Genomic DNA, 98,603 nt, shown 5'->3' on the forward strand with positions numbered 1-98,603 from the left:
AATCACAGGCGTGTTCTGCAGTTTCGCCTCATGGGCGGCGATCCAGTCCAGCGTCTGCTCAAACGGCATCGGGCGGCCGATGCCGAAGCCCTGCACGTGGCCGCAGCCCAGCTGCGCCAGCAGCGCGTGCTCGCCCGCGGTTTCCACCCCTTCGGCCAGGGTTTCGAGGTCCAGCCGCTCTGCCATGGTCAGGATAGCGGAGATCAGTTTCTGCTGTTCCGGGTCCTGATCCGCCTTCATCACAAAGGAACGGTCGATCTTGATGCGGGAGATGTTGAAGCGGCGCACCGCGGCGATCGAGGCATGGCCGGTGCCGAAGTCATCGAGGTCGATGTGGCAGCCCAGTTCGCTGAGCGCGAGGATGTTGCGGGTGACCACATCATCGGGCTGATCGGTCATCACGGTTTCCAGGATCTCGACACAGAGGCGGTCAGCGGGCAGCTCAAACCGCTCCAGTTCCCATTTGATGCGCCCGGCCAGCCCGGGGTTGCGCAGCTCCTGGGTGGCGAAATTCACGCCGACGCGGGGCACGCTCACGCCGGCCGCGTCCCAGGCCTTGACCGCCACAAGGGCGTTGTAAAGCATCACCTGGCTGAGCCGGTCCATCAGACCGGCCTCTTCCAGCGCAGGCAGGAAGGTGGAGGGCGGGATCAGCCCCTGCACCGGATGCGACCAGCGCGCCAGTGCCTCGAAGCCCGAAACCCGGCCGGTGTCGGTGCAGATTTGCGGCTGGAACCAGGCCTGGATCTGGCCGGATTCCAGCGCCGCTGCGGCTTCGTCGCGCAGGTTGGAGCGGGAGTTGCCGCGGCCCGACATATCCGCCGAATAGGCGCGGATTCCGCCGGGGCCGTTGCTTTGCGCCTCGGCCAGGGCGGCAATGGCGGCCGCGGTCCATTCGGCGCTGGTTTTTCCCGGCGCCCGGTTGCGCTGGCAGAAGCCGATGGAGGAGGTCATGTAGATCGTGGTGCCGTCCAGCGGCACCGGTTCCTCAGCGGCGGATTGAATCCGGCCCGCCAGCTGGATGCACAGTTCCAGGTCCAGCTGCAGGGTAGGGGCCAGACAGATGGCAAACCGGCTGTCGCCGAGCCGGGCCACGACATCGTTCTGGCGCAGGGCGGAGGCGATCTGCGCGCCGCAATGCTGCATGATCCGGTCGCCGGCTTCCTGGCCGTGCCGGTCGGCAAGCTCCTTGAAGTCGTCCAGGTCGACGATGAAGACGGCCGACCGCAGGTCGGAGTCGGCGCATTCGCCGTAGATCCGTGCCGTCTCCTCCTCAAACCCGTCGCGCAGGATCATGCCGGTGATGCTGTCGCGGGGGCGGCCGCGGCCGCCCAGTTTGCTGAACCCGCCGGTTGCGGCGATCAGCACCGGCAGGCCAAGCGCCACCGACAGCAGCGCCGCCTCGCCGCCGAGCCAGTAGGTGGCCAGCGTCAGCGCGGGCAGGAACGCGAGCACGGGCGGCCCGAAAAGTGCGGGGGCAAGGGTTTGCCGGAGCCGTGCCAGGAGACCTGAACCCGTGTTTGTCATTCTCAGACCCTTTGTCTGCTGCCAGTCGTTCCGGCACGAGACTAAGGCGCTGTTCTAACCCGGGAGTTAACGCAGCATAGGAATTGCAGTATTTTCCGGCTCAGCGTCGGAATTCTTCAGCTCCAGACCGGCAAAGTCGAACAATTTCGGGTCCAGAAGATGCGAGGGCCGCGCGTTCATCAGCGCCCGGAACATCACCTGGCGGCGTCCGGGCGAGTTTGATTCCCACTGGTCCAGGATCTGCTTGACCTGCTGGCGCTGAAGCCCGTCCTGGCTGCCGCAGAGGTCGCAGGGGATGATCGGGTAATTCATGGAGCGCGCGAATTTCTCGCAGTCGGCCTCGGCCACATGGGCGAGCGGGCGGAACACGAACAGGTCGCCTTCCTCGTTGACCAGCTTGGGCGGCATGGTCGCGAGGCGGCCGCCGTGGAACAGGTTCATGAAGAAGGTTTCCAGGATGTCGTCGCGGTGATGGCCCAGCACCACTGCTGAGCAGCCTTCTTCGCGAGCGATGCGGTAGAGGTTGCCGCGGCGCAGGCGCGAGCACAGCGCGCAATAGGTCCGCCCCTGCGGCACCTTGTCGACGACGATGGAATAGGTGTCCTGGTATTCGATCCGGTGCGGCACGCCCATCTTTTCCAGAAACTCCGGCAGCACCGTGGCCGGAAAGCCCGGCTGGCCCTGGTCCAGGTTGCAGGCCAGCAGATCAACGGGCAAGAGGCCGCGCCATTTCAGCTCATAGAGAACTGCCAGCAGGGTATAGCTGTCCTTGCCGCCCGACAGGCAGACCAGCCACTTGGGTGTGCTGCAGTCCTCGCGGCGCTCGACCATGCCGTATTGGTCGATCGCTTCACGCGCATGGCGCACAATGCGCTTCCTGAGCTTCTTGAACTCAGTGGTCGCGGGGGCGCCGGCAAACAGCGGATGGATTTCGTCCAGGTCATCATCAAGCATGGGCGCGCCCTAGCCGAGGACGGGCGTTTTGCCAAGGAAAAAAGGTGTGCAACGCTAGGGGGCGGCGGCAACGCGCGCTAAGCTGGCGCGGTAAGGCGATTTGATCAGTGAGGGCATTTGATGAGCGAAGACAGCAAGGAGGCGCGGATTGTCCGCAAGGCCGTGGGCGAGGCGGAGACCGGCCTGAAGGGGCTGGAGAAAGAGCTGCGCGGCGTGGTCAAGCAGTTCGAGAAGGGTGCGATGACGCCCGCCAAGGGCAAGGCCGCGGCGCAGAAAGTCACGGCCTTCATGAAGAAGCAGTCGCAGGTTACCAAGCTGCAGAACGCGCCGTTCTTTGGCGAGCTGCCTATGGATGTGCAGGACGGGGTGACCTGGCTGGACAGCGTGGTGAATGAGCTGAACAACGTGCTGGGGCGGCTCGCCGGGGCGCTGAAGCTGATGCAGAAGAAGCCGGACAAGGATTACGGCATCCTGGTCAAGGCTTCACGCGAGCTGGAAAGCTATATCAGCCAGCCGCCCAAGGGTGTGGGTACGCTGCTGAAGGCGGCCAAGGCCGGGAAGGCGGCGGGCGATCCGATGATGGCGTTCCTGCCGTTCATCATCCTGATGTGGATGATCATCGACACCATCGCGCGCGGGCTGAACCGGAGGACGTGAGCTTAGTCTTTTCTATCCGGCACCGGGTCATAGCCGTCGCCGCCGAATGGATGGCAGCGGCCGATGCGGCGGATGGTGAGCCAGGCGCCCTTGATGGCGCCGTGTTTCTCCAGCGATTCCAGCGCGTAGGCCGAGCAGGTGGGCTGGTACCGGCAATTGAAGCCGACCCAGGGGCTGAACAGCAGCCGGTAAGCGCGCACGGGGAGTGCAAGGATATGGGCCAGAGGGGTCATGGCGGATAGATAGGGGCAGCCACGCGGTATGGCAATGAAGACAGCGCCCTCCCGCAGGGAGGGCCGGGCGCTGTCCGGCCTGTTGGCCGGACAAGAATGGCTCAGTAAGGCGAGGGGCCTGCGTGCGCTACTGGCCGTGAATTTTCTTCAGCGCATAGATCAGGTCGCGCTTCAGCTCCTCGAACGGGCGCTGGGCGGTCTCTGCGGCGCGGCCGATGAGCACGTAATCCCAGCCGGGACGGCCGTGTGCGGGCAGAATCATCCGCGCGGCCTCGCGCAATCTGCGCTTGGCGCGGTTGCGGGCGACCGCATTGCCGACTTTCTTGGAGCAGGTGAAGCCCATGCGGATGCCGCCATCATCCTGGCGGTTCCGGCCCTGCACCATCATGGCCTTGGTGCCCTGCTTGCGGGCAGGGGGGCGGGCGCAGGCGAGGAAATCACGGCGTTTGGCCATGACCTCAAGCTTGGGTGCATCCGATGCGCAAACGGACACCGCCGGAGGCGCGTCCCCACGGGCAGCGTTGCCGTCCTTGGGGGCCTCCGGCGGTGTCATGTCCGTCAGAACGGGAACTGAGCTTATGCGCTCAGTTCTTTACGGCCGCGGGCGCGGCGTGCGTTCAGGATCTTGCGGCCTGCCTTGGTGGCCATGCGCGCACGGAAGCCGTGGCGGCGTTTGCGAACCAGGTTCGAAGGCTGATAGGTGCGTTTCATCGCTCCGGTCTCCACATTTTTTCGTCGGGTGCGCGGAATCGCCCGCCCGGGGTCTATCTCGAAGCCCGGTCTTTAGGAGGGAATGACGGCCAAGTCAAACCCTGCAGGCCGCCTTTTCCGGGCAATGTGCAACATTTCTGCTAAAAACTGCCCCGCAACGGCCGGTCCGGACGCAGCGGCTGTAACATGGGGCCGGTGATTCTGCCACAAAGCTCACGAAATCCGGATCTGTGTTCAAGCACCTGTGAAGCGGGGCTGCTTGGCCTCGCGCCGGGGCCATTTAACACGTAGCAACAAACCCTGCAGCAGCCACGGACCGATGAGCGATATGACCGAGACCCCGAATTCCGACCCGCAAGCTGGATCAAAGCCCGGCCTGGCCCGCCACCTGCCGCTGATTGCGGTGGCGGCTGTGGCGCTGATCGGGGCGGTGGCGCTGAAGGATTATCTGACGTTTGACACGCTGCGCGACAACCGCGAGGCGCTGATGGCGTTCCGGGATCAGAATTACCTGGGTCTGGTGGCGCTGTTCATGGGGCTTTATATTGTCATCGTGGTGTTTTCGCTGCCCGGTGCGGCGGTGGCCTCGGTGACCGGCGGCTTTCTGTTCGGGCTGGCTTCGGGCACGGTGTTCAACGTGATCTCTGCCACCATCGGCGCGGCGGGCATCTTTCTGGCCGCGCGCATGGGGCTCGGGGCGATGCTGACGGCCAAGATCGAAGCGGCCGAGGGCCGGGTGCAGATGCTGAAGCAGGCGCTGCGGGAAAATGAGATTGAGGTTCTGCTGCTGTTGCGGCTGGTGCCGGCGGTGCCGTTTTTTGTGGCCAACCTGCTGCCGGCGCTGGTGGGGGTGAAGTTCCGCAACTTCCTGTGGACCACCGCGGCGGGCATCATCCCGGGCGCCATCGTCTTTACCTGGATCGGGGTCGGGGTGGGGGCGGTGTTCGACCGCGGCGAGGATCCGGACCTGAGCCTGCTGTGGGAGCCGCACGTGATCGGGCCGATCCTGGGCTTGTGCGTGCTGGCGGCAATGCCGATCCTGGTCAAGGCCGTGCGCGGCAATATCCGCGGCCGCAAGAACAAGGACAGCTGAACATGAACCGTATTGAATGCGATCTTCTGGTCATCGGCGCCGGATCGGGCGGCTTGTCGGTGGCCGCAGGGGCCAGCCAGATGGGCGCCGATGTGGTGCTGCTGGAAGGCCACAGGATGGGCGGCGATTGCCTGAATTACGGCTGCGTGCCCTCCAAGGCGCTGCTGGCCAGCGCCAAGGCCGCCTATGGTCAGGCGCATACCGCGGCGTTCGGCGTGGCGGATCAGCGCCCGCAGCCGGACTATGCCGCGGCGAAGGATCATGTGCACCAGGTGATCGGAACCATTGCGCCGGTGGACAGCCAGGAGCGGTTCGAGGGCCTGGGTGTGCGGGTGATCCGGGAGTTCGGCCACTTTACCTCTGAAACCGAGGTGGAGGCCGGGCCGCACCGCATAACCGCGCGCCGGATCGTGATTGCCACCGGTTCCTCGCCGCTGGTGCCGCCCGTTCCGGGGCTGGACAAGGTGCCGTTTGAGACCAACGAGACCCTGTTCGATCTGCGGGAAAAGCCCGCGCATCTGCTGATCATCGGCGGCGGCCCGATCGGCATGGAAATGGCGCAGGCGCATGTGCGGCTGGGCTGCAAGGTCACCGTGATCGAAGGCCAGAAGGCGCTGGGCAAGGATGACCCGGAGGCCGCAGCGCTGGTGCTGGAGGCCCTGCGCAGCGAAGGCGTGGAAATTGCCGAAGGCGCCATGGTGTCCCGCGTCGGCGGGCAGGCTGGCGCGATTGAGGTCGAGACCAAGGACGGCAGCACATTCCACGGCACCCATCTGCTGATGGCGGTGGGGCGCAAGGCCAACACCGACCGGCTGAATCTGGAGGCCGCCGGGATCGAGACCCGGGGCAACGGCATCAAGGTGGATGAGAGCCTGCTGACCACCAACAGACGCGTCTATGCCATTGGCGACGTGGCCGGCGGGATGCAGTTCACCCATGTGGCGGGCTACCACGCCAGCGTCATCATCCGCTCCGCCCTGTTCGGGCTGCCGTCCAAGGTCAAGACCAGCCATATCCCCTGGGCGACCTACACCGACCCGGAACTGGCGCAGGTTGGCCTGACCGAGACGCAGGCGCGCGACCGCTATGGCGTGAAGCTGGAGGTGGTGCGTTTTGAGTATGAACACAACGACCGCGCCATCGCCGAACGCAAGACCAAAGGGTTTATCAAAGTGATGGTCTCCGGCGGGCGCCCCGTGGGGGCCACCATCGCGGGGCATCAGGCCGGAGAGCTGATCAGCCTGTGGTCCCTGGCACTGGCCAACCGCCTGAAAATGAGCCAGATTGCAGCCATGGTCGCGCCGTACCCCTCCTTTGGCGAGATCAACAAACGGGCGGCGGGCGCGTATTTTTCTCCGCGGCTTTTTGAAAGCAGTCTGGTGAAACGCGCGGTGCGCCTGGTTCAGCGCTGGGTTCCATGAGGTAAGGGCGGCGGGATGCTCAACACGCTATCGGGCAGATTTCTGGTCCTGACCACGGTTTTCGTGATGCTGGCCGAAGTGCTGATCTTTGTGCCGTCGATCGCCCGGTTCCGCATGGATTACCTGTCGGACCGGCTGGAGCGGGCGCAGATCGCCTCATTGGCACTGCTGGCCGACGACATGCTGGAGACCGAGCTGGAAGCGGAACTGCTGGAAAACGCGGGCGTCTACAATGTCGTGCTGCGCCGGGACGAAATCCGCCAGCTGATGCTGGCCTCGCCCATTCCGCAGCAGATCACCGGCACCTATGATCTGCGCATGGCCGGGGCGGTGACGCTGATCAGGGACGCGATGCTGCGGCTGGCCACACCCGGGAATGAAATCATCCGGGTGATCGGCGCGCCGGTGCGCGATGCCGGGCTGCTGATCGAGGTCACCATGGAAACCGCCCATTTGCGCCGCGCAATGGTGGATTACGGGGTGCGGATTCTGATCCTGTCGGCGGTGATCTCCATTTTCACTGCACTGTTGCTGTTTGTCGCGGTGCGGATCGTTCTGGTGAAGCCGATCAAAAGCGTGGTTGGCCATATGCAGCGTTATGCGGCGGCGCCGGAGGATGTGCGCGGCATCATTCATCCCAGTTCCAGCGTGGTGGAGCTGCGCGAGGCGGAAGAGGCGCTGATGCAGCTGCAGACCGAGCTGACCCATGCGCTGAAACAGCGCGAGCGTCTGGCGCAGCTGGGCGGCGCGGTGGCCAAGGTGAGCCATGACCTGCGCAATATTCTGACCTCGGCGCAGCTGTTCACCGACCGCATCGAGCGCAGCGAAGACCCGCTGGTGCGCCGCCTGGCGCCGAAGCTGGTGAACTCGATCACCCGCGCGGTCTCCCTGTGCGAGGGCACGCTGGCCTTTGGCCGGGCAGAAGAGCCGTCGCCCACCTTTGCGGTGGTCTGCCTGCATGAAATTGTCGGCGACATCGCCGAAAGCGAGCTGCTGGCCGCCGGCAGCTCCAAGGTTGAGATCGTCAACACCGTGCCCGCGCCGATGATGCTGCGGGCCGATCCGGAGCAGCTGTTCCGCATCATCATGAACCTGGTGCGCAACGCCCGCCAGGCGATTACGGCCACCGGACAGGCCGGCACAGTGTCGGTGGCTGCCCGGGAAACCGAGGATGCCTGGTATATTACAGTGGCGGATACCGGTCCCGGGCTGCCGAAAAAGGCGCAGGACAATCTGTTCACCCCCTTCCAGGGCGGCGCCCGCAAGGGCGGCACCGGGCTGGGCCTGACGATTGCCGGCGAGCTGGCCCGCGGCCACGGCGGTTCGGTGAAGCTCAAGGAAACCGGACCCGGCGGCACGGTCTTTGAGATCTGCCTGCCCAAGGGCGATGGCACGATCTGAGGCGCTGGCGGGCCTGGCGGAAATGTGACAGGCGGATGAAACTATTTTTGTTTTTGGGGTTGCGACTCTGCGGTGCTACGATTAAACCCCGCCGCAGTGGACCGATAGCTCAGCTGGATAGAGTACTTGACTACGAATCAAGGGGTCGGGGGTTCGAATCCTCCTCGGTCCGCCACTTTCTCTCCCGCCGGATGATGAATAGGCCCACCGCTTGCGGCAGACCGTTTCTGTCTCACTAGAATTTCCGCCAGCGCTTTCTGGTCCGCCAGAGGCGAATCCGTGCTGATTGCCGTTTCGCAAGCCCTGGTGCCTGCGGGAGGGCAGGCGGGTCCATGAAACGGGAGGATGCCAGCCGCGCCAGTCTTGAACCCGCACTGTGCGCGGCCCAGGACAGACTTTAATCTCACAGCCAAGGCGCGGGCGATGCCTAGGCGGCCGAGGCGGCCCGGTGCGCAGGATGTTTTGCCCGCCGGTTGCCGCCATCATGTCTCAGCCTCGCCAAACCGGTTCAATCTCTCGCTGAAGACCGGTGCCGGCCTTCCGCTGCCGCTTTCACCTGCCCGGCATTGGCACGCGGTCATACCAGCAAGGCGTCGCCTGATTGCGGGGCGGAGACAGCGCCCCAGCTGTCGGCGGCCTGGAACCAGCCGAAGCCGTCAAGCTCTGCGGCGATATTGCCGCGGCCGTCGATGGCGCGGATGACCTCGATGCCGAAAACGGTAAGGCCGAGGCTGTTCAGCACACCGCCCGCATCACCAGCACTGAAGGCTGCATAATCCGCGCCCTCCAGCACGAGGTAGAGCGTGTCCGAGCCCGCTCCGCCCCGGAATGTGCCGCCCGAAGCGCCGCCGCCGCCGGCCAGCGCGGCCGCGGTGAAAATGAAGGTGTCGTCGCCCCGGCCGCCAAGGGCCAAATCGTTACCGCGCCCGTCCGCAATCACATCGTCGCCCGCGCCGCCGCGCAGGGTGTCATTGCCATCGCCGCCGCTGATGATGTCATTGTCCCGGCGGCCGTTCACGGTGTCATTGCCGCTGCCCCCCAGGAGAACGTCGCCGCCGCTGCCGCCCTGTATCTCATCGTGTCCGGTGCCCCCGAACACGGCATCGTTGCCCGCGCCGGCCCGTATAGTGTCGTCGCCGCCGAGCGCGAAGATCGCATTGGCCTTGCTGCCCCAGCCCTGATCTGTTGCGCTGCTGTCCAGCAGCGCTGTCCTGCCGCCGCCCATGACGAACTCACTGTAGGCACCCCAGAGCTGATGCGGGGTCTCGGCCGGGTGGATTGCGTCCCAGGCCAGAACCTGGTCGCTGTCGAAGCTGCTGCCGTCGATCAGGTAATCCGTCCGCTCTGCAAGGATCCCGAAGCCTGCCGGATCCTCAGTGAGTGCCTCCGAGACCGCAAAGAGGTCAACCGCCCGGGCATCGGTCCCGGCGCTGCGCAGATCAGAGATGCCGGCGGAGATCATGCCGTTGAAGGCGTCGATGAGAAGGTCGGCAAAGCCGGTATGCAACGGGGAGAGCGTGTCGAATTCCGGGTAAAAGCCTGCCCGCGGCTGGGTTGCCAGAAAAACAGTGCCGACCCCGGCGGCGGCGAGAGTGCCGGCGGCGGCGGTTACCTGCGCGATCAGCCCCTCCATCACCGGCGTTGCCAGCGCCAGGAACCCGGCCTGGGTGGCAACCTGCTGGTCCTGGACAGTGTCCAGCAGGCCGATGAAGTCGTTGCCCCCGATCAGCAGGAACGCGGCCGAATCCGCTGGCACGCCGCCAGCGGCATCTTCTGTGATATCCGAAATCTGCGCTTCGAGGTCGATCATGTCCTCCAGAAACCCGTCCCCCAGCGCCGTTGCGGTTGCGACGGCGTAGTTCACAACCTCAAACCCGCCCAGGGCTGCGGCATAGCTGGCATGGGTCATCGCATTGGTCACCGCGCCTTCGGGACCGATTTCGGAAAAGCTGCTGATCACGGTCTGCCGGGCCTCGATCTTGGCTTGGGCACGCAGGGCGTCCAATTCACCGGACGACGGTATGCCGCCGGAATCAAGGATCAGATCAGCCAGGATGACCGGCTCGATCACCGAGGCCAGAAGGTCCACTGCATTGCCTTCGTCAGTCAGACTGTCGCCGAAGTAGTAGACTCGTGAAAATGGGGTCATAACCATGCACTCCCGGCGCCGCCAGGGCTGCGCCCGATATCGTTAACCTGAAGACTGGAAGAGGCGCGGCCGTCTCAAGCGACGTACGATTCCGGTTTCGCTGCCCAAGCGCGTTCCAGATTCATGCTGCCACTGCGGGCCTTGCAAAGCAAGTTTTTCGGTTTGGCGCCGTTCGCAGGGCAGGTGCGCAATGGGCGCACGGGCCTTGGGCAAGCAGGGAGGCCGCAGCAGCCCTCAAACGGACCGGCCCTGGCTGAGCACCACCTCCCGCACGGTTTGCAGGATACCTTCCAGTTCAGCCTTCGGCACGCCGCCAAAGGCCAGCCGCAGCGCCTGCGGCGCGGCTGCGGTGGTTGCAAAGGGTTCGGCGCCGGACACAGAGATTGCCTGCTGCTTCAGCCGCGTCACGACAGGCTGGGCGCGGACACCCTTGCCGAGCGGCAGCCAGGCAAAGCCTGCGTTGGGGTGCGAAATGATGGGGAGGTCCGCAAAGACGCTTCGGCAAATGGCCTGGCGCTCTGCCCCGTCGCGCCGGCGGTTTTCCTCAGACCGGCTTAGCGTTCCGTCTTCGATCCAGCCGGTGACCAGCGCGGAAATCAGCGCCGGGGCGTTCCAAGTCGTGGCGCGTATCACCTCAAGCAGCGGTGCGGTTTGCGGCGGCGGCGCGATCAGATATCCCAGCCGCAGCCCGGTCGCGAGGTTCTTGGAAAAGCCGCCGGTGTACACGGTCCTGTCCGGCGCCAGCGCCAGAAAGCTGGGCGGCGGGTCGGGCTCCAGAAACGCATAGGCGGCATCTTCGATGATGAGCAGGCTGTGGCGCTCGGCAACGGTAATCAGACGGCGGCGCGCGGGCTCATCCATGACCGCCCCAAGCGGGCTGTGGACCGTCGGCATCAGGTAGACCGCCCGGATCTTGCGCTGGCGGCATTGCCGGTCCAGGTCCTCCGGGTCCATGATGCCCTGCGGCGCGCTGACCGGCACCAGCTCAAGCCCGCGCAGGGCCGCGGCGGATTTGAACCCGGGGTAGGTGAGGGTGTCAGCAGCAATGGCATCGCCGTGATTGAACAGCCCAAGGCAGGTGGCGGCCAAGCCGTGCTGGCTGCCTGACGTGACCAGCAGCTGCTCCGGGCTGATTGGGCCATGAAGCGGGGAGAGATGCCCTGCAATGATCCGGCGTTCGTGCATCCGCCCGCCGTGGGGCTGATAGCGCAGCATCGCCTCCAGGTCGCCGGCTGCTGCCAGCCGCCGCAGCCCGGCGCGCAGCATGGCGGCGTCAGCAGCCTCGCCGGGCATATTGAACACAAGGTCGGTGACACCTTCAGCCGCGGACTGGTGAACGCCAAGCGTCATGGGCAAGCCAGGGTCCCGCACGAATGTCCCGCGGCCTGCTTCGCCGGTGACCAGCCCCCGGTGTTCAAGCTCCTTGTAGACGCGGGTCGCGGTGGCAAGCGCGACGCCGGATGCCTCGGCAAAGGCCCGGTGCGTCGGCAGCCTGGAGCCCGGTGCCAGCTTGCCCTCGCGGATCGCCTTGGACAGCAGGTCGGCAAGCTGTGTGTATCTGGCTTTGCTCATGGACCCGCTGTCATTAGTACAATAGAAAAATTGTCATGGGTTGAACCTCGTGGCATCCCGGTCTGAAGTCAACCTTGAGGCCCGTGCCATGCCCCGTTTCCTTTTCGCGCCGCTGCTGGCCCTGTGCCTGTTCACGGTCACCTTTGCCGTCAACCTTCAGGCGCCGCTTTATGAGGCCTATGCGGCTGGCAGCAACCTTGGTGCAACGGCCGTGACAGTGGCCTTTGCGGCCTATGCGGCGGGGCTGATGCCGGCCTTGCTTCTGCTTGGCGGGCTGTCGGACCGGATCGGGCGCCGCATTCCGGTGGCGCTGGCGCTGGTTCTCGGCTGTGCGGCCACCGCGCTGCTGGTCGTCGCTCCGGGCTGGTCCAGCCTGGTGGCCGCGCGGTTTCTGCTTGGCGCCGGGACAGCCCTTGCAACAACCGCCGGGACAGCGTGGATGACAGAGATTCTGGGCGATAACCGTGCGCGGACGGCGGCTCTGACTGTCACGTCTGCGACCTCGCTGGGGTTTGGCGGCGGCGCTCTTGCCACTGGTGTCAGCTTGGCGGTCCAAGGGTCAACCTTGGTTCCGGCCAGCTATGCTGCCCTGCTCGCCGCCGCGCCGGTGCTGGCGGCACTGGTCTTTGCACTGCCCCGGACCGGCCGGCCGCAGCCGGTTTCCCTGCTGCGCTTGCCTGTGTTTCCCTCCGGCACCTGGGTGTACGGTGCGGCGATGGCGCTGGCGTGGTCCGCCACCGGCATGACCATTGCGGTGGTGCCCTTGCAACTGGCGGCGCATGGCCTTGGAGGCTGGACCGGGCTAGTGATCTTTCTGGCGATCTTTGCGGGCTTTCTGTGCCAGCCCATTGCCCGGCGGCTGACCAACCGACAGGCGCTTGCCGCTGGATTTGTTCTGGTTCCGCTTGGTTTCCTTGTGCTTTTGGGGGGCGTCTGGCTGCAGGCGCTGCCCTTGGTGTTGGCAGGAACCTGCATCACCAGCGCGGCGAGCTACGGGTTCACATATCTTGCGTCCCTGGCTGAGGTCTCGGTGCGGGCACCGGACGACCGTGCCCGCGCCACCGCGGGTTTGTTCGTCTATGCCTATTGCGGGTTTTCCCTGCCGGTGATCGCAAGCGGTGCGTTGGCCGATCTGCTGGGCCTTCTGCCCGCCTTGGCCATTTTTGCCGCAGCGCAGATGGCGGCGGCGGTGATGATCGCCGGGGCCTGGAGGCGGCGGCCGGGGCCCTCTGCGCTTGCGTTTGATGCCGGGTGAGCTCGGGCCGGAGGTGAATGCTTCCGCGGCGAAGCGGTTTGCCTTGCCGGCGCGCCCGGCGCTTGCCGCAGGCGCCTCGCTGTGGTTTCTGGAAACGCACTGGGGCAGACCGATCGGAACAGGTATGGTGAAGACGTCAGGACCGGCAGAAAAGGGCAGTTTTCGAAAGCTGAACATGTCGGGCCAATTGCTGACCGGCAAAACCCCGCTTGTCGTGCATGCCACCAAAGACTGGTATAGCAAGATCCGCTCGGGGCAGATCGACTTCTTCGAGAAGATCGCTGCCAGCGCGGCGGCGCATGGCCACAAGCCGCTGCTGGTCCCCGCTGAGAGCATCACGTCGCGGCTGGCCCTGGCCACCGGGCACAAACACATCACCGTGGGGCTGCGCAAGGCGCAGGGGCCCAATATCCTGCACGCGCACACCAGCTATTTGTGGGGGTTCTGGTATCTTGATCCCAAAGGGTATTACTGGTCGTCCTCGCTGGTTGATGCCGAATTTGATCCCTCGGCGGTGGACGCGGCCAAGGCCGCGTATTTCTTTAATGGCGTGAGCGGGCATATGAAGCGCGCGAATGTCTCCAAACTTGCGCAACCGGAGCGCGGCGCCATCCCGGCGGAGCCCGCCGCGGCGGCTGTGTTTCTGCAGGAGATCGACAACTTCAAGACTCCTGTCCATTATCTGACCACGCTGGAAATGATCGAAAACACGTCGCTGGCGGTGGAGGGGCTGGTTTATGTCAAACTGCACCCGGCGCAGGCGGATGAAACCAAGGACAAGGTGCTGCGGCTGTGCGCGCAACTGCCCAACGTGGCGGTGACACAGGCAAATGTTCACGACCTGATCGAAGCGTCGGACGTGATCGTTTCGCAGAATTCGGCCGTCGGGTTCGAAGCGCTGATGCACAAGAAACCGGCCGTGACCTGCGCCCGGATTGATTATCACCACGCCGCATTGGCGGCCCGCACGGCTGAACAGCTGCAGCACTGTGTCCGCACCGCGCCGCAGCAGCTTGGGGATTTTCCGTACGAGAAGTACTTCTATTGGTTTCTGGGGGAGAACATGCTGGAACCGCAGAAGGAAGAGTTCACCGACCGGGCCTGGGCGCGTATTGCGGCATTGTAAGAGCCGGGCGGGCGGAGCGCCGCAGGTGAGAACCGCCACCGGTCAGAGGGGGCCGGGAAACAGCGTCTGGCGGAGCGGCTCGTACGCTGGGGAGCGGGTGAACGCAGGGGTGAACCGGGCAACGATCCTTGCCTCCAGTTCGAGGGCGGCGGGAAACGGGCGCACCAGCTCGCCGCTGGCAAGAAGCGGCGCCACCAGCGCCTCGTGGGCGATCAGCACGCCGCCGCCGTGGCGGGCTTCTTCGAGCGCGACCGAAAACAGGGAGTGCACGATGCCGGCCCGGCCGATTGAACCGGTGCCGGGCTGGGCGTTCAGCCACATGTCCCAGTCATCTGCCCAGGCGCCGTCATGCAGAAGCGTCTCATCGTTCAGATCGGAAAGCGATGTGAGCCGGGCAGCAATCTCCGGCGCGCAGACCGGGAAGATCCGGTCCTTGCTGACTTCGGTTTCCCCGTCATCCAGCGCGCCGGATTTGTAGAAGAGGGTCAGATCAAATGGCTCGCGCGCCAGGTTCGGCGGGGCCTCCATCGCCACCACCGAGACCGAGATTTCCGGCGCTGCCTTGCGCAGCCGGCCCAGCCGCGGCGGCAGCCAGAGCTGGGCGATCGAGGGCAGGGCGGCAACCTTGACCTTGCCCGGAGCCGCCTTGGTCCGCAGCGCCTGCACCGCCAGGCCAAGCTGATCGAAGGCCCGGGTGAAACCCGGCGACAGCTCCTCTGCCAGCGGTGTCAGCGCCACGCCGCGGGCGTGGCGGCGGAACAGCGGCGCCCCGGCCCAGTCCTCCAGCGACTTGATGTGCTGGGTGACTGCGCCGGGCGTCACCGACAGCTCTTCGGCGGCGGCGGTGAAGCTGCCCAGGCGGGCAGCGGCCTCAAACGCGCGCAGCGCATTCAGGTGCGGGCCTTTGGGGCGGAGCGGGGCAATGGCCATACGGTTGAGCCTTAGTTTTTCTACGCGAAAATAATAGCAATACTGATTTGCTGTGAACAGGCCCGGCCCCGCATTCTGGAACCAGTTGAACAGCAGATGCGGAGGAGCCCCGATGCTGCAGCATTTCACCCGAACCGTCACCGCAGCCGACCCGCTGGTGGCCAAAGCGCTGGCTGGCGAAAAGGCGCGCCAGCAGGACCAGATCGAGCTGATCGCGTCGGAGAACATCGTCAGCCGGGCGGTGCTGGATGCGCTGGGCCACGAGATGACCAACAAAACGCTGGAAGGCTATCCCGGCAACCGCTTTCACGGGGGCGGCCGGTTTGTCGATGTGGTGGAGGAGGCCGCCATCGAGCGGGCTAAACAGCTGTTCGGCTGCGGCTATGCCAATGTGCAGCCGCATTCCGGCAGCCAGGCCAATCTGGCGGTGTTCTTCCTGCTGCTGAAACCGGGCGACAAGGTGCTGTCGCTGGACCTGGCGGCGGGCGGCCATCTGAGCCACGGGCTGCGGGCGAACCTGTCGGGCCGCTGGTTCGAGCCGCATCACTATGGTGTCGATGCGGAGAGAGAGGTTATTGATTATGACGCGCTGGAGGAACAGGCCGAAGCGCTCCGCCCGCGGCTGATCATCGCGGGCGGTTCGGCCTATCCGCGGGAAATCGACTTCGAGCGCATGGGGGCAATCGCCAGAAAAGCCGGCGCCTGGCTGCACGTCGATATGGCGCATATCGCGGGGCTGGTGGCCGCGGGTGAGCATCCGTCGCCCTTTCCCCATGCGGATATCGTCACTTGCACCACCACCAAGACCCTGCGCGGCCCGCGCGGCGGGCTGATCCTGACCAACAACCAGGACTGGTTCCAAAAGCTGCAATCGGCGGTGTTCCCCGGTGTTCAGGGCTCAATCCACAGCCAGGTGCTGGCGGCTAAGGCGGTCTGCCTGGGAGAGGCGCTGACGGGTGAGTTCAAGACCTATGCCGCGCAGGTGAAGGCCAACGCGGCGGTTCTGGCTGCGGCCCTGCAGAAACGCAGGCTGCGCATCGTCTCCGGCGGGACTGATACCCATCTGGTTCTGGTGGACCTCAGCCCCAAGGGGATTACCGGCAAGCGGGCGGAGGCGGTTCTGGAGCGGGCCGGCATCACCGCCAACAAGAATGCCATTCCAAACGACAGCCCGCGGCCGCCGGAATGGGTTGGCCTGCGGCTGGGCGCCGGCGCCGCCACCACCCGCGGCATGAAGGAAGCGGATTTCGAAGCGCTGGGAGGCATGATCGCGGACCTGGTGGACGCGGAGGCAGCCGGGGAAACTGGCGCTGCGGTCGCGCGCTGCAAGGCGCATGCGGCTGAGCTTTGCGCTGCGTTCCCGGCAGGCCCCGGCTGACGCTGACAGAAGGAACGGCAGACCCTCACATGCACTGCCGTTCCCTGTCCCGCCGCGGCTTTGACCGTGCCAAAGGCGTGCCCCAGTGCAGGAAAGCTTAGGAAAACGCGCTGTTTGGCGGCTGGCGCGTAACATGTAACCCTTTGCAAAGGCGCCGCTATTCCCTGTGCGCATAGCGCCGATGTGAGTCCTGCATACCCTATGCGATATCGGCATTTCACAGTTCCCGCGCCGCAGGCTAGCGTTTGCGGCATAATCACAGGGGAGTATGCCTAATGACGAAATTTGTCAGAAGCCTGGCGGCTGCTGCGGTGGTGGCAATGGCACCGGTTGCCTATGCCGAAACCACCGTGCGCGTTGCCTATGACGCTGACCCGGTCTCGCTCGATCCGCACGAGCAGCTGTCCGGCGGCACGCTGCAGCTGTCGCACATGGTCTTTGACCCGCTGGTGCGCTGGACCCAGGACCTGCAGTTCGAACCGCGCCTGGCCGAAAGCTGGGAGCAGATCGACGGCACAACCATGCGCTTCAAGCTGCGCAGCGGCGTCACCTTCCACAGCGGCAACCCGCTGACTGCCAAGGACGTCGACTGGACCTTTGACCGCCTGAAGCAGAGCGACGATTTCAAGGGCATCTTCGCCCCGTTCACCGATGTCGAAGTCGTTGACGACATGACCTTCGACCTCAAGACCTCGGAGCCCTATCCGCTGGTCCTGCACACCGCGACTTACATCTTCCCGATGGACAGCGCCTTTTATTCCGGCACTACTGCTGACGGCAAGGACAAGGCCGAAGTGGTCAAGCACGGCGACAGCTTTGCGTCCCGCAACGTTTCCGGCACCGGCCCCTTCATCGTCTCTGAGCGCGAGCAGGGCGTGCGCGTCGTGTTCGACCGCTATGCCGATTACTGGGACACCGAAACCGGCGGCAACGTCGACAAGATCGTGCTGACCCCGATCAAGGAAGACCCGACCCGCGTGGCAGCGCTGCTGTCCGGCGACGTGGACTTCATCGCGCCGGTTCCGCCGACCGATCTGAAGCGCGTGGAAGAGGCTGAGGGCGTTGACCTGATCACCATGCCCGGCACCCGCATCATCACCTTCCAGATGAACCAGAACCGCGTCGAAGCCTTCAAGGATGCCCGCGTCCGCAAGGCGATCGACTACGCCGTGAACAACGCAGGCATCGTTGACCGCATCATGCGCGGCTTCGGCACCGTGGGCGCACAGGCCAGCCCGGCGGGTTACCTGGGTTATGACGAGGCGCTGGCACCGCGTTTCGACCTGGAGAAAGCCAAGGCGCTGATGGCTGAGGCAGGCTATGCCGATGGTTTCTCGATCACCATGATGGCGCCGAACAACCGCTATGTGAACGACGACAAGATCGCTCAGGCGGTGGCTTCGATGCTGGCACAGATCAACATCAAGGTTGACCTGCAGACCATGCCCAAGGCGCAGTACTGGCCGGCGTTCGACGAGCGCGCAGCAGACATGATGATGATCGGCTGGCACGCGGATACCGAAGACTCTGCCAACTTCCATCAGTTCCTGTCCGCCTGCCCGGATGAAGCAACCGGCAATGGCCAGTACAACTCCGGCAACTACTGCAACGAAGAAGCCGACAAGCTGATGAACCAGGCCAACGCGGAAACCGATCCGGACAAGCGTGCGGAACTGCTGCAGAAGCTGGAAGGCATCCTGTACGACGAAGCGGCGTTTATCCCGCTGCACTGGCAGAACCTTGCTTGGGGCGCAAAGTCCGGCATGAACGCGGCAGAAATCGTGAACGCGCTGAACTTCCCCTATTTCGGTGACCTGGTTGTCGAAACCGGCAGCTAAGCCACTGAAAAGACTCGGGCCGGTCTCCCCCGGCCGGCCCGGGCCACCCCTATAACAAGCGGCTGCCAAGGCCGCGGTTGCAGGCGCCGCCGATCCGTTGGGCATTGCCGCCTGCGCTGTCATCGAACTCTACAAAGGTCAGGAAGATGTTTGCCTATCTCGCCAAGCGAGTGATTCAGGCGATTGCGGTGATGTTCGTCATCTCGCTGATTGCTTTTGCCATCCAGGGCAACCTGGGCGACCCGCTGCGCGAGCTGGTCGGCCAGTCGGTGTCCGAAGAAGTGCGCCAGCAGCTGCGCGATGAGCTGGGGCTGAACGACAGCTTCGTGACTCAATACCTGCGCTTTGCCGGCAATGCGCTGCAGGGCGATCTGGGCACCTCCTATTTCTTCAAGGAGCCGGCGCTGGACGTGATCCTGAAGAAGCTGCCCGCGACGCTGGAGCTGGTGTTCGGGGCCACCCTGATCATCGTCGGCTTATCAGTGCCGCTGGGCGTTTATACCGCGATCAAGCCCGACAGCATCATCAGCCGCATCATCATGGGCCTGTCGATTGTCGGAATCTCGATCCCGGTGTTCCTGACCGCCATTCTGATGATCTTTGTGTTCTCGGTGGAATACGGCTGGTTCCCCTCTTACGGGCGCGGCGACACCGTGCATGTCTGGGGCTATTGGGAGACCAACTTTGCCACCGCCGACGGCTGGATGCACATCATTCTGCCCTCCTTTGCGCTGGCGTCGATCATGCTGCCGCTGTTTGTCCGACTGATCCGGGCTGAGATGATGGAAGTGCTGCAGTCGGAATACGTGAAATACGCCAAAGCCAAGGGTATCAACCCGTGGCGCATCTACTTTGTCCACGCGCTGAAGAACACGCTTTTGCCGGTGATCACCGTGGGCGGCGTGCAGATCGGCACCATGGTGGCCTATACCATCCTGACCGAGACGGTGTTCCAGTGGCCGGGCATGGGCTTCATGTTCCTTGAGGCGGTGAACCGTGTCGATACACCGCTGATCGTGGCCTACCTGATTGTTGTCGGCTTCATCTTTGTGGTCACCAACACCATCGTCGACCTGATCTATGGCCTGGTGAACCCGACCGTGAACATTGCGAGGATGGGCGCATGAGCACCGAAACGCTGAACCCGAAATCTGAACCGTCGCGCTGGTCCAAGGTCTGGAATTCCAACATGGGCTACAGCTTCCGCCGTAATCCGGTGGCGGTGATCAGCATGGTTGTCTTCCTGATGATTGCCGTGGCGGCCTTTCTGGCGCCGCTGATCGCGCCCTATGATCCCTACGATCCGGGATCCATTGACATTATGAACTCCGAATACCCGCCGGTCTGGATCGACGGCGCCCTGCCGGAATTCATGCTGGGCACCGACGACCAGGGCCGCGACCTGTGGTCGACGATCCTGTACGGCACCCGCCTGTCGCTGCTGATCGGTATCTGTGCGGTGGCACTGCAGGCCTTTCTTGGCATCTCCATCGGGTTGCTGGCCGGTTATGTCGGCGGCCGCCTGGACAGCCTGCTGATGCGGCTTGCCGATATCCAATTGTCGTTCTCCACCCTGATGGTGGCGATCATCTTTCTGGCTGTGACGCAGGCGATGTTCGGCTCTGACACCTTCAACCGCTATGCCGTCGTCTTTCTGATCGCGGTGATCGGGGTGGCGGAGTGGCCGCAGTACGCCCGCACCGTGCGCGCCACCGTGCTGGCCGAGAAGAAGAAGGAATACGTCGACAGCGCCCGGGTGCTGGGCTTTGGCCCGATGCGGATCATGGTGCGGCACATCCTGCCGAACTCGCTGTCGCCGATCTTCGTGATCTCCACCGTGCAGGTCGCCAATGCGATCATCTCCGAGGCCTCGCTCAGCTTCCTGGGCCTGGGCATGCCGCCGAGCCAGCCGTCGCTTGGCTCGCTGATCTCCTCCGGCTTCGACTACATCTTCTCCGGCAGCTGGTGGATCACCGCCATTCCCGGCGTGGTGCTGGTGGTGCTGGTCCTTGTCATCAACCTGCTGGGCGACTGGATGCGCGACGTCCTGAACCCGAAACTCTACAAGGGGTAACGCGATGAGCCTTCTTTCCGTTCGCGACCTCACCGTCAAATTCGCCATGCGCGACCAGACGGTTACCGCCCTCAACGGCATTTCCTTTGACCTGGCCAAGGGCGAGCGTCTGGGCATCGTCGGCGAAAGCGGCGCCGGCAAGTCCATCACCGGCTTTTCGCTGATGAATCTGCTGAGCCGCCCGGGCTATATCGACAGCGGCCAGATCCTGTTCGACGGCGAGGATGTCGTTCAGATGAGCGACAAGCGCCTGCGCAACCTACGCGGCAACCGGATGGCGATGATCTTCCAGGATCCGATGGTGACGCTGAACCCGGTGCTGACCATTGGCCAGCAGATGATCGAAACCCTGATGGCGCACCGCCGACTCAGCCGCGAAGAAGCGCGCCAGATTGCCATCGTCAAGCTGCGCGAGGTGTATATCCCCTCGCCCGAGGAACGGCTGGAGCAGTACCCGCACGAGCTGTCGGGCGGCATGCGCCAGCGGATCATCATCGCGATTGCGCTGCTATTGGATCCGCAGCTGATCATCGCGGATGAGCCGACCACTGCGCTGGATGTGACCATTCAGGCCGACATCATGGAGCTGATGCTGGAGCTGTGCCAGTCCAACCAGGTGGGGCTGATCCTGATCACCCATGACCTGGGCGTGGTCAGCCAGATGACCGAGCGCACGCTGGTGATGTACGCGGGCCGGATCATCGAAGCCGGGCGGACCCGGGAGATCATCAACGACCCGCAGCATCCCTATACCCAGGGCCTGATCAACGCGCTGCCGCAGCAGACGGTGCCGGGGCAGCGGCTGAAGCAGATCCCGGGCAACATGCCGGGCCTGGCCAGCATTCCCCAGGGCTGCGCCTTCAACCCGCGCTGCAAATACGCCACCGACCTGTGCCGCAGCCGGGTGCCGGAAACCGTGCATTACGGCGAGGTCGAAGTGGCTTGCCATGAGGTGCAGCGCCTGCACAGCGATGAAGACCGTCAGGAGGCACGGGCATGAAGGACGTAAACACTGACCGCCCGCTGCTGGAGATCAGGAACCTGGAAAAGCGGTTCGATCTCGACCGCGGATTCCTGGAGACGCTGAAGTTCAAACAGGGCAAGTTCGTGCGGGAGACCCGCTCGGTCCATGCGGTGAACAACATCTCGCTGGAGGCCCGCAAGGGCGAGGCGCTTTGTGTGGTGGGCGAGTCGGGCTGCGGCAAGTCTACCGTGGCGCGGCTGGTGGCAGGGCTGCTGAGCCCGTCTGCGGGCGAGATCCACTATGACGGCCAGCGCATCGACAACCTGTCACGCGGCGCGATGCAGCCGCTGCGCAAGAAGATCCAGATGATCTTCCAGAACCCCTATGCCTCGCTCAACCCGCGCATGACCATCCGCCAGGCGCTGGAGGAACCGGTGCGCCACCACTATCCCAACGCCTCGGCGGCGGAAGTGCGGGACAAGGTGACAGAGGTGATGCTGTCGGTGGGCGTCGATCCCAGCTGGGCCAAGCGCTATCCGCATGAGTTTTCCGGCGGCCAGCGCCAGCGGATCGCCATTGCCCGCGCCCTGACGGTGGACCCGGAATTCATCATCGCCGATGAGCCGATCAGCGCGCTGGACGTGTCGATTCAGGCGCAGGTGCTGAACCTGATGCTGGAAGCCAAGGAGAGCCGCGGCCTCACCTATCTGTTCATCACGCACGACCTGAGTGTTGTGGAGCACTTCGGCACCCGTGTTGCGGTTCTTTACCTCGGGTCGGTATGCGAAGTTGCGGACACCGCGACATTGTTCTCCAACCCAAAACACCCCTATACTCGGGCCTTGCTGTCCGCGGTGCCGCAGCTGAAGGACGACCGGCCGAACCATATCCGCCTCAAGGGCGAGATACCGACGCCGATCAACCTGCCGACAGGCTGCCCGTTCCAAAGCCGCTGCGCCTTTGCGGACGCACGATGCAAGAGTGAAAAGCCGAAAGCCATTCACCAGCCCGATGGCAGCCTTGTTGCCTGCCACGCTGTCGAGGAAGACAGGCTGGATGCGGTGGCCGCCGGCTAGGACGGGACGCTAGTTGGACATCATCTGGCTCAAGGATTTCGAGGCTTTGGTCGCGTGCAAGAATTTCTCGCGCGCGGCCGAAGAGCGCAATGTCAGCCAGCCGGCTTTCTCCCGCCGTATCCGGGCGTTGGAGAATGAGATCGGCGTGCGGCTGATCAACCGCGAGACCCTGCCGCTGACGCTGACCCCGGCGGGGGAGGTGTTCCTGTCCCAGTCCCGTATCATGCTGCGCACCTACGAGGAAACCATCGAGCGCTGCCAGACGATTGATGCGGCGGGCGAAAACGTGATCCGCTTTGCCGCTTCGCAGTCGCTTTACATGACGCACTACAAGACCCTGATTGCGCCCTTGGCGAGCGAAGGCGGGGTGGATACCGACCTTAACTCCACCTCCTGGGCCGCCGATCAGTTCGTCAGCGCTTTGCAGCAGGGCTATTGCGATGTGATCCTGACTTACTGGCACCCGTCGATGGATTTCCTGGGGCCGCTGGAGGTCGCAAATTTCGAATACCTGACCCTGTCGACCGACCGCTATGTGCCGGTCTCGCGCACCACGGCGGACGGCGCGCCGGAATTCGGGTTTGCGGCCGGCAGCAAGGACGCGGTGCCGCTGCTGTCCTATGGCGCGGTGTCCGCGCTGCGCTCGGTGCAGGAGTTTGCGCTGACCCAGTTGCTGTCCACGCAAAAGGTCTTTGTGGTCAATCAGAACGCGCTGGCCAACAGCGTCAAAGCGATGATTCAGGAGGGGTTCGGCATGGGCTGGCTGCCGCTGAGCCTGTGCCGCCAGGAGATCGCCTCCGGCCGGTTTGCCATCGTAGACGAGCGGCTGGGCACCGACCTTGAAATCCGCCTGTACCGCGACCCGCGCAGCACCAAGCAGACGCTGGATGTGCTGTGGAAGCAGCTGAAACGCTCCGCAATGAAAGCAGCCTGAACGCCGAAACAGGCGCCTGCGAGGGGAGCTGTGGTTCTGTCTTGCTAACGTATTGAAAACAACAAAGGCGCCCGAGGGCGCCTTGTTTTATTGGTCGGAGTGAGAGGATTCGAACCTCCGACCCCTGCCTCCCGAAGACAGTGCTCTACCAGGCTGAGCTACACTCCGACCGTGGAGGGCGAAATAGCTCAGGGCGCGGGGTTTGACAAGGGCGATTCCACAGAAAGATGCGGTTTTCGGGAATTCTTTTGTGCGGCTGCGGGCCCGGTGCCGGACGGCACGAAAAAGCCCCGCGCGGACAACCGGGCGGGGCTAGGAGTGTTCCGGAGAATGTCCGGGAAATCAGAGGCTTGCGTCCAGCGCAGCAACCACGGCGTCGCCCATCTGGCTGGTGGAGACCGGCTCCACGCCTTCGCTGGCCAAGAGGTCCGCGGTGCGCACGCCGTCGGCCAGCACCTTCTCGACTGCGGCTTCCAGACGGTCGGCCTCGGCACCCTGGTCGAAGCTGTAGCGCAGCGCCATTGCAAAGCTCAGGATGCAGGCGATCGGGTTGGCCTTGCCCAGGCCCGCGATGTCGGGGGCAGAGCCGTGCACGGGCTCATAGAGCGCCTTGGGACGGCCGTTTTCCATCGGCGCGCCGAGGGACGCGGAGGGCAGCATGCCCAGAGAGCCGGTCAGCATCGCGGCGCAGTCGGACAGGATGTCGCCGAACAGGTTGTCGGTCAGAATGACGTCAAACTGTTTGGGCGCGCGCACCAGCTGCATGGCGCCGTTGTCGGCGTACATATGGGACAGCTCGACCTCGGGGTAATCGGCGGCAACGCGGGTCACGACCTCGCGCCACAGGATGCCGGATTCCATCACGTTGGCCTTCTCCATCGAGCAGACCTTTTTATTGCGGCGCATCGCCAGCTCAAACGCGGACCGGGCGGCACGCTCGATCTCGGACTCGGTGTAACGCTGGGTATTGATGCCGACGCGCTCGTTGCCTTCTTCGAAGATGCCGCGCGGCTCGCCGAAGTAGACGCCGGAGGTCAGCTCGCGCACGATCATGATGTCGAGGCCCGCGACGATGTCCTTCTTCAGCGAAGAGAAGTCCGCCAGCGCATCAAAGCACTGCGCCGGGCGCAGGTTGGAATAAAGGTCCATTTCCTTGCGCAGGCGCAGCAGGCCGCGCTCGGGCTTCACCGAAAAGTCCAGGTCGTCATAGGCGGGGCCGCCGACGGCGCCGAGCAGCACCGCATCGACGTCCTGTGCCTTGGCCATGGTCTCATCCGCCAGCGGCTTGCCATGCTTGTCATAGGCTGCGCCGCCGACCAGATCCTCGCTCACATCGAACTGCAGGCCGCGCTTGTCGCCGAACCAGGTGATGATCTTGCGCACCTCGGTCATAACTTCGGGGCCGATCCCGTCGCCGGGCAGAATCAGAATCGATGGGTTGGGCATGGGGATCCTCCAAAAAAACAGCTGGCAAGGGCGTAGCGGGACAGCGGGGCAGGGTCAATAACGGCCCTTGGAAATAAAGGGGATTGAGGGGGATTTGCCTGCGCGATGAAGCTGTGGTGCGGCGGGTCAGTCGAGCAACAAATCCACCCAGACCAGCCGGTGGCGGCTGGCGGCGGTTGCGGCCGCATCCGGGGCATCGGGCCAGGCAATGCCGCTGCCGGCTACCGTCAGCCCGGCGGAGGGCAGCACATAGTCCACCCGCATCTGTCCAATGCCCTGCCAGTCAACCGTCGCGGTGCCTTGCGGGCTTTGCGGCTGCGGGTCCTGCAAGCGCGGGTCTGCCAGCAGGCTGCGGATCGCCTGTTTGCGGCCTTCGCCCTTTGCGGGGTCAAGATTGGCGTCGCCGGCAATGACAAAGGGCGCTTCTGGCACCGGCCCCAGCCGGCCGTCCAGCAGCAGCTGCCACAGTCGGATTTCGTCCTGGTTGCGCCTCCCGTTGCGGTCTTCCGGCCCGTCAAACACAGGCGGAGCAGCATGGAAGGTCATTACATTCAGCCGCCGCCCATCCGGAAGATCCACCGGCACCAGCCAATGCCCGGTGGAGGACAGCCGCTGCACGGCCTGCGCTTCTGGCGAGGGGAAGGGCCGGCCGTCCGGGTGCTGCGGCAGCAGCGCGTCCGGCAGGTCGCGCCACAGAAAGGCAGAAAAGTCCCGGATCCCCTCGTGGCTGACGGGCAGGCGCGACAGCAGCGCAATGCCGCCCTGGCCGCGGAACCGGCCATAGCCCTGGTTGTCGCGCGGCCCGCCGGCGCGGCCGTCGCCGTCCAGATCCAGCGGGGCGGGGGGCGGCAGCCCTGCATTGGGCTGCAAAGACACGCGGTACGGAAAGCTCAGGCCCTTGTCCGCCAGCCGACCAGCCAGCGCGGCGAGCGCCCGGCCTTCATAATCCCAGTCGATTCCTTGCAGCGCCAGCACGTCCGGCTGCACGGCGGCAATAACATCCGCAACGGCGGCTGCCTGCGGGTCTGTGCCGCGTTCGATGTCGCGCAGCAGCAGCCCTGGCCCGTCGCGTGACAGCTCTGTGTTGAAGGTCGCGATGCGCAGGGTTTCGGCCCGGCCTGTTGCAGCGGCGAGGGTCAGAAGGAGGCCGGCCGCCAGCTGCCTCATGCAGTCTGCAATGCCTTATCCGCATCGCTGCAGGCGGCGCGGCGCTTTTGCGCGATCAGACCGGCAATGCGCAGCATCGCCAGGCCGCGCATGATCATTGAGGCCGGCATCAGCGCCCAGGCGCTGATCGCCCAGATCAGCATGTGCGGTGCGGCCAGTATTCCAGGATCCACCAGGCCGGATGTGAGCTTGACCGCGGCGGGCAGGGCGAAAGGCAGCAGCACGCCGCCGACGATATTGATCCGCCCGTCCCGCTGCAGCCGCTGCACCACATCGCCACCGGCGGTAGGATCGAACAGCGGCAGGTTGACCCATACATTGAAGGCGCCATTGCCCACCGGCCAGTTCCCGATCCGGATCACCAGCGCAAAGACGGCGATCGCGATGCCGGCAATCGAACAGGCCAGCCCGGCGGCGTCGCGCACCATCAGCACCGTGGCCTCGGAAATCTGCGGCGGCATCATCAGCACCGCCAGTTGCACCGGCGAGTAGGCAAAGTCGAGCTGGCCGCCCAGCCAGCCGCCCAGCCGCTGCACCAGGGCCGTCAGCCCGGTCGGGGCCAGCGGATGCGCTGCCAGCAGGCTCAGCGCGCCGACGGTGACGGCAACAGCGGCAAAGCGCATGCGGTTGATCGGCGGAGCATTGCGGAATTCCACGAAGCTGGGGAAGTGCGAGGCGTATTCGCTGAAGGCCAGGGCCGAGCCCAGCAGAGCGATAAACAGGATGATCTCGGGCGACTCGGTGGCGGATGCCGGCAGAATCAGCGTCGGCATCGCAAACAGCATGGCCACCAGTATGCCGCGGAACGCCGCGCCTGTGATGCGTGCAAACACGTCTTTGTTTCCCTTCGACCGGCGCGGGCGTTTTCGCCTCTGTGTCCGGCTTTTAAGCCCCCCCGGTAGGGTTCGGGGTGCTCTGCCTCATTTTTGCCCTGATGGTGCCGGTTGGCGGTATTCCGCTCAAGGCCCGGCAGTGCGGCAGGGGGTACTTTGACCGCGGGACTGGTGCGGGATTGCATCAGCGCTTTGGGGGTGTAAGCGGAGGTTCGCGGGCGCGCTACCATATGCTGTAGTTTGGAAAATTGGCGGCACAAGGCTGGCGCGCCTGCTGACGTGCGGTGCGAATCTAGCGGGGCCGAAAAATGAAAGAGCCGCCCGGGCGGGCGGCTCCAATGAGTCTCAGTTTCAGGGCAAAGGGTCAGACCCAAGGACGCTCCTGCGCAGCCCTTGACTCGAAGGTTTTGATCGAATCGGCCTTTTCCAGGGTCAGGCCGATATCGTCAAGACCATTCAGAAGGCAATGCTTCTTAAAGGGGTCCACGTCGAACTTGATCACTTCGCCGTCCGAGGTGGTGATCTCCTGCGCTTCCAGGTCCACGGTCATGCGGGCGTTCTCGCCCTTCTCCGCGTCGGCCATCAGGACGTCGACCTGCTCCTGCGGCAGCACGATCGGCAGGATGCCGTTCTTGAAGCTGTTGTTAAAGAAGATGTCCGCAAACGAGGTCGAGATGATGCACTTGATGCCGAAATCGGCAATCGCCCAGGGCGCGTGCTCACGGCTGGAGCCGCAGCCGAAGTTGTCGCCCGCCACCAGAATCTCGGCGTTGCGGTACTGCGGCTTGTTCAGCACGAAATCCTCGATCTCGGTGCCGTCGCGGTTATAGCGCATCTCGTCGAACAGGTTCTTGCCGAAACCGGTGCGCTGAATGGATTTCAGGAACACCTTCGGGATGATCATGTCGGTGTCGATGTTGACCAGCGGCATCGGTGCAGCAACGCCTTGGATCTTTGTGAACTTTTCCATGCTTCTGGCTCCTTACATCAGCTCGCGCACGTCGGTCAGCTTGCCGGTCAGGGCAGCGGCGGCAGCCATGGCAGGGGACACCAGGTGGGTGCGGCCCTTATAGCCCTGGCGGCCTTCGAAGTTCCGGTTCGAGGTTGCAGCGCAACGCTCGCCCGGGGCCAGCTGGTCGGGATTCATCGCCAGGCACATGGAGCAGCCCGCAAGGCGCCACTCGAAACCGGCATCCTGAAAGATCTCGGCCAGGCCTTCTTCCTCGGCCTGCGCCCGCACCAGGCCGGAGCCCGGAACGATCATGGCGCGCATGCCGTCCTTGATCTTCTTGCCTTTCACAACCTCAGCCACGGCGCGCAGGTCCTCAATGCGGCCGTTGGTGCAGGAGCCGATGAACACGGTGTCGATTTCGATGTCGGTGAGCTTCTGGCCGGGGGTCAGCCCCATGTACTCGATCGAGCGGCGCGCCGCCTCGACCTTGCCGCCGCTGAAATCCTCGGGGTTCGGCACGACACCGGTGATCGGCAGCACGTCTTCGGGCGAAGTGCCCCAGGTCACGACTGGCTGGATGTCCTCACCCTTCAGAGTGATCACCTTGTCGAAATGCGCGCCTTCGTCGGTGTACAGCGTCTTCCACCAGTTCAGCGCCGCTTCCCACTGGGCGCCCTTCGGGGCGTGCGGGCGGCCTTTGACATATTCAAAGGTGGTCTCGTCCGGCGCGATCAGGCCTGCGCGGGCGCCGCCTTCGATCGCCATGTTGCAGACGGTCATGCGGCCTTCCATCGACAGATCGCGGATCGCTTCGCCGCAGTATTCGATGACATAGCCGGTGCCGCCGGCAGTACCGGTTTCGCCGATCACGGCCAGGGTGATGTCCTTGGCGGTGACGCCCGGCTTCAGCTTGCCGGTGATCTCCACCTTCATGTTCTTGGACTTCTTCTGGATCAGCGTCTGAGTGGCCAGCACGTGCTCCACCTCAGAAGTGCCGATGCCATGTGCCAGCGCGCCGAAGGCGCCATGGGTGGCGGTGTGGCTGTCGCCGCAGACCACGGTCATGCCGGGCAGAGTCCAGCCCTGTTCCGGGCCGACGATGTGCACGATGCCCTGGCGGACGTCATCCACCGGGTAGTAATGCACGCCGAATTCCTTGGCGTTCTTGTCAAGCGCCTCCACCTGGATGCGGCTTTCCTCGTTTTCGATGCCTTTGGCACGGTCCAGCGTGGTCGGCACGTTGTGGTCCGGCACCGCGATGGTCTTTTCGGGCGCGTGCACCTTGCGGCCGGCCATGCGCAGGCCTTCGAACGCCTGCGGGCTGGTCACTTCGTGGACCAGGTGGCGGTCGATATAGAGCAGGCAGGTGCCGTCCTCTGCTTCATGCGCAACATGCGCATCCCAGATCTTGTCATAGAGTGTCTTGGGGGACATGGGTCCTCTCCCGTGATGTATTGGGTATGCTGGCTTAGGGCTGGGCAGGCACCTTATAGGCGCGCCAGGACCGTGCGGGCGGCGCCAAAGAACCGCTCGCGCAGGCGGGCGCGGTCTTGCAGTTCGATCTTTTGGGCCAATACGAGGGTCATGGCTGTCAGATACATCCGCTGGGGCCGGCAATCAAGATTCGTTCTCCGTTGCACGGCCGGCAGGCCTGGAACCGGACGTGTGCCGCCGCGCCGCTCTTTGCTTTCAGGGTGTGTTCTTGATCAAAACCTGCGGGGACGGCAGACTGCAGGAAAAAGGGGGCGTGATGGAGCCGGAAGAGCAGACCCAACCCAAGGACGCGCTGGCGGAAAGCGCCGCTGAAGCGATCGAGCTTGGACAGCAGCTTTGGGAATTCGCCGCCGGCGGCATCGAACTGCTGCTAAGACCCTGGAACGCCTATCAGGTGGGGATCGGGGTGGCCCTCTTTGTGCTGGCGACCCTGATCGCGCGGCCGATCAGCCAGGCGTTTCACAACTGGTTGCGCGCACGTGAAGGCTGGCCGCGCTGGCGGATGCGTTTGGGGCTGGTGGTGCACAAGCGGATCCGCGGGGTCTTGTTCGTGGTGCTGATCTGGACAGTTGTCCTGATCATGCAGGAGGCCACCTGGCCCAGCCGTTCCCGCTTGCTGGCGGTGGCCGCCAACCTGTCGCTGGCCTGGCTGATCGTCTCCTTTGCCACCCGGCTGGTCGGCAACCCGCTTTTGCGCAACATTGTGAAATACGGCGCATGGGTTTGGATCACCCTGCGCATCCTGGGGATCACACAGGAGGCCACCGCGCTGCTGGACAGCATCGCCATTGACTTCGGCGACCTGAGAATCTCGCTGTTTCTGGTGGTTCAGGCGGTTGTCATCCTCGGGGTGATGCTGACGCTGGCACGGGTGATTTCCCAGATGGCGGCAAACCGGATCCGCTCCAACTCTGAGATTTCCCCTTCAATGCAGGTGCTGGGGGCCAAGCTGGCCCAGATCCTGCTGTTCGGCGGCGCGTTCTTCATCGGTCTGAAGGCCATCGGCATCGACCTGACCGGGCTGGCGGTGCTGTCCGGCGCCATCGGCGTGGGCCTTGGCTTCGGCCTGCAGAAGGTGGTGTCGAACCTGGTGTCCGGCCTGATCATTCTGCTGGATAAGTCGATCAAGCCGGGAGACGTGATTTCGCTGGGCGAAACCTTCGGCTGGATCAACTCGCTGGGCGCCCGGTATGTTTCCGTCGTAACCCGCGACGGGCGGGAGTATCTGATCCCGAATGAGGATCTGATCACCACTCAGGTGGTGAACTGGTCGCATTCGGACAGATTTGTCCGCCTGGACCTGACCTTTGGCACCGCCTACGGCGATGATCCCCACAAGGTCCGTAAAATCGCGATTGAAGCGGCTTCCAGCGTCAACCGGGTGCTGCAGTACGGCAGCAAGAAGCCGGTTTGCCACATCACCGGGTTTGGCGACAGCAGCGTCGATTATGTGCTGCGGTTCTGGATCGACGATCCCACCGGCGGGCTGACCAATATCCGCGGCAACGTCTTTCTGGCGCTGTGGGATTCGTTCCAGGCGCAGGGCATCTCAATCCCGTTCCCGCAGCGCGAGGTGCGGATGCTGAACGACCCGCTGCCGGTCAGGGTTGCACCTGAGGGAAATGAGGAGTAAAGCCCATGGCTTGCATCGCCAGAGCGGGGTTTCATTGAAAATTCACCAACTGGTTGCTACATTATTAACAGGCCCGGCGCCGGGGCTTGGCGGCGCGTTGCAAGGAGGACTATGTCCTGTCACCCGTACCTCAAGCGGCAGGTGCCGCTGTTAATGGGGCAGCCGTGATGGCCGCCCAGTCCCAGCCCACCAGCGAACAGCTGCTGGAGCGGATTCTCTCCTCACTCAGCGATGACAAAGCCGAAGATGTTGTGCAGATCGACCTGCGCGGCAAGACCTCGATCGGCGACTATATGGTGCTGGCGTCCGGCCGCTCCACCCGCCAGGTTGCGGCAATGTCGGCAAAACTGATGGACCGGCTCAAGCAGGAGTTCCGGATCAGCTGCAAGGTCGAAGGCAAGGATGCAGGCGACTGGGTGCTGATCGACACCGGCGATGTGATCGTCCATCTCTTCCGCCCGGAAGTGCGCGAGTTCTACCAGCTTGAGAAGATGTGGATGCCCGCAGGTGCCGAGTCTGCTCCGGCAACTCCGGCAGCCGAGGATTGATCCCAGGCTGAATAGATGCAGGCCCGCGCGCAGGGTGCGGGCCGGATTGCTTCAGGAATTTCATGCGCCTGCATATCTGTGCGGCCGGCCGCTTGCGCTCTGGCCCGGAAAAATCCCTCATCGACGACTACCTGACCCGGTTCGACCGGACCGGCCGTGCGCTGGGCCTGGGGCCTGCGCGGGTGGTGGAGATCGAGGACAAGAAAAACGCAGGCATGGCCGCCGAGGCGGCGCTATTGCGCAAAGCGCTGCCCAAGGGCGCGGTGATCTGCACCCTGGATGAGCGCGGTAAGCTGCTGTCCTCGCCGGATTTCGCGGACAAGCTGGCCGGCTGGCGCGACAGCGGCCGCCAGGACCTGGCGCTGATCATCGGCGGCGCGGACGGGATCGACCCTTCGTTGCGGGCTGAGGCGGATTTTTCGATCTCCTTTGGCAAGATGGTGTGGCCGCACATGCTGGTGCGGGTGATGCTGGCGGAGCAGATCTACCGCGCTGCAACCATTCTGGCCGGCAGCCCCTATCACCGGGTGTGAGCCGTCTCACAGGGTGTGAATGCGCCTGGCAGGCGCATGCCTGCGGCGCGAGTTTTCTCAGAAAGGTGAAGTCACGGCAGGGTGAGGACGTACGTATCCCGGCCCCATCCGTCGACCAGGCAGCGGGCCTGGATCTGCACCTGAGTTGTGCCCTCCGGGATTTGCACACCGCTCAATGACCGGGTGAAGGGCTGCTCGTGCTCATGCGGATGCGCCAGCACCCGCATGCCCAGCTCTTTCCCGTCCATGTCCAGCACCCGCCAGCCGTCGGCATAATGCTCCCATCCGGTATCCGGGTGGGACAGGGTGGTATTGAAGGTCCAGCCGCCGCCGGATTGGCGGGCCGTGGTGTTTTCGATCACCGGCTCATCCGCAAGGGCGGGCAGGGCGGCGGTTGTCAGCAGGAGCGGCAGAAGCAGTTGTTTCATGCCCGCACCATATCTTTGCAGGCGGAGCGGCGCAGTCACGAAACCGTGTCCCCGTCGCTTTCCGGCGGGATGCGCATCAGGACCGCGCGCGAGTGCGAGGCAAATTCACGCCGGTAGAGGACGGCAAAGGTGATCACCGCTGCACCGGCCAGGGCCAACGCTCCCGCCAGCCAGGCCACCGCGGCCAAGGCGAAATAGGTTGCCCGCATGCCGCGGTTGAAGCTGCGCGCGGCACTGATGCTGATCTCAGCTGCCTGCGCGGCGCGCGGATAGGCCAGAGCATCCCCGCTGTCGTTCGGCACTGCCGCCATCACCACAGCGCAATAACCGAACAGCCGGTGGGACCAGACGAATTTCAGAAAGGCATTCGACAGGAACAGCAGCACCACCAGGATCTTCACCTCCCAGACAAAGGCCGGGGCGCTGTCCTGGATCAGGTCCTCAGCAACGCCCGCCAGCTGTTCTGTATTGCCGATCAGCGCCAGCCCGCCGCCAATGGCGATCATCGCCGCTGAGGCGAAAAAGGCGGTGGCCTGGCGCAGGTTGCCTGCCAGCTGGGCGTCAAAGATCCGCGGGTCGCGCTCTACCATCCGCTTCATCCAGTCGCGCCGGAAGTCCGCCATCAGCCAGGACACCGACGGCCGCCCCTTTGGCGGGTTCTCGATCCGCCAGCCGATCCACAGCCAGCTGGCGAGCAGCAGGGTCAGGGCGGCAAGGTCAAACAGGGAAAACTGTGCAAGGCGGGTGGTCCAGATCATGGCCAGACCCTAGCGCGGCAATCCGCCCCTTGCCAGATGCGATAAATTGGTAATATTATTTTACCAAAGAGGAGAGCCCCATGGAGATGCCATCCCCGAACCCCGCCATTCTGGCCCGCAAAGCGCGGATTGCTGAGCGGCTGCTGGCTGTGCTGCCCGCCGATGCGGTCATCCAGGATGAGATGGAGACCCGCGCCTATGAATGTGATGCGCTGACCGCTTATAAATGCCCGCCGCTGCTGGCGGTGCTGCCGCGCACCACGCAGGAGGTCTCAGACATTCTGCGCATCTGCCACGAGGAAGGCGTCCCGGTGGTGCCGCGCGGGGCGGGCACCTCGCTGGCGGGCGGGGCGCTGCCCACCGCGGATTGCGTGATCCTGGGCGTGGCGCGGATGAATGAGGTGCTGGAGACCGACTACGAGAACCGCATCATCCGGGTGCAGACCGGCCGCACCAATCTGAGCGTCTCCGGTGCAGTGGAGGAGGAAGAGTTCTTCTACGCGCCCGATCCCTCCTCGCAGCTGGCCTGTGCCATTGCCGGCAATATCGCGATGAACTCCGGCGGCGCGCATTGCCTGAAATACGGGGTGACGACCAACAACCTGCTTGGCGTGACCATGGTGATGATGGATGGCACCGTGGTGGAGATCGGCGGCGCCCATCTGGATTCGGGCGGGCTGGACCTGCTGGGTGTGATCTGCGGCAGCGAGGGGCAATTGGGCGTGGTGACGGAGGCCACCCTGCGCATCCTGCGCAAGCCGGAGGGAGCCCGCCCCGTTCTGATCGCCTTTGACAGCAATGAGGTGGCCGGCGCCTGTGTCAGCGACATCATCAAGGCAGGCGTGCTGCCGGTTGCCATCGAATTCATGGACCGTCCCTGCATTGAGGCCTGCGAGGCCTTTGCCAAGGCAGGTTACCCGATGTGCGAGGCGCTCCTCATTATCGAGGTGGAGGGCAGCCCGGCGGAGATTGATCACCAGCTTGGACTGATCATGGAGATTGCCCGGTCGCACAACCCGGTGGAGCTGCGCGAGGCCGGAGATGCGGATGAGGCCGCCCGCATATGGCTGGGCCGCAAATCCGCCTTTGGCGCCATGGGGCAGATCAACGATTACATGTGCCTGGACGGCACCATCCCGGTGTCCTCGCTGCCCTTTGTGCTGCGCCGGATCGGCGAGATGAGCCAGGAATTCGGTCTGGACGTGGCCAATGTCTTTCACGCGGGCGACGGCAACATGCACCCGCTGATCCTGTTCGATGCCAACAAGCCGGGCGACCTGGAGACCTGCGAGGCCTTTGGCGCCGAAATCCTGAAGCTGTGCGTCGAGGCGGGCGGCTGCCTGACCGGCGAGCATGGGGTGGGGATCGAGAAACGGGATCTGATGCTGCACCAGTACGATGAAACGGATCTGGAGGCGCAGCTGAAGGTCAAGGATGTGTTTGACCCCAAGTGGCTGCTCAATCCGGCCAAGGTGTTTCCGCTGTCGGTGACAGAAGGCCGGCGGGCGCCATTGGCAGCTGAATAACTGGGGGCTGGCCCCCAAACCCCCCCCAGAGTATTTCCGGAAAGATGAGAATGATGACACCAGGGAGCGAGGCAGAACTGGCCGAAGCCATCGCAGGCGCAAGCGGGCCGCTGTGCATTCAGGGCGGCGGCAGCCGCGGGCTGGCTGTGGACGGGGATGTGCTGAGCACACGTGCCCTGTCCGGTATCGAGCTTTATGAGCCCGGCGCGCTGACGCTGGTGGTGAAGGCGGGCACGCCGGTTGCGGAGGTGGAGGCGCTGCTGGCCGCCCAGAACCAGCGGCTGGCATTTGAGCCGATGGACCACCGCGGGCTGCTGGGCACCGAAGAGGAGCCGACCATTGGCGGTGTGATTTCCGCGGGCATTTCCGGCCCCCGGCGCATCCAGGCGGGCGCGGCGCGCGATCACTTGCTGGGCGTTCGGTTCGTGGACGGGTCCGGCCAGGTGGTGAAGAACGGCGGCCGGGTGATGAAAAACGTGACCGGCTATGACCTTGTCAAACTTCTCTGCGGGGCACACGGCACGCTGGGAGTGCTGACGGAGGTATCGCTCAAGGTGCTGCCGCGGGCCGAGGCGGAGGCGACGGTGACGGTGGCCGGGCTCGACTTGCCGCAGGCAGTGCGGGCGATGTCAGCGGCGTTGGGTTCACCATATGACGTCACCGGCGCGGCCTATGACGCAGAGGCCGGTCAGGTGTGCATCCGGGTGGAAGGGTTTGCCGGTTCCACCGCCTACCGCAGCGGCAGGCTGGCGGAGATGTTGTCGCCCTTTGGCAAGGCCGAGGTGCAGGAGCAGGCCCAAGACCTGTGGCAGAGCCTGCGCGATGTCTCGGCCTTTCACGGGCGCGCGGGGGATGTCTGGCGGATTTCGGTGAAGCCCTCGGACGCGGCGGAACTGGCGCCGCAGCTTCAGGCGGAGGCGCTGCAATTCGATTGGGGCGGCGGGCTGATCTGGGCGCTGGTGCCGGAGGGCGCGGATCTGCGCGCAAGGATCAATGTGCCGGGTCACGCCACTCTGGTGCGGGCTTCGCAGGACACCCGCGCGCGGCTGGGCGTGTTCCAGCCGCAGCCAGCGCCTCTGGCAGCGATTTCCGAAGGGCTGCGGCGGCAGTTCGACCCGCGCGGCATCCTCAATCCGGGCTTAATGGGGTAAGACATGCAAACCACTTTCACCGAGCAGCAACTCCAGGACCCCGGCACCAAACGCGCCAATGAGATCCTGCGCACTTGCGTCCATTGCGGTTTTTGCACCGCGACCTGCCCGACTTATCAGGTGCTGGGCGACGAACTCGACAGCCCGCGCGGCCGGATCTATCTGATCAAGGACATGCTGGAGAATGAGCGGGTGCCGGACGCCAAGACCGTCAAGCATATCGACCGCTGCCTGTCCTGCCTTGCGTGCATGACCACCTGCCCCTCGGGCGTGCATTACATGCACCTGGTTGATCATGCCCGCGCTTACATTGAAAAACACTACGACAGGCCCTGGAGCGATAAGGCCCTGCGCTGGCTCTTGGCCCGCATCCTGCCCTATCCGACCCGGTTCCGGCTAGCGCTGATGGGCGCCAAGCTGGCCAGGCCTTTCAAGGGGCTGCTGCCCGATCCGCGGCTGCGGGCGATGCTGGACATGGCGCCGAAACACATCCCGCCGGTGAGCCGCAACGACGATCCGCAAAGCTTTGCCCCCGCAGTGCCGCGCAAAAAGCGCGTGGCGCTGATGACCGGCTGTGCGCAGAAGGCGCTGAACACCGATATCAACGACGCCACCATCCGCCTTCTGACCCGGCTGGGGTGTGAGGTGGTGGTGGCCAAGGGCGCGGGCTGCTGCGGTGCGCTGACCCACCATATGGGGCGCGAGGACGAAAGCCACGCCACCGCTGCCAAGAACATCCGCGCCTGGACGGCAGAGATGGACGGGCAGGGGCTGGACGCCATTGTCATCAACACCTCCGGCTGCGGCACCACGGTCAAGGAATATGGCCACATGTTCCGCAATGAGCCGCTGGCGGCGGATGCGGCGCGCGTCTCGGCCATTGCGATGGATGTCTCCGAACTGCTGATGCAACTGGAGCTGCCCGAGGGCGCGGACAAGGGGCTGACCGTGGCCTATCACGCTGCCTGCTCGCTGCAGCACGGGCAGCAGATCAAGACCCATCCGAAGACACTGCTGAAACGCGCAGGCTTCACCGTGGTGGAGCCCGCCGACAGCCATCTCTGCTGCGGGTCGGCTGGCACTTATAACCTGATGCAGCCGGACATTTCCGCCGAGCTGAAGGCGCGCAAGGTGAAGACGCTGGAGGCAAAGAGCCCCGACCTGATCGCGGCAGGCAACGTCGGCTGCATGATGCAGATCGGCTCCGGCACTGCGTTGCCCATCGTGCATACGGTGGAGCTTCTGGATTGGGCCACCGGCGGCCCGCAGCCGCCTGCGCTGACGGCGCCGGGCAAACGCGCGCCGGAGGTTCCAATACTGCGCTAAGTCTGCCTGCCGAAAGAATCGGGCTGCATTATCCGCAGGCTTGCCGTAATTTTGCCTGAACAGACCGATAATCTCCCAGCCGGTGGATAAGAGGAGACGCATGTGAGGCAGTGGATACTGGCCGCTCTGGCAGCGTTGCTGCCGGCTGCGGCGACGGCGCAGGACAGCCGTTTGCAGCGGATGGATACCCTGGATGCGGGCCGCAAATGGGAGGCTGTCGGGCGGCTCGACGTGAATGGCGAGGGTTTCTGCACCGGCGCGCTGATTGCCCCTGATCTGGTGCTGACCGCCGCGCATTGCCTCTATGACAGCCGCACCAAGGCGCCGATCGACCCTGCCACCATCGAATTCCGGGCCGGCTGGCGCAACGGGCGCGCCTCGGCCTACCGCAGCGTGCGCCGGGCGGTGCAGCATCCATCCTATATCTACGACGGGGAGCTTTCTACCAGCCGGGTGCGCAACGACATTGCCCTCCTGCAATTGCAGCGCCCGATCCGCAATACCACCGTGACACCGTTCGAAACCGATGAGCGCCCGCGCAAGGGGGCCAAGATCGGCGTCGTCTCTTATGCCCACGACCGGTCCGAGGCGCCGTCCCTGCAGGAAGTCTGCGCAGTGATGGCGCGGCAGGAGGGGGTGCTGGTGATGTCCTGCGATGTGGATTTCGGCTCTTCCGGCGCGCCGGTGTTTTCCTTTGAAGGCGGCTCTCCGCGGATTGTGTCGGTGATCTCCGCCAAGGCGGAGGTCAGCGGCGAGCGGGTCTCGCTCGGCTCCGCCTTGGCGGAAGAGCTGACGCTGTTGCAGGCGCAGCTGACCGGGGTCGCTACTGGCGGCCGCCTGCCGCCCGGAGTGGGGCGCGTGCGCGTGGGCGAGGGGCGCAGCTCCTCAGGCGCCAAGTTCATCAGGCAATGATCCGGCGGGCGCTGATAGCGGGTGTCGCCATGCTGGCCTGCGCTGGCAGCGCAATGGCGCAGGGCACTGGCCTCAGGCGCCTGACCGACCGCGATGACCTGCTGGGCTGGGAGGCCGTGGGGCGCCTGGAGCTGAACGGCCAGGGGTTCTGCACCGGCACATTGATCGCGCCGGATCTGGTGCTGACCGCTGCGCATTGTGTCTATGACCGGAACAGAACTCTGCGCCCGGCAGAGCAGATCGCTTTCCGCGCCGGGTTGCGCGACGGGGTGGCGATTGCCGAACGACGGGCGCTTCAGATCGCCGCGCATCCGGGCTTCAATCCGCAAACACGCCTTAATATGGAAAACATTCGCCATGATGTGGCGCTGGTCCGGCTGGCGGAACCCATCCTCAGCGGCGAGGCCGACGCCTTTGCCCTGCACACGGGCCGGGAGTACGGCAGCGGCATTTCGGTGACCTCCTATGGCCAGGGCCGCGCCGAGGCGCTGTCGCGGCAGCGCGCGTGCAACCTGATGGGCGAGCATCAGGACGTGCTGATGATCGACTGCAACGTCACTTTCGGCTCCTCCGGTGCGCCGGTGTTTTCCCAGGTGGGCGGGCGCGGGCGCATCCTGGCTCTAGTGTCCGGCGGCGGCACTTACCGCGGCAAGCAGGTGGCGTTCGGTATGAAACTGCCGCAGCGGGTGGCCGAGCTGAAGGCCCAGCTGCGGCGCAATCCGGTGGCCGCGCCGGGCCGCCGGATCAAGCGTATCCGGGTCGGCGGCGGCAGCTCTGCCGGCGGCGCGAAATTTGTGCGCCCGGGCGGCTGACAGCCCCCTTGAAGCCGTAATTTCGCTTCCTATCTCAGGACTATCCGGGCAGCCGCTGAATGGGGCCCGGGTTATTCCAGCCTGTCCCCGCGGGGAAGGCGTCCTGAAATCGCTCATGAATGAGGATGGAAAATGCGTACCTTTGATTTTACACCGCTGCACCGTGCAACCATCGGCTTTGACCAGATCGCCAACCTGATGGACCGCGCCCTGAGCGCCGATGCCGCCCAGTCCAGCTACCCGCCCTACAACATCGAAAAGACCGACGCCGACAGCTATCGCATTTCGATTGCCGTCGCCGGTTTTGCCGAGGAAGACCTGAGCGTCGAAGTCAAGGAAAACGCCTTGGTTGTCGCGGCCAAAAAGGCCGAAGACGGCGAAGAGCGCACCTTCCTGCACCGCGGCATCGCAACCCGCGCCTTTGAACGCCGGTTTACCCTGGCCGACCATGTGCGCGTGACCGGCGCCAGCCTGGAAAACGGCATGCTGCATATCGATCTGCACCGCGAGGTGCCGGAGGCGCTGAAACCGCGCCGGATCGAAATCTCCTCCTCCCGCCCGGCCCGTCCCGAGATCGAGGCCAAAACGGTCAACTGATCCCGCGGACTCCGGTCCGAGCGCATACGCCCCCCGGTTCTGCCGGGGGGCATTTTTTGTGCCAGGTGGCCTGCCGCGGGCGCTGGACGCGCCTGCGTGTCTGGGGCTCAAGCAATTCTTAGCCTTTTGGGCGCACTGTTGAGGGGAAGAAAAAATTTGCACCGGCGCTGTTTCCGCCTGCAGCAGGCACCGCGGCGGGCACGCCTGGTGCCTTGGTTTGGTCTCGGTGAATTGGCGGTTTGATGACCCCTCAGGAAATTCAGAATGTTCAGCAGAGCTTTGCCGGGGTTTTTGCCCGCAAGGCGGATCTGGCGGAACGGTTTTACGTGCATCTGTTCACCCGCATACCGCAGGCGCGCGGCATGTTCCGGGGCAATTTTGTGAAGCAGAAGGCGATGCTGACGGCGATGATTGCCGCCTGTGTGCGCAATCTGGACGATCCAGCGGCGCTGGCAGAACTTAGCGCGCGCCTGGTTCAGGACCACGCGCATCTGGATCTGGGCGCGCGGGAGAGCGAAGTGGCAAAGCGGGCGCTGATTGCCGCTTTGCGCGATGTTCTGGGACCGGCACTGGACCCGGAGACGGAAACCGCCTGGGCCAGCGCCATCAGCAGGGTGGCCGGGACGATGGACCGGCATTGATCTGCTTCTGCTGCCGGCGTTACGGGGTCAGACCGACATGCAGATGTATTTCATCTCCAGGTAGTCCTCGATGCCGTGGTGGCTGCCTTCGCGGCCCAGGCCGGACTGCTTGACGCCGCCGAACGGTGCCACTTCGGTGGAGATGATGCCGGTGTTCACCCCGACAATCCCGTATTCCAGCGCTTCGGCCACCTTGTAAACGCGGCTCAGATCGTTGGCATAGAAATAGGACGCCAGGCCGAAGATGGTGTCATTGGCCATCGCGATCACCTCGTCCTCGTTCTCGAACTTGAACAGCGGCGCAAGCGGGCCAAAGGTCTCCTCGTTGGCAAACGCCATGTCCTGGGTCGCGCCGGTCACGACGGTCGGCTGGAAGAAGGTGCCGCCCAGCTCCGACGGGTTGCCGCCCAGGATCACTTCGCCGCCTTTGGAGGTGGCGTCGGCGATATGCTCCTCGACCTTTTCCACCGCGTCCTTGGTGATCAGGGGGCCGAAATCCGTGCCGTCTTTCAGCCCGTCGCCCACCGTCATCTTCTCCAGGGCCGCTTTCAGCTTTTCCGCAAAGGCATCGTAAACGCCAGCCTGCACAAAGATCCGGTTGGCGCAGACGCAGGTCTGGCCGTTGTTGCGGAATTTGCACATGATCGCGCCTTCGACCGCGGCGTCCAGATCCGCGTCGTCGAACACGATGAAGGGCGCATTTCCGCCCAGTTCCATCGAGCATTTCATCACCTGCTCGGAGGCTTGCTTCAGCAGGATGCGGCCCACTTCGGTGGAGCCGGTGAAGGTCAGCTTGCGCACCGCCGGGTTCTCGCAGAACTCCTTGCCCACATCGGAGGAACGCGAGGACGGCACCACGTTGAACACGCCCGCCGGAATGCCCGCGCGCTCGGCCAGCACCGCCAGAACAATGGCGGACAGCGGCGTCTCTGCCGCCGGGCGCGCAACGAAGGAGCAGCCCGCCGCCAGCGCCGGACCCGCTTTGCGGGTGATCATCGCGTTGGGAAAGTTCCACGGCGTGATCGAAGCGGCGACGCCGATCGGCTGCTTGATCACGGTGATGCGCTTGTCGCGCTGGTGGCCGGGGATGGTCTCCCCGTAGATCCGCTTGGCTTCTTCGGCGAAGAACTCCACGAAGGAGGCGCCATAGGCAACCTCGCCGCGCGACTCAGCCAGCGGCTTGCCCATTTCGGCGGTCAGGATCACCGCCAGATCCTCCTGGTTCTCCATCATCAGGTCGAACCATTTGCGCAGCACATTGGCGCGCTCCTTGCCGGTCCATTTGGCCCAGTCCTTTTGTGCGGTTTCGGCCTGGGCAATGGCGCCCGCCACCTGGGCGCGGCTGACATCCGCGACCTTGGCAATCACGTCGCCGCGGGCCGGGTTGGTCACGTCAAAGGTGTCCTCGCCCTCGACAAACTGGCCGCCGATATAGGCGCGCGTCTCCAGCAGGCTGGGGTCGTTTAGCAGGGATTTCAGGTCAGTGGTTGCATCAAGCATTGCGGGCCTCCCAGGGGTTCTGTCACTGAAATGCAAATCAGCTGTGCCTTGATATGTCCAGACAGAACGATAAGTCCAGAATTTGATCAAATTTTCCGGCCAAGAGTCCGGGGAATGGAATTTTCCGCAGGGCAATTTGACATGTCCTGTGCGAGACTGTCAGGTAGCCGCAAAGAACAAAATTAAAGGGGAGACTGGGCATGGAATTGGATGATGCCTATGCCAACGGGGCTTATATCGAGAATGCAGAGGCGTACCCGCCGCGCTGGGCTGCCTCAGCCGAGGATTTCCGCAACAGCCTGCATGAGCGCGCCCGGCTGGACATCCCCTATGGCGAGGGGGCGCGGCAGCGCTTCGACTTGTTTCTGCCGGAAGGCACGCCCAAGGGGGTGTTTGTCTTTGTGCACGGCGGCTACTGGCTGGCCTTCGACAAAAGCTCCTGGTCGCATTTGGCACGCGGCGCGATTGCGCATGGCTGGGCGGTGGCGATGCCGTCTTATGACCTGTGCCCGGATGTGCGGATCGCCGATATCACCCGCCAGATCGCCGCGGCGGTGACGCGGATCGCGGCAGAGGTGGACGGCCCGATTGCGCTGGCCGGCCATTCGGCGGGCGGGCATCTGGTGGCGCGGATGCTGGACAAGGCGCTGCTGCCGGCAGAGGTGGGGGAGCGGATCAAGACGGTGATCCCGATCTCGCCGCTGGCGGATCTGCGGCCGCTTCTGCGGACGTCGATGAACCAGAAGTTCCGGATGGACTCGGCAGCGGCAATTGCAGAAAGCCCGGTGGATATGACGGACCGCTATCCGGCGGAGGTCACGGTCTGGGTTGGCGGCGAGGAACGTCCGGCGTTTCTGGATCAGGCGATCTGGCTGGTGGAGGCCTGGGAGGCGGATCACGTGATCGCCTTTGGCAAACACCATTTCAACGTGATCGACCAGCTGGGGGATCCCGAAAGCGACCTGGTCGCGCTGATCGTGAATTAAACGCGCATTGGCTGGCGGAAGCGCCCGCCGCGGCACATTGATCCCGAATTGAAGCTTTATGTCCGGCCGGCCGGCCGGGCAGCGCCCGACCCTCCCTCACGGGGAGGGCGTTTTCAGCTCCCGCCCCGAGGCTCGGGCGCTGCCCTCTCTGCGATGCGGCCATCGGCGGAAAAATCTTCTTGCCAGAATCCGGTTTCCGCCGCATCTTCCGCGCAAGGGCCAGGCGATGGCGTCGCCGCATGGGATACATGGTGCCCCCACATTCCAAAACTGTCCTGAACGCCGGGACCTTTCTTGTAAGAAGGAAGGGTCTGATATGACTGCACGTCCTGAAATGTACCGTTTTCACAATGGTGAAAAAGCGCCGCTGCAATTTGCTGTCTCCGAGTACGAGGCGCGGATTGCCGGCCTGCGCAAGATCATGGCCGACACCGGGGTGAGCGCTGCCGTCTTCACCTCGATGCACAACATCTCCTACTACTCGGGCTTCACCTATTGCGCCTTTGGCCGGCCCTACGGCCTGGTGGTGACCGGGACCGAGGCAGTTACCATCTCAGCAGGTATCGACGCGGGCCAGCCCTGGCGCCGCTCATTCTGCGACAACATCACTTATACCGACTGGCAGCGCGACAATTTCTGGCGTGCAATCAAGACTGTAAGCGGCGAGGGCGCGGTTGTCGGCTATGAAAGCGACCACCTGACGCTGCTGCAGAAGGGCAAGCTGGAAGCGTTCCTGAATCCGTCCAAACTGGTCGATCTTTACTTGCCGACCATGGAGCAGCGGATGCGCAAATCGGCGGCCGAGATCGAGATCATACGGGCCGGTGCCGCAGTGGCAGACGTGGGCGGCTTTGCGATCCGCGATGCGGTCAAGGAAGGGGTGCGCGAGATCGACGTGGCGATGGCCGGGCGTGACGCGATGGAGCTGGAGATTGCCAAGCGCTTCCCGGATGCCGAGTACCGGGACACCTGGGTCTGGTTCCAGTCCGGCATCAACACCGACGGCGCCCACAACCCGGTCACGGGGCGCACTCTTCAGCGCGGCGATATCCTGTCGCTGAACACCTTCCCGATGATCTCCGGCTATTACACCGCGCTGGAGCGGACCATGTTCGTCAAGGAAGTGGACGCCGAGAGCCTGAAGATCTGGGAGGCCAACGTGGCGGCCCATGAATACGGCATCTCGCTGCTGCAGCCGGGCGCCAGCTGCGCTGACATCACCCATAAGATCAATGCCTTCTTCGAAGAACGCGACCTGCTGCAGTACCGCACCTTCGGCTATGGCCATTCGTTCGGCGTGCTGTCGCACTACTATGGCCGCGAGGCCGGGCTGGAGCTGCGCGAGGACGTCGACACGGTGCTGGAGCCGGGCATGGTGATCTCAATGGAGCCGATGCTGACCGTTGCCGAGGGCAACCCCGGCGCGGGCGGGTACCGCGAGCATGACATCCTGGTGATCCATGAGGATGGCAACGAGAACATCACCAAGTACCCTTACGGGCCGGAGTTCAACGTGGTCGGCTGAGCCGCGGCGCGGGCGGGGTGCTCCCGCCTGCTCATGGCCTTCCGGCGGGAGGCCTTCACAGTTGGGCGTGGCACCGTGCGATGCACGGTGCCCTTTTTTTCAGGGGGCACCGCCTGTACACTTCCCGTGCACCCCCTGTGCACCTCCAGCGCACTGGCTGGCTGCAGGATCTGCAAATATTGCACCTGAGCTGCTCTTGGGGCATACGTGCGCAACGGTTACAATAGCCGCCTAGTTTGCCCCAAGGTTTACCTTTGCGCCGCGGCCTCTCCAGCGCCTCGCGAGGAAGAAAGTGCCACCGCCATGTATGACGCTCCGGAAAAGAAAAAATCCGAATTTGCGCTGATCCAGCTGATGCCGAACATGATGACCATCGGCGCCATCTGTGCGGGCCTGTCGGCGATCCGCGCGGCGGTTTACGGCAATTACACCCTGGCGGTGATGCTGATCCTGCTGGCCGCTGTGCTGGACGGGCTCGACGGACGGCTGGCGCGGGCGCTGCACAGCGAGAGCAAGATGGGCGCGGAGCTCGACTCGCTGGCCGATTTCCTGAACTTCGGGGTGGCGACGCCAATGGTGATCTATCTCTGGGCCCTGCAGGACGTGCGCGGCGTGGGCTGGATTTCGGTGCTGGTGTTTTCGGTCTGCTGCGTCGTGCGGCTGGCGCGGTTCAATGTCGGCAGCAAATCGGAGGAGGAGCCGAAGGGGCGCAGCGGCTATTTCGAAGGCATCCCGTCGCCCGCTGGGGCGTTTCTGGCGATGCTGCCGATGTTTGTCTCCTTTGCATTTGACGGGGCGATGGTGCTGCCGGAGCTGCTGATCTGCCTGCATATGGTGGTGGTCGGCCTGCTGATGATCAGCCACATCCAGACCTGGTCGCCCAAGGCGATGAAAATCTCCCGCGAGCATGTTAAGTACCTGCTGGTGGGGTTTGCCTTTATGGCTGCGGCACTGTTGACCTATGCATGGACGGTGCTGGTTGTGCTATGCGTCGGCTATGTTGTGATGGTGATTTGGGGGCTGGTTTCCAAGCCGAAGGACTAGCCCGAGACGTCCAAGGGGAGGGACGAATTGGATATCAAGGCAGTAGAGGAATCTTACGCGCGCTGGGCGCCGGTTTACGACAGGACCTTTGGCGCGGTGACGCGTTCGGGCCGCCGCCGGGCAACCCGCTATATTAATTCCCGCAAGGGCAAGGTGCTGGAGGTTGGCGTCGGCACCGGGCTGTCGCTGCAGCACTATGCGCCGCATCTGCAGGTGACTGGCATCGACTTCAGCCATGACATGCTGAAAAAGGCGCAGAGAAAAGTGCAGGAAATGGGGCTGAGCCAGGTGGAGGCGCTGCGCCAGATGGATGCGCGGCAGCTGGATTTCCCGGACAACTCCTTTGACACCGTGGCGGCGATGCATGTGCTGTCCGTTGTGCCTGAACCGGAGCGGGTGATGCGCGAGATTGCCCGGGTTCTGAAACCTGGCGGCAAGGTGGTGATCACCAACCATTTTAAGAGCGGCAAGGGGGTCCGGGCCTCGCTGGAGAAGCTCTCGGCGCCGCTTGCCAATGTGATTGGCTGGCATTCCGACTTTGCGCTGGAAACGGTGCTGCAGGAGGACGGGCTGAGCGTCGAGCAGCAGGAGAACATTCCGCCCTTCGGCATGATGACATTTCTGGTTCTGAGCAAACAGCAGACGATGTGACGCTGCTCCTTTTGCGCGAGACAGCCCCCGGTTCCGTTCAGGTTCGTCCGGGGGTTTTCTTTGTGCGGCCTCTCTGCAACAGTGACTTGGAAAGGGGCGGAATTACGCCGCCCAGGGGGATGTAAAATCCTTTTACATCCCCATATCCGGATCAGTTATTTGAGCGGGAGGAACGGATACTATGAGTGTTTCCCAATTTGACAGGATGGTGGAGGAGAGCCAGGAGAAGGTCCGGGACTCCCAGGCCAGGATCGAGGCGCTGACCTCGCGCATCGAAACTGCGCGCAGCAAGATCGAGGCGGGCGAGGATGCCAGCATCGACATCGAAAACGCCACGCTGGAAGACGTGCACGCGCATACCGAGGTAATGAACGCCAACATCGCCGAGCTGATCATGGGGCTGGATGATGTGACCGCGGCGTTCTCCAAGGACTTCGACGAGATGCGGTCGAAAACCGGCTGGGAGAGCTTTGTCGGGTTTTTCTCCAAAGGCAAATCGGACTCGATGCGCCAGGAGCGGATGCGCACCGCCAATATCGACGACAAGCTGCAGGACCTGATCGCCAAGTCGGACGTGATCGTGAAGCTCTTGGAGGGCCAGCTGGCCACCCTGGAAGATCAGCGGGAGAAGGTGCAGGTGAACTTGACCGCCACGCTGGACGACCGCGAGTTCACCGTGCAGGAGCTGGAGGGCGTTCGGGCTGAGATCGTGGCGCTGGATCCGCAGATTATCGAGCTGGAGAACAAGATCTCGGTCGAGCAGGACGCCGCCGCGCGCACCAAGCTGGAGACCGAACTGGCCGAGCTGAATGCGAAGTACAACGCGCTGGTGCAGGACGAGCAGGTGAAGCTTGCCAAGTCCCAGACGCTGGAGCGCTATATCGAGAAGGGCAAGACCTGGGTCGACAGCTTGCAGAACCAGGCGGCGACGCAGATGGTGCTGATCAACAAGCTGCAGACGGACACCCAGCAGCGGGTGGTGCTGTATGATGCGCTGACCAAATCGCTGAAGACCGCGCAGCAGCAGGACGTGGCGCACAGGATCAACGAGATCGGCGTGCAGACCGACAAGGAAGCCCAGACCGCAATGGCGGCGATCGGCACCGCGACCAACCAGAAGATGGCCGACATGCTGGAAGCGCATGAGGGCAACATGGTGTTCGCCCGCGACGTGCTGGAGAAGAAGGCCAAGGCGGATGAACGCTTTGCCCGCCGGTTTGCGGCGATTGTCGAGAAGCATGACAAGAACCTGTATGGGGGGTGAGCGGGTTGCGTTTTCCCTTGTTGCAAAACCCGAAAACCTGGCGTGACTGGTGGCTGGACTTGTGCTGTGCTGCTTTGGTCGTCGCGTTGCTTGCGGTATTTACAGAGCTTTCAAAGGCCATACTCCTCTCCGCGATGATAGGCAGCATGATAGGCACTGCACTTCATTTAAGATCGCGACTGGAAAGAGCTGAAAGCGGGAAATCTGGCAAAGGCGCCGGTTAAACTCAACGCCACGCAAAATGCCTCTACTCAGCTGGAGACGAATCTTGGCATTACACTTATTGAGAGACACAGGACGGCACCCGGCCGCGGGTGGGGGCGTAGCGCCCGCCCGGGGGGCGGCCGGGCGCTGTCCGCGCCGCAAGCGGCACGTCCGGGAAGGGGAGACGCATGACCGATCCCTCGCACGATCACGCTGGCCTCGGCGATACCTTCGCCTCACGCCGCAGACAGCGGGCTGTAAACCGCTTCGTCCGGCTTTTCGGGGCATGTGTTTTTATGGCGCTGTTTTTCTATGGAATTTGGGTCGGGCAAACATGGGTTGCTGTCGTAGCGATTTGCATGCTGACGCCGATGCTGCTGGTTTTTGCAGCCAGGTTTCCGGTTGCACTCGATCCAATTGTGGAGCCGAAACACTGCTTGTCAGCAAGCGATGCAATGCGGTCGCGCGAGGTTTGGCTGCAATTCTTCAAGCGGAATTGGTTTGTCGTCGCCAGTTTGTCTTTCACAGGATTTCTATTGCTTCACACAGGATGGCTGCCCTGGGTTGGTGCTGTGGGATTTTGGGTCTTTGCCATTCTGGCGGGTTTCTTGCATGCGAAATCGTCTGTTGACCTGAGAAGGGCGTGCGCATGACCGATCCCTCCCACGACCACGCGGGCCTTGGCGATACGTTCGCCTCGCGCCGGTATTTCAAGAAGTTCGAGACCATCATCCGGCATCTGACCCGGGTGGCGGCGGCAATGCAGGCGGAGGGGCGGCTGTCGAAGTCCGATGTGAAGGTGCTGACCGCTTACCTGATGCGGCTTAACTTCACCTTCCGCGCGCTGAGCATGAAATACCTGATGGCGGGGCGCGATACGGGCCGCTTCTTTGGCAGCCTGGCGATGGACAAGCGCGACAGCGGCTTTCCGGTTGCCGCGGAACTCATGACCATGGCCAATGACGCCCAGCAGGCGGAGCGGCACCTGGCCAATATGGCGAGCGAGGCGCAGCTGAAGGACGATATGGTGCGCACCATCATCTCCGACCGGGCGGTGCCCTCGAAGCTGCAGTTCGCCCTGTCGCAGCGGCTGTATTATCAGGAGCTGCTGAAGGGGCAGCTGTTCTGGACCCAGAACGACCCGGAATGCGAATGGCTGGAAAACATCGGCGAGCGGCGCAGGCGGTTCCTGCTGCATTGGGCGGCCTATGACAGCCAGGTGAACCTGCCGGTGATCTACCTGATGGAGCTGGAGGACAGCGGCAAGGTGGCGTTGCCCAAGGATGAACGCCGCTGGCCCGAAGTGCAGGCACATCTGATGGCGCAGGCGCTGGCCGGGTTGAAGCTGGTGACGATTGCCAAGGGATTTGACGAGGATTTCGCAGACCTTCACCCCAAGCATCTGCGCCGCTACCATGTCGGGCCGATGTATTCCTCGGCCTATACCGAGCAGTCCGGGCCGCTGCACCGGGTGCTGGAGGAGGCGGAGGCGCCTGCGGGCCAGGACTGGGCCCTGGCCTGGACGCTGGAGGAGCTGGAGAGCGAAGACGTGCGCGAGGAGCGCGCAGGCTGGTTCGGCACCGTGGAGCGGGAGATCTTTGCGCTCGACCCCTTTGGCGGGCGCGGCGCAGATACCGGGGCAACCCGGACCCAGCGCGCCATCATCCTGCCGCAGCGACCGTTCCAGGTGCTGGCAGAGCTGGATCCGCCGGGGTTTGGCGATGTGCAGAAATTTGTAGTGAGTCCGTCGGGGCAGGTGCTGAGGTACTAGGGGCCGGTCTTCAGGAGAAGGTGGCCCAGGGAATTGAATAGGTGAGGAATTGGGAATGCGAACAGGGTACTTTTCTAGATCGAATTGGTACCTTTTCTTGTCGTTCTTCTTGGCGCTTGGAGAAGGTTTCCTCGGGTTTGTGCCGAACAAGAGCGGAGAGATGGCAAGCTACTACAATTTCCATGCCTTTTTGTCCGGCTTCTGGTTGGCGGTTTTCGTTTTTCAGATGCAGGCCTTAATTAGCAAGAGCGGCAAGAACACAGCTGCTCCTGTTGATTAATAGTCTTCGCCTGGCAAAGGCCAAGAGAGGCGTAGAAATGGTGCCAGCAAAACAAGGCCCATGCGAACAAGTGCTCAGGTATTGAAGCCTGCGCCTGTTGCGGGGGCGGGAGCCTCCGGCGTGAGTATTTTGGGAAAGATGAAAGCGGGTTGGATTGTAACCCGCAATCGACGGATTGAGAGGGTGAGATGAGCATTTCAGGCAATCAGATGGAGCTGCGGGAAGAGGATATCCGCAAGCATTACGCGGCGGCTGCCGCTATGCTGGAGGGGTTCGACCACACCCCGCGCATCGCCAAGCCGCAGGCGGAGGGCAAGGTCCCGGAGCGCTCGCCCGGGATTGCCCGCACGCGGCGGTTCCGCTCCACCACGCCGGGACTGGTCACACGCTCCACCGCGCGGCCCGAAGGGGTGCATCTGATTGCCCGCATCGAGGCGGCGGATGAGGATGATCCGCTGACCTCACCCCTTCAAGCAACCTTGCAGCACGCCTTGCGCCGGGCCTTGGCGGTCTCCCTGGCGATGGGGGAGGCTTATGCGGAGGCTTCGGGCCTGGCGGATCTGAAGCGGGCTAATCTGGCTGGATCTTTGGATGCAGCGCGCAAGGGGGAGTTCACCGAACTGCTGGCCGCCGAGGCGCTGATTGCCGCGCATGTCTTTGCCAATGCCACGGCCTATCTGCTGGCACCGCACGGCTCTGAGGTGCAGGCCGAGGTTGGCGAGGCGGAGGAGCTGCTGACCGACAACGCGCCGCTGGCCTTGCACGGGGCGCTATGGGAGCTGGACCAGAAGCTGGCGCTGCATGCACTGGATGATGTGCATCTGATTGCGGCCGCCGCGGCCTATGCCGAGCAGCTGATGGAGAAGGCCGCCCTGCGGGCGCAAAACGCGCCGCGGCTGGAGACATTCACCGCGGCTTCTTGGCGGGTGGAGGCGGATGATCTGACCATCAGCGGTTTTGAACCGGCGGCGAAAGCAAAGTCCACAACGCTCACCATGGCGTTCAAGAAGCCGCATGAGGTGGTGGGCAACCATATCGCCAAATACCAGGCCTTAAGGCTCTCCAAGATGCTGATGGCCTATGACTTTGACCGCCGCCTGAACCCGTTTGCCGAGATGGGCGGCTTCATCTTCACCTTCATGGGCGACGGCAAGCCGGGGACGGGCAAGACAACCCTCATTCAGATGATGGCCGGGCTGATCCATGATTATTGCCAGAATGCTGGCTATGCCTTCCGCTACCAGAATTTCGGCATCGACAATATCGACAGCTATCAGGGCAAGTCGGGGCAGAACGCCAAATCGTTCATCCAGAATGTGATCGACCCGGGCGTGATCGGCTTTGGCACCATCGACGACATCGACCAGATCGCGGGCAAGCGCGGCGACCGGCAGTCCTCTGCGGGCCAGCAGGAGGTGACGGCGGTGTTCATGGAAGCCTTTGCCGGCGCCAATACCGTGGTGCGCGGCAACTGCACCTTCGGCATGTTCTCCAACTACCCGGAGAATGTGGACGACGCCCTGCGCCAGCGGGCCGGCGCGCGCTTCCTGGTGGACGGGCCGCAGACGCGGGAGGATTACATCGACATCCTGACGCTCTTGATGGGCAAGAACCATGCGATCCCGCTGGGGGAGCATGACCTTTATGGCGCGCAGGAGATCAAGAAGGCGGTGGCGCGATCGTTTGAGGCGCACAACCGCCCGCAGGAGCCGGGGCTGATGGAGGTCTTTGAACGGGTGCACGACCAGATTGGGGAGCTGGATGATCTGGCCAAGCTGGGCACCTATCTGAAGGCCATTCAGCAGGCGGATGAGCGGTTTACCGGCCGAGCCGTCAAGAACATCACGGATGCGGTCAAGGTCCGGGCGATGGACTTTGAGCTGCCGGATGAATGGATGGAGAACCCGGAGCTGTTCCTGTTCAAGGATTACGAGACCAAATCCGCGATGATTGCGGAGCTGCGGGTGCCCATCACGGTCGACATGGTGGTGCAGGAGATCAACCGCTACGCCGACAGCGAGTTCCGCTATGCCGACAAGTCGGATGAGATGGCGATTGAAAACATGGTGCGCGATTTCGAGCGGCAGGAAGAGGCCAAGCGGCGGTATTTGGAGGGGAAGGGGTGACTGTTGCGCGCAACATGAGGGCTGAGCCTGTCCGCGGGCGGAAGCGAAGCGCCCGCCCGTTTTGCCGGAGGCAAACCTGCGGTTTGACGGGGCGGACGGGCGCTGCCCGAGCCGCAAGCGCCTCGGGTCGGGAGGTTTTTCAGCGTCGTCAGGAGGTTTCTGAGTGATCGACTGGGCTACAAATCACTGGCGTTCTATTCGAAGAGGTTTGAAAAGTGACCGTCCAATGGACGTGGGTAAAACGATCACAAAGGCCTTTCTAGCAATTGTCATTGTGTTGGCTTTGCTACCGCAGTTCACGAGTGACGGTGGTTGGCAACTGCGTGGCTGGGCGCTGATTACATCTCCGCCAAATGAGATTGGAGATACCTTCGCTGGTGTTGCCGGAGTTCTCGCTTTTCTATGGATTATCGTAACGGTTTGGCTTCAGAGCCAAGAACTGGCCGCGCAGCGGGAGGAGCTTGCTGCTACACGATCTGAACTGAAATTGGCTCGGGAAGCTCAAGAACAGCAAGTCGTAGTGATGAAAGAGCAGGCTGAAGTCTTTCGTCATGAACAAAGAAACAGAAAGGAGCTAGAAGCAGAAAAACTCTTCAACGAGAAAATGAGATCATTGATCGCCGAAATAAAGGAAACTGGTTCAAAGGGCATTAATTGGGCATTCTCCAACGGTCCTTTTATAGATGAAGATTTCGGGTTTGATGGAGAAGTCCATGGTCTGTCGTTGGATAGGTTCATCGATGAGGACGTCTCAATAGACGAAGCCATTTCGAAGTTTCATCAGAGACTTTCGAGTATGCGCGACGCTCTTTGGGACTATCTGCATCAATCGGTTGACTATCGCCTTCCTGCAAGAACTGATTCTATTCAGCAAATAGCGAAGAAGCTTGAGAATATTGACGCGATGCGTAGTGATCTTTCACCTTCTCAGCAAGAGCGCCTATCTAGAATGAGATTAAGTGAAATTTCCGCCGCTCTGTTACAGCTTCAAGAAACGCCTGAACTATGGAAGGAGGCCGCCAAATGAAACGCCTCATCCAGCATGGCCTGATGTTCGGCAATCTCTTCCATGTGACCTCGCCCGCGCTGGTGGAGCGGTATAGGCGCGCGCTGAAGCATCTGACCGGCAAGACCACCCAACTCACTGATTTCCACGTCGATATCTCGGGCTTTTCACCGGAGGTCGGGGATGAGCTGGGGGATGATCACTATCTGAACCATGCAGGCGTGAACCGGCAGTTCATCCTGCTGTCGACCGAGCAGAAGCGCTGCCCGCTGCTTCACGTGAAATTCTCCACCAGCCGGGACATCCTGCGCCGGTTTATCGAGGTGAATGAACGCCAGCTGTTTGCGCTGACCGCGACGGATGCGGTGGCGGGCGAACTGGTGAATTCGGTGTTTGAGGTGTCCTCGCCCGCGCGCCTTTTCGACATCCGGCAGGTGCGGATCGAGGCGGATACGACGCGCGGCACGCTGCGCCATGCGGATCGGCTGGCGGCGCTGGTGGAGCGGTTCAAGACCGGGGAGGATGCCTGGTTTGATGATGCGCTGATCGGGGAGATGATTGCGACGGCCGAGAAGACCGGCGATGTGACGCGCAATCCGGTGCATCTGGAGCATGAGGTCTTTGAGCAGGCGAATTTCTGGACTGCGCATTTCGGCGGGCTCTATGTGTTTCAGGACGTTGAACATCCGGCGGTGATCGCCAGCGGGGCAAAGCCGGAAGGCGTGCCGCTGAAACGTGTGTTTGACCTGAGCGAGCGCAATGCGATTGCCCGGTTCCTGGAGCTTAACCGGCTGGCGGAGCCGGTGATACGGGCGCGCGGCGTTGATGGCGCGGCGATCCTGCGGCAGAAAATGGGGTTCCTGGCCGTGTCTGTGCTGACGGAGAAGGGCAGAGATCTATCGGGCCTGTCACGGTCCGACCTCCGGCGGATGGCGGCGCGGCATGCGGATGAGCTGCCGGCAGAATTCGAAGGGCTGGCGGCGCTGGTGCGTTGGGCCGAGGGCGGCGGCAAGTGGCCGCGGATTTCCTCGGACCACCCGGCCTATTTCTATAGTCTGAGGGCCTCGGACACGCCCTGCCGCGATCTGGTCAACATGCTGCTGGCAGAGCTGTGCCCGCATGACTTCCGCCAGATGTTCATCTGCCACAAGGAAGAGTTTTACCGGCAGTACCGGCGCTGGCCGGAAACCAAGAAAGCCTATGCGGCGGAGTTCCTGGCGCGGGAGTATGCGGTGGATAAGGCGGGCGCGCGGGAAGCGCTGTTCGGGCATGAGCCGGATATGGAAGGGCGGATGCCGAAGCTGCCGCGGAACCGGCGCCGGGGGGTGGTAGAGCGGGTTGGCCCTTGGGGTGCGGTGAACCGGGTGAAGGGGCGCTAGAGATGTTCGGCTTTATCCGCCTGCTCCTGATCCTGATGGTGGTGCTGACCGTGGCCTATGGCGCGGTGTCGCTCTACTCGCGCGAGGTGCGGCGGGCGAAGCTGAAGCGGCGCTGGAAAGACAAGGGGTTGACCGGCGACCGCGCGGCCTTCATCCAGCGGGGGCTGAGGCAGTATGACCGCTCGTTCCGGCGCAAGCTGATCCTCCTGGTCTATATCGTTCCGCTGGGAGCCATCGCGCTTCTGGTCTATGTCATTAACTTTATGTGAGGAGCTGTCCCGTGCGTTTCATCAAATGGGCCTTCCTGATCACCTTCTGGGTGCTGTTCGGCGCCTTCCTGCATTACACGCTGCCGCAGTATGACGTGGTGCGCATCGTCAATACCTATGAGGAGCGGCAGGAGCTGAACGACTGGACCCGCATTTTCTGGTCCAAGCCCGACGACCAGTCGGCGCAGCTGATCAACCGCGATGTGCAATTCATCCAGGGTGTGCGCCCCAGCGGCCGCGCCATTGTCTACCGCAACGAGGACACGGGCTGGAGCTGGCCGCCCTATTTCAAGTTCGACACAGCCAATCTGTACACGGACGCCAATGACAGCATCTCGACCAGGGCCAACCCGGAGTGGGTGGCGGTGACTCATTACGGCTGGCGCAACGAGTTCCTGTCGATCTTCCCGAATGCGGTGTCGATCAAGCCGGTGGCAGGGCCGGAGGACAAGCCGACCAATTGGTTCACGATCATCTTCCTGGTGCTGCTGGCCGCCATCCTGTGGGCCATCTACGTGCGCTGGCGCCGGTTCCGGCGGGCGCGGATCGAGCCGATGATCGAAAGCGCGGAGGACAGCCTGTATGCGGCGGGCGATGCGATCGCCGAGCGCAAAGGCCGGTTCCGCCGCTGGCTGGACAGCTGGAAATCGAAGTAAGGAGAGGCCGCTGGTTGGGCGGCTCTGAAAGACGAAAGCGGATGCGCGGGCCTCGATGGCTCCGCGCATTTTTTATTCAATACGGTCAAGCACCCAGTTTAGAGCCAGTGTGAATTTGTCAACTGACAGCGCCCCTGCCGGTGCCGCGGCGGCGGCAAAGGCGAACCCGTGTGTGTAATCCACGAGCAGGCAGAGAAGGGTGCGGGCCTCTGCGCCCTTCACGCCTGCGGCGGTGATTTCCGCCTCGATCAGCCGCGTCAGCCCGGTCAGGGAGGGGCCGATCAGGGACGGATTTTCCAGGATGCACTTCGCGAGTTCCGGGTGCCGGGTCACCTGGGTGCAGTAGCGTGTCATCAGCTCGCGGAGCCGCAGCTTGGGCGTTGCTGCTTCTGACGGGGTGTCTGAACCTCCAAACGCTTTTGCCACAAGGCTGGCGATCATCTCGTCCCGGGTGCCGGCGTGATGGGCCACCGCCATCGGGGTGACGCCAAGCGCATCTGCAAGCGCCTTAAAGGTCAGGGCCTTGCTGCCGCCCTCGTCGAGCAGCTGCATGGCCTTATCCAGCACATCATCCTTGCTGAGGATCCGGCTGCCCTTGGGTGGGCGTCCCATGCGCGGGGGCATTGGTCAGACCACCCGGAACTTGCTCTGGACCATGCCGGTGGGAAGGATGCGGGAGCTTGCCACCTGGAGGTCGATGTCCTGGTCGAGGCTGCCGAACAGCGGGATGCCGCTGCCGATCAGGATCGGAACCGTTGTGATGGTCAGATCGGCGATCAGCCCCTGGCGCAGGAAAGACTGCACCAGCCGCCCGCCGTCGATGTAGGCGCGGGTCCAGCCCTCTTTTTGCAGTTCCTGCATCAGGTCTGCGGGTTCAGCGGTGCTGAGGCGCACCTTGTCCTTCAGCCCTTCGGGAATGTCCTGTCCGGTCAGGCTTCTGCTGAGGACCACAACCGGCTTGCTGTAGGGCCATTGGCCGAATTCCAGAAGGGTGCGGAAGGATCCTGTTCCCATGACCAGCCCGTCGACGCTGTCCATGAAGGCGGCAAAACCGCCATCGTCGTTTTCGGTAGCGGGCTGTTTGGACAGCCAGTCCAGTGAATGGTCCTGGCGGGCCACGAAGCCGTCGAGGCTGGCGGCGATGAAGACGTGTCCGGTGGTCATCGGCCGCTCCTGTGCTCTTAAAAAACTATACGGCATATAATTAATCGCGCTTCGCGTTCCAAGAGGCCGGCGCAAGATACGCTGCCTGCGAATCGCTTCGGATTGGCCGGTGGCGCCTAACCGCATGAAAGATAAGCGCTTGCCGCAAACAGACTGGCGGATGCCGGTTTGAGATTCTGGACACCCCTGTCCCTGCTGGCACGGCAAACATGCATGTCTTTTTCCGGTTTTGGCGGGTCGGATTTGTCTCCGCCCTTACGCCGGGATTAGGGCAATTTGCGCCTCAGCAAGGTGCCGCCCCTTGGGGCGGAGAATTGGGAAGCTGGTGAAATTCCGGCACTGCCCCCGCAACGGTGACCCCGGGCAAGGCATGGCGAGAAACCACTGAGGCCAGAGGCTTCGGGAAGGTGCCAGGCCCCGCCGCCGAATGGCCCCGGGACAGTCCGGAAACCAGCCTTGCCCTAGAAACGTCAACCGCGGGCGGCGGCGGGGCGGTTGCAGGCGCGTGGCCTGCAATCTCTCTATCCATGCCCGCAGCCAAGCCAACCTGCCGCGGGGATGCGGCAAAGGAGAGAAGCAGATGCTTCACGACAGCGACATTCTGGCCAAGCTGATGGCCCGTCAGAAAAACTATTCCCTGGAACAGGCGTTTTATACCGATCCGGGCGTGCTGGATCTGGACATGCGGCAGATCTTCTACCGTGAGTGGCTGTTTGCCATTCCCGCCTGCGAAATCCCGAAGGCGGGCAATTTCGTGACCCATCAGGTGGGTTCCTACAATGTTATCATCGTGCGCGGCACCGATGGCGAGGTGCGCGCCTTCCACAACGCCTGCCGCCACCGCGGTTCGGTCGTGTGCAAGGCGAAGAAGGGCAACGCGCCCAAGCTGGTCTGCCCCTACCACCAGTGGACCTATGAGCTGGACGGCTCGCTGTTGTGGGCGCGCGACATGGGGCCGGATTTTGATGCCTCCAAACATGGGTTGAAACCGGTGCATTGCCGCGACCTGGCCGGGCTGATCTATATCTGCCTGGCAGATGAAGCGCCGGATTTCGATGCTTTCGCAGACGTGGCCCGCCCCTATCTGGAGCCGCATGACCTGAGCAACGCCAAGGTGGCCTATGAAAGCTCGATCATCGAGAACGGCAACTGGAAGCTGGTCTGGGAGAACAATCGTGAGTGCTATCACTGCGGCGGCAACCACCCGTCGCTGTGCCGGACATTCCCCGAAGATCCCTCCGTCACTGGTGTTGAGGGTGGTGAGACCCCGCCGCACCTGCAGAAGCATTTCGACCGGATCGAGGCGGCGGGCGTGCCGGCGCAGTTCCAGATCAACGCGCGCGGCCAGTACCGCGTGGCCCGGATGCCGCTGAACGAAGGCGCTGAGAGCTATACCCTGGATGGCAAGGCGGCTGTTGCCAAGAAGCTGGGTCGGGTGCCGTTCGCCGATGCGGGCACGCTCTTGAAGTTCCACTATCCAACCACCTGGAACCACTTCCTGCCGGATCATTCCATCGTGTTCCGGGTGACCCCGATCAGCCCCACTGAGACCGAAGTCACCACCAAATGGCTGGTGCACAAGGACGCGGTCGAGGGCCAGGACTATGACCTGAAGCGGCTGACCGAAGTCTGGGTTGCCACCAACGACGAGGACCGCATCGTGGTCGAGGACAACCAGCGCGGTATCAACTCGCCCGCTTATGAGCCCGGCCCCTATTCGGAAGTGCAGGAAAGCGGTGTCATCCAGTTCTCCAACTGGTATGCCGAGCACCTGACCCGCGCGCTGACCGGCCGCCACCTGATCGCGGCGGAGTGACGGCATGGGACTGCAAGCCAATTTCGAGACGCTGGACGAAACCCTGGCGTGGAAGGACGACGAGATGCTGGAATGCGTCTCGGTCGTGCCGGAGGCGCCGAACACCGCCACCTTCAGCTTCCGCGCGCCCTCCGGCGCGTGGTTCAAGTATCAGCCGGGCCAGTTTCTGACGCTGGAGCTGCCGGTGCCGGGCGGGACCGTCTGGCGGACCTACACCATCAGCTCCTCGCCCTCGCGGCCGCTGTCGATTTCGGTCACAGTGAAGGCGCAGGCCGACAGCATCGGCACCCGCTGGATGCTGGACAACCTGCGCCCGGGCATGTTCCTCAAGGCGTCCGGCCCGGCAGGCGTGTTCACGCTGCCCAAGCGCCCGAACGGCAAGTTCCTGTTCATCTCCGCAGGCTCTGGCATCACGCCCAGCCTGTCGATGACCCAGTACCTGTTCGACCGCGGCCAGTCGCCGGACGTCTGCTTTATCAACTGCGCCAAGCGGCCCAGCGAGATCATCGCGCGTCAGCAGCTGGAAAGCATGGCGTCGCGGGTGCCAGGGATCAAGCTGAACTTTGTGGTGGAGGAGGACGATCCCTATCAGGTCTGGACCGGCTACCGCGGGCAGCTGAACCAGATCATGCTGGGCCTGATCGCCGGTGATTACCTGGAGCGCGAGGTCTACTGCTGCGGGCCCGAACCGTTCATGCAGGCGGTGCGCGACATGCTGAACGGCCTGGGCTTCGACATGGAGAACTACAACCAGGAAAGCTTTGGCGCGCCGGTGGAGACCGAGGCAGACGCGCCCGAGCTGGACGATGTGGTTCCCGAGGAATCCGCAGCCGCCGAGATCACCTTTGCCGCGTCGGGTGTCACTGCCAATTGCACCGAAACCGACACGGTTCTGGCGGTGGCCAAGGCATCGGGGCTCAACATCCCGTCGGGCTGCACCTTCGGCATCTGCGGCACCTGCAAGGTCAAGAAGACCGCGGGCGATGTGCATATGGTCCACAACGGCGGCATCTCGGAAGAAGATGTGGAGGCAGGGTATATCCTGGCCTGCTGCTCCAATCCGATTGGCTGGGTTGAGGTCGAGATCTGACCACAGAAAGGGGCGCGCGCCGGGTCTGGCACGCGCCCCTTTCAATTGCAGGCCCCGATCAGGCTTCCAGTGCCAGCTTGTGCACGTGAATTTCGTTGATCGGGTGGCTTTCGGCGCCGACCACACCCGGGCGGGCGTGGCGGTAGAGCGAGCGCCAGTAGGGCTGGATGATGGTGCCGTCCTCACGCAAGAACGTCTCGATGCCTTCCATGTGGCCGCGGCGGGTGTCGGCGTCGGCAATGGCCGAGGCGGCTTCCAGCATGGAATCGAACTCTGCACTGGCGAGGCCGGTTTCGTTCCAGGCCACCCCGGTCTTGTAGGCCAGCGTCAGCACCTGCACCCCCAGCGGGCGGTGGCCCCAGTCAGTTGAGCTGAACGGGTATTTGTCCCAGTCGTTCCAGAAGGTGTTGCCGGGCAGCACCGTGCGTTTGACCTTGAGCCCTGCATCGCGCATCTGCGCCGCCAGGGCGTCGGTGGTATTGCGCCGCCAGTCGTCGTCGATGGAGATCAGCTCGTGCTCGAAATCGAGCATTCCGGCCTCCTCCATCAGCTGGCGCGCGGCGTCTGCATCGCGTACCGGCGCACCGATATCGGCGTATTCCGGGTGGATCGGGCAGACATGGTGGTTCTCGGCCAGGGTGCCGCGGCCGTCGTAGCCGAGTTCCAGCAGCACCGCATTGTCGCAGGCCAGCGCCAGAGCGCGGCGGACGCGGGCGTCGGCGTAGGGCTGTTTCCCGTCCACCTCGGCGTTGCGGTTGGTGCGCAGCACCAGGGTGTTGGCCGAGACCGACTCGCTGACGTTCCAGCCAATGGAGGTGAAGATGTCGACATATTCGCCCACGGTTTCGTAGGTCATGTCGATTTCTTCCGACTCCGCCGCCGACAGGTGGGTGGCGCCGTCGGTGCCGAAGTCGATGAACTCAATCCGGTCCAAATGGGCGCCTTCACCCCACCATTCATGGTCCGGGTTCTTCTCCAGCACCGCCTTCACGCCGACCTCGTATTCAACCAGCTTGTAGGGGCCGGTGCCGATCGGGTCGGCGCCCGGGTCGCCTGACCAGCCGTCCGGCACGATCGCGGCGGGGTATTCGGTCACCGCCGGGATGATGGTGATGTCGGGGCGGGTCAGCTTCACCTTGAGGGTCAGGTCGTCGACCACCTCCAGCGCGCCCTCGGCGGGGCCGTCGCCAGCCTCGTTCTGCAAGGAGCCCATACGGGCCGCCATTGAGTTGCCTTCCCATTTGCCATTGCACCAGCGGGCAAAATTGTAGGCCACGTCCTTGGCCGTCAGGGTGCCGCGCCCATCGTTCCAGTTCACTCCGGGGCGGATATGCAGCAGGTACTCGGTGGCGTCCTCGTTGACTTCCCAGCTTTCCAGCAGCCGGGGTTCAAAGGTTCCGTCGGCGTTGTACTGCACCAGGTATTCCATATAGCCGCGCACCACATTGCCCAGCTGCGGCCAGTTGAACAGCGGCGGATCCAGCAATGCGCGCACCACTTGCTGGATGCGGATGGTGCCGCCCTCCTGGACATTGGCGGCTGCTTGCACCGGCTGGCTGAGGCCGATCATGCCATAGGCGGCAGAGGCGGTCACACCCAGCGCGGTTGCGCGGCTCAGGAACTCACGCCGGTCCAGTTTGTGTTGCGCAACTTCCCTGGCATGCATCCGCACCGCGGGGTGGAAGGTTTCCCTGTTGTAGTATTTGGTCATTGTCTGGTCCTTCGGTTGAACACATCTGCCCCTAGCATGAAGCAGCGGTGAAGCTTGTAAAGTGCTGGATGGTTGCGCAGCGCGCCCGATCGGTCCGGCGAGGCCTCAGGGCAGACCGCCGGTCTGCCAATCAGACACCTGGATGAGATGGCGGCGATCCGGTCGAAACCCTGCCAAATGCCCCAGCCGAATTTTCCGGCCGGCAGCTCCGTCAGATGAGGATTAACTGACATCCGGTATCCCTGCTTCCTGTGATCTGCCGGTTGCTGCCGCCGGGGGGCGCGGCCTTAACAGAATTTGCGCAGGGCTTTTCTGTTATAAAAACTCTGCCTTTTGCAGTAAGCAATTATTTATGGATGACATTAGCAGCATTAATAGGAAGCTCAGCTACAACCTGGTCGCGCTTCACACGTTCGACCTGGTGGCGCGGCATGGCAACTTCACTGGCGCGGCAGAGGCGCTGGGGCTGACGCAGTCGGCTGTTTCACAGAAGATCAAAGGGCTTGAGACCGAATTGGGCATTGCCCTGTTCCGGCGCGAGCACCGCGGCGTGTCGCTGACAAACGAAGGTGTGCGGCTGCTCAATGTGGTGCGCCCGGCGATGACGCAAATCGGCAATTCCCTGGCGTCGCTGCTGGAGCGCAAGTCCCGGCCGAGGGTGCGGATTTCGGCGGATTTTGCCTTTGCCAGCTTCTGGCTGCTGCCGCGGCTGTCGCATCTGCGGGCGGAGCTGGGGGATGAGATCGAGATCCAGATCCTGGCCAGCCAGGTGCCGCCGGATGATTACGGCGAGGATTGCGATATCAAGATTCACGTCGGCCCGCGCAGCAGCATGGGCGGCGGTGACGTGATGCTGCTGCAGGAGCGGGTCGGGGCGGTGTGCAGCCCGGCCTATCTGGAACGGCACGGCCCGGTGTCCTCGGCCGCCGGCCTGCTGGATTGCCAGCTGCTCAGCCTGTCGAAACCGGCCTCGGCAGAGTGGCAGACCTGGCAGGGGTGGTTCGACCGCCTGGGCATCACGGGGGAGCGGTCGAAGCATTACATCAGTTTCAACAACTACGACATGGTGGTTCAGTCGGCGGTGTCCGGCGACGGCATTGCGCTGGGCTGGCTGGGGCTGATCGACCGGCTGCTGCAGAGCGGCGCGCTGGTGCAGGCGGTGCCGGATGTGGTGGCAAGCGATGCCGGCTATGTGATGTCGCGCGACTATTCCAGCCGCCTGCAGGGGCCCAGCCTGGTGTTCGACTGGATTGCCGAGCACTTGGCAGTGGCCGGCAGGCTGTAGCGGCGCTACCAGCCGCGGCGGCCCAGCAGGGCGTGCAACCGGTTCTGCGGCGCAAAGGCATCGACCGGGGCAGGCCGGGTGAGGCCCGCCAGCACCCTGTGCACCAGAAGCCCGCCAAGCCCGGCAAAGATCATCCCGCCTGCGGCCTGGCCCAGAAGCACCCCCGGCGCACCGGCCAAGTGGCCGCCCAGCACCGCCAGCGGCCAGGTGCCCAGGGTGTGGCGGCCCCAGTTGATCCAGGTGGAATAGACTGGCCTGCCCAGGTTGTTGAAGCTGGCGTTCTCGACAAAGATCACCCCGTTGAAGAAATAGGCCAGCGCCAGCGGCCCGCAGAACAGGTAGATCAGCCTGCGGGTCTCCCCGGTGGCTGAGAACAGATCGGCTATCGGCACCCTGAGCGCAAACAGCACGACGGCCATCAGCAGCACGTAAACAGCGGTAAAGGTAATTCCGGCCGCAAAGGCCTGGCGGACGCGGGCGAACTGCCCGGCGCCGAAGTTCTGGCCGATGATCGGGCCAATGGCGCCCGACAGCGCAAAGATCACCGAGAACGCCACCGGCATCAGGCGGCCGATCACCGCCATGCCGGCCACCGCTTCAGTGCCGAACTGGGCGATCTCGCGCAGCACAATGGCATTGCCGACCGGCGTGGCGATATTGGTCAGCACCGCCGGCACCGCAATCGACCGGATCGCCCGCAGATCGCCGGCAATCTGCCCGAACGCAGGCCGCATGAACCCCCGGTGCACCCGGATAGCGGGCCAAAAGGCAGCGCCGAGCATGCAGGCCCGGGCCAGCACAGAGGCGATGGCCGCCCCGTCCAGCCCCAGCCCCAGGCCAAAGATCAGCAGCGGGTCCAGCACCGCGTTCAGCCCGCCGCCGTAAAGCGTCGCCACCATCGAGCGGCGTGCGTCGCCATGGGCGCGGAGCACCGCCATGCCGGTCATCGCCAGCGCCATTACCCACATCGTTGGCAGGATGATCCAGACATAGCGCATCGCCCGCCTCAGCACCTCGTCCTGCGCACCGAGCAGCGTCAGGATCTGCTCCAGATAGGCCAGCACAACGACCGGCATCACCAGCCCCGTCAGAACGCCAATAGCCGCGACGCTGGTGGCGTAATGCCGGGCCTGATCCGGCCGGCCCGCCCCCAACTCCCGCGCCACCAAGGAGCCTGCGGCAATTGACAGCCCGATATTGATCGAATTGGTGAAGAACAGCAGGGTGCCCGCATAGCCCACCGCAGCCGCCAGCGCGTCATTGCCCAGCATGGCGATAAAGGCCATGTCGACGAAATCGACCGCAAACATCGCCATCAGCCCGATGCTGGCCGTCAGCGACATGCGGGTGACATGCCGCATCAGGCTGCCGGTCAGGAAGACGGCCTTGCGTTCTGCCTGGTCTGCCATCCTTTACCCCTTTTGCTGTTCGGGTTGCTGATCAGCGCCGGGCGGCCCCTTTCACCGGCCCATGACGAGGCCACAGGTTGCGGCTTGTCAATCTCTTGCCGTTGCATGCGCGGCAGCCGCCTCAGTCGTCAAACAGGCAGCGGGTTGCGGCAATCTCCATCGCCTTGCCGCCGGACACATTCAGGAAACCGCTGAGCTGACTTGCGTTTTCCTCCGGGCTGGCCCCCTCGCGCAGGTGATACAGCTGGCTGTAGCCCGCATCCCGAATGCGGTCGCTTTCGTGCAGGATATCGTTCCGGATCGTCGGCAGCAGCCGTTCCAGCGTCAACTGCGGCGTGCGCTCGCCCGCGAGGCCAACCCGGTGCGCATGGCCGATCAGGTAGTCGTCGCTGAACGCGCACTCAATATGCAGGAACCGGGTCGAGGAGCGGTCGGAATGGAAATCATTCATCAGGTCGATGGCAGCAGGGTCCAGGCAGATAATCAGCTGATCCGTCCCGTAGTATTCGAACAGCATCCGCACCAGCGCCCGGCGGTGGCGGGTGCGCTTCATCAGCGCTGCCTGGATGCCGCCAAGGTCGGGCAGGGCGGTGTCTTCTTCGTTGAACAGATACTCAATGGCGGGGATGTTTGTCACCTGGCGGATCTGCCCCAGCAGCCGCTTGGCAACGTGCCATTTCTTGCAGACCACGATCAGCAGTTCACGCTCGCGCCCCAGGGTGCTTTCGGTTTCCCAGAACCGCGGCGCAAAGCGGCGCCCGATGCGGCCGCGCTGGGCCAGGAATCTGTACAGGCTGCGGCCCTCGTTGGAGATCTGGAAGTCGGCGCCTTGCGCCGCATAAAGCCGTCCCAGGCGTGATTTCAGCTCCTTGGCGCCTGGGCTGATCTTGCGGGCAAACAAAAAGTCCTGGCTCAGCAACAGATCATAGTGGTCGTTGTAGAAATTCACCGGCATCCCGTAGTCGGTGAACATCAGGAACGTGAGGGTGCGGCTTTCGATTTCCGCCTCAGGGACCAGGTGGCGCACCAGGGTCTGAAAAAACGTCTCATCCGGAATCCAGGTGGTGCGGAAGAAGCGTATCACGTCGCGGCGCTTGCGGATGAACTTCAGGATCCACTCCACCGTGCGGCGGCGCAGGCACCACCACTGGCTGCCGATCTGCACCTGTATATCGGACGGTATCCCGCGTTGCAGCCCCAGCCGTTTCTGCAGCCCGTGGCTCCAGTAAAACAGCTGCTTGTGCTTGCGCTCATTGAAAAAGTGCCGGTAGATCAGCCGGTCTTCCTTCATGCCGGTCTTGATCCAGTCGCTTTCGAAGAAATCGAAGCTCTCAATGAAGTCTTTATCGTGCTCGTCGAGGAAGCGGCGGGCATATTCCGCCGTCTTCACCGCCATGCAATCGCCCGACAGCATGTAGAAATGGGTGGCGCGCGGAAACTCCTCCACTGCGCTGCGCAGCGCCTGCAGGGTGGCCTGCACCAGCGACCATTCCCCCCAGCCGCATTTGATCCGCTTTCCGGCAAACGCCACATTGGGGTTGCCGGCCAGCTCTGCCCGGATCCGCTGATAGTCTTCCGCCGCTGCCCGCCCGTCGAAGTGAATTGCCATGTAGTCGCCGGCCGCAGTCAGCTGTTCAGCCTGCTGGATAATTGCCTCGGGGTCTTTGTGGCAGAGCAGGATATATGCGATTTTCGCCATAGGAGGGACGGAGCGCCTTGTCTTGCCTGATTGTTTCTCTTGATAAGCGGGCTGAGAGTACGAATAAACCAGATAGTTCCCGTTTGGGTAAACATATGCGATTAGTGCTGGAACACAGCGCAAGAAGCAAATGAGGGCAGCAGATGGGGTTTCCCGGCACCTGGATGACGGAAAGTGAAAGCGTGGTCTACAGGGTTGTGCCGAAATGCGCCTGCTCGACGATCGGGCAGATCCTCTATTACTCCGATCACGGGCGGTTCTTTGACGGTGACATCCACGACGCCGAGGACGGCCTGCACAAATGGGCGCTGGAGCACAGCCAAAAGCCGATCACCCGCAATGTGCAGGGGCAGCGGGCCTATGCCTTCACCTGCGTGCGCAACCCCTATACCCGCATCCTCAGCTCCTTTTTCGACAAGATCTGCGGCATCCAGCGCAACGGCCGCCGCTACCGCGGCAACCTGGTGCCGAAGCTGGTCTATGAATACGGGATCGAGGTCGGCGGCGACGACGGCAAGCAGGAGTTCGACCAGATCGCCAGCTTCCGCCGGTTCCTGCTGTTCGTGCGCGACACCATCCGCTGGCGCCGCCCGATGGACCCGGACATCCACTGGTCGGCGATGTCCGGGCATGTGTCGACCTTCATCCTGAACGGCGGGCGCTACAACCGGATCTTCTGGACCGAGGCTTTCAACGACGGGATGCAGCAGGTGCTGGACGCGATCGAGACACCGCATGCCGTCGACCTCGCCGCAATTCCGCGCTTCAACGAAAGCGAAGGCCACGGCCCCAAGCGGGCGCACCCGGTGGAGGATTACTTCGACGACCTCTCGATGCATCTGGTCTATGAGATCTACAAGCGCGATTTCGAGCTGTTCAAATATGATTTCGAGAACCCGGCCAACAAGATGCCGGTGGGCGAGATCGACCTGGACGAGGTGCACGCCAAGCTGGGGGAGTAGCCGGGCCGGGGCGCAACGGGAGCTCCCGCGCCTGTGGCGCAGCATCGAAGATGCCGCGCCAAGCCTTGGGCCCGGCGCCGCTGGCGCGGCGCGGGCGGGTGCTGCAATTGGCCATCCGGCTTCACCTTTGCCCAAATACTCCCGCCGGAGGCGCGCCGTGCGTCAGCACGGCGCTTGGCCCAACGCGGCTTGGCGTGCTGGCGTCAGCCAGCGGGCCATAGCTGGGGCGGGAGAGCTTTGCGGATGAAGGAAGTTTGCTGAGAAGCGGTCTCAGGCGCGGGACGCAAAAGAAAACCCGCCGCGTTTGAGCGGCGGGTTTGGCATCTCCCTGCGAGTGTCCTGCCTTAGTCCTCGTCAGGCAGCGCGCGCACGGCGCCTTTGGCGGCAGAAGTGGCCAGCAGCGCATAGGCCTTCAGCGCCTTGGAGACCTTGCGCTTGCGCGGCTCGGCCGGTTTCCAGCCCTTGGCGTCCTGCTCTTCGCGGCGCGCGGCCAACTCCTCGTCGGAGACCGCCAGGTGGATCGTGCGGTTGGGGATGTCGATCTCGATCTTGTCGCCCGGACGCACCAGGCCGATGGTGCCGCCTTCGGCTGCCTCGGGGGAGACGTGGCCGATCGACAGGCCCGAGGTGCCGCCGGAGAAGCGGCCGTCGGTCAGCAGCGCGCAGGCTTTGCCGAGGCCCTTCGATTTCAGGTAAGAGGTCGGGTAGAGCATTTCTTGCATCCCCGGGCCGCCGCGCGGGCCCTCGTAGCGGATCACCACCACATCGCCTTCCTTGACCTTGCCGGTCAGGATGTCGTTCACCGCCGCGTCCTGGCTTTCGCAGACATAGGCGGAACCGGTGAACTTCAGGATGTGCTCATCGACGCCCGCGGTCTTCACAATGCAGCCGTCCCGGGCAATGTTGCCGAACAGCACAGCAAGCCCGCCGTCCTGGCTGAAGGCGTGCTCCTTGGCGCGGATCACGCCGCCTTCGCGGTCGGTGTCCAGCTCCTTGTAGCGGTTGGCCTGGGAGAACGCCTGCGTGGTGCGCACGCCGCCGGGGGCAGCCTTGAACAGCGCCTCAGCCTCCGGATTGTTGGCGACCTTGATGTCCCACTTGGCAATCGCTTCGCCCATGGTGGCGGTATGCACGGTGTGGCAATCCTCGTGCAGCAGCCCGGCGCGGCTCAGCTCGCCCAGGATCGAGAAGATGCCGCCCGCGCGGTGCACGTCCTCCATGTGGACGTTGTGGATGTTCGGCGCCACCTTGCACAGGCAGGGCACCCGGCGGCTGAGACGGTCCATGTCGGACATGGTGAAATCCACCTCGCCCTCGTTGGCGATGGCCAGCAGGTGCAGGACGGTATTGGTGGAGCCGCCCATGGCGATATCGAGGCTCATCGCGTTCTCGAAGGCCTCGAAAGTGGCGATCTCGCGCGGCAGGAAGCCCTTTTCCTCGTCCTGGTAGTGGCGCTTGGTGATCTCGACGATCTTGCGGCCTGCTTCCAGGAACAGCTCCTTGCGGTCCGCATGGGTGGCGAGCGTCGAACCGTTGCCCGGCAGCGCCAGCCCCAGCGCCTCGGCCAGGCAGTTCATCGAGTTGGCGGTGAACATGCCGGAGCAGGAGCCGCAGGTCGGGCAGGCGTTTTCCTCGATGTGCTTGACCTGCTCGTCGGTGAACTTGTCATCTGCCGCGGCGACCATGGCGTCCACCAGGTCGATCTTCTTCATGTCCAGATCGGCGATGTCGATCTTGCCTGCTTCCATGGGGCCGCCGGAGACAAAGATCGCCGGGATGTTGAGGCGCATGGCGGCCATCAGCATGCCTGGAGTGATCTTGTCGCAGTTGGAGATGCAGACCATGGCGTCCGCACAGTGCGCGTTGACCATGTATTCGACGCTGTCGGCAATCACTTCGCGCGAGGGCAGCGAGTAGAGCATGCCGTCGTGGCCCATGGCGATGCCGTCATCCACTGCGATGGTGTTGAACTCCTTGGCGACGCCGCCGGCCGTCTCGACCTCGCGGGCGACCATCTGGCCCAGGTCCTTGAGGTGGACGTGGCCGGGCACGAACTGGGTGAAGGAGTTGACGATGGCGATGATCGGTTTGCCGAAATCATCATCCTTCATGCCGGTGGCGCGCCACAATCCGCGCGCGCCCGCCATGTTGCGGCCATGGGTGGAGGTTCTGGATCGGTACTTTGGCATCAGGCTGGTTCCCTTAGTCTTTGCCCTCAGGGACACGATTTGCGCAATAAAGGCAACCGGGCGGGGCTCTCTTCGGTAATATTGGCGCAGTTTGCGCCGGATTTCAGTGGCGAAATGTCTCTGGGGGTGTTTCCTCAGGCGCGGACCGGGACCGGTTCGGGGGGCTTCAGCCAGTGATTCACCGCAAGCCCCAGCAGCAGCGCCCAGAACGGCGCGCCGATTCCCAGGAAGCTGATGCCGGAGACCGTGGTCATGAAGGTGATCAGCGCCGCCTCGCGCCCCTGCGGCTCCGCCAGCGCAGCGGACAGGCTGTTGCCGATGGTCGCCAGCAGTGCGAGGCCCGCGACAGTAGCGATCAGTGCCTTGGGTGCGATCAAGAACAGGCTGATGACGGTGGCGCCGCCGAGCCCCACCAGGATGTAGACGAGGCCCGTCATCACGCCCGCCAGGTAACGAGTGTCCGGGTTCTCGTCTGCCTCGGGGCCCGCGCAGATGGCGGCGGTGATGGCAGCGAGATTGAAGGCGAAGCCGCCGAAAGGGGCCAGGATCAGCGAGGCCAAGCCGGTGACAGTGAGGCTGGCGGAGACCGGAGGTTCATAGCCGCAGGCCTTCAGCGCGACCACGCCCGGCATGTTCTGTGAGGACATGGTGACGATGTAGAGCGGCAGGCCGATGCCGATCAGCACCGGAAGCGAGAAGGCGGGCATCACGAACTCAGGCAGGGCGAGTGTAAGGTTCAGCGCTTCCAGGTTGCCGAATGCTCCGGTGCCTGCGCACCAGGCTACGCCCGCAGCGAGCACCGCGGGGATACAGTAGCGGGGAAACAGCTTGCGGCCTGTAAGGAAGGTAAGGCCCATGACAGCGACCAATGCAGTGTCGGTTTGCAGCGACGTGAAGGCCGAAAGCCCGAACTGGAACAGGATGCCCGCCAGCATGGCGCTGGCCAGGCTGTCGGGGATCAGCCGGGAGAGCGCGGCGAACCAGCCGGTGATGCCGGTGAGGGTCAGCAGGGCTGCGCAGAGGAGGAAAGCACCCACCGCCTCCGCCAGCGGGACGCCATTGAGGCTGACCGCCAGCAGCGCGGCGCCCGGTGTCGACCAGGCTGTCAGGATCGGCATCCGGTAGATCAGCGACAAAATCAGGCAGGTGATGCCCGTGCCCAGCCCCAGCACCAGCATCCAGCTGTTGGCCTGCGCCTGCGTGGCACCCACCGACTCGATCGCCTGAAAGATGATCGCGACCGATCCGGTGTAGCCGACCAGAACCGCGACGGCGCCGGATACGATATGCGACAGTTTCAGATCCTTGAGCATGCGGGTTTTCCTCTGGCGCCGGATCGGGTAGGGGTTTCGTGCGTTATAGCGCACACTACACGCCGTGCGTTATAGCGCACAAGGCTTTTTTGACGGGCAGAAACAATGAGCGATGACGGCATCACCCTGAACCTGCGGGAAATCCGGTCTGCGGCGGGGCTTAGCCTGTCCAAAGCGGCAGAGATCACCGGTGTCAGCAAGGCGATGCTGGGCCAGATCGAGCGCGGCGAATCAAGCCCGACAATTGCGACGCTGTGGAAAATCGCCAAGGGGTTCCACCTGCCGCTGACCGCTCTGCTGGGAGAGGCGGCGCGGCCGGTGAGCGCGGCAACGGGTGTTTATGAAACGGTGCAATTCCCCGGCAGCATCGGGGTCAAGATCGTCTTTCCATTCGACCCGCTGCTAGGCGCCGAGACCTTTCAGGTCACGCTGAAGCCGGGCCAGAGCCACCAGTCTCAGCCGCATGACACCGGCGTGACCGAGGAAGTCTTTGTGCTGCATGGGTCGATGGAGGTGCTGAAAGACGGCCAGTGGGTGGCGCTGGAGGCAGGCCAAGGCCTGCGCTTTGCCGCCGATCAGCCGCATGGCTACCGCAGCCTGGAGACCGGTGCGGCCTTCCTGAACATGCATCACTACCGGCAGGCGGGTCTGACGCAGCGGGATTGAATTGCTTCACTTGTGCATTGTTGATCAGCTCCCTACCACTTGCCCAAGCCATTGACGTTCAGGGATTTGAGGAGCACCGGAATGGACACGCTGCGCGGAAGTCTTCTGATGGTGCTGGCCATGGCGGCCTTTGCGCTGGAGGACATGTTCATCAAATCCGCCGCTGCCAGCCTGCCGGTGGGACAGATCCTGATCCTGTTCGGCCTGGGCGGTATGGTGCTCTTTGCTGCGATGGCGCGTGCGCAAGGTCACGCCCCCTGGCACCCGGGCTTTGGCACGCGCCCGATGCTGTGGCGTTCTGTGGCAGAGGTCGCAGGACGCTTGTGTTACACACTGGCGATTGCGCTGACGCCTTTGTCCTCAGCCTCGGCCATCTTGCAGGCGACGCCGCTGGTGGTGGCGGCCGGCGCGGTGGTGTTCTTTGGTGAAACCGTCGGGTGGCGGCGCTGGCTGGCGATCGGGCTGGGCTTTGCCGGGGTGCTGCTGATCCTGCGGCCGGGTCTCAGCGGGTTTGAGCCTGCCTCGCTGTTTGCGGTGGCCGGCACGCTGGGGTTCGCGGGCCGCGATCTGGCCACCCGCGCCGCACCCAGGGATATGAGCAACAATCAGCTGGGTTTCCTGGGCTTTGCCATGCTGGTGGTTGCCGGCGCGATTGCGCTGGGCTGGACCGGCGGCGCTGTCTGGCCGGCCCCGCGCAACTGGCTGGATATCGCGGCGGCGACGGTGATCGGGGTTATTGCCTATAACGCCTTGTCGGGCGCGATGCGGGCGGGCGAAATCTCTGTCATAGCACCGTTCCGCTATACCCGGCTGGTCTTTGCCATGGTGCTGGGGGTGCTGGTGTTCGGCGAGCAGCCCGATGCGCTGACCCTGATCGGCAGCGCAGTGGTCGTAGGCAGTGGTGTTTTCACGCTGCTGCGCAGCCGCAAGATGTGAGCGCCATCTTGCGCCCGCCGCTGCGCGGCCTTACATCTGCCGCCCATGGCCAAGAAAAAGCAGACATCAGACCCGAATTACAAGGTGATCGCCGAGAACCGGCGGGCGCGCTTCGATTACGCGATCGAGGACGACATCGAGTGCGGCATCGTGCTGGATGGGTCCGAGGTCAAGGCGCTGCGCGGCAACGGCACCAATATCGCTGATTCTTATGCTGCGGTGGAAAATGGCGAGCTGTGGCTGGTGAACTCCTACATCCCGCCCTATGAGCAGGCCAAGGTGTTCAAGCATGAGGAGCGCCGCCGCCGCAAACTGCTGGTGTCCAAGAAGGAATTGGCGGATCTGTGGAACCTCACGCAGCGCAAGGGGATGACGCTGGTGCCGCTGGTGATTTATTTCAACCACAAGGGCCGCGCCAAGATCAAGCTGGGCATCGCCAAGGGCAAGAAACTGCACGACAAGCGTGAAACCCAGGCCAAGCGCGACTGGGGCCGGCAGAAGCAGCGGCTGTTGAAAGACGCGCGGTAAAGCCTCCGGCGAGCGCTCGTACGGCTCCCTTTCGCCTTTGTGAAACTACTCCCGCCGCAGGCCAGCGCCGCAAGGCGCTGTTCGATCCTCACTGGTTATTGCATTTCCTGACTAAATAGGTCAGAAAAATACTGCCCAGCAGATTCGCCTCTGGATCAGGCCCGGTCGGAGAGGAGAGCCCGCCTGCTGCCCAAACTTCACCAGGGGAAAGCGAATGAGGGAACCTTCGCACGAGGCCGGGCTGGCGGCGCATGGGTTTGACGCCTTTGAGACCGGGCTGCTGCCGGTCATGCGGCAGTTTCTGCTGAGTTACGAGACACCGGAGAGCCAGGCGTGGCAGAGGGCCTACATGGTGGCTGCGGAGCGCTGGGGCGAGGCCATCGGCCTGCCGGCGGCGCACGCGCTTATGAAATTGCTGCGGGCGGTGCTGGACTGCCGCGACCGGCAGTTTGCGTCCATCGACCCCTTCGACCTGGGGCTTCGCGGGACGTTGACCCCGGATGAGGCGGCGCTGCTGCAGATGCTGCACCACATGCGCCGGGACCAGACGCCGGGGGCGCGCGAAGCCGTCGCTGAGGTGACAGGCGGGCATATGGACCCGCATGTGATCCGGGCGGGCCTCGCCTTTGCGCACCGGTTTCCTGCGGGGCAGGCGGCGGCCCGGCCGGAACCGCCGCGCTTGCGGGTGGTGGCCTGAGGTCTTGGGAAACCGCCAGTGAACCAGCCTGATGCCGCGGCAGAGGCCGGGAAGGCCGGTAGGACCTGACGGATCACTGATGGCCGGTGATGTATTCCGTGATCTTTTCCCGGCCCAGCAGTCGCTTGCGCGACGTCAGCGAGGGGCCGGCAAAGACGATCCGCAGGCTGTCGATCTCCAAAAGCGGTTGCAGCGCCGCGGCAGGCAGGCCGATCACCCGCAGAATGGCAAGCTTTCTCAATCCGGTGAGCGGGGTCAAATCGCGGATGCCGGTCCCGGATATGCTGAGCTCCCACAGGTCGTGCATATCCTGAACCCCGTCCAGGTCCGCGACCGCCGTATCGGTCACCGAAAGCTCCCGCAGGTTCTTGCCCGCGAGCGGTTTCAGGCTGGTGACCGCGGTGCCCTTGAGGGTCAGCTTGCGCAGCGCGTTCAATCCGGTCAGCGGTGAGAGATCGCTGACCTTCGTGCCGTCCAGCGCCAGTTCATTCAGGCTGGCCGCATCCGCGATCGGCGCCAGCTCCGCCACCGGTGTGTCCGACAGGATCAGGGTTTGCAGCGCCGGCTTGTTCTGCAGCCCCTCCAGGCTTTGCAGCCGGGTGCCATCGGCCCGCAGCATCTCCAGCCGGTCCGAGGCGGCCAGTGTGGCGACGCTTTCGACCGGGCAATTGGAGATCCAGGCCACCCGCAGATTTGCGGCCGCCAGCGGGCTCAGGTCGGAGACCTGTGTGTTGAAGGCCAGAAAGACCTCCAGTTCTTGAAGACCCTCCAGGGGGCTCAGGTCGGTGACGCCGGAATCGGCGATGTTCAGGCTTTGCAGCCGCGTCAGACCGCGCGCGAAGGACAGATCGGTGACCTCTTTAATGCCCCAGACCGACAGGTGCTCCAGCCCGGCCATGCTGGCCAGCGGGTTGAAGTCCGGCGCGTGCACAGAATCAAGGCTCAGCCGCTTAAGCCCCGGCAGCCGGGTGAGCGGTGCTAGGTCCGGCGCGGTGATGCTGACCAGCGCCAGCCGCTCCAGCCCGGGCAATGCCTCCAGCGGCGACAGGTCGACCGGCGCGTCAAACCGCAGATCGGCCATCAGTGTCAGTTCCCTCAGATGCGTGAACCGTTCCAGCCCCTGCAAGTCCGGTGTATGGCTCCCGATCCTGATCTGCGCCTTCAAGTCATTGTCATTTATGCAAGTTTTTCCAATTTCCACGCAACTTGCGCGCAGCGCCTGGGGGCTGGCCAGCGAAAGGAAAACGAGGAGGGCTGAAAAAATGCGTCGAATACCGGGCATGGCAATACGCCTCTGCAATAACAAGCTCAAACAATGGTCCCCGTTTATTGCCGGCGCGTTAAAGGCCCGCAAGAATTTTGTAACCGCAGGTAGAGAGCGGGGATACCTTGCACCGCTGTGCTGCCGGATGTACCCATGGCGCTATGTGCAGATAGGGAGACGCTTTGATGCAGGACGATCCGAAGACGCTGGTTTCCACGGACTGGCTGGCCGCCCATCTGAAGGACCCGGATCTGCGGGTGCTGGACGCGTCATGGTATCTGCCGCAACAGGGCCGCGACGCCCGGGCGGAGTATGAGGCCGCCCACATCCCCGGCGCGCGGTTCTTCGACATTGACGAGATTTCCGACAACCGCTCCGACCTGCCGCATATGGTGCCGCCGGTTGAGAAGTTCATGTCCAAGCTGCGCGCCATGGGCGTGGGCGACGGTCACCAGGTGGTGATCTATGACGGCGCGGGCCTGTTTTCGGCGGCCCGTGTCTGGTGGCTGTTCCGGCTCATGGGCCAGACAAATGTTGCGGTGCTGGACGGCGGTTTCCCGAAGTGGCAGGCCGAGGGCCATCCGGTTGAGGACCTGCCGCCGGTGATCCGCGACCGCCATATGACGGTGCGGGTGCAAAATCATATGGTGCGCGACGTGACCCAGGTCTCTGCCGCCGCCAAGCTGGGCGATCATGAGATCATCGACGCCCGCTCCGCTGAACGCTTCCGCGGCGACGCGCCGGAGCCGCGCGAGGGCCTGCGCGCGGGCCACATCCCGGGCTCCAAGAACGTGCCATTCGGCCAGGTGCTTAATGAAGATGGCACCATGAAGGATCCCGAGGGCATTCGCGCCGCCTTTGAAAGCGCCGGTGTCGATTTGAGCAAACCTGCAATTACTTCCTGCGGATCGGGCGTCACCGCCGCCATCCTCAGCCTCGCCCTGGAGCGGACCGGCAAGACCGATCATTCGCTTTATGACGGGTCCTGGGTGGAGTGGGGTGCCTTCCCGACCCTTCCCGTTGCTACCGGAGAGAACTGATGTTCGAGACCCTGAAACCCCAGCCCGCCGACAAGATCCTGGCGCTGATGCAGATGTACCGCGACGACCCGCGCGCGGATAAGATCGACCTTGGCGTCGGCGTCTACAAGAACGCCGAGGGCGTCACCCCGGTGATGCGCGCGATCAAGGCAGCGGAGCACAAGCTGTGGGAAGAGCAGACCACCAAGGCCTATGTCGGCCTGGCGGGCGATCCGGCCTATTCGGACGCGATGATCAAGCTGATCCTGGGCGATGCGGTGGCGCGTGAAAACATCGCGGCGGCGGCCACTCCCGGCGGCACCGGTGCGGTGCGCCAGGCGTTTGAGCTGATCCAGATGGCCAACCCCAAGGCGCGCGTCTTTGTGTCGGATCCGACCTGGCCGAACCACGTCTCGATCCTCAAGTATGTCGGCATCGAAACCGTCGTCTACCGCTACTTCGACCGCGACACCCGCGGCGTGAACTTCGACGGCATGATGGAAGACCTGAAGGGCGCTGAGAAGGGCGACGTGGTGCTGCTGCACGGCTGCTGCCACAACCCGACTGGCGCCAACCTCAATGAGGTGCAGTGGAAAGAGGTCATCGCGCTGCTGAACGAGCGCGGCCTGATTCCGATGATCGACATCGCTTATCAGGGCTTTGGCGACGGTCTGGAACAGGATGCGCTGGGCGTAAGCCTGGTGGCCTCCAGCTGCCCGGAAACGCTGATCGCCGCAAGCTGCTCCAAGAACTTCGGCATCTACCGTGAGCGTACCGGCCTCTTGGTGGCGGTCTCCAACGATACCTCCGCGCAGGCGCTGAACCAGGGCACACTGGCGTTCCTGAACCGGCAGAACTACTCCTTCCCGCCGGACCACGGCGCCCGTCTGGTGACCATGATCCTGAACGACGACGCACTGCGCGCCGACTGGGCGGCAGAGCTGGAAGAGGTGCGCCTCGGCATGCTCGGCCTGCGCCAGCAATTGGCGGATGAGCTGCAGCGGCTGACCGGCTCCGACCGGTTCAGCTTCATTGCCCAGCACCGCGGCATGTTCTCGCTTTTGGGCACCACGCCGAATCTGGTCGAGAAGATGCGGGTCGACAATGGGATCTACATGGTCGGCGACAGCCGCCTGAACATTGCTGGTTTGAATGCACAGACCGTGCCGGTGCTGGCCAAGGCGATTGTCGACGCCGGCGTTTAATGCAGCTCACAAACCTCGGGTTGCGCCTTTTGGCGCAGCCCGCGTGCAGGCTGCACTGTCCCGCGGGGCGGGTTACTTCCAGTCCACATCCTGCCGCCCAATCAAGGTGAATAGTTCTTGGTTGGGCTCGGCATAGACTGCAGCGATTTGCTTCAGGATATTCTCGTCCGGTTTATATTTTTCTAGCGGTGGCCCCTTTAGGATCTTTGAGGCGAACCGCGCGCCACGCTTGAGCGGTTTCACATTCGGAAACGGGTTGAGATAGTTCAGGTAGGCCTGCGAGACCCGGATGGGGTCAAAGGGATTAACTTCCTTTCCTGGGTTCATCTCCGGATGTGCGGGATCAATATCCAGAAACCGGCAGATATCCATCAGAGTCTTATCCGCAGCGCCTTTGATGTCGGTTTCGGTAATGATCACTTTCAAGCGGCTTCGGTCAAACAGCTGATAATAGGCCTCGAGGTGTTTCGCATAAAGCCCCATGTCGATCAGGCCGTATTTCTCACCCAGATGGGCCTTGCGGCCAAAGACAACATCTTCCAAGTCCCAATACGGTGAAAACTGCCCGCTTCTGCGGTAATGGTTGAAAGCCGAGACCAAGCGGTCTACCGGGTCGCGCAGCACAAAGATCAGCTTGACGTTTGGAAGCAGGCCATGAATGGCCTTATGGATGTCTGGAAGATGGGTGCCGAAGCGGCTTTTGTGCGGGGCCGGTGTAATCCACATGTAGTTCGGAGTTTTTTCGCCAATGGCGCGCCGCCCCTTCCCAGGATCGAATTTCCCGCAGTACCAGTCAAAGCCGCGTGCGTAGTTTTCTTTGATATTGAAAAAGTGCAGCTCGCTTCGGGGCAGGTAGGTATCAGGGTGGCGCTTCAGCGCATTCACCAGCCAGGAAGTCGCGGACTTAGGAGCACCGGCAATAATAAAATTGGGTTTCATATCCGAGCCCCCTTGACCCGCCGCGGGATCTGCCCTCTCCGGAATTGCCTGTCAGCAGCCCGTAGCAAGGCCGGATGATCCGTTCCTCAAAAAACTGCCGTGCCTTCGGTCATTCGAAGGAACGGCTGTAGCTAACTTGTAAACCAAGGTCATCGCGCCTCTGGGCCAAAGATATAATGCGGAGCGAATCCGTGACAAGAAATCGGCCGCTGGCTTCATTTCAGGGCCTCTTCGCCAGGAACCGCAGCTTGCATCAAAGGCTTCGGCGGAGCGGCCGGGCTGATCACTTCAAAGTCCGCTTTATACACCGGAAACGTGCTGCCAATCCTTGGCGGATGATCGGTCTAGGGGTTGGGCTGCTGAATTGGTGTCTCGGCCAAATGCAAACGCGGCGCCTGAAGCAGGCGCCGCGCTTTTGGTTCAAGGGCTGTAAAATCAGCTCGGCGAGAACTCCGGGTAGGCCTCCATGCCCAGCTCTGCCATGTCGAGCCCGTTGACCTCATCCTCTTCCTCGACCCGGATGCCCATGGTGGCACGCAGGATGATCCAGACCACGGCCGAGGCAGCGACGGTGAACACACCCACCACGGCGATACCGGTCAGCTGGGTCAGCAGGCTGGCTTCGGGGTTCGACAGCACCACGGCCACGGTGCCCCAGATGCCGCAGATCAGGTGCACCGGGATGGCGCCGACCACGTCGTCGATCTGCAGCTTGTCCAGGAACGGCACCGCAAAGACCACGATCACGCCGCCGATGGCCCCGATCAGGGTGGCCAGGCCCAGGCCCGGGGTCAGCGGTTCGGCGGTGATCGCCACCAGGCCCGCCAGCGCGCCGTTCAGGATCATCGTCAGGTCAGGCTTGCGGAACAAGAGCTGGGTCAGCACCAGTGCCGCCACGGCACCGCCGGCGGCGGCCGCATTGGTGTTGGCGAAGATGCGAGAGATGTCCGCCACGTCGCCAATCGAGCCCATCGCCAGCTGCGATCCGCCGTTAAAGCCGAACCAGCCCATCCACAGGATGAAGCAGCCAAGAGTTGCCAGCGCCAGGTTGGAACCGGGCATAGGGATGGTTTTGCCGTCTTTGTACTTGCCGATGCGCGGGCCCAGGATCAGCGCGCCGGTCAGCGCGGCCCAGCCGCCCACCGAATGCACCACGGTCGAGCCTGCGAAATCCAAGAAGCCCATCTCCTCCAGGAAACCGCCGCCCCACTTCCAGCTGGCCTGGAACGGATAGATTACCGAGGTCAGCACGATGGTGAAGATCAGGAAGGGCCACAGCTTGATGCGCTCGGCCAAGGTGCCCGACACGATCGAGGCGGTGGCGGCGCAGAACATCAGCTGAAAGAAGAAATCCGAGCCGGTGGAGGCGTAGGAATAATCATCTGCCCCTTCTGCGGTGATCCCCACAGCCTCCAGCACACCGGGACCAAAGACGCCGGACAGCACGCCGTCAACTGCCCAGTTGCCTAGCGGATACATCAGGTTATAGCCGATCAGCCAGTAGAAAACCGCCGCCAGCGAAAACAGCGCCATGTTCTTGGTCAGCTGCATGGTCACGTTCTTGGAGCGCACCAGGCCTGCTTCCAGCATGGCAAAGCCCGCCGCCATCCAGAATACCAGGCAGCCGCCGATCAGGAACAGGAGCGAGTTCAGGATGAACACGGTATCGGTCGCCGGGTTCACACCCGGGGCGGGGCCGTCCTGGGCCAGTGCCAGGCCCGGCAGCGCGGTCAGCGCCAGGGCTGCCAAAGGGAGTTTCAGTTGCGTCATATGTCTTTCCTCCGTGCCGGGCGCGCTTACAGCGCCTCGAGGTTGGTTTCGCCGGTGCGCACCCGCACCGCCTGTTCCACATCCAGAACAAAAATCTTGCCGTCACCGATCTTGCCGGTACGGGCGGTCTCGGCGATGGCGCTGACGGCCGCCTCGGCCTGATCCGCGGGCACCACCAGCTCCAGCTTCAGCTTCGGCACGAAATTCACTTCGTACTCGGCGCCGCGGTAAATTTCCGTGTGCCCGGCCTGGGCGCCAAAGCCCTTGATTTCGGTGACCATCAGCCCGCTCACACCCAGCGAGGTCAGCGCTTCGCGGACCTCGTCCAGCTTGAAGGGCTTGATGGCAGCTATGATCAGTTTCATCTCAGCATCCCCTGCATTTGCTTCACGCCGGCCCCATGCCGATGCATTTCGCACTTGCAGCAAAACCGGCGATCCGAGTCTTGCAAAGAAAGGCCCAGCGAGTTTCCGCGCGTCTTTCTGCGAGCGCACAATAATTTTGCGCCTTTTGCCCGGTTCGCTTAAAAACCGGCCATCTGGCAAAAGGGGAAAGGTCCGGATTCTGCCCCTCTACAAACCGCGGCAGGCAGAGTATTGTCGCGGCAAACGGGCAAACCGGGCAGGAAATGACGATGGCTCAAGGATCCGGGCGCAAGCCTCTGGTGGCAGAAAAACGCTATACCGCGGGCGGCAAGGGGAAGCCCTCTGCCGCGAAAAAAACTGCGCGCAAGAAACCCGTGCGCAAGACAAAGAAGCCCGGGCTGTTCGGCCTGTTCGCCCGCAAAAAGACGCGCGCCAGGCCCGCGCCCAGAAAGCGCGGGGTCATCGGCCTGCTGCTGGCGCCCTTTGCCTGGGCGTTCCGGCTGGCTTGGGGCTTTACCTGGCGCATTGGCATGGTGGTCTGCCTGCTGGTCGGCCTGGCGGTGGCCTTTCAGTACGTCAAGCTGCCGGACGTCTCCGCCTATCTGGACGGGCGGGCGCGGGGATCGGTCACGCTGCTGGACCGCGAGGGCGAGGTTTTTGCCTGGCGCGGCGACCAATTCGGCGGTGTGGTGACGGCGGATACCGTCTCGCCGCATTTGAAGAACGCGATTGTCGCGACCGAAGACAAGCGGTTTTACCGCCATTTCGGCATTTCGCCGCGCGGCATCGCCAGCGCCGTGCGGATCAACCTAAGCGAAGGCCGCGGCCCGCTGTCCGGCCATGGCGGCTCCACCATCACCCAGCAGACTGCCAAGCTCTTGTGCCTGGGCCGTGAGTACGACCCGGCCGAATGGAAGAGTGAAAGCGCCTATGAGGCCGACTGCCGCAAAAGCTCGCTGTGGCGCAAGGCGACCGAAGCGGTGTTTGCCCTGGCGCTGGAGGCCAAATACACCAAGGACGAGATCCTCTCGATTTATATGAACCGCGCCTATATGGGCGGCGGCGCCTATGGGGCTGAGGCCGCGGCGCAGCGTTATTTCGGCAAGTCGGCCAACCAGCTGAATCCGGCGGAAGGTGCAATGCTGGCCGGTCTGCTGACCGCGCCGTCCACGCTGGCGCCCACCAATAACCTGCAGCGCTCTCAGGACCGGGCCGCCACCGTGCTGCGGCTGATGCAGGAGCAGGGCTATCTGACCACTGCCGAGATGCAGAAGAACCAGAACAACCCGGCTGGGCTGAGCGAGGCCGCGGCAGCACGGGCAGGCGGCTACTTTGCCGATTGGGTGATGGACACCATCCCGGACTTCCTGGGCGATCAGACAACCGAGGACGTGGTGATCCGCTCGACGCTGGACCAGCGCCTGCAAACGGCGGCTGAAGAAGCGCTGAAGCACGTGTTCGAGAATAAGGTGCGCAAGGGCTCCAAGGCACAGGCGGCAATTGTGGTGATGAGCGCCGATGGCGCGGTGCGCGCCATGGTGGGCGGCCGCAAGACCCGGGTTTCGGGCGTGTTCAACCGCGCTACGCAGGCCAAGCGGCAGACCGGGTCGGCCTTCAAGCCCTTTGTCTATGCGACCGCGCTGGAACTGGGCTACTCGCCTTATGACCGGGTGCTGGACGCGAAATACTGCCTGAACATTCCCGGTTCCGGCCAGTGGTGCCCGGACAACTACACCCGCAAGTTCTACGGTGAGGTAACACTGGCGCGGGCGCTGCGGGATTCCCTGAACGTGCCCGCAGTCAAGATCTCCGAGGCCGTGGGCCGCGACAAGGTGAGCCGGGTCGCCCGGGATTTCGGCATCGACAGCGACCTGGCCGCAGGGCCTGCGCTGGCGCTTGGCGCCTCGGAAAGCAGCCTGCTGGAGATGACCGGGGCCTATGCCGGCATCCTCAACGGCGGCTCCTCGGTGACGCCCTACGGGGTGACCGAGCTGAAGCTGGTCGAGGACAGCAACGCGCTGATGGGCGCCAGCGGCGGCATCGGCGAGCGGGTGATCCGCACCGAGGCGGCGCAGCAGCTGGTCTGGATGATGGAAAAGGTGATTGCCGGCGGCACCGGCCAGCGGGCGCAGATCCCGGGCTGGCAGGCGGCGGGCAAGTCCGGCACAACTTCGGCGGCCAAGGATGCCTGGTTCATCGGCTTCACCGCGGATTACGTGGCTGGTGTCTGGATGGGCTATGACGACAACACGCCGCTGTCCGGTGTGACCGGCGGCGGCCTGCCGGCCGAGATCTGGAAGGAAACCATGGTGCGCGTGCACGAGGGGCTGGAGCCCAAGCCGCTGCCGATGCTGGAACCCGCCCCGATCGCCCCGCCGCCGCAACAGACCCGGCGCGAGCGCCGCCGCCGCCAGGGCCCGAACCTGGGCAAGGAGCTGGGCCGGGCGGTCGACAACATCCTGCGCGACATCCTGGGCAACTGACAGGCCGCTGGCCCGAGGCGCTCCCGCCCGGCTCCGGCCCCAAAGGGAGCCAAGCGACTTTGATGCTGCAGCGGCGGGCGGGTGTGCTCCGCTGGGTGTGGACCGGTACAGCAAGCGCAACAAAAAAGGCTCCCCGCAGGGAGCCTTTTTCAAGTCCAGCGGCGGGGCCGCGTCAGCTCAGCCGTTTCAGCTCTGCAATCAGGGCGTCGATGTCGCCCCGCTTGCTGTCGAGGATTGCGCCGATCTCGGTGCGTTCGGTCAGCAGCAGGTTCACACCCTCGATGAACATGTTGAAGAACAGATCCCGGCCGGAGCGGTCCGACACCAGGAAGGTCACCTCAAACGGCGACTGACCCCTGAGGTAGGCGATGGTGCTCACCTCATACCATTTCTTCACCTTCTTGACGCCCCGCACCTCCAGCTTGCCGCCGATGAATTCGCGGAAGCGCTTGCCGTATTTGCGCGAGATGTAGCCCTGGAAGGCCTTGGAGAACGCCCGTTTCTGGGCGGAGGACGCCCGGCGCCCGTCCGCGCCCAGAGCGTAGGCGGCGATATAGGAAGTGTCGCTGTAGCGCTGAAAAATCCGCTCAAAGTCGCGGTACATCGCGCTCTCGCCCTTGCCGGAGGCGATCACCCGGTTGATGTCGGTGACCAAGCTGTTGATCAGCGTGCTGGCGCTGCTTTCGTTCAGCGCCCACAGGGCTTGCGGCGCCGTGGCCAGCACGGCGCCGGCACCTATCATGAAATTGCGGCGGTCCATCTTCAGAATCCTTCGGTGTTCAGTTCGAACGGGTCGATTTCCTGTATCTCTTCGCCTTCGCCCAGCTCGAACCGGCGGTTCTGCAGATAGATCAGGCGCGATTGCGCATAGCTGTCGGCGCTCTCGTAGAGAATCGAATCGATCGTGTCGGAATAGTTGCCACGATCACCCATGCGGCGCACGATCTCCGCATAAATGCTGATATTGTCGGCAGTATTCTGCTCGACATACCCCAGCGGGTTGGTGAAGAAATCCACCGCAATCCCCGCCGCATCGCGGGAGGTGGAGGGGCCAAAGAACGGCAGTTCGACATAGGCGCCCTCACCAACGCCCCAAACGTGCAGCGTCTCGCCGAAATCGGTATCGACCGGCGGCACATTGAACTCGCTGGCCGGATCGGCCAGGCCCGCAAAGCCCACCGTCGAGTTGATCACGAAGCGCGAGAACGCATTGCCCGCCAGCTTCAGATCGCCCTGCAGCAGCGCGTTGACCATCTGCCCCGGCATCGACAGGTTCTCGGCGAAATGCGAGAAGCTGGTCACCATCGGCGCGGGCACGATCGCCACATAGCTTTTGGAGGCGGGCCGGAACGCCAGACGGTCGACGCCGCGGTTGAACGCGTGAACGGTGCGGTTGGTCTTCTCGTAAGGGTCGAACACTTCCCCGGAGGCCCGGGCGACTGGATCCTGGGTGGCGCAGCCTGCAGCGAAGGCGGCAAAAATCAGCGCAAACAGAAATTTATGCGGTCGCAACATGTAGGGCATTCGGTTAAGTGTCCAATTAATACTGGCGCCGGCGCGTTCGGAGGGCAAATAAGGGTTCTCCCGCCGTTTTCCAGTCTGATTGCATTTTTTTACCTGCTTGTGTCACAACTGATACAACCGAGGACATGATGCAACCCAGCCCTGACCCGAAGCTAAGGAACCACTAGTGCAGTCTGCCCATGAGTAAAAGTGTTTATAAGAATGGCTATGAGGAACTGCGTGCCGTGCGGCGGCAGAGCCGGGACCTCTACTGGTTCACTGGCATTTTCAGTTTCTTCGTGAACCTGCTGATGCTCACCGGGCCCCTGTATATGATGCAGGTCTATGACCGGGTGCTGGGCAGCCGCTCGGAGGCGACACTGCTGGCGCTGTCGCTGCTGGTGGTCTTCCTCTACGGCATGATGGGGCTATTGGACTATGCCCGCGGCCGGATCATGGCGCGGGTGGGCGCGCGGTTCCAGGCGGCGCTGGACAAACGGGTGTTCGACGCGATGATCCGCCGCTCGGCAGTGGCGCAGGACCCGGCCGCGCAAACCGGCCTCAGCGATCTGGAATCGGTGCAGCGGCTGATCTCCTCGCCGGTGCTGACGGCTGCATTCGACCTTCCGTGGACGCCGGTTTTCCTGGCGGGCATTGCCCTGTTCCATCCCTGGCTGGGCCTCTTGGCGCTGGGGGGCGGGGCGGTGCTGGTGATCATTGCCGTCTTCAACCAGCTGTTCACCCGGCTGCCGATGCAGAAGGCGAACATGACCGGCCACAAGGCCAACCTGATGTCCGAGGAAATCCGCAACGAGGCGGAGATGATCCAGTCGATGGGCATGCGCGGGGCCTCCTTCGAGCGCTGGAAACAGGCCCGCGACGCGGCGCTGGCGGACAGCGTCACGGCCAATGACACCGGCGGCGGCTTCACCACGCTGACAAAGACGCTGCGGCTGTTCCTGCAGTCGGCCATGCTGGGGCTGGGCGCCTATCTGGTGCTGCAGGGCGAGGTGACGCCGGGGGCGATGATTGCGGGCTCCATCCTGATGGGCCGCGCCCTGGCGCCGATTGAGCTGGGACTGGGGCAATGGCCGCTGGTGCAGCGGGCGCTTAAGGGCTGGCACAGCCTGGCGGAGCTGCTGGACAAGGTGCCGGAAGAGGATCTGCGCACCGCGCTGCCCAAGCCCAAGGCGCTGCTGGAGGTGCAGGGGCTGGCGGTGGTGCCGCCGGGTAGCAATGCGCCGCTGCTGCGCAATGTGAATTTCCGGGTGCAACCAGGCCAGGCGATCGGCGTGATCGGCCCCTCCGGATCCGGCAAGTCGACGTTGGCGCGGTCGCTCACCGGCGTCTGGCGGCCTGCTGCCGGCTCGGTGCGGCTCGATGGCGCGTCGCTGGATCAATACGCGCCGGACGTGCTGGGCGGGCATATCGGCTATCTGCCGCAGCGGGTGCAGGTCTTTGACGGCACCATTGCCCAGAACATTGCCCGCCTGAACCAGCGGCCGGATGCCGAAAAGGTGGTGGAAGCCGCCCGCAAGGCCGCTGCGCATGAAATGATCCTGAAGCTTCCCGAAGGCTATGACACGCGGGTGAATGCCTCCGGCGGACGGCTGTCGGGCGGCCAGATGCAGCGGGTCGGCCTGGCCCGGGCGCTGTTTGACGATCCGGTGATCGTGATCCTCGACGAGCCGAACTCCAACCTCGACAACGAAGGCTCGATCGCGCTCAACCAGGCGATCAAGCAAATCAAGGCGGAGGGGCGCTCGGTGCTGATCATGGCGCACCGCCCGGCTGCGATCCAGGAGTGTGATATGCTGCTGGTGATCGACAAAGGGACTCAGACCGCCTTCGGGCCCAAGGACAAGGTGCTGCAGGAAATGGTCGCCAATCATCAGAACATCCGCCAGGCCACCAGCGCGGGAGGCGTGCGATGAGCGGCGATGGCACCTGGTCCGCGCGGCGTCCGCTGATTATCGGACTGATCGCGCTTGTGGTGCTGGTGGGTGGCTTTGGCTCCTGGTCGGTGCTGTCGTCGATTTCCGGTGCGGTGGTTGCCTCCGGCCGGATCGAGGTCGACCGCAACCGCCAGGTTGTGCAGCATCTGGACGGCGGCATCGTCGCGGAAATCCTGGTGGATGAAGGCGACACCGTGCAGGAGGGCGACACCCTGATCCGGCTGGACGCCAATGAGCTGACCTCGCAGCTGGTGATCACCGAAGGCCAGCTGTTTGAGCTGATGGCGCGCCGCGGCCGGCTGGAGGCGGAGCGGGACGAGGCTGAAGAAATCACTTTCGATCCTGAACTGCTGAAAGCGGTTGAAACCCAGCCGGATGTTAAGGATCTGGTGGAGGGCCAGCAGCGCCTGTTCCAGGCCCGCAGGGCCACCACTGCCCGCGAGATCGAGCAGCTGGAGAAGCGCCGGGTCCAGATCGAAGAGCAGATCCGCGGCATCCAGGCGCAGCAGCAGTCCATGAAGGTTCAGCTGGAACTGATCGACGAGGAACTGAGCAACCAGCAGTCGCTGCTGGACCGCGGCCTTGCGCAGGCAGCGACGGTGCTGAACCTGCGCCGCACCCTGGCCAATCTGGAGGGCCAGCTGGGCGAGCTGGTGGCCGCGGAGGCGCAGGCCGAGGGGCGGATCACCGAAATCGACATTGAGATCCTGAAACTGGCCACCGGGCAGCGCGAAGAGGCGATCACCCGGCTGCGGGACCTGCGCTCGCAGGAGGTTGAGCTGGCCGAAACCCGCCGGTCGCTGCGGCAGCGGCTGGAGCGGCTTGATATCACCGCGCCAGTGTCGGGGATCGTCTACGGGCTGCAGGTTCAGACGCCGCGCTCGGTGATACGGCCTGCCGATCCGGTGCTGTATCTGGTGCCGCAGGACCGGCCGCTGGTGATTGCGGCGCAGGTGGCGCCGACCGATATCGACCAGCTGCATACAGGCCAGGAAGTGACCCTGCGCTTTTCCGCCCTGGATCAGCGCAGTACGCCGGAACTGTTCGGCCACGTCACCCAGGTCTCGGCGGATGCGTTTGAGGATCAGGGCAGCGGGGCGTCCTATTACCGCGCCGAGATTGAGCTCAATCCCGGTGAGCGCGGCCGCTTGCCTGCCGGCACGGTGCTGATCCCGGGGATGCCGGTGGAAAGCTACATCCGCACCGCCGACCGCTCGCCGCTGGCCTATCTGATCAAGCCGCTGTCCGATTACTTCGTCAAAGCCTTCCGCGAAAGCTGAAGGCGCCCCGGAAACCGGCGCGGAGACCGGCCAAGGGAAACCGGTTTTTCATGGCCGGTTTCCCTGCATGACACCGGCTTCCCTCCACTGCTGCGGCCAAGGGGCGGAAAGGCGCGCGGGGGCTTCGCATTTGCTCTTTTCGAAAGCCGCCGCGCCGGGTAGCGTCCCGGCCAGCAAAGACTCGGAGGAACTCGGCCATGAGCATCGAAGCGAAACTGAAAGAGCTGGGGGTGACCCTGCCTGACGCGCCGGCACCGGCCGCCAACTATGTGCCGTATGTGGTCGCGGGCGACATGGTCTATATCTCCGGCCAGATCCCGTCCGATGAAAACGGGCTGATCACCGGCACCCTGGGCAAAGACATGGATGTCGAGGCCGGGCAGGCCGCGGCCAAGCGCTGCGCTATTGCGCTGCTGGCGCAGCTGAAGGCAGCTTGCGGCGGCGATCTGGACCGGCTGGTCCGTGTCGTCAAACTGGGGGCCTTTGTCAGTTCGACCGCGGACTTTACCCAGCAGCCGCAGGTGGTGAACGGCGCCTCCGACTTCCTGGTCGAAGCGCTGGGTGAGATCGGCCGCCACGCGCGCTCTGCCGTCAGCTCGCCCTCGCTGCCGCTGGGCGTTGCGGTCGAAATCGACGGCGTCTTCCAGATCAAATGAGACCCGGCCTGCCTGCAGCCTTTCTGAGCGTGCCGCTGGCCCATCGGGCCTTGCATGATGCCGCCGACGGGCGCCCGGAGAACAGCCGCGCGGCAATCCGCGCGGCGCTGGCCGCGGGTTACGGGATTGAAATCGACCTGCAGCTGTCCAGCGACGGTTGCGCGATGGCTTTTCACGACGAGAGCCTGGACCGGCTGGCTGAGGCCACCGGTCCGGTCCGGTCGCGCAGCCGCGAGGAGCTGCGCGCCATCCCGCTGAAGGGCGGCGATGGCGAGGTCATTCCGGAACTGGGCGAAGTGCTGGAGCTGGTGGCCGGCCAGGTGCCGCTGCTGATTGAGCTGAAGGATCAGCACGGCCGGATGGGCGTCACTGACGGTGTGCTTGAACAGGCCGTTGCCAAGGCGCTGGCCGGCTACGGCGGCCCGGTGGCGCTGATGTCCTTCAACCCGCATTCGGTCGCGGAACTGGCCCGCCTGGCGCCGGAGCTTCCGCGCGGGCTGACCACCAGCGCCTACGATCCGGCGGACTGGCCGGAGCTGGCCAGGGCGGTGTGCGATGACCTGCGCGCGATCCCGGACTTTGAACGCACCGGATCCAGCTTTATCAGCCACGAAGCCGGCGATCTGGCCCGGCCGCGTGTGCAGGCGCTGCGCAACCAGGGGGTTCCGGTTCTGTGCTGGACCGTGACCTCGCCAGCAGAAGCGGCCGCGGCCCGCGCCTTTGCCGACAATGTGACCTTTGAACAGTACCTGCCGCCGCTAACATCTTGATCAGGCTGGGGGGCACCCCACATCTGTGAAGTGGTGCGGAGGAAAGGCATGTCCCAGGCGCAAATCGAAATCAGGGTGCTGTCGTCGCTGTCGCAGGTCGCGGCGGCGGAGTGGGATGCCTGCGCCTGTCCGGAAGTGGCGGACGGGGGCCGTCCTTACGACCCTTTTACCACCCACCGGTTCCTGAGTGCGCTGGAGGACAGCGGTTCGGTCGGGCCGGGCACCGGCTGGCAGCCGCAGTACCTGACTGCGTATCAGGACGGCCGCCTGATCGCCTGCGCGCCGCTTTACGCCAAGGGGCACAGCCAGGGCGAGTACATCTTTGACCACAACTGGGCGCATGCCTATGAGCAGGCGGGCGGGCATTATTACCCCAAGCTGCAGATCGCGGTGCCCTTCACGCCGGTGACCGGGCGGCGTTTCCTGGTGCGCCCCGGCTTTGACGGCATCGGCCATTCGGCGCTGCTGCAGGGCGCGGTGCAGCTGGCGGCGGACAACAGCCTGTCGTCGCTGCACGTGACCTTCTGCACCGCGGATGAGGCGCGGCTGGGCGAGGAAATGGGGCTGATGCTCCGCACCACCCAGCAGTTCCATTGGCAAAACCAGGGGTACAGCGATTTTGAGGGCTTCATGCGGGCGCTGTCGTCGCGCAAGCGCAAGAACATCCGCAAGGAGCGGATGCAAGCTCAGTGCTTTGGCGGCGAAATCCAGGTCTTTCAGGGCGGCAGCCTGCGGCCCGAGCATTGGGAGGCATTCTGGGAGTTCTACCAGGATACCGGCGCGCGCAAATGGGGATCTCCCTATCTGACCCGGCAGTTCTTTGACATCGCGCACCGCACGCTGGCGCAGGACATTGCGCTGATTCTGGCGTGGCGGAATGGGCGCTATGTGGCAGGGGCGCTGAACTTCATAGGCCGGGACTCTCTGTACGGGCGCTACTGGGGCTGTGTCGAGAACCACCCGTGCCTGCATTTTGAACTGTGCTACTATCAGGCCATAGAATTGGCCATTGCCTTGGGGCTTGACCGGATCGAAGCCGGCGCGCAGGGTGAGCACAAGCTGGCGCGCGGCTATTTGCCGTGCCAGACCTATAGCTTGCACTGGATCGGCGATCCCGGGTTTGCCGGGGCCGTCGGACGCTACCTCGAGGCTGAGCGGGCCGCCACCGAGGAAGAAATCGAAATCCTGACCGAGTACGGCCCGTTCCGCAAAGCGCATGTGGAGGAGCAAGAATGACGGAGAAACTGTCCGACGCCACCCGCGGCCCGCTGCTGGAGCCGCTGTTCGCCACTGGCTGGGAGATGGTGGACGGCCGTGATGCCATCACCAAGACCTTCAAGTTCAGCAATTTCGCCGATGCCTTCGGCTGGATGACCCGCGCAGCGATCTGGGCGGAGAAATGGAACCACCATCCGGAATGGAGCAATGTCTACAACCGGGTGACGGTGGTGCTGACCACGCACGACGTGGACGGCATCAGCTCTCAGGATGCCAAGCTGGCGCGCAAGATGGACGGTCTTTACGGCGAGCCGCAGACCTGAGCTGCGGGATATGACAGAAAAGGTCAGCAGCCCTGTCCAAATGTTTCGCGCGCGAAACATTGCGGCAGAGGTGCTGACCTGATTTTTCAAGAATTGTTAAGGGTTTGCAGCTGCGGCCGCCAGCACTGGCAGCCGCAGAAATCCAGCCCTCAGCCCATCGACTCCAGCAAGCCTTCGCCTGCTGAAAGCTCGCACTGGCCGGGGTTTTCTTCCTTGTTGAGGATCTTCACTTCGCCATCTTCCACCAGCATCGCATAGCGCAGAGAGCGGCCGATCAAGCCGGCGGGAGGCGCATCGAAGCGCATGCCGACCGCCTCGGTAAAGGTGCACTCGGCGTCCGACAGCATGGTGATCCCGGCATCGGTGGCGCCGGTGTTGTCGCCCCAGATCGACATCACGAACGGGTCATTGCCGGCCAGGCAGATGATTTCATCGACGCCTTTGGCGGCAAACTGGTCCTTGGTGCGGATAAAGCTGGGCACATGAGCGGAATGGCAGGTGCTGGTAAAGGCGCCGGGAACCGCAAAGATCACCACTTTCCGCCCCTTCAGCTTGCTTGACAGCTGAACTTGCTCCGGCCCGTCGTCTCCGATCCGCGTCAGCACGGCGTCGGGCAGCTGGTCTCCAACAGAAATCATCGCACGTTCCTCTTTCTCATGATTGCGTTTTGGGGCCCCCGGTATATAGGGTCCGTTGGAAGCGTGACGGGAACTATTGCGGGAGGCAAGCAGAGATGTCCCACATCGTCGTGATTGGAGCGGGGCAGGCGGGGGCCTCGCTGGTGGCAAAGCTGCGCAAAGACGGGTTCGAGGGGGAGATTACCCTGATCGGCGCGGAAGCAGCGCTGCCCTATCAGCGCCCGCCGCTGTCCAAAGCCTATCTGCTGGGCGAGATGGAAGTGGAGCGGCTGTTCCTGCGCCCCGAGAGCTTTTATGCCGACAACAACATCACCCTGAAGCTGGGCCAGCGGGTCACCGCCATTGATCCGGCGGCCAAGACCGTTTCGCTGGGGGATGAGGTGATCGCCTATGACCAGCTGGCGCTGACCACCGGCTCCGACCCGCGCCGCCTGCCGGCGGCGATCGGCGGCGATCTGGACGGCGTCTTTGTGGTGCGGGGCCTGACGGACGTCGATGCGATGGCGCCGCATGTGACCGAAGGCAAGCGCGCGCTGATCGTCGGCGGCGGCTACATCGGGCTGGAGGCGGCTGCGGTCTGCGCCAAGCGCGGAGTGCAGGTCACCCTGCTCGAGATGGCAGACCGCATCCTGCAGCGCGTCGCAGCGCCGCAAACGTCGGACTTCTTCCGCGAGCTTCACACCTCTCATGGTGTCGATATCCGCGAGAGCACCGGCCTGGAGCGGCTGGAAGGTGAGGGCGGCAAGGTGGCCCGCGCGGTGCTGAGCGGCGGCGAGGTGCTGGAGGTGGATTTTGTCGTTGTGGGCGTCGGCATCACCCCGTGTTCGCAACTGGCGGAGATGGCCGGTCTGGAGCTGGACAACGGCATCAAGGTGGACGCGCAAGGGCGCACCTCGGTTGCGTCCATCTGGGCGGCGGGCGATTGCGCCTCCTTCCCGTTCCAGGGCAACCGCATCCGTCTGGAAAGCGTGCCCAACGCTATCGACCAGGCCGAGGTTGTGGCGCAGAACATGCTGGGGTCGGAAAAGGACTACATCGCGACGCCGTGGTTCTGGTCGGATCAATACGACGTCAAGCTGCAGATCGCGGGCCTCAACACCGGCTATGACAACGTGGTCACCCGCCAGGGCGACGGCCGGCAGGTCTCGTTCTGGTATTTTGCCGGCGACCGGCTGGTCGCGGTCGACGCGATGAACGATCCGCGCGCCTATATGGTGGCCAAGCGGCTTATCGACATGGGCAAGACCGCGGACAAGACCGTGGTTGCCGATCCCTCTGCCGATCTGAAGCCGCTGCTGAAGGCGTGAGGATCATCGCAGGGGAGTTCCGCGGCCGGGCACTGGCCGCGGTGGGAAAGGGGGATGCGGGCGCGCACCTGCGCCCCACCACCGACCGTGTGCGCGAAAGCCTGTTCAATGTGCTGATGCACACCGGCGCCATCCCCGGCGCCCGGGTTCTGGACCTGTTCGCGGGCACCGGCGCGCTGGGGCTTGAGGCGCTGTCGCGCGGCGCAGCAGAGGTGGTATTCGTCGATGACGGCCGCGTCTCCACCGGTTTGATCCGCAAGAATATAAGCATCTGCCGGGCCGGGGACCGCTGCACCCTGATACGCCGCGATGCGCTGAAGCTGGGACAAAACCCGGGGGCGCCGTTCGATCTGATCTTCCTCGATCCGCCCTACGGCAAGGGCCTGGGGGAGAAGGCCCTTGCCGCTGCCGTATCTGGCGGCTGGGTGGCGGAGGACGCTTTGGTGGTCTGGGAGGAAAGCGCGCCGATGGCCGCCCCGGAAGGATTCGAGCTGCACGACAGCCGCAAATACGGCGATACCCATATTTCGCTGATGTGGCGGCAGTAAAACAGGTCCGGAGCCAGACGGGCGCTTTCCCCAAATAATTGATTTTCTATTTGCGCAATCATTCCTAGGGATGTAACAGCCCCGTGATTTCAATCAAACTTCCGTCAATTCTGGCGGTTTCAGAGGGTTTCATATGAAAACTGGAAAATTCCTTGGCCTGCTGGCCGCTGGTTCGCTGTTCCTGGCCGGCTGCGTGTCTCCTGAGGTTGTGACCACCAACAACATCGACGATGCCTCGCTGACCTGCGACGAGATCAAGACCCAGATGGGCCAGCTGGACGAGATCCGCGCCGAGGCCAAGAAAGGCAAGACCGCATCCGGCGCCAATGTGGCGGCGGCGATCCTGTTCTGGCCGGCGGTTATCGGCAATTACTCCAACGCAAACGAGGCCATGAACGCGGCAAACAAGCGCCATGAAGTGCTGGTTGCTCTGGCCAAGAAAAAGCGCTGCAAGTTCTGAGTTTAGCCAGACCGTTGCAAGAATTGAATGCAGGGGCCTCCCCTGCATTTTTTGTTTCCGCCTTTTTCAGATCCGGCCTGGTTTGTGATCGAGCCGGCGAAAAACCGCGGTGTCCTGTTTGCCGGGGGCCTGATTGCCGAATAAACCTGTGGCCCAGAACAGGTTTATTCCGGCAAAGGCGCTTTTGATGCCCAAAACATTTCCAACCCCGAAACTGGTGATCTTTGATTGCGACGGCGTGCTGGTCGACAGCGAGCCGGCCTCCAATCAGGCGCTGATCGAAAATTTGGCCCGGCACGGGCTGGAGCTGACCATGGAGCAGTCGATGGCGTATTTTGTTGGCGGCACCATGGCCGGTGTCATGGAAAAGGCCCGCAACCTGGGGGCGGACCTGCCGGAGGACTGGACCCGCGAAGTCTACGCCGAGACCTATGCGCGGTTGAAGCAGGGGGTGCCGCTGACACCGGGCATTCCGCAGCTGCTGGCGCGGCTTGATGCCAAGGACATCCCGGTCTGCGTCGCCTCTAACGGCAGCGAGGAGAAGATGCGCATCACCCTGGGCCAGAACGGCCTGTGGGACCGGTTCCATCCGCAGGCGATGTTTTCGGCCCATTCGCTGGGCGTGGCCAAGCCGGAGCCGGGGCTGTTCCTGGCCGCGGCCAGCCACTTCGGCGTGCAGGCGCGCGACTGCCTTGTGATCGAGGACAGCGGCAGCGGCGTCACCGCCGCGGTGCGTGCGGGGATGCGCTGTCTCGGTCACGCGCCGCACGGAGGCGGCCGGAAGCTTGCGGCGCTGGGAGCGGAGGTGTTCCGCGATATGGCTGAGGTGCCCGCGCTTTTGTCGATCTGAGGCGGATGTGCTACTGTTCCGGGCATGGAACAGACACTGAGTACGCCGTTCCTGCCGCCTGTGACCAAGGCCGAAGCCGGGACAAAACCCAAACCGGAACCTGCCCGGCCCCCACTGTTCATACAAGATGCAGTGACGCCATTCGGAGATGGCACCCTGCTGCTCGCCTTGTGGCGGATGCAGGACGCGGAGGGTCAGGACGGCGCCGGCTCCTGACAGGATCCGTCCTTCATCTGGCTGAAAATATCCGGGGGGTGCGGGGGCTGGCCCTCGCCTGTGCCTTACCGGCTTACCCGTAGGTCGGGTGGAATTTCCCGGCCGGAGACAGGGTGAAAATCTCCGCCCCGTCAGCAGTTACCCCGATCGAATGCTCGAACTGCGCCGACAGCGACTTGTCACGGGTCACGGCGGTCCACTCGTCGGCCAGGATCTTGGTTTCCGGGCGGCCCAGGTTGATCATAGGCTCGATGGTAAAGAACATGCCTTCCTCCAGCACCGGGCCGGTGCCGGGGCGGCCATAGTGCAGCACGTTGGGCGGGGCATGGAACACCTGGCCCAGGCCGTGGCCGCAGAAGTCGCGCACCACGCTCATCCGCTGGCTTTCGGCATAGGTCTGGATTGCGTGGCCGATGTCGCCGAAGGTATTGCCGGGCTTCACCGCCTCGATCCCCTTCATCAGCGAATCATGGGTGACCTGGATCAGCCGCTCCGCCTTGCGGCTGAGTTTGCCCGCCACGAACATCCGCGAGGTGTCGCCGAACCAGCCGTCGACAATCACGGTCACGTCGATGTTCAGGATATCGCCATCCTTCAGCTTCTTGTCGCCGGGAATGCCGTGGCAGACCACGTGGTTTACCGAGATGCAGCTGGCGTGCTGATACCCTTTGTATCCGATAGTCGCCGAGGTGGCGCCCGCGTCCTCAACCATCCGGGTGATCAGGCGGTCCAGTTCGCCGGTGGTTTGACCGGGAACCACATGGGCCGCGATGTCATCCAGAATGCGCGCGGCAAGCGCCCCCGCCTTGTGCATGCCGGCAAAATCGCCGGGCTCATGAATGCGGATGCCGTCCTTGGTTGTGCGGCCGTCTTTCGATCTCATCAGGCGGAGCTCCATCGGATGTCTTTGCGTAGCTATGTAAGGGGTTCGCGGCAAAAGGGCCAGAGGGGGCGGGGGTGGCATCCGGGAACTTTTTCCGCCGCACAGCGTTGTACCGCCTAGGAGAAATTGCGGTAACATGGAGAGACACGGCGGTATGGAGAGTATCAACAGCCTGATGGAGACCGAGATTTACGATGGAAAGTCACTGTCCGACCTGGTGACGCTGGAGTTCCTGGCCGAGCTGCTGGGCAGCGTTGTTGCCGCAGTTGTCATCCTGCTGGCGGGATTCATCGTGGCAAACTGGGTCAAGCGCCGGATTGTGGCCCTGGGCGATACCCATGCGAGCCTTGACGTTACCCTGTTTCACTTTCTGGGAAATCTGGCACGCTATACAATTCTAGCCTTTGCGGTGCTGTTTGTCCTGAACACCTTTGGTGTCCAGACGACCTCGATCATCGCAGCCATCGGTGCTGCCGGCCTGGCGATCGGCTTGGCCATGCAGGGGGCGCTGTCGAACGTTGCCGCGGGCGTGATGCTGATCCTGTTCCGCCCCTTCAAGCTGGGCGATTTCATCGAAGTGGACGGCGAGATGGGCACGGTCAAGGACATCAACCTGAACAACACGGTTATTGCCAGCCTCAGCAATCTGAAGGTGATCATTCCCAACTCCGAGGTTTGGGGCAACACCATTACCAATTACTCTTCCTTCGATACCCGCCGCGCCGAGTGGACGTTTGGCGTCGGCTATGGCGCCGATCTGGCGGTGGCGGAGCGGGTGATCCGCGAAACCATCATGAGCGACAGCCGCTCGCACAGCGATCCGGAGCCGTTCATTCAGGTTAATGCACTAAACAGCAGTTCGGTTGATTTCCTGGTGCGCGTCTGGGTCGATGCCGCCGAGTACTTCCAGTATCAGGCCGACATGAAGCGCAAGGTGAAAGAGGCGCTGGACGCGGCCGGGGTCGATATTCCGTTCCCGACCCGCACCATCGTGCACGCCGAACCGGACGCGCAGAAGGACGAGGCCAGCAAGGCCGCCTGACCGGCTGTGCCGGCCCCCTCGCCGTTACTCCGCGGCGGCGATGGGGGCGCCTGCCTCAACCCCCGCAGGTGAGATCTTCGTGCCCAATACCAGCCGCTCTACCCCCGCGGCGTGAGCGCTGGCAAAGGCATCTGCATAGGCCGGGTCGATATCCGCGGCCAGCCGGAACCGATCGCAATCGGTGCGCTGCACCAGATACAGCATCACAGCCCGGTGGCCCTGTGCCGCCATGTTTGCCAGTTCGCCCAAGTGCTTAGTGCCGCGTGCGGTGACGCTGTCGGGGAACTCCGCCAGCCCCGGCTGGCGCGAGAGCGTCACGCTTTTCACCTCGACATAGCAATCCGGCAGGCCGTCCTGGCTCAGCAGAAAGTCGATGCGGCTGTTCTCACCGTATTTCACTTCTGCACGCACGGATTTGTAGGCCGCAAGCTCCGCGACGTCCCCGTTTTCCAGCGCGGCGCGCAGGGCACGGTTCGGGACCGAGGTGTCGACGCCGGTAAAGTGGCCGCCCTCATGCTCCACCAGCCGCCAGCCGTATTTCAGCTTTTTCTTCGGATCGTCGTTGGGCTCCAGCCAGATTTTCATGCCCGGCTCCGCCAGCCCCATCATGCTGCCGGGGTTGGCGCAATGGGCTGTGACCTCCTGCCCGTCCTCCAGCCGGCAATCGGCGAGGAAGCGTTTGTAGCGGCGGATCAGCACGGCGGGGATCAGAGGGGTTTCAAAGCGCATGACAACGGGCCTATACCTGCGAAGACGAGGTATCAAGGGAGGACAACCATGGCCAATCCGACGGCTGCCATGCTGGTGATCGGAGATGAAATCCTGTCGGGCCGCACTCGCGATGCCAACATGCATTACCTGGCCGGTGAACTGGCCAAGCATGGCATCGACCTGAAGGAAGTCCGCATCGTCAGCGATGATAAGGCGGCGATTATCACCGCGGTCAAGGCGCTGGCCGGGGTCTATGATCATGTCTTCACCAGCGGCGGCATCGGGCCAACCCATGATGACATCACTGCCGACTGCATCGCAAAGGCCTTTGGCGCGCATCTGGACGTGCGCGACGATGCCCGCGCGATCCTGCAGGCGCATTACGACACGCAAGGGCTGGAAATGAACGAGGCCCGGCTGCGCATGGCGCGGATTCCGGATGGCGCTGAGCTGATCGACAATCCGGTCTCTGCGGCGCCGGGGTTCACCCTTGGCAATGTGCATGTGATGGCCGGTGTGCCGATGATCTTTCAGGCGATGGTGGCCAGTGTGATCCCAAAGCTTACCGGCGGTCAGCCGATGCTGTCGCAGACCCTGCGGGTGATGCGCGGCGAGGGCGAGATTGCAGGGCCGCTGCGTCTGCTGGCTGAGGGTTATGAGGATTTGTCGGTCGGCTGCTACCCGTTTCAAAAGGACGGCGTGTTCGGCGCCAACGTGGTGATCCGCGGCACCGACGGCGCACGGATCGATGCGGCAATGACTGAGCTGGCAAAGGAGCTGGAGCAGTGACCACCGACCCCCGGTATTACGCTGTGACAGAGGCGACCTGGCCGCCCGCCTCGGTGCGCGCGCTTGGCCCCGTGACCCTGCGAGAGGGGCAGGGCGGCGGCAGCCGGGTGTCGGCGGCAACGGTCTCCGGCCCGGTTACAGAAGCGCAGATCGCAGCGGCGGAAGAGGCGATGCGCGCCGTGGGGCAGGACAGTTTGTTCATGATCCGCGACGGCGAGGCGGATCTGGACGCGCTGCTGGAGGCCCGCGGCTATGCGGTGAAGGATCCGGTCAATTTGTGGACCTGCCCGGCGGAACGGCTGACGGATTCTCCGGTGCCGCGCGTCACCGCTTTTTGCGTCTGGGAGCCGCTGGCGATCCAGCGCGAGATCTGGGAGCAGGCGGGCATCGGACCGGAGCGTCTGGCGGTGATGCAGCGGGTGCAGGGGCCCAAGACAGGGCTGCTGGGACGCCACAGGGACAAACCCGCGGGCGCAGGCTTTGTGGCTGTTCATGACGGGGTGGCGATGGTGCATGCGCTGGAGATTCTGCCGCATCAGCGCCGGGCCGGCATGGGCGGCTGGATGATGCGCCAGGCCGCGTTCTGGGCGCTGGAAAACGGCGCCAGCGAGCTGGCGGTGCTCTGTACGAAACGTAATGAAGGCGCAAACGGGCTTTATGCTTCCCTCGGGATGGATTGCACCGGACAGTACCACTACCGGATTTTGAAGGAAGGCGATTGACCGCGATGACTGATCAGACCCAGCCCACAGCCCTTGACCTGCCGATGGCGGACCCGCTGCCACCGGAGACGCAGAAGTATTTCGACATCTGCCAGGAAAAGCTGGGTATGGTGCCCAATGTGCTGAAAGCCAATGCGTTCGACATTGATAAGCTGAATGCCTTTACCGGCATGTACAACGACCTGATGCTGGCGGACAGTGGTCTCAGCAAGCTGGAGCGGGAGATGATCGCGGTGGTGGTCTCCTCGATCAACCGCTGTTTCTATTGCCTGGTGGCGCATGGCGCGGCGGTGCGGCAGCTGTCGGGCGATCCGCAGCTGGGCGAGATGCTGGTGATGAACTACCGGGTGGCGCCGCTGGATGCACGGCAGCGGGCGATGCTGGATTTTGCCGCCAAGATGACCACGGCCAGCGCGGAGATCGAAGAGGCGGACCGCCAGGGCCTGCGCGCTGCCGGTTTCAGCGACCGGGATATCTGGGACATCGCCAACGTCACCGGCTTTTTCAACATGTCGAACCGGGTGGCCAGCGCGACGGCCATGGTGCCCAATCCGGAATACCACAGCCAGTGCCGCTAACGCGCCTGATTGCTTTGGCTGGCTTCGCCGCGGCGGTGCTGCTGGCGGCGGGGGCCGGGGCGGTGGAGATGACCCTGCCTTCCGGGGCGGCCGGGGTTTCCGAAAGGGCCACGGCGCTGGGTGTTTACCAGCTTCCGGTGGGCTCTGAGGCCTCGGATGAGGTGCCGTCGCAGAGGTTCGAGGGCCGGATCTTGCGCCGAACCTGGCGGTTGGAGGGTGGCAGCACGGTACTGGAGATCCTGGCGCCGATGCGGGAGCAGCTGCTGGCGCAGGGCTATGAGGTTGTGTTCGATTGCGCGGCACGGGATTGCGGCGGCTTCGGCTTCCGTTTCGGGATCGAGGTGGTGCCTGCGCCGGACATGATGGTGGATATCTCCCGTTATCACTTCCTGTCGGCAGCCAAGGGCGATCAGGCGGTCTCGATCCTGGTGTCGCGGGCAGGCGGCACGGCCTATGTGCAAATGATCACCGTGCAGCCGCCTGATGCGGCAACACCAGAGGTTAAGCCCGCCGCAGAGGCGCCGGCCCCGGTGCGTCCGGTAGAGCTGGCCAAGGTGCTGGAGGTCCGCGGCCACGCAGTGCTGCCCGATCTGGTGTTCGAAAGCGGCTCCACCCGGCTGCGGGAGGGGCAGTATAGCAGCCTGAAGCAGCTGGCGGGCTTTCTGGCCGCCAATCCGCAATACCGGCTGCTGCTGGTAGGCCATACCGACATGGTCGGCTCCCAGCAGCAGAATGCCGGCATTTCCGAGCGCCGGGCGCAGTCGGTAAGGGAGCGGATGATTGAGGCCTACAAGGCCGATGGGGGGCGCATTGACGTCGCCGGTGCCGGTTATCTGGCCCCGATCGCCAGCAACCTTATCCCGGAGGGCCGTGAGGCCAACAGGCGTGTGGAAGCAGTGCTGCTCGCCCCGTAGCAGCTAGTGGCAGGGAACC

The 98,603-nt window shown here is 63.6% G+C and carries 95 protein-coding genes, 2 tRNA genes and 1 riboswitch; of the genes, 63 read left to right on the plus strand and 34 right to left on the minus strand.

Going from position 1 to position 98,603, the window contains the following annotated elements:
- Positions 1 to 1,527: putative bifunctional diguanylate cyclase/phosphodiesterase (locus tag ACTRWG_RS06075; protein WP_462829105.1), on the minus strand; the 1,527-nt coding region annotated here is incomplete at its 3' end.
- Positions 1,528 to 1,593: 66 nt separating this feature from the next.
- Positions 1,594 to 2,481, minus strand: a complete 888-nt coding sequence (gene ttcA, locus ACTRWG_RS06080) for a tRNA 2-thiocytidine(32) synthetase TtcA (protein WP_259971578.1) — start codon at positions 2,479 to 2,481, stop codon at positions 1,594 to 1,596.
- 120 nt (positions 2,482 to 2,601) lie between these two features.
- Here ttcA and ACTRWG_RS06085 point away from each other — a divergent pair, with 120 nt between their 5' ends.
- The gene (locus ACTRWG_RS06085; RefSeq protein ID WP_027235495.1) at positions 2,602 to 3,138 is read left to right on the plus strand and encodes a hypothetical protein; all 537 of its coding nucleotides are present in this window, start codon (positions 2,602 to 2,604) and stop codon (positions 3,136 to 3,138) included.
- Between the two features lie 2 nt (positions 3,139 to 3,140).
- On the opposite strand, the gene yidD is transcribed toward ACTRWG_RS06085, so the two are convergent.
- From yidD to rpmH, 3 genes are all read right to left on the minus strand, one after another.
- Positions 3,141 to 3,371, minus strand: a complete 231-nt coding sequence (gene yidD, locus ACTRWG_RS06090) for a membrane protein insertion efficiency factor YidD (RefSeq protein WP_259971580.1) — start codon at positions 3,369 to 3,371, stop codon at positions 3,141 to 3,143.
- A gap of 127 nt (positions 3,372 to 3,498) precedes the next feature.
- Positions 3,499 to 3,924 carry a ribonuclease P protein component gene (gene rnpA / locus ACTRWG_RS06095; protein ID WP_462829106.1) on the minus strand — a complete coding sequence of 142 codons (426 nt, stop codon included), beginning with the start codon at positions 3,922 to 3,924 and terminating at the stop codon, positions 3,499 to 3,501.
- Positions 3,925 to 3,947: 23 nt separating this feature from the next.
- Positions 3,948 to 4,082 (minus strand): 50S ribosomal protein L34, encoded by a 135-nt coding sequence (gene rpmH, locus ACTRWG_RS06100; protein WP_008554144.1) that lies wholly within the window; start codon positions 4,080 to 4,082, stop codon positions 3,948 to 3,950.
- Positions 4,083 to 4,401: 319 nt separating this feature from the next.
- On the opposite strand from rpmH, the gene ACTRWG_RS06105 reads away from it, so the two are divergent.
- The 4 genes from ACTRWG_RS06105 to ACTRWG_RS06120 all read left to right on the plus strand — a co-directional run bounded on the left by ACTRWG_RS06105 (position 4,402) and on the right by ACTRWG_RS06120 (position 8,172).
- Positions 4,402 to 5,175, plus strand: coding sequence for a TVP38/TMEM64 family protein (locus tag ACTRWG_RS06105; protein WP_462829107.1), 774 nt, complete (start codon positions 4,402 to 4,404; stop codon positions 5,173 to 5,175).
- A gap of 2 nt (positions 5,176 to 5,177) precedes the next feature.
- On the plus strand, positions 5,178 to 6,596 hold the full coding sequence (locus ACTRWG_RS06110; protein WP_462829108.1) for a dihydrolipoyl dehydrogenase family protein: 1,419 nt from the start codon (positions 5,178 to 5,180) through the stop codon (positions 6,594 to 6,596).
- Between the two features lie 15 nt (positions 6,597 to 6,611).
- Positions 6,612 to 7,997, plus strand: a complete 1,386-nt coding sequence (locus tag ACTRWG_RS06115; protein ID WP_027235490.1) for a sensor histidine kinase — start codon at positions 6,612 to 6,614, stop codon at positions 7,995 to 7,997.
- A gap of 98 nt (positions 7,998 to 8,095) precedes the next feature.
- Positions 8,096 to 8,172, plus strand: a tRNA-Arg gene (locus tag ACTRWG_RS06120).
- A 402-nt stretch (positions 8,173 to 8,574) separates the two neighbouring features.
- Here the strand turns inward: ACTRWG_RS06120 and ACTRWG_RS06125 are convergent.
- The gene (locus ACTRWG_RS06125) at positions 8,575 to 10,146 is read right to left on the minus strand and encodes an SGNH/GDSL hydrolase family protein (protein WP_462829109.1); all 1,572 of its coding nucleotides are present in this window, start codon (positions 10,144 to 10,146) and stop codon (positions 8,575 to 8,577) included.
- Positions 10,147 to 10,380: 234 nt separating this feature from the next.
- Entirely contained in the window at positions 10,381 to 11,718 is a 1,338-nt protein-coding gene (locus tag ACTRWG_RS06130; RefSeq protein ID WP_462829110.1) for an aminotransferase-like domain-containing protein, read from the minus strand.
- Positions 11,719 to 11,806: 88 nt separating this feature from the next.
- Here ACTRWG_RS06130 and ACTRWG_RS06135 point away from each other — a divergent pair, with 88 nt between their 5' ends.
- Positions 11,807 to 12,973 carry an MFS transporter gene (locus ACTRWG_RS06135; protein ID WP_260029378.1) on the plus strand — a complete coding sequence of 389 codons (1,167 nt, stop codon included), beginning with the start codon at positions 11,807 to 11,809 and terminating at the stop codon, positions 12,971 to 12,973.
- A gap of 124 nt (positions 12,974 to 13,097) precedes the next feature.
- Complete coding sequence (locus ACTRWG_RS06140) at positions 13,098 to 14,099, plus strand: capsular polysaccharide export protein, LipB/KpsS family (protein WP_462829111.1); 1,002 nt, start codon at positions 13,098 to 13,100, stop codon at positions 14,097 to 14,099.
- A gap of 42 nt (positions 14,100 to 14,141) precedes the next feature.
- Here ACTRWG_RS06140 and ACTRWG_RS06145 read toward each other — a convergent pair whose 3' ends face one another.
- On the minus strand, positions 14,142 to 15,029 hold the full coding sequence (locus tag ACTRWG_RS06145) for a LysR substrate-binding domain-containing protein (RefSeq protein WP_051357773.1): 888 nt from the start codon (positions 15,027 to 15,029) through the stop codon (positions 14,142 to 14,144).
- A 112-nt stretch (positions 15,030 to 15,141) separates the two neighbouring features.
- Between ACTRWG_RS06145 and glyA the strand changes: the two genes are divergently transcribed.
- The 7 genes from glyA (at position 15,142) to ACTRWG_RS06180 (ending at position 23,293) form a co-directional block, all read left to right on the plus strand.
- The gene (gene glyA / locus ACTRWG_RS06150; protein ID WP_462829112.1) at positions 15,142 to 16,407 is read left to right on the plus strand and encodes a serine hydroxymethyltransferase; all 1,266 of its coding nucleotides are present in this window, start codon (positions 15,142 to 15,144) and stop codon (positions 16,405 to 16,407) included.
- 275 nt (positions 16,408 to 16,682) lie between these two features.
- On the plus strand, positions 16,683 to 18,245 hold the full coding sequence (locus tag ACTRWG_RS06155) for an ABC transporter substrate-binding protein (RefSeq protein WP_027235485.1): 1,563 nt from the start codon (positions 16,683 to 16,685) through the stop codon (positions 18,243 to 18,245).
- A gap of 146 nt (positions 18,246 to 18,391) precedes the next feature.
- A complete protein-coding gene (locus tag ACTRWG_RS06160; protein ID WP_027235484.1) occupies positions 18,392 to 19,372 on the plus strand; it encodes an ABC transporter permease in 981 nt (326 codons plus the stop codon).
- Entirely contained in the window at positions 19,369 to 20,319 is a 951-nt protein-coding gene (locus tag ACTRWG_RS06165; protein WP_027235483.1) for an ABC transporter permease, read from the plus strand. The genes ACTRWG_RS06160 and ACTRWG_RS06165 overlap by 4 nt, the downstream gene beginning before the upstream one ends.
- A 4-nt stretch (positions 20,320 to 20,323) precedes the next feature.
- A complete protein-coding gene (locus tag ACTRWG_RS06170) occupies positions 20,324 to 21,319 on the plus strand; it encodes an ABC transporter ATP-binding protein (RefSeq protein ID WP_027235482.1) in 996 nt (331 codons plus the stop codon).
- A complete protein-coding gene (locus ACTRWG_RS06175; protein ID WP_027235481.1) occupies positions 21,316 to 22,359 on the plus strand; it encodes an ABC transporter ATP-binding protein in 1,044 nt (347 codons plus the stop codon). The genes ACTRWG_RS06170 and ACTRWG_RS06175 overlap by 4 nt, the downstream gene beginning before the upstream one ends.
- A 13-nt stretch (positions 22,360 to 22,372) precedes the next feature.
- Positions 22,373 to 23,293 (plus strand): LysR family transcriptional regulator, encoded by a 921-nt coding sequence (locus ACTRWG_RS06180; protein ID WP_027235480.1) that lies wholly within the window; start codon positions 22,373 to 22,375, stop codon positions 23,291 to 23,293.
- Between the two features lie 91 nt (positions 23,294 to 23,384).
- Here the strand turns inward: ACTRWG_RS06180 and ACTRWG_RS06185 are convergent.
- The 7 genes from ACTRWG_RS06185 to ACTRWG_RS06215 all read right to left on the minus strand — a co-directional run bounded on the left by ACTRWG_RS06185 (position 23,385) and on the right by ACTRWG_RS06215 (position 29,277).
- Positions 23,385 to 23,461, minus strand: a tRNA-Pro gene (locus ACTRWG_RS06185).
- Positions 23,462 to 23,635: 174 nt separating this feature from the next.
- Entirely contained in the window at positions 23,636 to 24,739 is a 1,104-nt protein-coding gene (leuB, locus tag ACTRWG_RS06190) for a 3-isopropylmalate dehydrogenase (protein WP_027235479.1), read from the minus strand.
- Positions 24,740 to 24,865: 126 nt separating this feature from the next.
- On the minus strand, positions 24,866 to 25,906 hold the full coding sequence (locus ACTRWG_RS06195; protein WP_027235478.1) for an endonuclease/exonuclease/phosphatase family protein: 1,041 nt from the start codon (positions 25,904 to 25,906) through the stop codon (positions 24,866 to 24,868).
- Positions 25,903 to 26,739, minus strand: coding sequence for a hypothetical protein (locus tag ACTRWG_RS06200; RefSeq protein WP_027235477.1), 837 nt, complete (start codon positions 26,737 to 26,739; stop codon positions 25,903 to 25,905). Before ACTRWG_RS06200 ends, ACTRWG_RS06195 begins: the two co-directional genes overlap by 4 nt.
- 364 nt (positions 26,740 to 27,103) lie before the next feature.
- The gene (gene leuD / locus ACTRWG_RS06205; protein ID WP_027235476.1) at positions 27,104 to 27,709 is read right to left on the minus strand and encodes a 3-isopropylmalate dehydratase small subunit; all 606 of its coding nucleotides are present in this window, start codon (positions 27,707 to 27,709) and stop codon (positions 27,104 to 27,106) included.
- A gap of 12 nt (positions 27,710 to 27,721) precedes the next feature.
- Entirely contained in the window at positions 27,722 to 29,125 is a 1,404-nt protein-coding gene (leuC, locus tag ACTRWG_RS06210) for a 3-isopropylmalate dehydratase large subunit (RefSeq protein WP_027235475.1), read from the minus strand.
- A gap of 53 nt (positions 29,126 to 29,178) precedes the next feature.
- The gene (locus ACTRWG_RS06215; protein WP_226429013.1) at positions 29,179 to 29,277 is read right to left on the minus strand and encodes an isopropylmalate isomerase; all 99 of its coding nucleotides are present in this window, start codon (positions 29,275 to 29,277) and stop codon (positions 29,179 to 29,181) included.
- Between the two features lie 164 nt (positions 29,278 to 29,441).
- On the opposite strand from ACTRWG_RS06215, the gene ACTRWG_RS06220 reads away from it, so the two are divergent.
- The 3 genes from ACTRWG_RS06220 to rlmH all read left to right on the plus strand — a co-directional run bounded on the left by ACTRWG_RS06220 (position 29,442) and on the right by rlmH (position 31,899).
- Positions 29,442 to 30,818, plus strand: coding sequence for a mechanosensitive ion channel family protein (locus tag ACTRWG_RS06220; protein ID WP_027235474.1), 1,377 nt, complete (start codon positions 29,442 to 29,444; stop codon positions 30,816 to 30,818).
- 167 nt (positions 30,819 to 30,985) lie between these two features.
- Positions 30,986 to 31,366 carry a ribosome silencing factor gene (gene rsfS, locus ACTRWG_RS06225; protein ID WP_462829113.1) on the plus strand — a complete coding sequence of 127 codons (381 nt, stop codon included), beginning with the start codon at positions 30,986 to 30,988 and terminating at the stop codon, positions 31,364 to 31,366.
- A 62-nt stretch (positions 31,367 to 31,428) separates the two neighbouring features.
- On the plus strand, positions 31,429 to 31,899 hold the full coding sequence (gene rlmH / locus ACTRWG_RS06230; RefSeq protein ID WP_027235472.1) for a 23S rRNA (pseudouridine(1915)-N(3))-methyltransferase RlmH: 471 nt from the start codon (positions 31,429 to 31,431) through the stop codon (positions 31,897 to 31,899).
- Positions 31,900 to 31,970: 71 nt separating this feature from the next.
- Here the strand turns inward: rlmH and ACTRWG_RS06235 are convergent, their stop codons facing one another.
- Together ACTRWG_RS06235 and ACTRWG_RS06240 are read right to left on the minus strand one after the other, a co-directional pair.
- Complete coding sequence (locus ACTRWG_RS06235; protein ID WP_027235471.1) at positions 31,971 to 32,327, minus strand: hypothetical protein; 357 nt, start codon at positions 32,325 to 32,327, stop codon at positions 31,971 to 31,973.
- Between the two features lie 35 nt (positions 32,328 to 32,362).
- On the minus strand, positions 32,363 to 33,085 hold the full coding sequence (locus tag ACTRWG_RS06240) for a DUF599 domain-containing protein (protein WP_027235470.1): 723 nt from the start codon (positions 33,083 to 33,085) through the stop codon (positions 32,363 to 32,365).
- Positions 33,086 to 33,165: 80 nt separating this feature from the next.
- Between ACTRWG_RS06240 and ACTRWG_RS06245 the strand changes: the two genes are divergently transcribed.
- The 7 genes from ACTRWG_RS06245 (at position 33,166) to ACTRWG_RS06275 (ending at position 40,050) form a co-directional block, all read left to right on the plus strand.
- Positions 33,166 to 34,611, plus strand: coding sequence for an FAD-linked oxidase C-terminal domain-containing protein (locus tag ACTRWG_RS06245; protein WP_027235469.1), 1,446 nt, complete (start codon positions 33,166 to 33,168; stop codon positions 34,609 to 34,611).
- Positions 34,612 to 34,664: 53 nt separating this feature from the next.
- Positions 34,665 to 35,762 carry an FAD-binding protein gene (locus tag ACTRWG_RS06250; RefSeq protein WP_462829121.1) on the plus strand — a complete coding sequence of 366 codons (1,098 nt, stop codon included), beginning with the start codon at positions 34,665 to 34,667 and terminating at the stop codon, positions 35,760 to 35,762.
- A 3-nt stretch (positions 35,763 to 35,765) separates the two neighbouring features.
- Positions 35,766 to 37,088 carry a glycolate oxidase subunit GlcF gene (gene glcF / locus ACTRWG_RS06255; RefSeq protein WP_027235467.1) on the plus strand — a complete coding sequence of 441 codons (1,323 nt, stop codon included), beginning with the start codon at positions 35,766 to 35,768 and terminating at the stop codon, positions 37,086 to 37,088.
- A 102-nt stretch (positions 37,089 to 37,190) separates the two neighbouring features.
- Positions 37,191 to 38,000, plus strand: a complete 810-nt coding sequence (locus ACTRWG_RS06260; protein ID WP_027235466.1) for a trypsin-like serine peptidase — start codon at positions 37,191 to 37,193, stop codon at positions 37,998 to 38,000.
- Entirely contained in the window at positions 37,997 to 38,812 is an 816-nt protein-coding gene (locus tag ACTRWG_RS06265) for a trypsin-like serine peptidase (RefSeq protein ID WP_027235465.1), read from the plus strand. The genes ACTRWG_RS06260 and ACTRWG_RS06265 overlap by 4 nt, the downstream gene beginning before the upstream one ends.
- 132 nt (positions 38,813 to 38,944) lie before the next feature.
- The gene (locus ACTRWG_RS06270) at positions 38,945 to 39,409 is read left to right on the plus strand and encodes an Hsp20 family protein (protein WP_027235464.1); all 465 of its coding nucleotides are present in this window, start codon (positions 38,945 to 38,947) and stop codon (positions 39,407 to 39,409) included.
- Positions 39,410 to 39,651: 242 nt separating this feature from the next.
- Entirely contained in the window at positions 39,652 to 40,050 is a 399-nt protein-coding gene (locus ACTRWG_RS06275) for a globin domain-containing protein (protein WP_027235463.1), read from the plus strand.
- Positions 40,051 to 40,077: 27 nt separating this feature from the next.
- On the opposite strand, the gene ACTRWG_RS06280 is transcribed toward ACTRWG_RS06275, so the two are convergent.
- Positions 40,078 to 41,550 (minus strand): NAD-dependent succinate-semialdehyde dehydrogenase, encoded by a 1,473-nt coding sequence (locus ACTRWG_RS06280; protein ID WP_027235462.1) that lies wholly within the window; start codon positions 41,548 to 41,550, stop codon positions 40,078 to 40,080.
- 200 nt (positions 41,551 to 41,750) lie between these two features.
- Between ACTRWG_RS06280 and ACTRWG_RS06285 the strand changes: the two genes are divergently transcribed.
- The 12 genes from ACTRWG_RS06285 to ACTRWG_RS06340 all read left to right on the plus strand — a co-directional run bounded on the left by ACTRWG_RS06285 (position 41,751) and on the right by ACTRWG_RS06340 (position 54,711).
- The gene (locus tag ACTRWG_RS06285; protein ID WP_027235461.1) at positions 41,751 to 42,536 is read left to right on the plus strand and encodes an alpha/beta hydrolase; all 786 of its coding nucleotides are present in this window, start codon (positions 41,751 to 41,753) and stop codon (positions 42,534 to 42,536) included.
- Positions 42,537 to 42,852: 316 nt separating this feature from the next.
- Positions 42,853 to 44,061 carry an aminopeptidase P family protein gene (locus tag ACTRWG_RS06290; RefSeq protein ID WP_027235460.1) on the plus strand — a complete coding sequence of 403 codons (1,209 nt, stop codon included), beginning with the start codon at positions 42,853 to 42,855 and terminating at the stop codon, positions 44,059 to 44,061.
- A 303-nt stretch (positions 44,062 to 44,364) separates the two neighbouring features.
- The gene (pssA, locus tag ACTRWG_RS06295; protein WP_027235459.1) at positions 44,365 to 45,105 is read left to right on the plus strand and encodes a CDP-diacylglycerol--serine O-phosphatidyltransferase; all 741 of its coding nucleotides are present in this window, start codon (positions 44,365 to 44,367) and stop codon (positions 45,103 to 45,105) included.
- 27 nt (positions 45,106 to 45,132) lie between these two features.
- Positions 45,133 to 45,756, plus strand: coding sequence for a class I SAM-dependent methyltransferase (locus tag ACTRWG_RS06300; protein ID WP_027235458.1), 624 nt, complete (start codon positions 45,133 to 45,135; stop codon positions 45,754 to 45,756).
- Between the two features lie 181 nt (positions 45,757 to 45,937).
- Complete coding sequence (locus tag ACTRWG_RS06305; RefSeq protein ID WP_027235457.1) at positions 45,938 to 47,020, plus strand: hypothetical protein; 1,083 nt, start codon at positions 45,938 to 45,940, stop codon at positions 47,018 to 47,020.
- Between the two features lie 392 nt (positions 47,021 to 47,412).
- Positions 47,413 to 47,877: a hypothetical protein gene (locus ACTRWG_RS06310; protein ID WP_027235456.1), complete on the plus strand. Its 465-nt coding sequence runs from the start codon at positions 47,413 to 47,415 to the stop codon at positions 47,875 to 47,877.
- A complete protein-coding gene (locus ACTRWG_RS06315; protein WP_462829114.1) occupies positions 47,874 to 48,995 on the plus strand; it encodes a hypothetical protein in 1,122 nt (373 codons plus the stop codon). The genes ACTRWG_RS06310 and ACTRWG_RS06315 overlap by 4 nt, the downstream gene beginning before the upstream one ends.
- Before the next feature lie 468 nt (positions 48,996 to 49,463).
- Positions 49,464 to 51,401, plus strand: coding sequence for an AAA family ATPase (locus ACTRWG_RS06320; RefSeq protein ID WP_027235453.1), 1,938 nt, complete (start codon positions 49,464 to 49,466; stop codon positions 51,399 to 51,401).
- A 163-nt stretch (positions 51,402 to 51,564) separates the two neighbouring features.
- A complete protein-coding gene (locus tag ACTRWG_RS06325; RefSeq protein WP_154667764.1) occupies positions 51,565 to 52,428 on the plus strand; it encodes a hypothetical protein in 864 nt (287 codons plus the stop codon).
- Complete coding sequence (locus tag ACTRWG_RS06330; protein ID WP_027235451.1) at positions 52,425 to 53,786, plus strand: DUF6638 family protein; 1,362 nt, start codon at positions 52,425 to 52,427, stop codon at positions 53,784 to 53,786. The genes ACTRWG_RS06325 and ACTRWG_RS06330 overlap by 4 nt, the downstream gene beginning before the upstream one ends.
- Before the next feature lie 2 nt (positions 53,787 to 53,788).
- Positions 53,789 to 54,055, plus strand: a complete 267-nt coding sequence (locus tag ACTRWG_RS06335; RefSeq protein ID WP_027235450.1) for a hypothetical protein — start codon at positions 53,789 to 53,791, stop codon at positions 54,053 to 54,055.
- 11 nt (positions 54,056 to 54,066) lie between these two features.
- A complete protein-coding gene (locus ACTRWG_RS06340) occupies positions 54,067 to 54,711 on the plus strand; it encodes a DUF1523 family protein (RefSeq protein WP_027235449.1) in 645 nt (214 codons plus the stop codon).
- Between the two features lie 72 nt (positions 54,712 to 54,783).
- Here ACTRWG_RS06340 and ACTRWG_RS06345 read toward each other — a convergent pair whose 3' ends face one another.
- Together ACTRWG_RS06345 and ACTRWG_RS06350 are read right to left on the minus strand one after the other, a co-directional pair.
- The gene (locus ACTRWG_RS06345) at positions 54,784 to 55,323 is read right to left on the minus strand and encodes a TetR/AcrR family transcriptional regulator (RefSeq protein ID WP_051357772.1); all 540 of its coding nucleotides are present in this window, start codon (positions 55,321 to 55,323) and stop codon (positions 54,784 to 54,786) included.
- A 15-nt stretch (positions 55,324 to 55,338) separates the two neighbouring features.
- Entirely contained in the window at positions 55,339 to 55,875 is a 537-nt protein-coding gene (locus ACTRWG_RS06350) for a dihydrofolate reductase family protein (RefSeq protein WP_027235448.1), read from the minus strand.
- Between the two features lie 272 nt (positions 55,876 to 56,147).
- Positions 56,148 to 56,348, plus strand: a riboswitch (cobalamin riboswitch).
- A 107-nt stretch (positions 56,349 to 56,455) separates the two neighbouring features.
- On the opposite strand from ACTRWG_RS06350, the gene ACTRWG_RS06355 reads away from it, so the two are divergent.
- Entirely contained in the window at positions 56,456 to 57,691 is a 1,236-nt protein-coding gene (locus ACTRWG_RS06355) for an aromatic ring-hydroxylating oxygenase subunit alpha (protein WP_027235447.1), read from the plus strand.
- 4 nt (positions 57,692 to 57,695) lie between these two features.
- Positions 57,696 to 58,781 (plus strand): FAD-binding oxidoreductase, encoded by a 1,086-nt coding sequence (locus tag ACTRWG_RS06360; RefSeq protein WP_036797252.1) that lies wholly within the window; start codon positions 57,696 to 57,698, stop codon positions 58,779 to 58,781.
- A gap of 58 nt (positions 58,782 to 58,839) precedes the next feature.
- On the opposite strand, the gene ACTRWG_RS06365 is transcribed toward ACTRWG_RS06360, so the two are convergent.
- Positions 58,840 to 60,492 (minus strand): ABC transporter substrate-binding protein, encoded by a 1,653-nt coding sequence (locus ACTRWG_RS06365; RefSeq protein ID WP_027235445.1) that lies wholly within the window; start codon positions 60,490 to 60,492, stop codon positions 58,840 to 58,842.
- A gap of 352 nt (positions 60,493 to 60,844) precedes the next feature.
- Here ACTRWG_RS06365 and ACTRWG_RS06370 point away from each other — a divergent pair, with 352 nt between their 5' ends.
- Positions 60,845 to 61,777: a LysR family transcriptional regulator gene (locus ACTRWG_RS06370; RefSeq protein ID WP_051357771.1), complete on the plus strand. Its 933-nt coding sequence runs from the start codon at positions 60,845 to 60,847 to the stop codon at positions 61,775 to 61,777.
- A gap of 5 nt (positions 61,778 to 61,782) precedes the next feature.
- Here ACTRWG_RS06370 and ACTRWG_RS06375 read toward each other — a convergent pair whose 3' ends face one another.
- Positions 61,783 to 63,186 carry an MATE family efflux transporter gene (locus ACTRWG_RS06375; RefSeq protein ID WP_027235444.1) on the minus strand — a complete coding sequence of 468 codons (1,404 nt, stop codon included), beginning with the start codon at positions 63,184 to 63,186 and terminating at the stop codon, positions 61,783 to 61,785.
- Positions 63,187 to 63,307: 121 nt separating this feature from the next.
- Positions 63,308 to 64,885, minus strand: a complete 1,578-nt coding sequence (locus ACTRWG_RS06380) for a DUF5928 domain-containing protein (RefSeq protein ID WP_027235443.1) — start codon at positions 64,883 to 64,885, stop codon at positions 63,308 to 63,310.
- A gap of 143 nt (positions 64,886 to 65,028) precedes the next feature.
- Between ACTRWG_RS06380 and ACTRWG_RS06385 the strand changes: the two genes are divergently transcribed.
- Entirely contained in the window at positions 65,029 to 65,847 is an 819-nt protein-coding gene (locus tag ACTRWG_RS06385; RefSeq protein WP_027235442.1) for a sulfotransferase family protein, read from the plus strand.
- A gap of 344 nt (positions 65,848 to 66,191) precedes the next feature.
- On the opposite strand, the gene ilvD is transcribed toward ACTRWG_RS06385, so the two are convergent.
- Complete coding sequence (gene ilvD / locus ACTRWG_RS06390) at positions 66,192 to 68,036, minus strand: dihydroxy-acid dehydratase (RefSeq protein ID WP_027235441.1); 1,845 nt, start codon at positions 68,034 to 68,036, stop codon at positions 66,192 to 66,194.
- A gap of 134 nt (positions 68,037 to 68,170) precedes the next feature.
- The gene (locus ACTRWG_RS06395; protein ID WP_027235440.1) at positions 68,171 to 69,349 is read right to left on the minus strand and encodes a benzoate/H(+) symporter BenE family transporter; all 1,179 of its coding nucleotides are present in this window, start codon (positions 69,347 to 69,349) and stop codon (positions 68,171 to 68,173) included.
- A 105-nt stretch (positions 69,350 to 69,454) separates the two neighbouring features.
- Here ACTRWG_RS06395 and ACTRWG_RS06400 point away from each other — a divergent pair, with 105 nt between their 5' ends.
- From ACTRWG_RS06400 to ACTRWG_RS06415, 4 genes are all read left to right on the plus strand, one after another.
- Positions 69,455 to 70,015: a helix-turn-helix domain-containing protein gene (locus tag ACTRWG_RS06400; protein ID WP_027235439.1), complete on the plus strand. Its 561-nt coding sequence runs from the start codon at positions 69,455 to 69,457 to the stop codon at positions 70,013 to 70,015.
- An 81-nt stretch (positions 70,016 to 70,096) separates the two neighbouring features.
- Positions 70,097 to 70,951: a DMT family transporter gene (locus ACTRWG_RS06405; RefSeq protein ID WP_027235438.1), complete on the plus strand. Its 855-nt coding sequence runs from the start codon at positions 70,097 to 70,099 to the stop codon at positions 70,949 to 70,951.
- Positions 70,952 to 70,996: 45 nt separating this feature from the next.
- Positions 70,997 to 71,479 (plus strand): SsrA-binding protein SmpB, encoded by a 483-nt coding sequence (gene smpB, locus ACTRWG_RS06410; protein ID WP_027235437.1) that lies wholly within the window; start codon positions 70,997 to 70,999, stop codon positions 71,477 to 71,479.
- A gap of 214 nt (positions 71,480 to 71,693) precedes the next feature.
- Complete coding sequence (locus tag ACTRWG_RS06415; protein WP_027235436.1) at positions 71,694 to 72,176, plus strand: hypothetical protein; 483 nt, start codon at positions 71,694 to 71,696, stop codon at positions 72,174 to 72,176.
- A gap of 73 nt (positions 72,177 to 72,249) precedes the next feature.
- Here ACTRWG_RS06415 and ACTRWG_RS06420 read toward each other — a convergent pair whose 3' ends face one another.
- Positions 72,250 to 73,341, minus strand: a complete 1,092-nt coding sequence (locus tag ACTRWG_RS06420) for a leucine-rich repeat domain-containing protein (protein WP_462829115.1) — start codon at positions 73,339 to 73,341, stop codon at positions 72,250 to 72,252.
- A 284-nt stretch (positions 73,342 to 73,625) separates the two neighbouring features.
- Here ACTRWG_RS06420 and sseA point away from each other — a divergent pair, with 284 nt between their 5' ends.
- Together sseA and ACTRWG_RS06430 are read left to right on the plus strand one after the other, a co-directional pair.
- Positions 73,626 to 74,480 carry a 3-mercaptopyruvate sulfurtransferase gene (sseA, locus tag ACTRWG_RS06425; protein ID WP_027235434.1) on the plus strand — a complete coding sequence of 285 codons (855 nt, stop codon included), beginning with the start codon at positions 73,626 to 73,628 and terminating at the stop codon, positions 74,478 to 74,480.
- Positions 74,480 to 75,664: an amino acid aminotransferase gene (locus ACTRWG_RS06430; RefSeq protein ID WP_462829116.1), complete on the plus strand. Its 1,185-nt coding sequence runs from the start codon at positions 74,480 to 74,482 to the stop codon at positions 75,662 to 75,664. Before sseA ends, ACTRWG_RS06430 begins: the two co-directional genes overlap by 1 nt.
- Positions 75,665 to 75,736: 72 nt before the next feature.
- Here ACTRWG_RS06430 and ACTRWG_RS06435 read toward each other — a convergent pair whose 3' ends face one another.
- From ACTRWG_RS06435 to ACTRWG_RS06445, 3 genes are all read right to left on the minus strand, one after another.
- Positions 75,737 to 76,603: a sulfotransferase domain-containing protein gene (locus ACTRWG_RS06435; protein WP_027235432.1), complete on the minus strand. Its 867-nt coding sequence runs from the start codon at positions 76,601 to 76,603 to the stop codon at positions 75,737 to 75,739.
- 435 nt (positions 76,604 to 77,038) lie between these two features.
- The gene (locus ACTRWG_RS06440; RefSeq protein WP_027235431.1) at positions 77,039 to 78,373 is read right to left on the minus strand and encodes an ammonium transporter; all 1,335 of its coding nucleotides are present in this window, start codon (positions 78,371 to 78,373) and stop codon (positions 77,039 to 77,041) included.
- 26 nt (positions 78,374 to 78,399) lie between these two features.
- On the minus strand, positions 78,400 to 78,738 hold the full coding sequence (locus ACTRWG_RS06445) for a P-II family nitrogen regulator (protein WP_027235430.1): 339 nt from the start codon (positions 78,736 to 78,738) through the stop codon (positions 78,400 to 78,402).
- A 269-nt stretch (positions 78,739 to 79,007) separates the two neighbouring features.
- On the opposite strand from ACTRWG_RS06445, the gene ACTRWG_RS06450 reads away from it, so the two are divergent.
- Positions 79,008 to 81,221 (plus strand): transglycosylase domain-containing protein, encoded by a 2,214-nt coding sequence (locus tag ACTRWG_RS06450; RefSeq protein ID WP_027235429.1) that lies wholly within the window; start codon positions 79,008 to 79,010, stop codon positions 81,219 to 81,221.
- Between the two features lie 172 nt (positions 81,222 to 81,393).
- Here ACTRWG_RS06450 and ACTRWG_RS06455 read toward each other — a convergent pair whose 3' ends face one another.
- Positions 81,394 to 81,981, minus strand: coding sequence for an MlaC/ttg2D family ABC transporter substrate-binding protein (locus ACTRWG_RS06455; protein ID WP_027235428.1), 588 nt, complete (start codon positions 81,979 to 81,981; stop codon positions 81,394 to 81,396).
- A 2-nt stretch (positions 81,982 to 81,983) separates the two neighbouring features.
- Positions 81,984 to 82,736, minus strand: a complete 753-nt coding sequence (locus tag ACTRWG_RS06460; RefSeq protein ID WP_245597355.1) for an MlaA family lipoprotein — start codon at positions 82,734 to 82,736, stop codon at positions 81,984 to 81,986.
- A gap of 188 nt (positions 82,737 to 82,924) precedes the next feature.
- Between ACTRWG_RS06460 and ACTRWG_RS06465 the strand changes: the two genes are divergently transcribed.
- The 6 genes from ACTRWG_RS06465 (at position 82,925) to ACTRWG_RS06490 (ending at position 88,926) form a co-directional block, all read left to right on the plus strand.
- Positions 82,925 to 84,658, plus strand: a complete 1,734-nt coding sequence (locus ACTRWG_RS06465) for a type I secretion system permease/ATPase (protein ID WP_462829117.1) — start codon at positions 82,925 to 82,927, stop codon at positions 84,656 to 84,658.
- The gene (locus ACTRWG_RS06470; protein WP_259958200.1) at positions 84,655 to 85,959 is read left to right on the plus strand and encodes an HlyD family type I secretion periplasmic adaptor subunit; all 1,305 of its coding nucleotides are present in this window, start codon (positions 84,655 to 84,657) and stop codon (positions 85,957 to 85,959) included. The genes ACTRWG_RS06465 and ACTRWG_RS06470 overlap by 4 nt, the downstream gene beginning before the upstream one ends.
- A gap of 197 nt (positions 85,960 to 86,156) precedes the next feature.
- Positions 86,157 to 86,615, plus strand: coding sequence for a RidA family protein (locus ACTRWG_RS06475; RefSeq protein WP_027235424.1), 459 nt, complete (start codon positions 86,157 to 86,159; stop codon positions 86,613 to 86,615).
- On the plus strand, positions 86,612 to 87,385 hold the full coding sequence (locus ACTRWG_RS06480) for a glycerophosphodiester phosphodiesterase family protein (protein WP_462829118.1): 774 nt from the start codon (positions 86,612 to 86,614) through the stop codon (positions 87,383 to 87,385). Before ACTRWG_RS06475 ends, ACTRWG_RS06480 begins: the two co-directional genes overlap by 4 nt.
- Before the next feature lie 48 nt (positions 87,386 to 87,433).
- Positions 87,434 to 88,621 (plus strand): GNAT family N-acetyltransferase, encoded by a 1,188-nt coding sequence (locus ACTRWG_RS06485; protein WP_462829119.1) that lies wholly within the window; start codon positions 87,434 to 87,436, stop codon positions 88,619 to 88,621.
- Positions 88,618 to 88,926, plus strand: coding sequence for a 4a-hydroxytetrahydrobiopterin dehydratase (locus ACTRWG_RS06490; protein ID WP_027235421.1), 309 nt, complete (start codon positions 88,618 to 88,620; stop codon positions 88,924 to 88,926). The genes ACTRWG_RS06485 and ACTRWG_RS06490 overlap by 4 nt, the downstream gene beginning before the upstream one ends.
- Before the next feature lie 149 nt (positions 88,927 to 89,075).
- Here ACTRWG_RS06490 and ACTRWG_RS06495 read toward each other — a convergent pair whose 3' ends face one another.
- On the minus strand, positions 89,076 to 89,564 hold the full coding sequence (locus ACTRWG_RS06495; protein ID WP_027235420.1) for a peroxiredoxin: 489 nt from the start codon (positions 89,562 to 89,564) through the stop codon (positions 89,076 to 89,078).
- A 95-nt stretch (positions 89,565 to 89,659) separates the two neighbouring features.
- Between ACTRWG_RS06495 and ACTRWG_RS06500 the strand changes: the two genes are divergently transcribed.
- The 5 genes from ACTRWG_RS06500 to ACTRWG_RS06520 all read left to right on the plus strand — a co-directional run bounded on the left by ACTRWG_RS06500 (position 89,660) and on the right by ACTRWG_RS06520 (position 92,945).
- Positions 89,660 to 90,871, plus strand: a complete 1,212-nt coding sequence (locus ACTRWG_RS06500) for an NAD(P)/FAD-dependent oxidoreductase (protein ID WP_027235419.1) — start codon at positions 89,660 to 89,662, stop codon at positions 90,869 to 90,871.
- Entirely contained in the window at positions 90,868 to 91,419 is a 552-nt protein-coding gene (gene rsmD, locus ACTRWG_RS06505) for a 16S rRNA (guanine(966)-N(2))-methyltransferase RsmD (protein WP_027235418.1), read from the plus strand. Before ACTRWG_RS06500 ends, rsmD begins: the two co-directional genes overlap by 4 nt.
- Before the next feature lie 133 nt (positions 91,420 to 91,552).
- Positions 91,553 to 91,879, plus strand: a complete 327-nt coding sequence (locus ACTRWG_RS06510; RefSeq protein ID WP_027235417.1) for a YgdI/YgdR family lipoprotein — start codon at positions 91,553 to 91,555, stop codon at positions 91,877 to 91,879.
- Positions 91,880 to 92,066: 187 nt separating this feature from the next.
- Positions 92,067 to 92,729 (plus strand): HAD family hydrolase, encoded by a 663-nt coding sequence (locus tag ACTRWG_RS06515; RefSeq protein ID WP_027235416.1) that lies wholly within the window; start codon positions 92,067 to 92,069, stop codon positions 92,727 to 92,729.
- Positions 92,730 to 92,753: 24 nt separating this feature from the next.
- Complete coding sequence (locus ACTRWG_RS06520; protein ID WP_027235415.1) at positions 92,754 to 92,945, plus strand: hypothetical protein; 192 nt, start codon at positions 92,754 to 92,756, stop codon at positions 92,943 to 92,945.
- A 73-nt stretch (positions 92,946 to 93,018) separates the two neighbouring features.
- Here the strand turns inward: ACTRWG_RS06520 and map are convergent, their stop codons facing one another.
- Positions 93,019 to 93,828, minus strand: a complete 810-nt coding sequence (gene map / locus ACTRWG_RS06525; RefSeq protein WP_027235414.1) for a type I methionyl aminopeptidase — start codon at positions 93,826 to 93,828, stop codon at positions 93,019 to 93,021.
- A 154-nt stretch (positions 93,829 to 93,982) separates the two neighbouring features.
- On the opposite strand from map, the gene ACTRWG_RS06530 reads away from it, so the two are divergent.
- Positions 93,983 to 94,870 carry a mechanosensitive ion channel family protein gene (locus ACTRWG_RS06530; RefSeq protein ID WP_027235413.1) on the plus strand — a complete coding sequence of 296 codons (888 nt, stop codon included), beginning with the start codon at positions 93,983 to 93,985 and terminating at the stop codon, positions 94,868 to 94,870.
- A gap of 24 nt (positions 94,871 to 94,894) precedes the next feature.
- Here the strand turns inward: ACTRWG_RS06530 and sfsA are convergent, their stop codons facing one another.
- Positions 94,895 to 95,599, minus strand: coding sequence for a DNA/RNA nuclease SfsA (gene sfsA / locus ACTRWG_RS06535; RefSeq protein ID WP_027235412.1), 705 nt, complete (start codon positions 95,597 to 95,599; stop codon positions 94,895 to 94,897).
- Positions 95,600 to 95,647: 48 nt separating this feature from the next.
- Here sfsA and ACTRWG_RS06540 point away from each other — a divergent pair, with 48 nt between their 5' ends.
- Genes ACTRWG_RS06540 through ACTRWG_RS06555 form a run of 4 tightly spaced genes read left to right on the plus strand, consistent with a single transcriptional unit; the run spans position 95,648 to position 98,584 of the window.
- Positions 95,648 to 96,370, plus strand: coding sequence for a competence/damage-inducible protein A (locus tag ACTRWG_RS06540; protein ID WP_027235411.1), 723 nt, complete (start codon positions 95,648 to 95,650; stop codon positions 96,368 to 96,370).
- A complete protein-coding gene (locus ACTRWG_RS06545) occupies positions 96,367 to 97,092 on the plus strand; it encodes a GNAT family N-acetyltransferase (protein ID WP_027235410.1) in 726 nt (241 codons plus the stop codon). The genes ACTRWG_RS06540 and ACTRWG_RS06545 overlap by 4 nt, the downstream gene beginning before the upstream one ends.
- Before the next feature lie 5 nt (positions 97,093 to 97,097).
- On the plus strand, positions 97,098 to 97,670 hold the full coding sequence (locus ACTRWG_RS06550; RefSeq protein WP_027235409.1) for a peroxidase-related enzyme: 573 nt from the start codon (positions 97,098 to 97,100) through the stop codon (positions 97,668 to 97,670).
- Positions 97,661 to 98,584: an OmpA family protein gene (locus tag ACTRWG_RS06555; protein WP_462829120.1), complete on the plus strand. Its 924-nt coding sequence runs from the start codon at positions 97,661 to 97,663 to the stop codon at positions 98,582 to 98,584. Before ACTRWG_RS06550 ends, ACTRWG_RS06555 begins: the two co-directional genes overlap by 10 nt.
- Positions 98,585 to 98,603 lie beyond the last annotated feature (19 nt).

Source organism: Leisingera sp. G5_S3_59_S7 (assembly GCF_054968485.1).

Coding starts and splice junctions, on each gene's coding strand:
- ttcA (WP_259971578.1), bottom strand. CDS start 2,481: ATGCTTGATGATGACCTGGACGAAATCCATCCGCTGTTTGCCGGCGCC.
- ACTRWG_RS06085 (WP_027235495.1), top strand. CDS start 2,602: ATGAGCGAAGACAGCAAGGAGGCGCGGATTGTCCGCAAGGCCGTGGGC.
- yidD (WP_259971580.1), bottom strand. CDS start 3,371: ATGACCCCTCTGGCCCATATCCTTGCACTCCCCGTGCGCGCTTACCGG.
- rnpA (WP_462829106.1), bottom strand. CDS start 3,924: ATGACACCGCCGGAGGCCCCCAAGGACGGCAACGCTGCCCGTGGGGAC.
- rpmH (WP_008554144.1), bottom strand. CDS start 4,082: ATGAAACGCACCTATCAGCCTTCGAACCTGGTTCGCAAACGCCGCCAC.
- ACTRWG_RS06105 (WP_462829107.1), top strand. CDS start 4,402: ATGAGCGATATGACCGAGACCCCGAATTCCGACCCGCAAGCTGGATCA.
- ACTRWG_RS06110 (WP_462829108.1), top strand. CDS start 5,178: ATGAACCGTATTGAATGCGATCTTCTGGTCATCGGCGCCGGATCGGGC.
- ACTRWG_RS06115 (WP_027235490.1), top strand. CDS start 6,612: ATGCTCAACACGCTATCGGGCAGATTTCTGGTCCTGACCACGGTTTTC.
- ACTRWG_RS06125 (WP_462829109.1), bottom strand. CDS start 10,146: ATGACCCCATTTTCACGAGTCTACTACTTCGGCGACAGTCTGACTGAC.
- ACTRWG_RS06130 (WP_462829110.1), bottom strand. CDS start 11,718: ATGAGCAAAGCCAGATACACACAGCTTGCCGACCTGCTGTCCAAGGCG.
- ACTRWG_RS06135 (WP_260029378.1), top strand. CDS start 11,807: ATGCCCCGTTTCCTTTTCGCGCCGCTGCTGGCCCTGTGCCTGTTCACG.
- ACTRWG_RS06140 (WP_462829111.1), top strand. CDS start 13,098: ATGGTGAAGACGTCAGGACCGGCAGAAAAGGGCAGTTTTCGAAAGCTG.
- ACTRWG_RS06145 (WP_051357773.1), bottom strand. CDS start 15,029: ATGGCCATTGCCCCGCTCCGCCCCAAAGGCCCGCACCTGAATGCGCTG.
- glyA (WP_462829112.1), top strand. CDS start 15,142: ATGCTGCAGCATTTCACCCGAACCGTCACCGCAGCCGACCCGCTGGTG.
- ACTRWG_RS06155 (WP_027235485.1), top strand. CDS start 16,683: ATGACGAAATTTGTCAGAAGCCTGGCGGCTGCTGCGGTGGTGGCAATG.
- ACTRWG_RS06160 (WP_027235484.1), top strand. CDS start 18,392: ATGTTTGCCTATCTCGCCAAGCGAGTGATTCAGGCGATTGCGGTGATG.
- ACTRWG_RS06165 (WP_027235483.1), top strand. CDS start 19,369: ATGAGCACCGAAACGCTGAACCCGAAATCTGAACCGTCGCGCTGGTCC.
- ACTRWG_RS06170 (WP_027235482.1), top strand. CDS start 20,324: ATGAGCCTTCTTTCCGTTCGCGACCTCACCGTCAAATTCGCCATGCGC.
- ACTRWG_RS06175 (WP_027235481.1), top strand. CDS start 21,316: ATGAAGGACGTAAACACTGACCGCCCGCTGCTGGAGATCAGGAACCTG.
- leuB (WP_027235479.1), bottom strand. CDS start 24,739: ATGCCCAACCCATCGATTCTGATTCTGCCCGGCGACGGGATCGGCCCC.
- ACTRWG_RS06195 (WP_027235478.1), bottom strand. CDS start 25,906: ATGAGGCAGCTGGCGGCCGGCCTCCTTCTGACCCTCGCCGCTGCAACA.
- leuD (WP_027235476.1), bottom strand. CDS start 27,709: ATGGAAAAGTTCACAAAGATCCAAGGCGTTGCTGCACCGATGCCGCTG.
- leuC (WP_027235475.1), bottom strand. CDS start 29,125: ATGTCCCCCAAGACACTCTATGACAAGATCTGGGATGCGCATGTTGCG.
- ACTRWG_RS06215 (WP_226429013.1), bottom strand. CDS start 29,277: ATGACCCTCGTATTGGCCCAAAAGATCGAACTGCAAGACCGCGCCCGC.
- ACTRWG_RS06220 (WP_027235474.1), top strand. CDS start 29,442: ATGGAGCCGGAAGAGCAGACCCAACCCAAGGACGCGCTGGCGGAAAGC.
- rsfS (WP_462829113.1), top strand. CDS start 30,986: ATGGCCGCCCAGTCCCAGCCCACCAGCGAACAGCTGCTGGAGCGGATT.
- rlmH (WP_027235472.1), top strand. CDS start 31,429: ATGCGCCTGCATATCTGTGCGGCCGGCCGCTTGCGCTCTGGCCCGGAA.
- ACTRWG_RS06235 (WP_027235471.1), bottom strand. CDS start 32,327: ATGAAACAACTGCTTCTGCCGCTCCTGCTGACAACCGCCGCCCTGCCC.
- ACTRWG_RS06240 (WP_027235470.1), bottom strand. CDS start 33,085: ATGATCTGGACCACCCGCCTTGCACAGTTTTCCCTGTTTGACCTTGCC.
- ACTRWG_RS06245 (WP_027235469.1), top strand. CDS start 33,166: ATGGAGATGCCATCCCCGAACCCCGCCATTCTGGCCCGCAAAGCGCGG.
- ACTRWG_RS06250 (WP_462829121.1), top strand. CDS start 34,665: ATGACACCAGGGAGCGAGGCAGAACTGGCCGAAGCCATCGCAGGCGCA.
- glcF (WP_027235467.1), top strand. CDS start 35,766: ATGCAAACCACTTTCACCGAGCAGCAACTCCAGGACCCCGGCACCAAA.
- ACTRWG_RS06265 (WP_027235465.1), top strand. CDS start 37,997: ATGATCCGGCGGGCGCTGATAGCGGGTGTCGCCATGCTGGCCTGCGCT.
- ACTRWG_RS06270 (WP_027235464.1), top strand. CDS start 38,945: ATGCGTACCTTTGATTTTACACCGCTGCACCGTGCAACCATCGGCTTT.
- ACTRWG_RS06275 (WP_027235463.1), top strand. CDS start 39,652: ATGACCCCTCAGGAAATTCAGAATGTTCAGCAGAGCTTTGCCGGGGTT.
- ACTRWG_RS06280 (WP_027235462.1), bottom strand. CDS start 41,550: ATGCTTGATGCAACCACTGACCTGAAATCCCTGCTAAACGACCCCAGC.
- ACTRWG_RS06285 (WP_027235461.1), top strand. CDS start 41,751: ATGGAATTGGATGATGCCTATGCCAACGGGGCTTATATCGAGAATGCA.
- ACTRWG_RS06290 (WP_027235460.1), top strand. CDS start 42,853: ATGACTGCACGTCCTGAAATGTACCGTTTTCACAATGGTGAAAAAGCG.
- pssA (WP_027235459.1), top strand. CDS start 44,365: ATGTATGACGCTCCGGAAAAGAAAAAATCCGAATTTGCGCTGATCCAG.
- ACTRWG_RS06305 (WP_027235457.1), top strand. CDS start 45,938: ATGAGTGTTTCCCAATTTGACAGGATGGTGGAGGAGAGCCAGGAGAAG.
- ACTRWG_RS06310 (WP_027235456.1), top strand. CDS start 47,413: ATGACCGATCCCTCGCACGATCACGCTGGCCTCGGCGATACCTTCGCC.
- ACTRWG_RS06315 (WP_462829114.1), top strand. CDS start 47,874: ATGACCGATCCCTCCCACGACCACGCGGGCCTTGGCGATACGTTCGCC.
- ACTRWG_RS06320 (WP_027235453.1), top strand. CDS start 49,464: ATGAGCATTTCAGGCAATCAGATGGAGCTGCGGGAAGAGGATATCCGC.
- ACTRWG_RS06330 (WP_027235451.1), top strand. CDS start 52,425: ATGAAACGCCTCATCCAGCATGGCCTGATGTTCGGCAATCTCTTCCAT.
- ACTRWG_RS06335 (WP_027235450.1), top strand. CDS start 53,789: ATGTTCGGCTTTATCCGCCTGCTCCTGATCCTGATGGTGGTGCTGACC.
- ACTRWG_RS06345 (WP_051357772.1), bottom strand. CDS start 55,323: ATGGGACGCCCACCCAAGGGCAGCCGGATCCTCAGCAAGGATGATGTG.
- ACTRWG_RS06350 (WP_027235448.1), bottom strand. CDS start 55,875: ATGACCACCGGACACGTCTTCATCGCCGCCAGCCTCGACGGCTTCGTG.
- ACTRWG_RS06355 (WP_027235447.1), top strand. CDS start 56,456: ATGCTTCACGACAGCGACATTCTGGCCAAGCTGATGGCCCGTCAGAAA.
- ACTRWG_RS06360 (WP_036797252.1), top strand. CDS start 57,696: ATGGGACTGCAAGCCAATTTCGAGACGCTGGACGAAACCCTGGCGTGG.
- ACTRWG_RS06365 (WP_027235445.1), bottom strand. CDS start 60,492: ATGACCAAATACTACAACAGGGAAACCTTCCACCCCGCGGTGCGGATG.
- ACTRWG_RS06370 (WP_051357771.1), top strand. CDS start 60,845: ATGGATGACATTAGCAGCATTAATAGGAAGCTCAGCTACAACCTGGTC.
- ACTRWG_RS06375 (WP_027235444.1), bottom strand. CDS start 63,186: ATGGCAGACCAGGCAGAACGCAAGGCCGTCTTCCTGACCGGCAGCCTG.
- ACTRWG_RS06380 (WP_027235443.1), bottom strand. CDS start 64,885: ATGGCGAAAATCGCATATATCCTGCTCTGCCACAAAGACCCCGAGGCA.
- ACTRWG_RS06385 (WP_027235442.1), top strand. CDS start 65,029: ATGGGGTTTCCCGGCACCTGGATGACGGAAAGTGAAAGCGTGGTCTAC.
- ilvD (WP_027235441.1), bottom strand. CDS start 68,036: ATGCCAAAGTACCGATCCAGAACCTCCACCCATGGCCGCAACATGGCG.
- ACTRWG_RS06395 (WP_027235440.1), bottom strand. CDS start 69,349: ATGCTCAAGGATCTGAAACTGTCGCATATCGTATCCGGCGCCGTCGCG.
- ACTRWG_RS06400 (WP_027235439.1), top strand. CDS start 69,455: ATGAGCGATGACGGCATCACCCTGAACCTGCGGGAAATCCGGTCTGCG.
- ACTRWG_RS06405 (WP_027235438.1), top strand. CDS start 70,097: ATGGACACGCTGCGCGGAAGTCTTCTGATGGTGCTGGCCATGGCGGCC.
- smpB (WP_027235437.1), top strand. CDS start 70,997: ATGGCCAAGAAAAAGCAGACATCAGACCCGAATTACAAGGTGATCGCC.
- ACTRWG_RS06415 (WP_027235436.1), top strand. CDS start 71,694: ATGAGGGAACCTTCGCACGAGGCCGGGCTGGCGGCGCATGGGTTTGAC.
- sseA (WP_027235434.1), top strand. CDS start 73,626: ATGCAGGACGATCCGAAGACGCTGGTTTCCACGGACTGGCTGGCCGCC.
- ACTRWG_RS06430 (WP_462829116.1), top strand. CDS start 74,480: ATGTTCGAGACCCTGAAACCCCAGCCCGCCGACAAGATCCTGGCGCTG.
- ACTRWG_RS06435 (WP_027235432.1), bottom strand. CDS start 76,603: ATGAAACCCAATTTTATTATTGCCGGTGCTCCTAAGTCCGCGACTTCC.
- ACTRWG_RS06440 (WP_027235431.1), bottom strand. CDS start 78,373: ATGACGCAACTGAAACTCCCTTTGGCAGCCCTGGCGCTGACCGCGCTG.
- ACTRWG_RS06445 (WP_027235430.1), bottom strand. CDS start 78,738: ATGAAACTGATCATAGCTGCCATCAAGCCCTTCAAGCTGGACGAGGTC.
- ACTRWG_RS06450 (WP_027235429.1), top strand. CDS start 79,008: ATGGCTCAAGGATCCGGGCGCAAGCCTCTGGTGGCAGAAAAACGCTAT.
- ACTRWG_RS06455 (WP_027235428.1), bottom strand. CDS start 81,981: ATGGACCGCCGCAATTTCATGATAGGTGCCGGCGCCGTGCTGGCCACG.
- ACTRWG_RS06460 (WP_245597355.1), bottom strand. CDS start 82,736: ATGTTGCGACCGCATAAATTTCTGTTTGCGCTGATTTTTGCCGCCTTC.
- ACTRWG_RS06465 (WP_462829117.1), top strand. CDS start 82,925: ATGAGTAAAAGTGTTTATAAGAATGGCTATGAGGAACTGCGTGCCGTG.
- ACTRWG_RS06470 (WP_259958200.1), top strand. CDS start 84,655: ATGAGCGGCGATGGCACCTGGTCCGCGCGGCGTCCGCTGATTATCGGA.
- ACTRWG_RS06475 (WP_027235424.1), top strand. CDS start 86,157: ATGAGCATCGAAGCGAAACTGAAAGAGCTGGGGGTGACCCTGCCTGAC.
- ACTRWG_RS06480 (WP_462829118.1), top strand. CDS start 86,612: ATGAGACCCGGCCTGCCTGCAGCCTTTCTGAGCGTGCCGCTGGCCCAT.
- ACTRWG_RS06485 (WP_462829119.1), top strand. CDS start 87,434: ATGTCCCAGGCGCAAATCGAAATCAGGGTGCTGTCGTCGCTGTCGCAG.
- ACTRWG_RS06490 (WP_027235421.1), top strand. CDS start 88,618: ATGACGGAGAAACTGTCCGACGCCACCCGCGGCCCGCTGCTGGAGCCG.
- ACTRWG_RS06495 (WP_027235420.1), bottom strand. CDS start 89,564: ATGATTTCTGTTGGAGACCAGCTGCCCGACGCCGTGCTGACGCGGATC.
- ACTRWG_RS06500 (WP_027235419.1), top strand. CDS start 89,660: ATGTCCCACATCGTCGTGATTGGAGCGGGGCAGGCGGGGGCCTCGCTG.
- ACTRWG_RS06510 (WP_027235417.1), top strand. CDS start 91,553: ATGAAAACTGGAAAATTCCTTGGCCTGCTGGCCGCTGGTTCGCTGTTC.
- ACTRWG_RS06515 (WP_027235416.1), top strand. CDS start 92,067: ATGCCCAAAACATTTCCAACCCCGAAACTGGTGATCTTTGATTGCGAC.
- ACTRWG_RS06520 (WP_027235415.1), top strand. CDS start 92,754: ATGGAACAGACACTGAGTACGCCGTTCCTGCCGCCTGTGACCAAGGCC.
- map (WP_027235414.1), bottom strand. CDS start 93,828: ATGAGATCGAAAGACGGCCGCACAACCAAGGACGGCATCCGCATTCAT.
- ACTRWG_RS06530 (WP_027235413.1), top strand. CDS start 93,983: ATGGAGAGTATCAACAGCCTGATGGAGACCGAGATTTACGATGGAAAG.
- sfsA (WP_027235412.1), bottom strand. CDS start 95,599: ATGCGCTTTGAAACCCCTCTGATCCCCGCCGTGCTGATCCGCCGCTAC.
- ACTRWG_RS06540 (WP_027235411.1), top strand. CDS start 95,648: ATGGCCAATCCGACGGCTGCCATGCTGGTGATCGGAGATGAAATCCTG.
- ACTRWG_RS06550 (WP_027235409.1), top strand. CDS start 97,098: ATGACTGATCAGACCCAGCCCACAGCCCTTGACCTGCCGATGGCGGAC.